The 111570-nt window shown below is 69.8% G+C and carries 104 protein-coding genes and 3 pseudogenes; 69 read left to right on the top strand and 38 right to left on the bottom strand.

The features are described 5' to 3' along the window. The first annotated feature begins 1221 nt into the window (after window positions 1–1221). The 14 genes from SSPN_RS0140360 to SSPN_RS0140295 all read left to right on the top strand — a co-directional run bounded on the left by SSPN_RS0140360 (window position 1222) and on the right by SSPN_RS0140295 (window position 11795). Complete coding sequence (locus SSPN_RS0140360) at window positions 1222–3051, top strand: type VII secretion-associated protein (protein WP_029536225.1); 1830 nt, start codon at window positions 1222–1224, stop codon at window positions 3049–3051. A 244-nt stretch (window positions 3052–3295) separates the two neighbouring features. Next, a complete protein-coding gene (locus SSPN_RS57400; RefSeq protein ID WP_158309723.1) occupies window positions 3296–3469 on the top strand; it encodes a hypothetical protein in 174 nt (57 codons plus the stop codon). 138 nt (window positions 3470–3607) lie between these two features. Next, a complete protein-coding gene (locus SSPN_RS0140350) occupies window positions 3608–3919 on the top strand; it encodes a WXG100 family type VII secretion target (RefSeq protein ID WP_010316194.1) in 312 nt (103 codons plus the stop codon). A gap of 62 nt (window positions 3920–3981) precedes the next feature. After that, window positions 3982–4272: a WXG100 family type VII secretion target gene (locus SSPN_RS0140345; RefSeq protein ID WP_010316192.1), complete on the top strand. Its 291-nt coding sequence runs from the start codon at window positions 3982–3984 to the stop codon at window positions 4270–4272. A 377-nt stretch (window positions 4273–4649) separates the two neighbouring features. Continuing rightward, window positions 4650–5096: a 50S ribosomal protein L13 gene (gene rplM, locus SSPN_RS0140340; RefSeq protein WP_010316190.1), complete on the top strand. Its 447-nt coding sequence runs from the start codon at window positions 4650–4652 to the stop codon at window positions 5094–5096. Window positions 5097–5123: 27 nt separating this feature from the next. Continuing rightward, entirely contained in the window at window positions 5124–5597 is a 474-nt protein-coding gene (rpsI, locus tag SSPN_RS0140335) for a 30S ribosomal protein S9 (protein ID WP_010316187.1), read from the top strand. A gap of 250 nt (window positions 5598–5847) precedes the next feature. Further along, entirely contained in the window at window positions 5848–7182 is a 1335-nt protein-coding gene (glmM, locus tag SSPN_RS0140330; RefSeq protein ID WP_010316185.1) for a phosphoglucosamine mutase, read from the top strand. Window positions 7183–7233: 51 nt separating this feature from the next. Beyond that, on the top strand, window positions 7234–7392 hold the full coding sequence (locus SSPN_RS58110) for a hypothetical protein (RefSeq protein ID WP_010316183.1): 159 nt from the start codon (window positions 7234–7236) through the stop codon (window positions 7390–7392). A gap of 9 nt (window positions 7393–7401) precedes the next feature. Next, the gene (locus SSPN_RS57395; RefSeq protein WP_010316182.1) at window positions 7402–7545 is read left to right on the top strand and encodes a hypothetical protein; all 144 of its coding nucleotides are present in this window, start codon (window positions 7402–7404) and stop codon (window positions 7543–7545) included. Between the two features lie 213 nt (window positions 7546–7758). Beyond that, the gene (locus SSPN_RS48240; protein WP_143539423.1) at window positions 7759–7971 is read left to right on the top strand and encodes a hypothetical protein; all 213 of its coding nucleotides are present in this window, start codon (window positions 7759–7761) and stop codon (window positions 7969–7971) included. 50 nt (window positions 7972–8021) lie between these two features. Continuing rightward, window positions 8022–8222, top strand: coding sequence for a hypothetical protein (locus tag SSPN_RS48235; RefSeq protein ID WP_237710980.1), 201 nt, complete (start codon window positions 8022–8024; stop codon window positions 8220–8222). A gap of 143 nt (window positions 8223–8365) precedes the next feature. Continuing rightward, window positions 8366–8671 carry a type VII secretion target gene (locus tag SSPN_RS0140305; protein ID WP_010316177.1) on the top strand — a complete coding sequence of 102 codons (306 nt, stop codon included), beginning with the start codon at window positions 8366–8368 and terminating at the stop codon, window positions 8669–8671. Further along, entirely contained in the window at window positions 8671–11376 is a 2706-nt protein-coding gene (locus SSPN_RS56105; protein WP_049887748.1) for a WXG100 family type VII secretion target, read from the top strand. Before SSPN_RS0140305 ends, SSPN_RS56105 begins: the two co-directional genes overlap by 1 nt. Further along, entirely contained in the window at window positions 11373–11795 is a 423-nt protein-coding gene (locus tag SSPN_RS0140295) for a hypothetical protein (RefSeq protein WP_010316173.1), read from the top strand. Before SSPN_RS56105 ends, SSPN_RS0140295 begins: the two co-directional genes overlap by 4 nt. Window positions 11796–12158: 363 nt before the next feature. Here SSPN_RS0140295 and SSPN_RS0140285 read toward each other — a convergent pair whose 3' ends face one another. Beyond that, window positions 12159–12995, bottom strand: a complete 837-nt coding sequence (locus SSPN_RS0140285; protein WP_029536222.1) for a dienelactone hydrolase family protein — start codon at window positions 12993–12995, stop codon at window positions 12159–12161. A 116-nt stretch (window positions 12996–13111) separates the two neighbouring features. On the opposite strand from SSPN_RS0140285, the gene glmS reads away from it, so the two are divergent. The 6 genes from glmS (at window position 13112) to SSPN_RS0140255 (ending at window position 20380) form a co-directional block, all read left to right on the top strand. Then, the gene (glmS, locus tag SSPN_RS0140280; protein WP_010316166.1) at window positions 13112–14974 is read left to right on the top strand and encodes a glutamine--fructose-6-phosphate transaminase (isomerizing); all 1863 of its coding nucleotides are present in this window, start codon (window positions 13112–13114) and stop codon (window positions 14972–14974) included. A 197-nt stretch (window positions 14975–15171) separates the two neighbouring features. Next, window positions 15172–16689 (top strand): NAD(P)H-hydrate dehydratase, encoded by a 1518-nt coding sequence (locus tag SSPN_RS0140275; RefSeq protein WP_010316164.1) that lies wholly within the window; start codon window positions 15172–15174, stop codon window positions 16687–16689. Between the two features lie 275 nt (window positions 16690–16964). Continuing rightward, window positions 16965–18110, top strand: a complete 1146-nt coding sequence (alr, locus tag SSPN_RS0140270; protein ID WP_029536221.1) for an alanine racemase — start codon at window positions 16965–16967, stop codon at window positions 18108–18110. Window positions 18111–18216: 106 nt separating this feature from the next. Beyond that, a complete protein-coding gene (locus tag SSPN_RS0140265; protein WP_010316160.1) occupies window positions 18217–19305 on the top strand; it encodes an alpha/beta fold hydrolase in 1089 nt (362 codons plus the stop codon). Further along, window positions 19302–19781: a tRNA (adenosine(37)-N6)-threonylcarbamoyltransferase complex ATPase subunit type 1 TsaE gene (gene tsaE, locus SSPN_RS0140260; RefSeq protein WP_010316158.1), complete on the top strand. Its 480-nt coding sequence runs from the start codon at window positions 19302–19304 to the stop codon at window positions 19779–19781. Before SSPN_RS0140265 ends, tsaE begins: the two co-directional genes overlap by 4 nt. Next, a complete protein-coding gene (locus SSPN_RS0140255) occupies window positions 19778–20380 on the top strand; it encodes a DedA family protein (RefSeq protein WP_010316157.1) in 603 nt (200 codons plus the stop codon). Before tsaE ends, SSPN_RS0140255 begins: the two co-directional genes overlap by 4 nt. A gap of 175 nt (window positions 20381–20555) precedes the next feature. Here SSPN_RS0140255 and SSPN_RS0140250 read toward each other — a convergent pair whose 3' ends face one another. Further along, a complete protein-coding gene (locus tag SSPN_RS0140250; RefSeq protein WP_029536219.1) occupies window positions 20556–21335 on the bottom strand; it encodes an IclR family transcriptional regulator in 780 nt (259 codons plus the stop codon). 241 nt (window positions 21336–21576) lie between these two features. Here SSPN_RS0140250 and aceB point away from each other — a divergent pair, with 241 nt between their 5' ends. The 3 genes from aceB (at window position 21577) to SSPN_RS0140235 (ending at window position 25202) form a co-directional block, all read left to right on the top strand. Then, window positions 21577–23169, top strand: a complete 1593-nt coding sequence (gene aceB, locus SSPN_RS0140245) for a malate synthase A (protein ID WP_010316153.1) — start codon at window positions 21577–21579, stop codon at window positions 23167–23169. Window positions 23170–23336: 167 nt separating this feature from the next. After that, window positions 23337–24590 (top strand): DUF6986 family protein, encoded by a 1254-nt coding sequence (locus SSPN_RS0140240; protein ID WP_029536218.1) that lies wholly within the window; start codon window positions 23337–23339, stop codon window positions 24588–24590. A 279-nt stretch (window positions 24591–24869) separates the two neighbouring features. After that, entirely contained in the window at window positions 24870–25202 is a 333-nt protein-coding gene (locus SSPN_RS0140235) for a hypothetical protein (RefSeq protein WP_010316149.1), read from the top strand. A gap of 254 nt (window positions 25203–25456) precedes the next feature. Here the strand turns inward: SSPN_RS0140235 and SSPN_RS0140230 are convergent, their stop codons facing one another. From SSPN_RS0140230 to SSPN_RS0140200, 7 genes and pseudogenes are all read right to left on the bottom strand, one after another. After that, window positions 25457–26368 carry a serine/threonine-protein kinase gene (locus tag SSPN_RS0140230; RefSeq protein ID WP_029536217.1) on the bottom strand — a complete coding sequence of 304 codons (912 nt, stop codon included), beginning with the start codon at window positions 26366–26368 and terminating at the stop codon, window positions 25457–25459. Between the two features lie 438 nt (window positions 26369–26806). Next, entirely contained in the window at window positions 26807–27175 is a 369-nt protein-coding gene (locus SSPN_RS0140225; protein ID WP_010316146.1) for a peptidase S8, read from the bottom strand. 221 nt (window positions 27176–27396) lie between these two features. After that, window positions 27397–28289: pseudogene (gene pucL / locus SSPN_RS48225) on the bottom strand (factor-independent urate hydroxylase). Window positions 28290–28296: 7 nt separating this feature from the next. Further along, complete coding sequence (uraH, locus tag SSPN_RS0140215) at window positions 28297–28632, bottom strand: hydroxyisourate hydrolase (RefSeq protein WP_010316144.1); 336 nt, start codon at window positions 28630–28632, stop codon at window positions 28297–28299. Beyond that, a complete protein-coding gene (gene uraD, locus SSPN_RS0140210) occupies window positions 28629–29138 on the bottom strand; it encodes a 2-oxo-4-hydroxy-4-carboxy-5-ureidoimidazoline decarboxylase (RefSeq protein WP_010316142.1) in 510 nt (169 codons plus the stop codon). Before uraD ends, uraH begins: the two co-directional genes overlap by 4 nt. 433 nt (window positions 29139–29571) lie before the next feature. Then, window positions 29572–29970 (bottom strand): helix-turn-helix domain-containing protein, encoded by a 399-nt coding sequence (locus SSPN_RS0140205; RefSeq protein ID WP_237710970.1) that lies wholly within the window; start codon window positions 29968–29970, stop codon window positions 29572–29574. Next, complete coding sequence (locus SSPN_RS0140200; RefSeq protein ID WP_010316138.1) at window positions 29948–30205, bottom strand: thiamine-binding protein; 258 nt, start codon at window positions 30203–30205, stop codon at window positions 29948–29950. Before SSPN_RS0140200 ends, SSPN_RS0140205 begins: the two co-directional genes overlap by 23 nt. Before the next feature lie 210 nt (window positions 30206–30415). Between SSPN_RS0140200 and SSPN_RS0140195 the strand changes: the two genes are divergently transcribed. From SSPN_RS0140195 to tsaD, 9 genes are all read left to right on the top strand, one after another. Beyond that, window positions 30416–31216, top strand: coding sequence for a hydroxypyruvate isomerase family protein (locus SSPN_RS0140195; protein WP_029536216.1), 801 nt, complete (start codon window positions 30416–30418; stop codon window positions 31214–31216). Between the two features lie 80 nt (window positions 31217–31296). Continuing rightward, window positions 31297–32223, top strand: coding sequence for a 2-hydroxy-3-oxopropionate reductase (locus SSPN_RS0140190; RefSeq protein WP_083822370.1), 927 nt, complete (start codon window positions 31297–31299; stop codon window positions 32221–32223). Window positions 32224–32447: 224 nt separating this feature from the next. Further along, window positions 32448–34151 carry a glyoxylate carboligase gene (gene gcl / locus SSPN_RS0140185; protein ID WP_010316131.1) on the top strand — a complete coding sequence of 568 codons (1704 nt, stop codon included), beginning with the start codon at window positions 32448–32450 and terminating at the stop codon, window positions 34149–34151. A 250-nt stretch (window positions 34152–34401) separates the two neighbouring features. Next, a complete protein-coding gene (locus SSPN_RS0140180; protein WP_202799014.1) occupies window positions 34402–35550 on the top strand; it encodes a glycerate kinase in 1149 nt (382 codons plus the stop codon). A gap of 808 nt (window positions 35551–36358) precedes the next feature. Then, a complete protein-coding gene (gene allB / locus SSPN_RS0140175) occupies window positions 36359–37726 on the top strand; it encodes an allantoinase AllB (protein ID WP_010316127.1) in 1368 nt (455 codons plus the stop codon). A gap of 272 nt (window positions 37727–37998) precedes the next feature. Next, window positions 37999–38271 carry a hypothetical protein gene (locus SSPN_RS56100; protein WP_143539422.1) on the top strand — a complete coding sequence of 91 codons (273 nt, stop codon included), beginning with the start codon at window positions 37999–38001 and terminating at the stop codon, window positions 38269–38271. 74 nt (window positions 38272–38345) lie between these two features. After that, window positions 38346–39002: a tRNA (adenosine(37)-N6)-threonylcarbamoyltransferase complex dimerization subunit type 1 TsaB gene (tsaB, locus tag SSPN_RS0140170; RefSeq protein WP_010316126.1), complete on the top strand. Its 657-nt coding sequence runs from the start codon at window positions 38346–38348 to the stop codon at window positions 39000–39002. Window positions 39003–39022: 20 nt separating this feature from the next. Beyond that, window positions 39023–39514, top strand: coding sequence for a ribosomal protein S18-alanine N-acetyltransferase (gene rimI, locus SSPN_RS0140165; protein ID WP_029536214.1), 492 nt, complete (start codon window positions 39023–39025; stop codon window positions 39512–39514). Continuing rightward, entirely contained in the window at window positions 39511–40566 is a 1056-nt protein-coding gene (tsaD, locus tag SSPN_RS0140160) for a tRNA (adenosine(37)-N6)-threonylcarbamoyltransferase complex transferase subunit TsaD (RefSeq protein WP_010316122.1), read from the top strand. The genes rimI and tsaD overlap by 4 nt, the downstream gene beginning before the upstream one ends. Window positions 40567–40631: 65 nt before the next feature. Here tsaD and SSPN_RS0140155 read toward each other — a convergent pair whose 3' ends face one another. The 3 genes from SSPN_RS0140155 to SSPN_RS0140145 all read right to left on the bottom strand — a co-directional run bounded on the left by SSPN_RS0140155 (window position 40632) and on the right by SSPN_RS0140145 (window position 45055). Beyond that, window positions 40632–43457 (bottom strand): PQQ-dependent sugar dehydrogenase, encoded by a 2826-nt coding sequence (locus SSPN_RS0140155; RefSeq protein ID WP_010316120.1) that lies wholly within the window; start codon window positions 43455–43457, stop codon window positions 40632–40634. A 172-nt stretch (window positions 43458–43629) separates the two neighbouring features. Continuing rightward, on the bottom strand, window positions 43630–44166 hold the full coding sequence (locus SSPN_RS0140150) for a SanA/YdcF family protein (RefSeq protein WP_237710969.1): 537 nt from the start codon (window positions 44164–44166) through the stop codon (window positions 43630–43632). 382 nt (window positions 44167–44548) lie between these two features. Continuing rightward, complete coding sequence (locus tag SSPN_RS0140145; protein WP_044577212.1) at window positions 44549–45055, bottom strand: MarR family winged helix-turn-helix transcriptional regulator; 507 nt, start codon at window positions 45053–45055, stop codon at window positions 44549–44551. A gap of 59 nt (window positions 45056–45114) precedes the next feature. Here SSPN_RS0140145 and SSPN_RS0140140 point away from each other — a divergent pair, with 59 nt between their 5' ends. The 4 genes from SSPN_RS0140140 (at window position 45115) to groL (ending at window position 48361) form a co-directional block, all read left to right on the top strand. After that, window positions 45115–45519, top strand: a complete 405-nt coding sequence (locus tag SSPN_RS0140140) for a DUF5313 family protein (RefSeq protein ID WP_029536211.1) — start codon at window positions 45115–45117, stop codon at window positions 45517–45519. 467 nt (window positions 45520–45986) lie between these two features. Continuing rightward, the gene (locus SSPN_RS62010) at window positions 45987–46121 is read left to right on the top strand and encodes a hypothetical protein (protein WP_272941804.1); all 135 of its coding nucleotides are present in this window, start codon (window positions 45987–45989) and stop codon (window positions 46119–46121) included. Window positions 46122–46309: 188 nt separating this feature from the next. Continuing rightward, window positions 46310–46600, top strand: coding sequence for a co-chaperone GroES (gene groES, locus SSPN_RS0140130; protein WP_010316109.1), 291 nt, complete (start codon window positions 46310–46312; stop codon window positions 46598–46600). A gap of 144 nt (window positions 46601–46744) precedes the next feature. Continuing rightward, entirely contained in the window at window positions 46745–48361 is a 1617-nt protein-coding gene (groL, locus tag SSPN_RS0140125; protein WP_010316107.1) for a chaperonin GroEL, read from the top strand. 177 nt (window positions 48362–48538) lie between these two features. Here the strand turns inward: groL and SSPN_RS0140120 are convergent, their stop codons facing one another. Beyond that, a complete protein-coding gene (locus SSPN_RS0140120; RefSeq protein ID WP_029536210.1) occupies window positions 48539–48844 on the bottom strand; it encodes a WhiB family transcriptional regulator in 306 nt (101 codons plus the stop codon). 193 nt (window positions 48845–49037) lie between these two features. Between SSPN_RS0140120 and SSPN_RS48220 the strand changes: the two genes are divergently transcribed. From SSPN_RS48220 to SSPN_RS48215, 4 genes are all read left to right on the top strand, one after another. Then, window positions 49038–50021, top strand: coding sequence for a MerR family transcriptional regulator (locus tag SSPN_RS48220; protein ID WP_010316103.1), 984 nt, complete (start codon window positions 49038–49040; stop codon window positions 50019–50021). Between the two features lie 429 nt (window positions 50022–50450). Next, window positions 50451–51047 (top strand): response regulator transcription factor, encoded by a 597-nt coding sequence (locus tag SSPN_RS0140110; protein WP_029536209.1) that lies wholly within the window; start codon window positions 50451–50453, stop codon window positions 51045–51047. A gap of 526 nt (window positions 51048–51573) precedes the next feature. After that, window positions 51574–52146 carry a sigma-70 family RNA polymerase sigma factor gene (locus SSPN_RS0140105; protein ID WP_010316099.1) on the top strand — a complete coding sequence of 191 codons (573 nt, stop codon included), beginning with the start codon at window positions 51574–51576 and terminating at the stop codon, window positions 52144–52146. Next, window positions 52147–53241, top strand: coding sequence for an anti-sigma-D factor RsdA (locus tag SSPN_RS48215; RefSeq protein WP_010316097.1), 1095 nt, complete (start codon window positions 52147–52149; stop codon window positions 53239–53241). Between the two features lie 84 nt (window positions 53242–53325). On the opposite strand, the gene SSPN_RS0140095 is transcribed toward SSPN_RS48215, so the two are convergent. Then, entirely contained in the window at window positions 53326–53697 is a 372-nt protein-coding gene (locus SSPN_RS0140095) for a DUF5319 domain-containing protein (RefSeq protein WP_010316096.1), read from the bottom strand. A 250-nt stretch (window positions 53698–53947) separates the two neighbouring features. Here SSPN_RS0140095 and guaB point away from each other — a divergent pair, with 250 nt between their 5' ends. The 4 genes from guaB to SSPN_RS48210 all read left to right on the top strand — a co-directional run bounded on the left by guaB (window position 53948) and on the right by SSPN_RS48210 (window position 59947). Continuing rightward, the gene (gene guaB / locus SSPN_RS0140090; protein WP_010316094.1) at window positions 53948–55459 is read left to right on the top strand and encodes an IMP dehydrogenase; all 1512 of its coding nucleotides are present in this window, start codon (window positions 53948–53950) and stop codon (window positions 55457–55459) included. Between the two features lie 223 nt (window positions 55460–55682). Then, window positions 55683–56813 (top strand): GuaB3 family IMP dehydrogenase-related protein, encoded by a 1131-nt coding sequence (locus SSPN_RS0140085; RefSeq protein WP_010316092.1) that lies wholly within the window; start codon window positions 55683–55685, stop codon window positions 56811–56813. A 415-nt stretch (window positions 56814–57228) separates the two neighbouring features. Further along, a complete protein-coding gene (gene guaA, locus SSPN_RS0140080) occupies window positions 57229–58830 on the top strand; it encodes a glutamine-hydrolyzing GMP synthase (RefSeq protein ID WP_029536207.1) in 1602 nt (533 codons plus the stop codon). Between the two features lie 286 nt (window positions 58831–59116). Next, window positions 59117–59947 carry a carbon-nitrogen family hydrolase gene (locus SSPN_RS48210; protein WP_044577346.1) on the top strand — a complete coding sequence of 277 codons (831 nt, stop codon included), beginning with the start codon at window positions 59117–59119 and terminating at the stop codon, window positions 59945–59947. A gap of 64 nt (window positions 59948–60011) precedes the next feature. Here the strand turns inward: SSPN_RS48210 and SSPN_RS0140070 are convergent, their stop codons facing one another. Continuing rightward, window positions 60012–60902: a glycoside hydrolase family 16 protein gene (locus SSPN_RS0140070; RefSeq protein WP_029536206.1), complete on the bottom strand. Its 891-nt coding sequence runs from the start codon at window positions 60900–60902 to the stop codon at window positions 60012–60014. A gap of 297 nt (window positions 60903–61199) precedes the next feature. On the opposite strand from SSPN_RS0140070, the gene SSPN_RS0140065 reads away from it, so the two are divergent. Next, window positions 61200–61979 carry an E3 ubiquitin ligase family protein gene (locus SSPN_RS0140065; protein ID WP_010316084.1) on the top strand — a complete coding sequence of 260 codons (780 nt, stop codon included), beginning with the start codon at window positions 61200–61202 and terminating at the stop codon, window positions 61977–61979. 177 nt (window positions 61980–62156) lie between these two features. Beyond that, window positions 62157–63463: pseudogene (locus SSPN_RS48205) on the top strand (ISL3 family transposase). A 51-nt stretch (window positions 63464–63514) separates the two neighbouring features. On the opposite strand, the gene SSPN_RS0140055 reads toward SSPN_RS48205, so the two are convergent. Further along, window positions 63515–63718 (bottom strand): hypothetical protein, encoded by a 204-nt coding sequence (locus SSPN_RS0140055; RefSeq protein WP_010316081.1) that lies wholly within the window; start codon window positions 63716–63718, stop codon window positions 63515–63517. Next, a complete protein-coding gene (locus tag SSPN_RS0140050) occupies window positions 63711–64958 on the bottom strand; it encodes a PspC domain-containing protein (RefSeq protein WP_010316080.1) in 1248 nt (415 codons plus the stop codon). Before SSPN_RS0140050 ends, SSPN_RS0140055 begins: the two co-directional genes overlap by 8 nt. Window positions 64959–65077: 119 nt before the next feature. Here SSPN_RS0140050 and SSPN_RS0140045 point away from each other — a divergent pair, with 119 nt between their 5' ends. From SSPN_RS0140045 to SSPN_RS57390, 3 genes are read left to right on the top strand one after another with little or no spacing between them, the layout of a single operon-like run. Continuing rightward, window positions 65078–66400 (top strand): ATP-binding protein, encoded by a 1323-nt coding sequence (locus tag SSPN_RS0140045; RefSeq protein ID WP_010316078.1) that lies wholly within the window; start codon window positions 65078–65080, stop codon window positions 66398–66400. 37 nt (window positions 66401–66437) lie between these two features. Continuing rightward, entirely contained in the window at window positions 66438–67133 is a 696-nt protein-coding gene (locus tag SSPN_RS0140040; RefSeq protein WP_010316076.1) for a response regulator, read from the top strand. A 58-nt stretch (window positions 67134–67191) separates the two neighbouring features. Then, window positions 67192–67368, top strand: a complete 177-nt coding sequence (locus SSPN_RS57390; protein WP_010316073.1) for a hypothetical protein — start codon at window positions 67192–67194, stop codon at window positions 67366–67368. A gap of 22 nt (window positions 67369–67390) precedes the next feature. Here the strand turns inward: SSPN_RS57390 and SSPN_RS48200 are convergent, their stop codons facing one another. After that, complete coding sequence (locus SSPN_RS48200) at window positions 67391–68473, bottom strand: DMT family transporter (RefSeq protein WP_010316071.1); 1083 nt, start codon at window positions 68471–68473, stop codon at window positions 67391–67393. Between the two features lie 173 nt (window positions 68474–68646). On the opposite strand from SSPN_RS48200, the gene SSPN_RS0140025 reads away from it, so the two are divergent. Further along, the gene (locus SSPN_RS0140025) at window positions 68647–69543 is read left to right on the top strand and encodes a LysR family transcriptional regulator (RefSeq protein WP_029536203.1); all 897 of its coding nucleotides are present in this window, start codon (window positions 68647–68649) and stop codon (window positions 69541–69543) included. A gap of 80 nt (window positions 69544–69623) precedes the next feature. On the opposite strand, the gene SSPN_RS0140020 is transcribed toward SSPN_RS0140025, so the two are convergent. The 6 genes from SSPN_RS0140020 to SSPN_RS0139995 form a co-directional block, all read right to left on the bottom strand. After that, window positions 69624–71159 (bottom strand): serine/threonine-protein kinase, encoded by a 1536-nt coding sequence (locus tag SSPN_RS0140020; RefSeq protein ID WP_010316067.1) that lies wholly within the window; start codon window positions 71157–71159, stop codon window positions 69624–69626. A 201-nt stretch (window positions 71160–71360) separates the two neighbouring features. Then, window positions 71361–72776, bottom strand: a complete 1416-nt coding sequence (locus tag SSPN_RS0140015) for a serine/threonine-protein kinase (protein ID WP_010316065.1) — start codon at window positions 72774–72776, stop codon at window positions 71361–71363. A gap of 468 nt (window positions 72777–73244) precedes the next feature. Further along, a complete protein-coding gene (locus tag SSPN_RS0140010) occupies window positions 73245–74003 on the bottom strand; it encodes a hypothetical protein (protein ID WP_010316063.1) in 759 nt (252 codons plus the stop codon). A gap of 136 nt (window positions 74004–74139) precedes the next feature. After that, window positions 74140–75078, bottom strand: coding sequence for a hypothetical protein (locus SSPN_RS0140005; RefSeq protein WP_029536202.1), 939 nt, complete (start codon window positions 75076–75078; stop codon window positions 74140–74142). Window positions 75079–75112: 34 nt separating this feature from the next. After that, a complete protein-coding gene (locus tag SSPN_RS0140000) occupies window positions 75113–75841 on the bottom strand; it encodes a PIG-L deacetylase family protein (RefSeq protein WP_029536201.1) in 729 nt (242 codons plus the stop codon). Between the two features lie 191 nt (window positions 75842–76032). Further along, window positions 76033–76332, bottom strand: coding sequence for a hypothetical protein (locus SSPN_RS0139995; RefSeq protein ID WP_337466402.1), 300 nt, complete (start codon window positions 76330–76332; stop codon window positions 76033–76035). 245 nt (window positions 76333–76577) lie between these two features. On the opposite strand from SSPN_RS0139995, the gene SSPN_RS0139990 reads away from it, so the two are divergent. Then, window positions 76578–77372 (top strand): 3-hydroxybutyrate dehydrogenase, encoded by a 795-nt coding sequence (locus tag SSPN_RS0139990; RefSeq protein ID WP_029536200.1) that lies wholly within the window; start codon window positions 76578–76580, stop codon window positions 77370–77372. Between the two features lie 119 nt (window positions 77373–77491). Here SSPN_RS0139990 and SSPN_RS0139985 read toward each other — a convergent pair whose 3' ends face one another. Together SSPN_RS0139985 and SSPN_RS0139980 are read right to left on the bottom strand one after the other, a co-directional pair. After that, window positions 77492–77797, bottom strand: a complete 306-nt coding sequence (locus SSPN_RS0139985) for a chorismate mutase (RefSeq protein ID WP_010316053.1) — start codon at window positions 77795–77797, stop codon at window positions 77492–77494. Window positions 77798–78099: 302 nt separating this feature from the next. Further along, complete coding sequence (locus SSPN_RS0139980) at window positions 78100–78801, bottom strand: DedA family protein (RefSeq protein WP_010316052.1); 702 nt, start codon at window positions 78799–78801, stop codon at window positions 78100–78102. A 380-nt stretch (window positions 78802–79181) separates the two neighbouring features. On the opposite strand from SSPN_RS0139980, the gene SSPN_RS0139975 reads away from it, so the two are divergent. Next, window positions 79182–81665, top strand: coding sequence for a UvrD-helicase domain-containing protein (locus SSPN_RS0139975; RefSeq protein WP_010316050.1), 2484 nt, complete (start codon window positions 79182–79184; stop codon window positions 81663–81665). 16 nt (window positions 81666–81681) lie between these two features. Here the strand turns inward: SSPN_RS0139975 and SSPN_RS62005 are convergent, their stop codons facing one another. Both SSPN_RS62005 and SSPN_RS0139965 read right to left on the bottom strand, forming a co-directional pair. Continuing rightward, window positions 81682–82014 (bottom strand): NUDIX domain-containing protein, encoded by a 333-nt coding sequence (locus tag SSPN_RS62005; RefSeq protein WP_272941803.1) that lies wholly within the window; start codon window positions 82012–82014, stop codon window positions 81682–81684. Between the two features lie 130 nt (window positions 82015–82144). After that, window positions 82145–83062 carry a LysR family transcriptional regulator gene (locus SSPN_RS0139965; protein ID WP_010316043.1) on the bottom strand — a complete coding sequence of 306 codons (918 nt, stop codon included), beginning with the start codon at window positions 83060–83062 and terminating at the stop codon, window positions 82145–82147. A 176-nt stretch (window positions 83063–83238) separates the two neighbouring features. Here SSPN_RS0139965 and SSPN_RS0139960 point away from each other — a divergent pair, with 176 nt between their 5' ends. Next, on the top strand, window positions 83239–84261 hold the full coding sequence (locus SSPN_RS0139960) for a beta-propeller fold lactonase family protein (RefSeq protein ID WP_010316041.1): 1023 nt from the start codon (window positions 83239–83241) through the stop codon (window positions 84259–84261). On the opposite strand, the gene SSPN_RS0139955 is transcribed toward SSPN_RS0139960, so the two are convergent. The 3 genes from SSPN_RS0139955 to SSPN_RS61230 all read right to left on the bottom strand — a co-directional run bounded on the left by SSPN_RS0139955 (window position 84225) and on the right by SSPN_RS61230 (window position 86912). Next, the gene (locus tag SSPN_RS0139955) at window positions 84225–84575 is read right to left on the bottom strand and encodes a VOC family protein (RefSeq protein ID WP_029536199.1); all 351 of its coding nucleotides are present in this window, start codon (window positions 84573–84575) and stop codon (window positions 84225–84227) included. The genes SSPN_RS0139960 and SSPN_RS0139955 overlap by 37 nt on opposite strands. A gap of 342 nt (window positions 84576–84917) precedes the next feature. After that, window positions 84918–85127: a hypothetical protein gene (locus tag SSPN_RS0139945; RefSeq protein WP_010316037.1), complete on the bottom strand. Its 210-nt coding sequence runs from the start codon at window positions 85125–85127 to the stop codon at window positions 84918–84920. A gap of 144 nt (window positions 85128–85271) precedes the next feature. Continuing rightward, on the bottom strand, window positions 85272–86912 hold the full coding sequence (locus SSPN_RS61230) for a class I SAM-dependent methyltransferase (protein ID WP_010316035.1): 1641 nt from the start codon (window positions 86910–86912) through the stop codon (window positions 85272–85274). A 91-nt stretch (window positions 86913–87003) separates the two neighbouring features. On the opposite strand from SSPN_RS61230, the gene SSPN_RS0139930 reads away from it, so the two are divergent. Then, window positions 87004–87471: a GbsR/MarR family transcriptional regulator gene (locus tag SSPN_RS0139930; RefSeq protein ID WP_029536198.1), complete on the top strand. Its 468-nt coding sequence runs from the start codon at window positions 87004–87006 to the stop codon at window positions 87469–87471. Between the two features lie 226 nt (window positions 87472–87697). Here SSPN_RS0139930 and SSPN_RS0139925 read toward each other — a convergent pair whose 3' ends face one another. Beyond that, window positions 87698–88519: a M23 family metallopeptidase gene (locus tag SSPN_RS0139925; RefSeq protein ID WP_237710966.1), complete on the bottom strand. Its 822-nt coding sequence runs from the start codon at window positions 88517–88519 to the stop codon at window positions 87698–87700. 478 nt (window positions 88520–88997) lie between these two features. Between SSPN_RS0139925 and SSPN_RS54100 the strand changes: the two genes are divergently transcribed. The 7 genes from SSPN_RS54100 (at window position 88998) to purH (ending at window position 98480) form a co-directional block, all read left to right on the top strand. Beyond that, window positions 88998–90719 carry a hypothetical protein gene (locus SSPN_RS54100; protein ID WP_148272124.1) on the top strand — a complete coding sequence of 574 codons (1722 nt, stop codon included), beginning with the start codon at window positions 88998–89000 and terminating at the stop codon, window positions 90717–90719. A gap of 376 nt (window positions 90720–91095) precedes the next feature. Beyond that, window positions 91096–92262: an ADP-forming succinate--CoA ligase subunit beta gene (gene sucC / locus SSPN_RS0139915; RefSeq protein WP_010316027.1), complete on the top strand. Its 1167-nt coding sequence runs from the start codon at window positions 91096–91098 to the stop codon at window positions 92260–92262. Between the two features lie 3 nt (window positions 92263–92265). Further along, a complete protein-coding gene (gene sucD, locus SSPN_RS0139910; RefSeq protein WP_010316025.1) occupies window positions 92266–93150 on the top strand; it encodes a succinate--CoA ligase subunit alpha in 885 nt (294 codons plus the stop codon). Window positions 93151–93419: 269 nt separating this feature from the next. Then, entirely contained in the window at window positions 93420–94406 is a 987-nt protein-coding gene (locus SSPN_RS54095) for a DUF5336 domain-containing protein (RefSeq protein ID WP_010316024.1), read from the top strand. Window positions 94407–94691: 285 nt separating this feature from the next. Next, window positions 94692–96146, top strand: a complete 1455-nt coding sequence (locus tag SSPN_RS0139900; RefSeq protein ID WP_148272123.1) for a cell division protein PerM — start codon at window positions 94692–94694, stop codon at window positions 96144–96146. A 184-nt stretch (window positions 96147–96330) separates the two neighbouring features. Then, on the top strand, window positions 96331–96918 hold the full coding sequence (purN, locus tag SSPN_RS0139895; protein WP_010316018.1) for a phosphoribosylglycinamide formyltransferase: 588 nt from the start codon (window positions 96331–96333) through the stop codon (window positions 96916–96918). Further along, complete coding sequence (gene purH, locus SSPN_RS0139890; protein ID WP_010316016.1) at window positions 96915–98480, top strand: bifunctional phosphoribosylaminoimidazolecarboxamide formyltransferase/IMP cyclohydrolase; 1566 nt, start codon at window positions 96915–96917, stop codon at window positions 98478–98480. Before purN ends, purH begins: the two co-directional genes overlap by 4 nt. A 229-nt stretch (window positions 98481–98709) precedes the next feature. Here purH and SSPN_RS0139885 read toward each other — a convergent pair whose 3' ends face one another. Beyond that, entirely contained in the window at window positions 98710–98970 is a 261-nt protein-coding gene (locus SSPN_RS0139885) for a type II toxin-antitoxin system RelE family toxin (protein ID WP_010316014.1), read from the bottom strand. Continuing rightward, entirely contained in the window at window positions 98967–99233 is a 267-nt protein-coding gene (locus tag SSPN_RS0139880) for a type II toxin-antitoxin system Phd/YefM family antitoxin (RefSeq protein ID WP_029536196.1), read from the bottom strand. Before SSPN_RS0139880 ends, SSPN_RS0139885 begins: the two co-directional genes overlap by 4 nt. 288 nt (window positions 99234–99521) lie before the next feature. Between SSPN_RS0139880 and SSPN_RS0139870 the strand changes: the two genes are divergently transcribed. From SSPN_RS0139870 to SSPN_RS0139860, 3 genes are all read left to right on the top strand, one after another. After that, a complete protein-coding gene (locus tag SSPN_RS0139870) occupies window positions 99522–100235 on the top strand; it encodes a hypothetical protein (protein WP_010316009.1) in 714 nt (237 codons plus the stop codon). A gap of 2 nt (window positions 100236–100237) precedes the next feature. Next, entirely contained in the window at window positions 100238–101908 is a 1671-nt protein-coding gene (locus SSPN_RS0139865) for a DNA polymerase Y family protein (protein ID WP_029536195.1), read from the top strand. Between the two features lie 74 nt (window positions 101909–101982). Continuing rightward, window positions 101983–105267, top strand: coding sequence for an error-prone DNA polymerase (locus SSPN_RS0139860; protein WP_010316005.1), 3285 nt, complete (start codon window positions 101983–101985; stop codon window positions 105265–105267). A gap of 410 nt (window positions 105268–105677) precedes the next feature. On the opposite strand, the gene SSPN_RS61225 is transcribed toward SSPN_RS0139860, so the two are convergent. Both SSPN_RS61225 and SSPN_RS61220 read right to left on the bottom strand, forming a co-directional pair. Beyond that, the gene (locus SSPN_RS61225; RefSeq protein ID WP_237710978.1) at window positions 105678–106076 is read right to left on the bottom strand and encodes a M20/M25/M40 family metallo-hydrolase; all 399 of its coding nucleotides are present in this window, start codon (window positions 106074–106076) and stop codon (window positions 105678–105680) included. Continuing rightward, a pseudogene (locus SSPN_RS61220) lies at window positions 106066–106653 on the bottom strand (M20/M25/M40 family metallo-hydrolase); the annotation flags it as partial. The gene SSPN_RS61225 and the pseudogene SSPN_RS61220, both read right to left, overlap by 11 nt. Before the next feature lie 152 nt (window positions 106654–106805). Here SSPN_RS61220 and SSPN_RS0139850 point away from each other — a divergent pair. Next, the gene (locus tag SSPN_RS0139850) at window positions 106806–107474 is read left to right on the top strand and encodes a universal stress protein (RefSeq protein WP_237710965.1); all 669 of its coding nucleotides are present in this window, start codon (window positions 106806–106808) and stop codon (window positions 107472–107474) included. 264 nt (window positions 107475–107738) lie between these two features. Here the strand turns inward: SSPN_RS0139850 and SSPN_RS58100 are convergent, their stop codons facing one another. Next, complete coding sequence (locus SSPN_RS58100) at window positions 107739–108131, bottom strand: SAM-dependent methyltransferase (RefSeq protein ID WP_010316003.1); 393 nt, start codon at window positions 108129–108131, stop codon at window positions 107739–107741. A 189-nt stretch (window positions 108132–108320) separates the two neighbouring features. Here SSPN_RS58100 and SSPN_RS58945 point away from each other — a divergent pair, with 189 nt between their 5' ends. From SSPN_RS58945 to SSPN_RS0139825, 4 genes are all read left to right on the top strand, one after another. Beyond that, complete coding sequence (locus tag SSPN_RS58945; RefSeq protein WP_202799013.1) at window positions 108321–108728, top strand: GrpB family protein; 408 nt, start codon at window positions 108321–108323, stop codon at window positions 108726–108728. 196 nt (window positions 108729–108924) lie between these two features. Further along, complete coding sequence (locus SSPN_RS0139835; RefSeq protein WP_010315998.1) at window positions 108925–109521, top strand: pentapeptide repeat-containing protein; 597 nt, start codon at window positions 108925–108927, stop codon at window positions 109519–109521. A 341-nt stretch (window positions 109522–109862) separates the two neighbouring features. Continuing rightward, the gene (locus SSPN_RS0139830; protein ID WP_029536193.1) at window positions 109863–110723 is read left to right on the top strand and encodes a helix-turn-helix domain-containing protein; all 861 of its coding nucleotides are present in this window, start codon (window positions 109863–109865) and stop codon (window positions 110721–110723) included. Between the two features lie 24 nt (window positions 110724–110747). After that, a complete protein-coding gene (locus tag SSPN_RS0139825; protein ID WP_029536192.1) occupies window positions 110748–110948 on the top strand; it encodes a DUF397 domain-containing protein in 201 nt (66 codons plus the stop codon). Between the two features lie 70 nt (window positions 110949–111018). Here the strand turns inward: SSPN_RS0139825 and SSPN_RS0139820 are convergent. Next, a partial coding sequence (locus SSPN_RS0139820; RefSeq protein ID WP_148272125.1) for a TNT domain-containing protein occupies window positions 111019–111570 on the bottom strand: 552 nt, incomplete at its 5' end.

Raw genomic sequence — 111570 nt, 5'->3', positions numbered from 1 at the left:
CGCGCCAACGGTGGCCCTCGGCCTCAACGTATCGGCGATCTACGGCAGGAGCGGGCCTGGGCTCCTCGGCGCTCGGCGCTCGGCGCTCGGCGCTCGGCGTTCGGCGTTCGGCGCTCGGCGCAACGGTGCTGGCGACGGCAGGAGGAACCTGGCTAGCGCCATGTCGTAGGCGTCCAGCGGGCAGGTCTTCGGGTTGCAGTCCTTGCTGGCGGGGGCTGGACCGACGGATTCGGCGCGCGGGGCCGACGCGAAAAGCCTCCCGGCGGCGGCGCGCTGGTGTTCGTCTTGCTCAACTGGGCTGTGCTGACCCTGCCGATGACGTTGCTGACCGGAATCGACGCGGGTGGGTTCGGCGGAATGCCGCTGGTGCCGCAACGGCACCGCCTGTGTTCGGGCTGGCGCAAGACGCGCCAACGGTGGCCCTCGGCCTCAACGCGAACCAGCAATCCCGGCGACCCCATGACCGACCTGGGTCGGGTGATTTTTCGAGGTGAGGGGCACCCTTGAGCGGCCTAGTCGCCTAAGGGTGCCCCTCACCTCTCACCTGGTGGTGTGGTTTGGGTGGGCGCGGCGAGCTGAGTCGAGAACATTGCTGGTGGTTCCTTTGGTTGGGTGGCGCGGGAGGATTTCGCGCGAGATCGCCACCGCCTCTGGAGCTGGTCTCACCTCTCACCTGGTGGTGTGGTTTGGGTGGGCGCGGCGAGCTGATTCGAGAACATTGCTGGTGGTTCCTTTGGTTGGGTGGCGCGGGAGGATTTCGCGCGACATCGTGCTTTCGGTGGGGAGCCGTTCGCCGATTTCGCGCGAGGTTGCCACCGCCTCTGGTGGGGGTCGGTGGGTGGCGGGAATGCGTCGGCGGCGCGTGTGGGAGCCTCGCCGAGTTGGTCCACTTCGGACGGTTGGGGCGGCACTGCTGGGGCCGGTCGGTGGCCGGCGGGGATGGCCGATGAGCTCGCCGAGCGCGACTTCACCGTTGGGGCGCGTCGCGGGGGGGGGTACCCGCGCCCCTGGTCAATTGGGGGCGGGTGCCCCTCACCCCGTTCGGATGGCAACAATCCGTGACAGGTGGTCGCGTTGATCACCCGGTCAGGGGCAGACTGTTGGTGCGCTCGCACCCTTAACCTCTAGGGTGCTCGGGGGGAGTCGGCACGCCGAGAAATCGGCGGCCGGACGACAGACGTCGCCGGAAAAGGCGCTTCGGCGACGGTGAAGGAGTTCTGGGTGTCCCTGCACGTCTCGATCGACTTCGGCACGTCGAGCACATGCACGGTGGTGTCGGTTGGCGGTGCCGAACCGCAGGTGGTGGTGATAGACGGGCAGCCGCTGGTCCCGTCCGCGGTCTTCGCGGCGGCGGACGGCACGCTGTTCGTCGGGCACGAGGCCGAACGCCAGGCCGCAGTCGACCCCGCTCGTTTCGAGCCGCACCCGAAGCGCCGCATCGACGAAGGCGAACTGCTGCTCGGCGGCAGCGTGCTGAAGGTCGTCGACGTGATCCGCGCCGTGCTGCAGCGTGCGGTCGGCGAGGCCCGCCGCTTCGCCGGCGGCGCGGCCGTGGATCTGCTGGTCCTGACCCACCCCGCGGACTGGGGCGCGATGCGCACCGCCGAGCTGCGAAGGGCCGCCACCGGGCTGGGCAAGGAACTGGTCATGGTGCCGGAACCCGTTGCGGCGGCGGTGTTCCACTCCGCCGGTCACGGCCTCCCCGACGGCGGCGCGCTGGCGGTGCTCGACCTCGGCGGCGGCACGGTGGACGCCAGCGTGGTGTGCAAGCAGGGCTCGTCGTTCCAGGTGCTGGCCACCCGCGGCGAACCGAATTTCGGCGGCGCGGACATCGACCAGGCGCTGCTGGACCACATCGGCCGGCTCGTCTCCGCCACCGATCCCGAGGCGTGGCGCAGGCTCGTCGAGGGCCGCGATATGGCCGATCGCCGACGCCGCCGGGTGCTGCGGCAGGACGTCCGTGGTGCCAAGGAAACCCTGTCCCGGCACACCTACACCGACGTCCCGTTGCCGCCGCCGTTCTCGGACGCGCACGTCACCCGCGTCGACCTGGAGGCGCTGATCGCCAGGCCGCTGGGCAAGGCCGCCGACCTGGTGTTGGCCACCCTGCGTGAGGGCAAGGTGCAGCGGCAGCAGCTGGCCGGGGTGTTCCTGGTCGGCGGATCGAGCCGGATCCCGTTGGTGGCGCGGCTGATCCACGAGCGCACCGGCGTGGTGCCGACCACTTTGGACCAGCCCGAAACCGTGGTGGCGCGAGGCGCGCTCCGCGCGGTGCGGCTGGATCCGGACCGCAGCGGCGGGCTGGCGCCCGCTGGTGCCTGGGCGGGCGCATCGACGGTGCGCGCCTACCCGGTGCCCGGCCCGCCCCCGGTCGGCTCCGCGAGCGTTTCCCCGATCGGCCCCGGGGTGACCGCGGGCGACTCGCTCAGCGGTGCCCGGACCGTCGTCATCGGCGGCAGCGACCAGACGATGCCGGTCACGCACCGGCCCAGCCGGAAGAAGCGCAAGCTGCCGTGGCTGATCGGTGCCGGCGCGGCCGTCGTGGTGGCCGTCGGCGTGGTCCTGACCCTGGTCATCACCAGCAGCGGCCAGCCGCAGGCCGAACCCGGCGGCCCGACCCGACGGGCCGCGCAGTACGACTACGAGTTCTCCTACCCCGGCGACTGGAAGCAGATCGGCGGCGACCCGAAGAACTGGCAGACGCTGATCGCCCCGGAGGACGACGCGCAGGACTCGGTGATCGCGGTCAACGAGGGGAAGCTCGACTTCGACACCGACACCGACCGGAACCGGGCGGTTCAGCAACTGCTCAGCGACTACCAGCAAAAGGCCGCGGCCGGCGAACCGTTCTCGTTGTTCAACCCTTCCACCAGTTTCGCCGGTCGGGACGTGGTGTACTACCGGCAACAAATGCCGGACGCGACGGTCGAGTGGTACGTGCTGCACCGAGGACAATTCCGGGTTCTCGTCGGCTGCAAGTACGGCTCGGTCGGCAAGGACGACGTGGTCCGCGCTTGCGAACAGGTCGTCGGTTCCATCAAGGTCCGTTGAACCGGCGGTGAATTCGCCGCGGCGGAATGGATTTCGCGCGGCCGTCGGGCAGGGAGACACTAACATGGCAGATCCAGCGGATTCCGTCCGCAGATTCCGCACCGAACTCGCCGATGCAGTGGGTCGCAGTCGGCGGGCCCGCGGTGAAGCGCACCACCGCGCCGAGGATTTCCAAAGACACACAAGGGAACTCGCGAAGCACGCGGTGACGGGCAGCAGCGCTGCGGAATCAGAGCAGCGGGCGGTGGCGATCGACTACCGCACCCGGGTGGGCCTGGAAGTTCCCGAGCACTCGGCAATCGAGTCGAATGTGCGCCCAGACACCGCCGCGAACGAGTCGACGGCCGGGAAATCGCAAGAGCAAACGCCTTCAGACGGCAGCGATCTCGACTTTTCGCAAGCGCGAATCATGCGATGACCTGCGGGTTCCGCGCTTGGCGTTTACATCAGCAACGGGTTGCGCAGAAATCTAGGACAACGTGGAACCGAACATGGCAATGTCTGCGTCGCAGGTTCATCCGAACTTGATGACGAGTTTGAAGGGGGTCATCCAGAGATGGCTGGAATTGGTGCAGACGTCGACGCGATCGAGAAGGCGTCGCAGGACATTGACGAGGCTCGCAACGCCGTCGAGCAGGCGCTCCATCAGCTGAGCAGCCAGCTGGAGGGGCCGGTCGCGAACTGGAAGGGCGCGGCCGCGGACGTGTTCCGCAAGCTGATGGCCTCCTACGAGGACAGCGGCAAGAAGATCCTGCAGAAGCTCGACGAGCTGGGCCAGAACGTGCAGAGCTCCGGTGCGGACTACGCCCAGGTCCAGGAGGAGCAGGCCCAGGAGATCTCGAAGATCACGGCGATGCTCGACGGCTGAGCCGCACTTCGAACAGTCGTACGTTCAGAATTCTTGACCATAGGTATTTGAGGGGATAAGCAATGAGCGAGATTGCAGTCAACTTCGCCGAGCTGCAGCAGGCCTCGGACGACCTGCAGGCTGCGGCCCAGAAGATCCAGGGTGAGCTGGACGACCTGGAGGGCAAGATCCAGAAGCTCGTCGCCACCTGGGAGGGCGAGGCCGTGGGCGCGTACCAGGAAGCCCAGAAGACCTGGGACGAGGAAGCGGCTCGCATGCAGGAGACCGCCGCGAAGATGGGCATGGCCGTTGGTGCCGCCAACGAGTCCTTCCAGGCCGGTGAGAAGAAGAACGCCGGTCGCTTCGGTGGCTGATCCCACCCGCTGAAGAGCGAGGAGAGCGATCTGCGGCCCCGGCGAGCGCCGGGGCCGCAACGCTGTCCGGGGGCGCGCGAGTACCGCCCCCGGCATTCGCTATCCTTGTTCCGGCGATCTGCCAGGTCAGAAACCTCCAAGCAAGTACTGAGGACCCGTTTTGACCGGGCCGGAAGCCACCAAGTACCCTCATTCTTTGTTGTGCGGTGCGCGGCTGCAGTTCGCGCCAGTGGATCGGATCTCTCGCGGATCGCGGTCTCGGCGGCGGTACTGGCGGACGTGCCGGTTCCCGGGAGAATTCCTGCGGGAACCGACCGGCGTGATCGAGACGGGCTCCGCACTGACGATTCCGACGCGAACGACGACGAGGTAGATCCGTGCGCACGTACAGCCCGAAGCCCGGCGAGGTGACCCGCGCCTGGCATGTGATCGACGCCGAGGATGTGGTGCTCGGCCGGTTGGCAACTCAGGCCGCGACGCTGCTGCGCGGCAAGCACAAGCCGACCTACGCGCCGCACATGGACACCGGCGACTTCGTCGTCGTCGTCAATGCCGAGAAGGTGGCCCTCACCGGTAACAAGCGCACCCAGGCGTTCCAGTACCGGCACAGCGGTTACCCCGGTGGTCTGCGCAAGCAGTCCTTCGGGGAGGTGCTCGAGAAGCACCCCGAGCGGCTGCTCGAAAAGGCGATCAAGGGCATGCTGCCGAAGAACAAGCTTGGCCGCGCTATGGGCAAGAAGCTCAAGGTCTACGCCGGCCCGGAGCACCCGCACCAGGCCCAGAACCCGCAGCCGTTCGAGATCAACGCGAAGGTCGAGAAGTGACTGACGAACTTCAGCAGGAAGAGAACGGTGACCCCGGAGGAGACCGCCGAGGTTGAGGTCGAGGTCGAGGAGACCGCTGAGGCGGTCGCCCCGGCGCCGATCCCGGTGCCGACCGGCCGTCCGGTGCAGACCGTGGGTCGCCGCAAGGAAGCCGTCGTCCGGGTTCGGCTGGTGCCGGGCAACGGTGGCTTCAAGCTCAACGGCAAGAGCCTCGAGCAGTACTTCCCGAACAAGGTGCACCAGCAGCTGATCAAGGAGCCGCTGGTCACCGTCGAGCGCGTGGAGAGCTTCGACGTGCTGGCCACCCTGCGCGGTGGCGGCCCGTCCGGCCAGGCCGGTGCGCTGCGCATGGCGATTGCCCGTGCGCTGGTGGCCTACGAGGCCGAAGACCGCCCGGCGCTGAAGAAGGCCGGCATGCTCACCCGTGACGCGCGGGAGAAGGAGCGCAAGAAGTACGGTCTCAAGAAGGCCCGCAAGGCGCCGCAGTACAGCAAGCGCTGACGCCAACTTCATCCGATCTGCGGGAGCAGTCATCAGTCCACTGCGGACGAGACTGCTCCCGCAGTCGTATGCGCCGGAGGCCTGCTACCGATCGCTCCGCGTTGGTGTCAAAATCACCACGCCCGTGGGCGGTCGCCACGCCCGCGTGGGATAAACGGCTTCGCCGCCGCAAAGACAAGAACCCGACGTGGCGCGTCCGGTCTCGCGCCCCGCGGAGTTTTCCGCGTCACAGGAAGAGGACGTGCTGCTGATGGCTCGGTTGTTCGGCACCGACGGGGTGCGCGGGTTGGCCAACGCGGATCTGACCCCGGAGCTGGCGATGTCGGTGGCCGCGGCGGCCGCGCGGGTGCTCTACGACCGGGACGATTCGCAGCGCCGGGTGGCGTTGGTCGGCCGCGATCCACGGGCCAGCGGCGAGATGCTGGAGGCCGCGGTCACGGCGGGCCTGACCTCGGCCGGTGCCGACGTGCTGCGGGTCGGCGTGCTGCCCACCCCGGCGGTGGCGCACCTGGTTGCGGAGCTGGGCGCGGACCTCGGCGTGATGATCTCTGCCTCGCACAACCCGATGCCGGACAACGGGGTCAAGCTCTTCGCGGCCGGCGGGCACAAGCTCCCGGACGCGGTCGAGGACGAGATCGAGTCTCGCCTGACCGAGCAGGTCGACCGGCCCACCGGGGCCCATGTCGGCCGCGTCCGCGACGTCCCCGACGCGGTGCGGCGTTACGTCGATCACTTGTTGGCCGCGGCTCCGCTGTCGCTCGACGGGCTGAAGGTCGTCGTGGACTGCGCCAACGGCGCGGCCTCGGTCGCCGCCCCGGAGGCTTACCGCCGGGCGGGCGCCGAGGTGATCGCGATCAACGCGGAGCCGGACGGCATCAACATCAATGACGGCGTCGGTTCGACTCACCTCGACGTGCTGCAGGCAGCGGTGCTCGAAAACGGCGCGGACCTGGGCATCGCGCACGACGGCGACGCCGACCGCTGCCTCGCGGTGGACGCCAGCGGGGCCGCGGTGGACGGCGACCAGATTTTGGCGATCCTCGCGGTGGCCATGCACGAGTCCGGCGAGCTCACGGAGAACACGCTGGTCGCGACCGTGATGAGCAACCTCGGCCTGCACCTGGCGATGCGCGAGCAGGGCGTTGAGCTGCGCACCACCGCCGTCGGCGACCGGTACGTGCTGGAGGAGCTGCGGGCTGGCGGTTTCGCGCTCGGAGGCGAGCAGTCCGGCCACGTCGTGCTGCCCGCCCACGCGACCACCGGCGACGGCCTGCTCACCGCGCTGCGGCTGATGGGCCGGATGTCGGCCACCGGCACCCCGCTGGCGTCGTTGGCCAAGGTCATGCGGCGGTTGCCGCAGGTGCTGATCAACGTGCGCGTGGCGGACAAGGCCGCAGTGGTCGCGGCGGCCGAGGTGGCGTCCGCGGTGGCGGCGGCCGAGGTGGAACTCGGTGACACCGGTCGGATATTGCTGCGCCCGTCCGGCACCGAGCAGCTGGTGCGCGTGATGGTCGAGGCGCCGAGCGAGGAGACTGCACAGGCCGTGGCGGAGCGTTTGGCGGAAATCGTTGCCGCAATCCGGTGATCTTGTGATTTTGATCTCTCATCGCGGCGCGATCTGTGAGACCCTGCTCACATGGGTGCCATCGTTGTCGCCGTGGTCGTGGGTCTCGCCGCTGTCGGGCTCGTCGTCGCTATCGTGATCTTCTCCGCGCTCGCGTTGGGCGGCATGAAAGCCGTCAACGCCGCGCACGAGAGCAGATCGTGGTTCGTCAACCGTCGACGTCGAAGCTGAGCGTGCGCCATGCGCGGACGAGTGTTCGGTGACCTGCTGATCGTCCTCGTGGTGCCACTGGTGCTCATGATCTTTGGCGCGTTCGTGCTCGCCGTGGTGCTGGCGCAGGGCTGGGGCCTGCACCTGATCTTCGAGGGCGGCGGCCCGTATTGATCATCGGCTGAGCCCGCGATCCGGCATCATGCGATGCCCTGATCTCCATATCTGAGGTTTGTGGTTCTGCTGCTGGGCGTCGCGGCGGCCAGCAGCCTCGTGGTGCTCGTGCTGATGCTGATCCGGCGGCGTTGAACGATTCTGGTCGTCCGCTGCCTCGGACGCGGTGCCCTCCGATAAGTTCGGTTCCTGGTCGAACGATTGGAGGTTCCGGTGATCTTCCAGATCCTGATCGTGATCGTCGTGAGCGCACTCGCCGGTGCCGGTGGTGGTGCGCTCGTCGCGGTGATCGCGAAGAACAAGCCTTCGGCGCAGCCGCCGATGCAGCAGTTCCTGCCGTCGCAGCAGGGCTTCTCGCCGCCGCAGCCGGGTTTTCCGCCGCAGCAGGGTTTCGGGCCGCCGCCGCAGGGTCCCTACCAGCAGTGACGATCACGAACAGATCCGTTCAGGACTAGCAGGGGGAAACGTTGTACCTGGTGATCACGCTGGCGCTCAGCCTGCTCTTCGGCGGCGGGGCCGGTGCGTTGACCGCGCTTCTGATCGTCAAGAACAGCGACAACGCCCAGCGGCCCGCGCAGTTCCCGCAGCAGGGCTTCGCCCCGCAGCCGCCCCAGCAGCAGTACCCGCCCCAGCAGGGCTACGGCCAGCCGCCGCAGGGTCCGCGGACGCCCCAGTGATCGACTTCTCTCTTCGCGGATGCAAGCACCTAGGCGGTTCGGCCGTTTAGCCTCGGGGAACCTGCCAAGATTAGGAACCAGCGAATCATCCGCGCCGTCACACCCGCTGAGACGTGCGCGACAGGTCGGGTGAAGGGGGCGCGATGAGCGGGGCGCAGACTTCGGGAAGTGATGTCGGGAAGGCGGCCAATGCGTTCTCCGACGGTGCTGGGGCGATCAAGGAGCAGGCCAAGGCGGCCACCGAGACGAAATTGACCGCGGAGAAGTTCGGGAAGAAGTTCCACGAGGCGGGCAAGGCCTACAAGGACGTGCTGGACAAGCTGGGGAAGAACATCGAGTCGTTCGCCGAGCACGGATCGAAGCTCTCCGAGAGTTTCTCCGAATCCGCGAAGGAATACCAGGCCCGCGACGAATCCGGTGCCCAAGAGGTCGGGAAGGTTCAGGCCTGATGGCGGACGAGAAGAAGCAGGAAGAGGAAAGCAGCTTCGGCGAGGACGTCGGTTCGGTCGTCGGCGGGATTCAGGGCGGGGTCACCGGTCTGGTGCTCGGGCCGGCTGGTGCCGCGGCGGGCGCGAAGATCGGCTCCGAAGTCGGTGGCGCGATCGGCGGAGCTGCGCAGGATGTCGGCGAGTGGCTCGGCGAGACGGCCTCCGACGCGGGCAGCTGGTTGGTCGACAACGCGGGCAGCATCGCGGACACCGCGATGTCCGTCGTCAACCCGATCGGCGGCAAGCTCTTCGAGTCCATCACCGACGGCGGTTTCTCGGCGCTGCAGGAGAAGGCCAAGGCCGCCGAGGAGCGCAAGGGCAAGTTCGAGGACGCCAAGGGAAAGTTGGCGGGCGGCGGCGCCGTCAACACTTCCGACGAACTCCTCGACGACGGCAAGATGGGACTGGACTTCTTCGAGAAGTTCCTGCCGCTGTACCAGGATTGGGCAGGCAAGGGGCCGGACTTCAAGAGCGAGGTCGTCCAGGAGTACGACCAGCTCCGTGAGATCGACTTCGGCGCGTTCCGGGCCGACGCCGAGCGGTTGGGCGGCGTGCAGAAGGCACTGCTGGACCAGAACGACTCGATGGGTCAGGCGTTCCGGGGCGCCAAGCAGACCTGGAAGGGTTCGGCAGCGGACGCCGCCGAATCCAAGGTCGGCAGCTACAGCATGGCGGGCACGACGGTCACCAACGAGACCGAGAACATGGCCGGCGCCATCACCCCGGCCGCCGACGGCATCCAGCAGACCGTGCGGGAATACGCCAAGTTCGTGCTGGAGCTCGGCAAGGAGATCAAGTGCGCCGGCAAGGATCCGGACGACACCAAGGACGAGATCCGCAAGGCGCGCGGCGACATCAACCTCGAAGACCTCAAGGACATCGGGATCGATGACATCTTCTCGGGTGCCTGGTCGATCATCAAGGACCAGGCGATCGGCCTGATCCTGGGCGGCCCCATCGGCGGGCTGATCGGCCAGTTCTTCGGGGCCAAGGACGCCTGTGACCAGATCCGCCAGGGCCTGATCGACGACGCCAAGAAGTGGCTCGACGAGTCGTTCAAGCCCGAGATGGAGCAGAAATACCAGAGCTTCAAGGACCAGAGCAAGGCCACCCAGGACGCCGTCCAGGCCGCATACGACCAGATGCTGCAGGCCGCCAAGGTCAGCGATGACCCGTTCAAGGGCCTCGGAGACGGCAAGGGCGGCGGCGGTGACGATCAGGGCGGCGGCAACAACACCGGCGGCGGTGGTTCCGGCACCGGTGGAGGTGGTTCCGGCACCGGAGGCGGTGGCGCGGGCTCCGGAGGAGGCGGCGCTGGTGGTGGCGGCGCTCCGGAGATGCCGAAGACGCCCGAGATGCCGGAGATGCCGGAAGCCCCCGGAGCGGGTGGCGGCCTCGGTGAGCAGGGCGAACAGGAGAAGGTGACCCTCGGCGAGGGCGACGACGCGGTTACCGTCCAGAAGCCCGGCCCGGATGGCAAGACGCAGGTCGAGCTGATCGGCCCGGACGGCAAGCCGAAGACCTACGAGGTCGACTTTGGCCCGGCGGGTGGCGCGGGTGCGCCCGGGGCCGAGGGCATCCAGACGATGCCCGCGCCGGGGCAGGCGCCCGGTGGCGTCGGCGGGCCGCCCGGTGGCCAAGGTCCGATCCCGGTGCAGGCGGGCGAGGACGGCAAGGCCGTGATCCGCGAGGGCGACCGCACCATCACGCTGGAGCGCACGCCGGACGGCCAGGTCAAGGTCAACGTGGACAACGGTGGCGGGCAGCCGCCGCTGAACCAGACCATCGACTTCGGCAGCGACCAGGCGAAACCGATCGACGGGGCGGACCGCATCACGACCATGCCCGCCGAAGCTCAGCCCGGCGAGGTGCCCCGACCGCCGGACGCCACCACGATGCCCGCACCCGCCCCCGGATTCGCCGTGCCCGACGTGGGCACCATGCCCGCGCCGGATCCCGTGGCGCCGATGCCGGCCCCGGACCCCGGATTCGCCGTGCCCGACGTGAGCACCATGCCCGCGCCGGACCCCGGCTTCGCTGCGCCGGACTACGGCAGCGGGGTGGGCACGATGCCCGCGGCGGACCCCGGATTCGGTTCGCCCGCCTACGGCGTGGGCTCGACCATGCCTGCCTACGACACCAGCGGCGCAGTTCCTGCGGGCACCGAGCCGACGGCGGCGGGCATGCCTGCCTCCACCGCTCCGCAGTCCGCGGGCATGAGCGCCTTCAGCAGCATGAGCGACGGGGTGCAGAACTCGTTCGGCAGCGCCTCCGGCCAGCTGTTCGGCGGCCCGGACCAGCCGGGCGTGCCCGGCGGTCCCGACCAGCACGGATCGACCGGCCTGGCCTCCCTTGGCGACACCGCGGGCGGCAGTTCGCAGGGCGCCACCGGCCTGTCGTCGCTGGGCGGCGACCAGAGCGGTGGTTCGGCACAGGGCGCTCAGGGAGCTCAAGCCGGCCAGTCCGCCAACCAGAGCTCCGCCACGGGCGGCGCGATGATGGGCGGCATGGGCGCGATGGGCGGCGGCCACGGCGGTCAGCAGGGTGGCGAGCAGGAGCGCAGCAACAGCAGTCCGTGGCGAACCCAGGGCCAGCTCTTCGATGATGGCGTCGATGCGTCGAACGTGCGGTTCCGGTCGGTGCTGGGCGAGGACCGGGAGAGGTGAGCACGGTGGTTCTGATCAACCGGAAGGTCGCGGACGAGATCGCGACCTTGGTCGCGCGGCACCGCTACGGCGTCGAGGACAGCATGGACGCGGTCCGCGCCGCGGAGGCCGCGTCGGCGAAGAAGAACGAGGAGATCAAGGCGGCAGCGGACGAGCGGAAGCAGGAGCTCGTCGAGAAGGCCGCCAACGCCCAGCCTCCGGAGGACAAGCCCCGCAACGACTGGGCCGGCAAGCGGAACGAGGACAGCAACGAGATCAGCCTCGGAGCCGACGACTACGAGGAAGAACGACCGCAGCAGGCAGCCCAGCCCACACCGCCGCCACCGCTGCCGCCACCGGCAGCCCCCAAGCCGGCACCGCGCCGGCAGGTGGCGTTCGACGATGACGACGACTACGAGAACCAGAGCTGGCTGAGGTGACATCCACGGCGGGGCGCGGAAATTTCCGCGCCCCGCTTGGTTTTCCGCCCGTGGTTGCGAAAAGTCTTGCCAGGACGCCGATTCCGGAGAACGCGCCGCAACTCCCGTGATCGAAGTCCACAGTGGTCAATTCAAAAATTCGCCGCAGGGCAGGGGAATCGGTCTCAGGTTTCCCGCTCGCACGATCGTGGCCGGGGGTCGCTCATCCGCTGCGGGTGCATCCGCAACAACCCGGCCCGCCGGGGCAGACATTCTTCCGCAAGGGAACCAAGGTCCACGGCATCGAAGACGGCCCGATGCCGATCGACGAAGCCGAGCAGAGTGTCAAGGCAGTGGCCCGGGAGATCGCTCCGAAGCTGTGAGTCACGCCGCGGTGAGGGCGCCGCGGCTGTGCTTGTGGTCGATGTGACTGCCGCCGATATCGGCGCTCAGCAGCGCTTCACCGCGCCGATCGCCGACGAGCGTGCGGAGGAAGAACGCGGTGATCAGGGCCTTGGTGACGCGCTGCGTCGCGTACTCGGGCTTGCCGTGCAGCACCAGCTGCGTCCAGTGCCGGCCCTCGGTGAAGCCGAGGTGGCTGGCCTTCTTCACCGTCCTTAGCTGTACCGGGCCGCCCCAGGCGCGGGCGATCGGCTCGGCGTTGGCCACCGGAGGGGTCAGCAGGTCGCGGCCCGCGGCGATGTGCAAGCCCGGCACCTCGACGCGGCTCGCCGTCTCGAACGCCGACGGCATGGTCTCGGCGGCGGCCAGCGTCGCGACCGAGCGGATCCGCTTGTCCTCGGACGCCGCGAGCACCGCGCAGCCGCCGCCCATAGCGTGCCCGGCCACCCCGAGGCGCTTCGCGTCGACGCTGATCTCGCCCTCGCCGAGCCGGACGCCGACACAGACGTCCAGCGCGGTCCGCAGGTCGGCGGCGTACAGCCGGTGCGACGCGAACACGCCGCGCTGGGTGCCGGGCGCGGCGACCACGATGCCCCAGGAGGCGAGGTGCCGGAGCAGGCCGAGGTAGCGGCGGGGCGGCTGCAGCCAGCCGTGCCCGAACGCGACCGCCGGCAGCCCGAGGCCACTGCGCGGGGTGCAGACGAGGCCGGGCAGCCCGATGAGGGCTAGATCACCGTGCAGCACGTCGTGCGGTCCGCGGCGGGACAGCTCTTCGAACGCGTTCTTCGCGGAAGGGGCCTTCTTGGCAGTGCGCGCCATGGTCAGCAACGGTAGCGGACCTGCTCGTGTACGTGCGGTAGCCGCCACGGGAGGGGGTTCCCGAACCGGCTGACTCGAACAGGTTCAGACCATGTGGAGTAGCTACGCTGGGCCGAGTGTGCGGCATCGTTGGTTACGTAGGACATCGTCAGGCGCTCGAAGTCGTCCTCGGCGGACTCCGGCGACTGGAGTACCGGGGTTACGACTCGGCGGGAGTCGCCCTGCTCGACGGTGAGGGCGGCCTCGCGGTGGAGCGCGCCGCTGGCGCGCTGTCGAACCTGGAGAAGCGCCTCGCCGAGGTCGATGGCGGCAAATTCGCAGGTCGCAGCGGCATGGGACACACCAGGTGGGCGACCCACGGGGCGCCGACCGACCGCAACGCCCATCCGCACCGCGACACCAGCGGGCAGGTCGCGGTGGTGCACAACGGCATCATCGAGAACTTCGCCGTGCTGCGTGCCGAGCTGGAAGCCGCTGGCATCGAGATGGCCAGCGACACCGACACCGAGACGACGGCGCACCTGGTCGCCGCCGCCTACGCCGACGGGCCGACCGCCGGCGACCTGACCGCCAGCGTGTGCGCGGTCGCCCGCCGCCTGGAAGGCGCCTTCACGCTGGTCGTCACGCACGCCGCCGAGCCCGGCAAGATCGTGGCCGCTCGCCGGTCGTCGCCGCTGGTCGTCGGGGTCGGAGAGGGCGAGCACTTCCTGGCCTCGGACGTCGCCGCGTTCATCGAGCACACCCGTGACGCGGTGGAGCTCGGCCAGGACCAGGTGGTGACCATCACCCGCGACGCCTACCGGGTGACCGATTTCTTCGCCCAGGACGTCGAGGCCAAGCCGTTCAGCGTCGACTGGGACCTGTCGGCCGCCGAGAAGGGCGGCCACGACTACTTCATGCTCAAGGAGATCGAGGAGCAGCCCGAGGCGCTGGAGAACACGCTGCGCGGCCACTTCGCCAGCGGCGGCATCGTCCTCGACGAGCTGCGGCTCACCGAGCAGGACCTGCGCGACATCGACAAGGTCTTCGTGGTCGCCTGCGGCACCGCCTACCACTCCGGGCTGCTCGCCAAGTACGCCATCGAGCACTGGTGTCGGGTGCCCGTCGAGGTCGAGCTGGCCAGCGAGTTCCGCTACCGCGATCCGGTGCTCGGTCGGGACACGCTGGTGGTGGCGATCTCCCAGTCCGGTGAGACCGCCGACACCCTGGAGGCGGTGCGGCACGCGCGCGTCCAGCGGGCGCGGGTGCTGGCGATCTGCAACACCAACGGCGCGCAGATCCCGCGCGAGTCGGACGCGGTGCTCTACACCCACGCCGGTCCGGAGATCGGGGTCGCGGCGACGAAGACGTTCCTGGCCCAGGTCGCGGCGAACTACCTGGTCGGGCTGGCCCTGGCGCAGGCGCGCGGCACGAAGTACTCCGACGAGGTGGCGCGGGAGTTCGCGGAGCTGTCGGCGATGCCCGAAGCGGTGCGCCGCACGTTGTCCACAGTGGACCAGGTGCGGCAGCTGGGCCGGGAGCTTGCCGACGCCAAGGCGGTGCTGTTCCTGGGGCGGCACGTCGGGTACCCGGTGGCGCTGGAGGGCGCGCTCAAGCTCAAGGAGCTCGCCTACATGCACGCCGAGGGCTTCGCCGCGGGTGAGCTCAAGCACGGGCCGATCGCGCTGATCGAGGAAGGGCTGCCGGTCGTCGTGGTCATGCCCTCCCCGAAGGGGCGGGCGCTGCTGCACTCCAAGTTGGTGTCCAACATCCGCGAGATTCAGGCGCGCGGCGCCCGGACCATCGTGATCGCGGAGGAGGGCGACGACGAGGTCCGTCCGTTCGCCGACGAGCTGATCACGATCCCGGCGGTGCCGACCCTGCTGCAGCCGCTGGTGTCGACGGTGCCGTTGCAGGTGCTGGCGGCGGAGATCGCCCGGGCCCGCGGCTACGACGTCGACAAGCCCCGGAACCTCGCGAAGTCCGTCACCGTCGAGTGATCTTTTCGGAGTGAGGGGCACCCTTGAGTGGTTTAGCCGCGCAAGGGTGCCCCTCACGCTTGCCTGAAAGTGTGGTTGCAGGGTCGTGAGCGCTCGTGGGACCTGGTTGGCGAAATGCCCTGATGGGATGGCGTGGATCGCCGCGGCGAGGGGGCAGACTGTTGCGGCATCGTCGATCGGTGACGAGGGAGGACGCGATGCACGGAGTGTGGACCCCAGACCAGATCCGCGCCGCTGAGCAGCGGCTCTTCGCCCGGACACCGGAACCTGCGGTGATGCGCCGCGCCGCGTACGCCGTCTCCGCCCACACAACGCGGGTCCTCGCCGAATTCACCGGTGGCGTCGCCGGTCGCCACGTCACCCTGCTCGTCGGCGCCGGGAACAACGGCGGCGACGCGCTGTGGGCCGGGGCGTTCCTCCGGCGCCGCGGGGTCGGCGTCACGGCCGTGCTGCTTGCCCCGGAGAAGGCGCACGCCGCGGGTCTCGCCGCGCTGCGCCGCGCTGGCGGCGCGGCGGTGCCCGCCGAGGGGCCGAGCCCGGACACCGCGGGGATCGGGGCCGAGGCCGCGGACGCGGTCGAGCGCGCCGACGTGGTGATCGACGGGATCGTCGGCCTGTCCGCGCGGGGGTCGCTGCGGCCGACGGCGGCGGAGCTGGTGCGTCGGGTGGACGTGCCGATCGTCGCGGTCGACCTGCCCAGCGGCGTCGATCCGGTCACCGGCGCGGTAGACGGCCCGGCGGTGCTGGCGGACGTCACGGTGACCTTCGGCGGGCGCAAGCCCTGCCATGTGCTGGGGCCCGGTGCGGCGCACTCCGGCGACGTCGAGGTGATCGACATCGGGGTGGCCGACGAGCTGCCCGAGCCCGAGCTCTACCTGCTGGAAGCCGCGGAGATCGGCGCCGGCTGGCCGGTTCCGGGGCCGGCCGACGACAAGTACAGCCAGGGCGTGGTCGGCGTCGCCGCCGGGTCGGCGACCTATCCGGGTGCTGCGGTGCTGGCCAGTGGCGCAGCGGTGCAGGCGACCGCGGGCATGGTGCGCTACGCGGGGCCCGCCGCGGACGTGGTGCGGATGCGCTGGCCGGAGGTCGTGGCGACCGGTTCGGTCACCGACGCCGGGCAGGTGCAGGCATGGGCCGTGGGACCGGGGATCGGCACCGGGGCCAGCGGCCGCGATGTGTTGCTGCACGTGCTGGAATCCGGACTCCCGGTGTGCGCGGACGCCGACTCGATCACGCTGTTCGCCGAGGATGACACGTTGTGGGACGCGCGCGACCCCGATGCGCCGCTGGTGCTGACGCCGCATGCGGGCGAGTTCGCGCGGCTATCCGGTGCGGAACTGGGCGAGGACCGGGTCTCCGCGGCGCGGGAGGTCGCCGCGCGCTTCGACGCGGTGGTGCTGCTCAAGGGCAACACCACCATCGTCGCCGCGCCGGACGGCAAGGTGCTCGTCAACGACTCGCGGCACGCCTGGCCCGCCACTGCGGGGTCCGGCGACGTGCTCACCGGCCTGATCGGCGCGCTCCTCGCCAGCGGCGTGGAACCGTGGCTGGCCTGTGGATACGCCGCGAACGTCCACGCCCGTGCGGCCGACCTCGCCGCCCACGGCGCACCCACCCGGACCCCGGCCGAGGTCGGCGCTCCGATCGGAGCCTCCGCGCTGCTCGCGGCCGTCCCGACGGCGATCCGGGCGGTCCGCGAAGCGGCGCTGCCGTGAGGCTCTGAGCTGTATCTTCGCAGCTCAACGCACTCGCGAGCCGTTAGCTGCGGACACCTCGTGCTGCTGCGAGGTTCGCAGCCTGGATCGCGCACCCGGCATGGCCAGCCGTGGTGGCGCGGCGTGGGGGAGATTCCGCCTGAAGTTCACGTTCAGCGGGTGGTGGGCCGCTTCCCGCGACGGTGCGCCCTGGCCGGTCAGGGACGGGGCGTCGAGTTCGGGCGGTCCGATACCTAGGAAGGACTGGTGGGGTGGTGTGCGACCATGTGCCTGCCATGAGTGACCAGCCCGCGTACCGCGCCGACCTGCGCATCGACGTCGGCGCGATCCGCCACAACGTGAAGGTGCTCTCGGCGCACGCCCGCAATTCGGGCGCCCGCACGATGGCCATCGTGAAGTCCGACGGCTACGGTCACGGCGCGGTGACGGTCGCCGCCGCCGCGCTCGAATCGGGCGCGGACCGGATCGGCGTCGCATCGATCGGCGAGGCCCTGCAGTTGCGCGCGGCCGGCATCACCGCCCCGGTGCTGTGCTGGCTCTACGTCGAGGACGACGACTTCGCCCCGGCGGTCGCCGCGGACATCGAGCTCTCCGCCTCCTCGCAGACCAGCCTGGGCCGGATCGCCGCCGCAGCCGAGCAGCAGGGCCGGGTCGCGCGCGTGCACCTCAAGATCGACACCGGGCTGTGCCGCAACGGCTGTCCGACCGGGCTTTGGCCCGCGCTGGTGGAAGCCGCGGCGAAGGCCGAGGCCGACGGGAACGTCGAGGTCGTGGCGGTGTGGTCGCACCTGGCGTGCGCCGACGAGCTCGGCCACCCCTCCATCGACCGGCAGGCCGAACGCTTCCAGCGGGCCTACGAGCAGGCGCGGGAGGCCGGGCTCAACCCGATCCGGCACCTGGCGAACTCGGCGGCCGTGCTGACCCGCCCCGACCTGCACTTCGAGCTGGTCCGGCCGGGCATCGCCGTCTACGGCCTGGATCCCGTTCCGCAGCACGGCGATCACGACCTGCGCCCGGCCATGACGTTCCGGTCGTCGGTGGCGCTGACCAAGCGCATCGCGGCGGGCGAAGCCGTCTCCTACGGGCAGAGCTGGACGGCCGAGCGGCCGACGAACCTCGCGTTGGTGCCGGTCGGTTACGCCGACGGCGTGCCGCGCACCCTGTCGGGCCGGATGTCCGTGTGGCTGGCCGGGAAGCGGCGTCCGGTGGTCGGCCGGGTGTGCATGGACCAGCTGGTCGTGGACTGCGGTGACGACGAGGTCCGGGAAGGCGACGAGGTGCTGCTATTCGGGCCGGGTGACCGGGGCGAGCCGACGGCTGCGGAGTGGGCTGACGAGATCGGCACGATCCACTACGAGATCGTCACCGGCATGTACCGGCCGCGGGTCACGCGCACCGTCGTCGACGCGGAGGCGACATGAGCGACGTCCGCTGCTCGCGCAAGCCGACCGCGAAGCGCCGAAAAGCCGTGAGCGGCATGCCTATGCTGGAAAGCGGAGCAGGGCGCCCGGCGATAGTGGAGTCGCTGTGAAGCCGGTGTGGCAGGCGTTGGCCTGGACGAGCGGGGTGCTTGGTGCCGCGATCACCGGTGCCGCTGTCGGCGCTGCCGCGCACAGCTCGCGGGTCGCCGCGCAGCGCAAGGTCGAGGATCCCTACGCCGACGAGCCGCTCGGCAGACTCCGCCCGGACCGGCAGTCCACTGTGGCCGCTGATGACGGGGTTCCGCTGTCGGTGCAGGAGATCGAGCCCGCCGATGGCGGCGAAGCGGAGCTGACCGTGGCGCTCGTGCACGGCTTCGCGCTCGACTCCCGCTGCTGGCACTTCCAGCGCCGGGACCTGCCGGAGCTCACCGGGCCGCGGGTTCGGCTGGTGCTCTTCGACCAGCGCAGCCACGGCCAATCCGGCCACTCCGGCAAGAAGAACAGCACCATCGACCAACTCGGCAGGGACCTCGACGCGGTGCTGCGCTCTGCGGCGCGCCGGGGCCCGATCGTGCTCGTGGGGCATTCGATGGGCGGGATGTCGATCATGGCGCTGGCCGAGCAGCGCCCCGAGCTGTTCCGCGACCGGGTCCGCGCGGTTGCGCTGATCGGCACCGCCGCCGGCGGGGTCGGCGCGTCCGGGCTCGCCCGGCCGTGGCTGCACCACGCCAACCCGGTACCGCGCGGGCTCGCGCTGCTCGCGGACTTCCAGCCGGGCCTGGTGGAACGCACCCGCCGGCTCGGCGACAAGCTGGCCTGGAGCCTGGTGCGCAACCTGTCGTTCGGGGATCGCGATGTCTCGGCGAAGATCGTGGACCTGATGGCCGAGATGATCGGCGCCACCACCGTCGAGGTGGTCACCGACTTCCTGGAAACGATCAGCCTGCACGACCGCAGGACGGCGCTGGCCGCGCTGCGGACCTGCGAGGTGCTGGTGCTCAGCGGCGATGCCGACCGGGTCACCCCGTTCTCGCCGCACGCCGAGGTGCTCGCCGCAGAACTCCCGGACGCGAAGCTGGTGCGAGTCGAGGGCGCCGGGCACCCGGTGATGCTGGAGCGTCCGGAGCTGGTGACCGAGGAGTTGATCGAGCTGATCCGCCGGGCCGCGGGGGATGGGGAGGGGACCGGAAGTTGAGCCCTGCACTGCAGATCGTGGAGTTGCCGGAGGAGTCCGACACGCTGGAGTTCGGCCGGCGGCTGGGGGCCGCGCTGCGCGCGGGCGATCTGGTACTGCTCGACGGGCCGCTCGGTGCCGGCAAAACCGTGCTCGCGCGGGGGATCGCCGCGGGCATGGGGGTCACCGGCGCGGTGACCTCGCCGACGTTCGTGATCGCGAGGGTGCACCGGCCGGAATCGGGTGACGGCCCGGCGCTGGTGCACGTCGACGCCTACCGGCTGGCCGGGTTGGACGAGATCGACGACCTGGACCTGGACACGGACCTGACGGATGCCGCGGTGGTCGTCGAGTGGGGCGAGGGCCTCGCCGAGCGGCTCGCGGATTCCTACCTGCTGCTGCGGATCCGCCGCCGGGACGACGACGTCCGCGAGATCAGCCTGGAGCCGCACGGCGAGACCTGGTCTCCGCGTCTCGCCGAACACCTTGCCCGGTGACGGACTTATTGGCCGGGATACCCGGCCCGCTCGCGCTCGCCGTGGCCGTGGCGCTGCTGTTCGCCGAATCCGGCCTGCTGATCGGGGTTTTCCTACCGGGCTCGGCCACCGTGCTGGCGCTGGGGTGGTTGGCCGGGCACGGTGTCGTGGAGGTGTGGGTGGCCGCGATCAGCGCATTCGGCGCGACGGCTTCCGGTTGCCAGCACGGCTACTTCCGCGGTCGCCGGGACGGTTTGCTGCGGCGGCAGCTGGTCAAGCGGTTCGGCGAGCAGCGGTTCGCGCGGGCGGAGTCCGCGTTGGACGGACGCGTGAAATCGACGGTGGCGGCGTCGCAGTGCTTCGCCGTGGTGCGGACGCTGGTGCCTCGGCTCGCGGGCCGAACCAGCATGACCCACCTGCGGTTCACGGTCTGCAATGTGCCGGTCGCAGCAGCGTGGGCGACCACGTTGGTGCTGCTCGGTGTCTGGTCGGGTGCGGCGTACGAGAAGGTGGAAGCGGCAGCGGGATTGCTGGGGCTGCCGCTGCTCGGCATCGCGGCGCTGATCGTCCTGGCGGTGTGGTGGCTCCGCCGCCGCAAGCAGCTCCACCAAGCCCGGTGAGTACTTTTCGCCGCTGTAGAGGTGGTTTTCGCTAGCTGGTTCGGGGCGAACGGCCTGTTCGCGTCAATAGGTGAAGTGAACGGTCCGTTCGCTCCATCCGGGCGCGCGGGCTTGCGCTGCTGGCTGGGCGAACGGACCGTTCGCGCCGGTGTGGGTCGGGTGGTGGCGTCGGGGGTCAGGCCGTGTTGCTGACGCTGAGTTCGGCCGACAGGTCGTTGGCCAGGCGCTTCATCAGGGGGATGACCTCGTCGGTCGAGATTCGGGTCATCCGGCCCTCCGGCCCGCTGATGGAGATGGCCGCGCCTGCCGGCGCGCCCGGCACGGCGACCGCATAGCAGCGCACGCCGACCTCCTGCTCGCCGTCGTCCAGCGCGTAGCCCTGCTGGCGGATGCGGCCGAGCTCCTCCTGCATCGCCTCGACCGTCGTGATGGTGCGCTCGGTCTGCGGCTGCATCGTCGTGCGGGAGAGCAGCTGCGTCACCGTCTCCGGCGGCATGGTGGCCATGACGGCCTTGCCGACGGCCGTGGCGTGCGCGTCGACTCGGCGGCCGACCTCGGTGAACATCCGCATGGAGTGCTGCGAGGGGACCTGCGCGACGTAGACGACCTGCTCGCCGTCGAGCACCGCCATGTTGGAGGTCTCGCCGGTGGCCTCGGTGAGCTCGGCCAGGTAAGGGCGGGCCCAGGAGCCGAGCGCGCGGCTGGCGGTCTCGCCGAGCCGGATCAGCCGGGGTCCGAGCGCGTAACGGCGGGAGGGCTGCTGCCGGGCGTAGCCGTTGCTCACCAGGGTGCGGATGATGCGGTGGATCGTCGGTAGCGGCAAGCCTGACTTCTCGGCGAGCTCGGACAGGGCGACTTCGCCGCCGGCGTCAGCCATCAGTTCCAGGAGTTCGAAGGTGCGTTCGACCGACTGCACCCCTCCGCCCTGAGTTGCCCGCTGCGGGCCAGTGGTCATCGCAGAACTCCCTTTCCACTGTGGCTGGCTGGGCAGCAGTCTAGTCGGTGGTGGGTGCGCCAGCTCATGTTGCTTCGAACGCTATATGGAAACTAACATCCACGATGCAGAAAACATAACGGGCGTACCGCTAGCGGAACGGCCGCCGCGCACCCGTCGGGTGCGCGACAGTCCGTCACGCGGCAAGGTGAGCCATCAAGCCACCGTCTGGAACCCGGCAGCAGAAAGAGGTGGACTTCTCATGTCCGAAACGCCAGCAGGAGTGCAGGTGCTCGGCGGTGCCGTCGAGCGCGGGGACGAGATCCTCACCGCGGAAGCGCTCGCGTTCGTCGCCGGCCTGCAGCGCGCCTTCGGCGCCCGCCGCGACGAGTTGCTCGCCCGCCGCAAGGAGCGCCGCGCCGAGGCCAGTGCGAAGGGGCGGCTCGACTTTCTGGAAGAGACCCGGCACATCCGCGAAGGCGACTGGCAGGTGGCCGCGCCGCCCGCCGACATCGCCGACCGACGCGTCGAGATCACCGGTCCGACCGACCGCAAGATGGCGATCAACGCGCTGAACTCCGGCGCCCGCATCTGGCTCGCCGACCTCGAAGACGCCAACACCCCGCACTGGCGCAACGTCGTCTCCGGCCAGGTCAACCTCTACGACCTGGTGCGCAAGCAGATCGAGCTGACCACGCCCGAGGGCAAGCACTACAAGCTGCGCGACGACGTCAAGCACGCTGTGCCGCTGGTGCGCCCCCGCGGCTGGCACTTCGACGAAAAGCACGTCCTGGTCGACGGCAAGCCCGTGGTCGCCGCATTCGTCGACTTCGGCCTGCATTTCTTCCACAACGCCAAGGAACTGATCAGCCGCGACAGCGGGCCGTACTTCTACCTGCCCAAGATGGAGAGCCACCTCGAGGCGCGGCTGTGGAACGACGTGTTCACCCACGCCCAGCAGGAGCTCGGCATCCCGCACGGCACGGTGCGCGCCACGGTGCTGATCGAGACCTACCCGGCCGCGTTCGAAATGGAGGAGATCCTCTACGAGCTGCGCGACCACTCCGCCGGCCTCAACGCCGGGCGCTGGGACTACCTGTTCAGCGTGATCAAGACCTTCCGCGACTCCGACAAGTACGTCCTGCCGGAGCGCAACTCGGTCACCATGACCGCGCCGTTCATGCGCGCCTACACCGAGCTGCTGGTGCGCACCTGCCACAAGCGCGGTGCGTTCGCGATCGGCGGCATGGCCGCGTTCATCCCGACCAAGGACCCGGCCACCAACGAGGCCGCGATGGCCAAGGTGCACGACGACAAGAAGCGTGAGGCCGGCGACGGCTTCGACGGCTCCTGGGTCGCCCACCCCGGCCTGGTGCCGATCTGCTTCGAGGAGTTCAACGCGGTGCTGGGCGACAAGCCCAACCAGATCGACCGCACCCGCGACGAGGTCTCGGTGACAGCCGACCAGCTGCTGTCGGTGGCCGACACCCCCGGTGAGAAGACCATCGAGGGCCTGCGCGCCGCGGTCGACGTCGGCGTCCGCTACATCGTGTCGTGGCTGGGCGGCAACGGCGCGGCGGCGATCCACAACCTCATGGAGGACGCCGCGACCGCCGAGATCTCGCGTTCGCAGATCTGGCAGTGGCTGCACAACAGCGTGGTGCTGGCCGGTGGCGAGCCGGTCACCGCGGACCTGGTCCGCGAGGTCCTGGCCGAGACCGAGAAGCAGCTGCGGGCCGAAGACGGCTTCCCGGTCGACGACCTCGGCCGGGCGATCGAGCTGTTCGAGCAGGTGGCGGTGGCCGACGAGTTCGTCGACTTCCTGACGCTGCCCGCCTACGAGCAGATCGACTGAGTGATGAGGCTGCGGTGAGCCCGGGGCCGTGCGTCCTCCGCGATTTCAATGGAAATCAGACCCGCAATTTCCACTGAAATCGCACCGCCGTGGACGTGCGGCCCATCGCCGGAGCCGAGCTGGGCAGCTGGGGACGCCTCCCGGCTGTCGGACCGAAGGGAGCGCAAGTGGCCAGAACCTCGCTGGAATCCGCGGAGATCGCGAAGCGGCTCGCCCGGCTGTCCGCCGTGGACGAGCACATCGCCCGCACCTACCCGGGGGCGAGCGCGGCCCGGCAGCCGGTGCACACCTGCTACGTGCCGGCGAACAAGGTCGACGCCGAGACGGTACGGCAGTGGGGCCGCGAGGCGCTGGCCGCGTTCGACCGGGACGCGCCCCGTTTCGAGGACTTCGTCGAGATCCTCGGCCTGGACGACCAGATCGCCCGGGCCGTGCATCCGCGGGTGCGGGCGAAGCTGCAGAACTCCCCGGTGGAAGACCTGCGCATCGACTTCGAGGACGGCTACGGGCGGCCCGGCGACGACGTCGAGGACGCCGACGCCGAGCGCACCGCCGGGGTGGTCGCCGCGTGGCTGCGAGACGGCATCGAGCCGGCGAACTTCGGTCTGCGGGTGAAGTCCTTCGACACGCCCGAGCTGCGCGCCCGCTCGGTGCGCACGTTGGACGTCTTCCTCACCGCGCTGCTGCAGCAGTGGGGCAGCCTGCCGGCCGGGTTCGTGCTCACCTTTCCGAAAGTCGTCGACGCCGCGCAGGTGGAGGTGTTCGTCGAGCTGCTGGAGCTCTTCGAGCAGCAGCTGGGCATGCCGGAGAAGTCGCTGCGCTTCGAAATCCAGGTGGAGACCACCCAGTCCATCGTGGACTCCCACGGTCGCTTGGCGCTGCCGCTGTTCCTGCGCGCGGGCGGCGGCCGGGTCACCGGGCTGCACTTCGGCACCTACGACTACACCGCGAGCTGCGGGCTGACTGCCGCGCACCAGCATCTCGCGCACCGCGCCTGCGACTTCGCGCGGCACGCGATGCAGGTGTCGGCGGCAGGCACCGGGGTGTTCCTGTCCGACGGCTCGACCAACGTGCTGCCGGTCGGCGACCAGGTGCACCACGGCTGGCACACCCACTACGGGCTCACCCGCCGGTCGCTGGAGCACGGCTTCTACCAGGGCTGGGACCTGCACCCGGCACAGTTGGTGACCCGCTACGCGGCGGTTTTCGCGGCTTTCCGAGACTCGGCTCCCGCCGAGGCGGCGCGCCTGTCGGCGTACGTGTCGGCCAGCGGCAGCGCAGTGCTGGACGAGCCGGCGACGGCGCGAGCGCTGGCGGCGTCCTTCGTGCGGGCGCTGGACAACGGCGCCACCGACGCGGACGAGGTCAAGGAGATGACGGGCCTGGCGGAACCGGAGATCCGCAAGCTCGGGCGCCTCTGATCCCGATCAGGTGCTGGGTGGAGGACGCCGTTCGCCGGTCACCTCCTCTCCGTAGTTTCAATTGAAACTGCGGTCCTCACGGCTGGTGATGAAGATCAGGGGTGCGGTGCTGCCGCTTGCACTGGTGAGCGAAACGCGCACGATCGTCGGCTCGCTCCTGGGTTCCGGCCTGCCCTCGCGGGACAAGGCCGCGCCATGCGCCAGGTCATCCGCTTCTGATCCGTCCGCTTGCCCACGCGTAGCGTCGGGTCAGTACCACGGCATCGTGAGGAGAAGATCATGGAAGAGCAGGCCGCCCGAGGCGAAATCCTGGAAACGCTGGCCGAGCGGCTGGGCAAGCGCCAGGTATTCGGGGAACCCGTGCAGCAGGGCGACACCACTTTACTGCCGGTGGCCAGGGTTCGATCCGGCGGCGGGCGCCATCGGCACCGCGACGACGGCGGCTTCGGCATCGGCATGGAAGCGAGCCCGGTCGGCGCGTTTTCGATCTCCGCCGGCGGTAAGGTCGCCTGGCACCCGGCCGTCAACGTGAACAAGATCGTTTGGGGTGGCCAGCTGGCGCTCGCCACCGCCCTGGTCGCCATCGCGATCGCCTTCCGCCGCAAGCGCTGATCCCGCCGAGGTCTGTCCTGCGGGACTCCTGCGAAGCCGGTCCTAGCTGCTCGAAAGCTCCGTTCGATCGACCTCATGCGGTCCGCGTCGTCACCTCGAAGCCACTGCCGGGACGCGGTGTAGAGGGTCATCGAAGCGCGCACAGCGCTCAGCCGACCGTGCTGGCGGACGGCGGACGTCTCGCGCTCCTCCTCGCGGCGGCGGGGATGGTGCCGGGGCCGATTTCGCCTTGCCGCGCAAGGAGATCCGCTAGGTCAGGCGTCGATGGTCTCCGGGTTCATGCCGGACCAGGCGATCAGCTGGTCCGCGACCTCGGCGACCGTCGGGCGGGACTTCGGGTCCGCGATGAGGCACGCGTCGACCGTTCGGGACAGCGCAGCGGGCAGGCGGCGGTGGGTGCGCAGCGGCGCGGCGGTGGTGTCCCGCTGCGGGTAGTAGCGGGTGCCGTTGCTGCTGCGCTGCCGGTGCGACACCTCCGCCCACGGCGTGGTGCCGGAAAGGGCCTCGTAAAGCGTGGTGCCCAAGCCCCAGGTGTCGGCCGCCGGGGTCATCTCGCCGCCACCGGCCTGTTCCGGGGAGAGGTAGTCGAACGTCCCGGCCGAGCTGCGCTCGCCGATCCGGCAGGCCAGGCTCAGGTCGAGCAGCACCGCCCGCCCGCCGACCTCGACCACATTGGACGGTTTCACGTCGAGGTGCACCCAGCCGCGGCGGTGCAGGTAACCGAGCACCGAGCACAGCTGGATGCCCAGCACCGCAGTGTCGATCGGCCGCAGCCGACCGAATTCCTCGATCAGGAAACCCAGCGTGTGGCCGGGGAGCGTCTCGGTGATCACCACCGGGCGCAGCGGCCGCTCCGCTTGCACGATCTCGTAGCCGCGAACCAGGTGCGGATGCGCGAACTGGGTCAGCAGCACGCCTTCGTTGCGCAACCAACCCACGGCGCACTCGTCGGCGGCGCGCTCCGGCCGGACGGTCTTGGCGATGCAGCGGCAGGAACGCTCCTCGCTCCAAACGTCGTAGACGTCGAGCCGGCTGCCGCGGCGCAAGTGGCCCACGACCCGGTAACCGGGCGCGAGTGCTTCGCCCGGCGCGAGCGGCGCTTCCGACGGTCCCCAGCCCTGGTCCGGTTCGCCGTAGTAGTAGGAGCTCAACGAATCGATCAGCACCGAAGGAAGCCGATTGTGCGGCGTCAGCTGTGGCTGCGACGGCGGTAGTGGCCGTGGCTGCTGCTGCGCGAGCGGTGCCGGCGGTGGCCGTGCCCGCTGCTGCTGTCGTTGCGACGGAAGGCCGATGGCGGTGCCCACCGCTGCTGGAGTGCCCGTGCGAATGGTGCTTCGCAGGGGACACCATCTTGAAAAGCTTCGAAAGGTCCATCGGCCCGAACTCCCGGATCGGTCGGTGCCCGCGCGGCGGCGCGTGCATTGATCATTGTTCCTGGATTCGGGCGCGCGGTCGAGGAATTTTGCGCCATTCGCGAATTCGGTCCAGCAGCGGAGCGTCAGCGGTAGTGGTCGTTGGTCCGACCACTACCGCTGACGGACTGGCTGCACAGCGGTTGCTGGACGGCTGCTGCGGAGCCGACGATCCCGAAGCCGCAGACCGGGTTAAAAACCCGCGCACCCCACCAGCGGCGTGCGCGCAGTGCGCATCAGCGCCATCTCGATGCCGTCGGCGTCGCGGCCCTGCACGCCGAGCAACGCCCCCTGCGACCTGCGGGGCGGCCATCGAAGTTCCGGCGAAGGCGTCGTAGTCAACCTGCTGCCGACACGGCCTTGGTGTTCAGCTTCAGGGCGAGGTTGGAGTACGTGGAGTGGGAGCTCGTCGCCGTCCGTCGCGGCGACGCACAACGCACCCGACTCCCAGGCCGGAGTGGCGCACAGCGGCGCGGTTTCGTTGCCCACCGAGGCGACCACGACCGTAACCTGCTCGCGGGCGTAGACGGCCGTCGCGATTCCGGTTGTGCGGTAGCGCATTTCGTCACGTCACTGGGAAAGGAAGAAGCGGCGATCGCGCGATCTCGCCGCCGATTCCGACCGGAGGTCTTCGCCGACCTGCAATCCAAGTCGAGATGGACCGGGCCAGGGCATCACCGGCGTCGACCACCTCCGGACCCGGCGCGCGACCACGATGACGAGGTCGAGGTGTTCTCGACACGGTGCGGGGAGGTCCGGCGGTGGGAAACTGCTGTGAAAGATCAGAACTGCGGCAGGCTGTACCAGGCCTGCGGTGCTTCCTCGACGTCGTCGCGGGTGACGACGCCCTCGATCAGGCCGTACGGCCGGTCTGCGGCGAAGAACACCTCGTTGTCGTTCTCCAGCCCGCAGTACTCGAGGTCGACCAGGAAGTGGTGCTTGTTCGGCAGCGACAGCCGCACTTCGCCCACCTCGGGGTGCTTCTCCAGCACGGACTTGCCCATCTCGTACAGGCTTTGCTGCAGCGCCAGGCTGTGCGTGGTGGCGAAGGCCTCCAGCATCGTCGAGCGGATCGACTCGAAGCTCTTGCCCCAGTCCACGTCGGTGTGCAGGTAGCGCCAGCGGGCGGTGACCGCGGTGGCCAGGATCCGGTCGTTGGTCTCGGCGCCAGCGTCGTGTACTTGTCCTTGGGGTAGCCCCAGAACTCCGAACCGGTGGACTTCAGCACTACCAGGTCCTTCAGCCCGGACACGATGTGCGCCCGGCCGCCGTCGATGGTGACCGCGGTGGTGCGCTTTTCGTCGCCTGCGCGGGCGAAGGAGTGGTCGTGGCTGGCGCCGCCGACCAGGATCCGCTCCCAGCTGTACTCGTCGATGAGGATGCGCGCGCCGGTGATGCCGTCCGCGGTGCCGACGAAGTGCCGGCCCAGCCGCAGCGCGAAGTCCTCGATCTCGCCGATCGGCGCTTCCTTGGCGAAGGCGTAGACCGTGTTCTTCTGCGTGTCGGTCGGCAGCACGTTGCCGTTGTCGCCGGTGAGGTGGGCGGCATCGAGGTCGCCGCGCAGCGAGGAGCTGACGTTGAGGTCCTTGATGGTGTGGCGTGCGTTGTCCCGGTTCACCGAAACGATGCGGACCTCGGCCTTGCCGTACTGGTTGGGGCCAATGACGATGCCCATGCGGTGATCAGCTCCCTCGGTAAGTGGAAAAGGCGAACGGGCTCAGCAGCAGCGGAACGTGGTAGTGCTGAGCGGGGTCGGCGATCCGGAAGGTGATCTGCACTTGCGGGTAGAAGGTCGCGACGCCTTGGCGCTCGAAGTACTCGCCGGTGTCGAAGGTGAGCCGGTAGTCCCCGGCGGCCAGCCGGTCCGGGCCCAGGTCCTTGATCCGGCCGTCGTCGTCGGTGCGGCCTTCTGCCAGCGCGCTCCAATCGGAGCCCTTGGCGGCCTCCAGCCGGATCGCGACGCCAGTGGCGGGGACGCCCCGCACGGCGTCCAGCAAGTGGGTGGTGACGGCACTCATCCTTCGATCACCTTCGCCAATCTCAGACGTGCGATCTTGCGGAGTTCGTCGGCGACGATCCGCAGCTCTGCTTCCGGCTCGTTGTCCAGTCGGGAGTGCAGGATCTCCACCAGCTCCGCACCGCTTCGGCCGCTGGCGCAGACCAGGTACACGTGCCCGAACCGCTGTTCGTAGGCCTCGTTGCCCTCGTGCAGCGCGCAGGCCAGCTCGGCGTCGCCGCCGTCGACTCTGGACTGCTCGTTGCGCGAGAACTTGGCCGAGGTGTCCTCACCGGTGGCGCGCTCGCCGATTCGGGGGTGTGCCGCGAGCGCGCTGTTGATCTCCTCGGGGGTCAGCTTCGGTGCGGCGGCGTCGGCGGCCTGGTAGACGGCGGTGACGTCGGCGAACGGGCGCCGGTCGGCGATGTCGGCGGCCCAGCGGGGGATGTTCAGGCAGGCGAGCAGCTGCTGGACGAGTTCCGCTCGGGGGAGGCCGTTAAGGCGGTCCGTTTCGGTGGTTGTTGACATCGCAAACTCTCACAGGATGTTGCGTCCCGAAGAGGCTTTCGGGATTGGCGGAGGCGGCGGACGAGAGTCCGAGCATGCCTGGGCTGTGCTGCGGTTGCCGGTCACGAGCTCCAATGCGGCAAAAGCTACGACCGCACTCCGCCACGTGTCAACATTTTGTTGAAAAATCCTGGTGAAGCCGTGTGCGGTTGGCGCAACTCCGGCAGCTCGCCGGGTGGCGGCCCGCCGCGTGCCGGGTGCTGGACGCACTCGCCGCTGGGTTGGTCCGGCCCGAATTCGATCGCTGGCGTTGTCCTGTTCGTCCGGTCAGTTTCCGGCGAAACCGGCGGCAAGGCCAGGGCTGCGGATGCCGGTTCCCGGCGAGGCCGACCGCCCGGCCCGGCGAGGCCGACCGCCGGGCCGGGCCGGGCGGGGTCGAACCCGCCCGCCGGGGTCAGCTCCGGTCGGCCTGCTCGCGGTTGAGGTAGTTGTAGACCGTGAAGCGGCTGACACCGAGCGCCTTGGCCACCGTCTCGACGGACTTGCGCATGGAGAACGCGCCGCGTTCTTCGAGTAGCCGGACGGCGCGCTGCTTCTCCGCGCGCGGCAGGTCCGGCAGGCGTCCGCCGAGTTCGCCCTCAACGGCCCGGATGATCCGGTCGAGGGCACTGGTCAGCTCTTCGCCGGGCAGTCGGACGGCCACCGCCGGGGCGCCTTCCCAGTACAGGACGATGTCGCCGGGCTCGCGCTCGTCGGCAGGCACGGCGGTACCGCCGACGTGCTCCAGCAGCGGGGCGATCGCGTTGGCGAGCGGATGCACGTTGACCAGCCTAAACCTGGTCTTCGTCGGCATCGCCGACGGTAACCTGCAGAGTGATCCGGTTCGCTCCGGTGTCCAGCACGGTCTCCAGCACGGCGGCCAGTGCGGGGAGCAGCGCCTCGCGCTCGCCGCTGATCGAGGTGCCCAGCGGGCCGAATTCGGGCTCCAGTCCGGCGGCGCGGAGGCAGTCGCGGGCGGCCACGGCGTGCGCTGGCGGCTCGCCTTCTCCCTCGAAGGGCTCGGTGGTGAACTCAGCTCGCAAGATCATTGGCGTGACCTCCCGATTGAACCGTATCGGCCGAGGTGGGCTCGCCGCCGGGGATCGGGCGCGAGGGTGCTTCTGTGCTGGTCGGGCCCGCCACCGTTGACCGGTGGGTAACCGGGGGTGGGGCGTTGACCGGCGGCTGCCTTGTCGCTAATCTATCGTTGTACGAAATAAGATTTCCGCATAACGAAATTTATCCCGAGGGGGGTGCCGATGAATCCGAACCGCTACGACGTCAACCTCTCGATCCTGTTCACCGAACTGGACGTGCTGGACCGTCCCGGCGCGGCGAAGGCCGCCGGATTCGACAAGGTGGAGTTCTGGTGGCCGTTCGCGGTCGCGGTGCCCGCCGACCGCGAGGTGGACCGGTTCGTGCAGGCGATCTCCGACGCCGGGGTGTCGCTGGTGGGCCTGAACTTCTTCGCCGGTGACATGCCCGCGGGGGAGCGCGGCGTGCTGTCGAACCCGCACCGGGCCGGCGAGTTCGCCGACAACGTCGACGTCGCCGTGGGCATCGGCGAGCGGCTGGGCTGCCGTGCGTTCAACGCGCTGTACGGCAACCGGATCGACGGTGTCGACGCGCAGGCGCAGGACGACGTGGCCGCCGAGAGCCTGGTCCGCGCCGCGAAGGGCACTGCCCGGATCGGCGGCACGGTGCTCATCGAGCCGGTCAGCGGTACGCCCGCATACCCGCTGAAGACCGCCGCCGACGCGCTCGCGGTAATCGACCGCGGGCACAACGAGGGCGGCGTGGACAACCTGCGGTTGCTGTTCGACCTGTACCACCTGAAGGTCAACGGCGACGACCCGGACGCGGTGATCGACCAGCACGCCCGGACCATCGGGCACGTGCAGATCGCCGACGCGCCGGGCCGCAACGAGCCGGGCACCGGCGAGATCGACTTCGAGCACTACTTCGAAAAGCTCGATGCGGCGGGCTACACCGGCCACATCGGACTGGAGTACAAGCCGAGCGGGGCGAGCGCCGACAGCTTCGGCTGGATCAAGCGCTGACCACCCGTGAGTGACTTTTCCGGTTCTCACCCATCAAAACTGCGGCGCGCAGCGCCTCCTTGGGGGGCGGCGGTCGGGTGATGGGAGGGGCACTCACGAACGGCTCCAACCACGGAGGTACCACAACCATGAGCAAGGTCGGATTCATCGGGCTGGGCATCATGGGCGGCCCGATGGCGGCCAACCTGGTCAAGGCCGGCCACGACGTCACCGGCTACAACCGCAGCCAGGCCAAGGTCGACCAGCTGGTCGCCGACGGCGGCAAGGCGGCGGGCAGCGTGGCCGAGGCCGTCCGCGACGCCGAGATCATCTTCACCATGCTGCCGGACTCGCCGGACGTCGAGAACGTCGTGCTGGGCGACGACGGGGTGCTGGCCAACGCCAAGCAGGGCGCGCTGCTCATCGACTGCAGCACGATCCGCCCCGACGTCTCGCGCCGCGTTGCCGAGGCTGCCGCTGAGAAGGGCGTGCGGGCGATCGACGCGCCGGTCAGCGGCGGTGAGCCGAAGGCGATCGACGGCACGCTGTCGATCATGGTCGGTGGCGAGGCCGGCGCCTTCGCGGCAGCCGAAGCGGTGCTGGGCACCGTTGGCACCACGATCGTCCATGTTGGACCCGCTGGGGCCGGGCAGACCGTCAAGGCGGCCAACCAGCTGATCGTCGCGGGCAACATCGGGCTGGTAGCCGAGGCCCTGGTGTTTCTGGAGGCGCATGGCGTCGACACCGAGGCGGGCCTGAAGGTGCTTGGCGGCGGACTCGCCGGCAGCACCGTGCTCGACGCCAAGGGCGCGAAGATGCGCAACCGCGAGTTCGCGCCGGGTTTCCGGCTCGAACTGCACCACAAGGACATGGGCATCGTGCAGGCCGCTGCGCGCGACGCGGGCTTGTCGATTCCGCTCGGTTCGCTGGTCAGCCAGCTCGTCGCCGCCGCGGTCGCGCAGGGCGACGGGAAGCTCGACCACTCCGGGCTGCTCAAGCAGATCACGCAGCTCAACGGTCGCGACTGAGACTGCGGTGTCGCGCGGGGAGTTCCTCGTCTCCTGCGGCCGACCTCTGATTTCCATTGAAATTGCGGAAGATCGCGCCAAGGCACTCGCCCGACCGGGCGATCTCGAAGCAGCACGACGGTCACGGGTCAGCGGTCCAGCGCCGCCAAGCAACCAGAACCGCCGACCCGTTCCCAACTAGGTGCACGCCCGAAGGCGCCGCACCCGAGAGGAAGTCTTACACCATGCCCAAAGTTCCTGTCATGCAGGCCGTCGTCGACGTGCTCAAGTCCGAGGGCGTCGACATCACCTTCGGTTGCCCCGGTGCGGCCATCCTCCCGCTGTACGCGGCGATGGAGGACAGCGGCATCAAGCACCTGATCGTGCGCCACGAAGAGGGCGCGACCCACATGGCCGACGGTTGGGCCCGCACCAACGGCAACGTCGGAGTGGCCATCGGCACCTCGGGTCCGGCGGGCACGAACATGATCACCGGCCTCTACACCGCGCAGGCCGACTCCATCCCGATCCTGTGCATCACCGGCCAAGCGGTGTCCACCAAGCTGCACCAGGAGGCGTTCCAGGCGGTCGACATCGTCGACATCGCTAAGCCGGTCACGAAGTGGGCGGTGCAGGTCAAGGAGGCCGCGCAGGCACCGTGGATCTTCCGCGAGGCGTTCCGCATCGCGCGTTCCGGCCGCCCCGGCCCCGTGCTGATCGACCTGCCGCTGGACGTGCAGAAGCAGGAGATCGAGTGGGATCCCGAGCTGGACGCCCCGCTGCCGATCCCGCGCGTCGAGCCGCACCAGCCGCGGGTGGAGCGCGCGCTGGACATGCTGCTGGAGGCTGATCGGCCGCTGATCCTGGCCGGTGGCGGCGTGATCCTCGGCGAGGCATACGAGCAGGTGCGGGAGCTGGCGGAACTGCTGGGCATCCCGGTGCAGATCACGTTGATGGGCAAGGGTTCCTTCCCCGAGGACCACGAGCTGTTCGCCGGCATGACCGGCATCCAGACCAGCCAGCGCTACGGCAACCAGTCGTTCCTGGAGTCCGACCTGGTGCTGGCGCTCGGCGCCCGCTTCGGCGACCGGCACACCGGCGCGCTGGACGTCTACCGCGGTGAGCGCAAGTTCATCCACGTCGACATCGAGCCGACCCAGATCGGCAAGGTCTTCGGCCCCGACCTGGGCATCGTCTCCGACACCCGGCTGTTCCTGGACGCCCTGCTGGAAGCCGCCCGCAAGCGCGGGGCGACCAAGGACTACTCGGCGTGGGTCGAGCGCGTCGGCGTGCTCAAGCAGACGCTGACCAGGCCCGACGACTACGACGCCGTGCCGATCAAGGCGCCGCGGGTGTACCGGGAGATCAACGAGATCTTCCCGCCGGAGGCGTACTTCGTCACCGCGATCGGGCTCTACCAGATCTGGGGCGGGCAGTTCCAGACCGCGCACCGCCCGCGGCACTACCAGGTGTGCGGCCAGGCCGGCCCGCTCGGCTGGGAGATCCCGGCCGCGATCGGCGTGAAGTCGGCCGAGCCGGACGCGGAGGTCGTCGCGGTCGTCGGCGACTACTCCTTCCAGTTCCTGGTCGAGGAGCTGGCGGTGGCCGCCCAGTACGACCTGCCGTTCGTGATCATCATGCTGAACAACGAGTACCTGGGCCTGATCCGCCAGGCCGAGGGCGACGCGTTCGGGATGAAGACCGAGGTGGACATCCACTACGACGAGTACGGCACGGACAACGTCAAGATTATGGAGGCCTACGGCTGCTCGGGCCGCCGGGTGTTCGAGCCCGGGGACCTCGCCGAAACCATCGAGTGGGCCCGCAAGGAGGCTGTCGCCACCAGCCGCCCGGTCCTGGTCGAGGTGATGATCGAGCGGGAGGCCAACACGGCCCGCGGCATCCGCATCGACGCCATGATCGAACCCGAACCCGTTCCCAACGGGTAACCGGTTCTTGGGGTGCGGAGGCTGACCGACGCGTACGGGAACCGCGTCGGTCGGTCTGTCAAACACTCACTCCCGCACCCCTGGGCGGGGCTTCAGGGCGGCCCTGCGCGAGGTGCGCTCGCCGTGAACGCGCGGTGGCGTGGACGGCGAGCGCGCCCCGCATTTCCCAAGGACGGGGTCCTTCGGGTGGAATATCCGAACGACCCCTTGGTGTCCTCCGCCGAGCACGTGCCGGGCGTCTCGGCGGAGGATGCCGCCCTATCGATCGGAGTTGGTTGTGCCTGGTCCCGTCCTCATCGCGCCGGACAAGTTCAAGGGCTCGCTGACCGCGCCGGAAGTGGCCGAGGCGGTGGCCGCCGGTCTGCGCAGGGTCCGCCCCGACGTGCAGGTGCGGTTGGCACCGGTGGCCGACGGCGGGGATGGCACCGTGCAAGCGGCGCTGGCCAGCGGCTACGTGCCGGTGCCGGTGCGGGTCGCGGGCCCGGTCGGCGAGCCGGTGGACACCGAGATCGCGATCGATGGCGAAACCGCCGTGGTGGAGCTGGCTTCGGCCTCCGGGCTGGCGCTGCTCGACCCGGACGAGCTCGCCCCGCTGGCGGCCTCCAGCGAGGGAACGGGCGAGGCCATCCTGGCGGCGCTCGACGCGGGCGCGCGGAACGTGGTGCTGGGCGTCGGTGGCAGTGCGTGCACCGACGGCGGCGCCGGAATGCTCACCGTCCTGGGGGCGCGGGTTTTGGACGCTGCGGATAACCCGTTGCCCCCAGGCGGTGGACCACTTTCCCGAGTGGCCGCGGTGGACCTGTCCGGCCTGGATCCCCGGCTGGCCGAAACGAACTTCGTCCTCGCGTCCGATGTGGACAATCCGCTGCTCGGCGAGCGTGGCGCGGCGCACGTGTACGGGCCGCAGAAGGGTGCGGACCCGGAGCAGGTCCGCTTCCTGGACGAGGCGCTGGGGCGCTGGGCGAGCGCGGTGCTGGCCGCCGGCGGTCGTGATGTCGCCGAGCAGCCGGGCGCCGGGGCTGCCGGTGGCGTCGGCTACGGGGCGCTCGCGGTGCTGGGCGCGCGGATGCGGCCCGGCGTCGACGTGATCCTGGAGCTGATCGACTTCGACCGCTGGCTGGACGGAGCCGGCCTGGTGATCATCGGCGAGGGCGCCATCGACGAGCAGACCCTGCACGGCAAGGGCCCGGCCGGAGTCGCCGCCCGCGCCGTCGAAGCGGGAGTCCCCGTGGTCGCCATCGCGGGCCGCTGCCAGCTCACCTCGGAACGCCTGCGCGAAGCGGGCATCGAAGCGGTTTACGCCCTCACCGACATCGAATCCGACCCGCAGCGCTGCATCCGCGAAGCGGCCACCCTCCTGGCCGACCTCGGCGAACGACTCGCCCAAGACCGCCTGTAGGTGCTGTTTCCAGACTGGTCCTGCTTTGCGGTGCGGAACTTCGGATGCCGCCTGGACTGCGGGATCCCCGATTTGCGCATGTCCGGCTTCGGGTCTGTCCTCGCGAGACGACGTCTGAGAACCCGCGGCGGTGCGAGTTGCGGGGACAGGCCAAGCGGCTGCGCCGCTTCAAAGACACACTTCGGACGAGCACTTCCAAGAAAGCCTCTGCCGCGCTCGTGTGGAGCGAACGGACTGTTCGCCTCGATAGGCGGGCCGAATGGGCCGTTCGCTCCAGCTGTTCGCCGCGCGTCCAGCGCGGGAATCCCAGCTGTCGCCGAAGAGGAGGCGGAGGGTCGCGTCGCGGTTGTGGCGGACGCTCGGCGGCCAGCTTGCGCTCGACGGTAGTGGGGATCTCGTAGTGCTCGAAGAGCTTCGGCATCCGGGGCGCGCCGACCTCGTCGGCGAACACCGGGGACGGAGGAGCCGGGTGATTTGGGATGCGGCATACAAACAGGCTGCCCGTGTCGATACCTGGGTAAATGCGAATTCATGACCAGCGTGAAGAATGGGTTTTGGGCTACCCATGCGGCGCTGCGCTGAATCGATGCCCCGCCGTTGCCCCCTTGACGGGCGCGCGTCTCTCCAGGAAACTTCCAATTAACGATAAGTATACTTCACGATACGAAACTTTCGGGTGCCGTAGCCCCGGAAGCGCGCACGGGTCACCGGCTCGGTCCGGGAGCAGAAGTCGAGAGCACTGGTCCTTGACCTGGGCGACACCTAGGTTCAACACTTTGTTGAATGCCGTGATTAGGAGGTAACCGCGTTGCCCGAACCAACCACCGGGGCGTTCGACGTCGTGTTCCGCGCGCGACGGCTCATCGGCCCGAACGGGGAGACGTCCGGCAGCGTCGGCGTGCACGACGGCCGCATTGCCGCCGTCGAGCCGCTGGACGCCGAGCTCGATGCCGCCCACACCATCGAGCTCGCCGAGGACGAGGTCCTGCTGCCGGGGTTGGTCGACAGCCACGTGCACGTCAACGACCCGGGCCGCACGGAGTGGGAGGGCTTCGACACCGCCACCCGCGCCGCGGCGGCCGGCGGCGTCACGACCATCCTCGACATGCCGCTGAACAGCCTGCCGCCGACGATCGACACCGGCGCGCTGGAGGTCAAGCGCAAGACGGCGCGCGAGAAGGCGCACGTCGACGTCGGTTTCTGGGGCGGGGCGGTGCATGGCAACCTCGCCGAGCTGCGCGGGCTGCACGAGGCCGGCGTGTTCGGCTTCAAGTGCTTCCTGCTGCACTCCGGGGTTGATGAGTTCCCGCCGCTGAACCCGACCGAGCTGGACGAGGCGCTGCGCGAACTAGCCCGCTACGACGCGCTGATGATCGTGCACGCCGAGGACTCCGACGCCATCGAGCACGCCCCGACGGCACACGGCGAGACCTACGGCGACTTCCTGAACTCCCGGCCGCGCGGCGCCGAGAACGTGGCGATCGCGCAGGTCATCGAGCTGGCTCGGCGCATCGGGGCGCGGGTGCACATCCTGCACCTGTCGTCGTCGGACGCGCTGCCGATGATCGCCTCCGCGCGCGCCGACGGCGTCCGGGTCACCGTCGAGACCTGCCCGCACTACCTGAGCTTCAGCGCCGAGGAGGTCCCCGACGGCGCCACCCAGTTCAAGTGCTGCCCGCCGATCCGCGAAGCCCGCAACCGCGAACTGCTGTGGCAGGGCCTGGCCGACGGAATCATCGACTGCGTGGTCAGCGACCACTCGCCGTGCACCCCAGAGCTCAAGCGCTTCGACATCGGTGACTTCGGCGTGGCTTGGGGCGGGGTTTCCAGTCTCCAGCTGGGCCTTTCGGCGGTGTGGACGCAGGCGCGGGTGCGCGGCCACGGCCTCGCGGACGTCGTGCAGTGGATGTCCCGCAAGCCCGCCGACCTCGCCGGGCTGCAGCGCAAGGGCTCCATCGCGGTCGGCAACGACGCGGACTTCTGCGTGTTCGCGCCGGACGACGCGTTCGTCGTCGACGTCAACAAGCTGCACCACCGCAACCCGGTCTCGCCGTACCACGGGCGTCCGCTGGCCGGCGTGGTGCGCGAAACCTGGCTGCGCGGCAAGCAGATCGTCGGCCCGGGGGTGGAAACGACCGCACCGCAAGGGAATTTGCTCACCCGTCAGGGTGGCTAGCAGGTCCACAATGGTGTCATGCGCCCATTGGTTCGCTGTAGAAGCTGTTTGGGAAGTGGTCGTTCGGGGTGTGGTAGGCCGGGCTTTCGTCTTTGAAGCGGTGCCAGCCGCTCAGCCCACCTACGCAGCTAGCCGATCTCGGTGCTCTTGCGACGGCGCTCCGCGACGTCGAGCCGGGCGTGAGCTCGTCGAGCCGTTGACGGAGTTCGAGCGTCCGATGCGGACGGTGCTGGCCCTTCGCGCTCGGCACCCGAGACGCGGCGGACCGCGCCGTGGTGGACGCGTTGATCACCCTGGCCAGCAGGGAACAACGCGGCGCACATGCGGTGGTGGTGCGCGACGAGGTGGTGCTGGGGCGGGTGGTGCAGGCGGTGCGGGTAGCGGATCCTCGGACGTCGTCTGGACTGCGGGATCCCCGACTCATGGATGCCACACCATGCCGGGGCTGTCCTCGCCAGACGACGTCTCCATCTCGACGCGAAACGCTCACTGCCCCGGACCTGCGGAAACGCGGCACCGCGGTCCGGGACCGGCCGCTGTCCTGACCGGGGCACGCGAGAGGGGGCGTGGTGGTCCCCACGTAACCCCGGTGACCAGGGCTGACGTACGCTGAGTAACCGTGCTCGTCATTGCGCTGGACACCTCGACCCCCGCGGTCACGGCCGGGCTGGTCGCCCTGGACGACGGTTCGCCGCGCGTCCTCGCCGAGCGCGTCACGGTCAACCCGCGTGCGCACGGCGAACTGCTCATGCCGCAGCTGGTGGACGTCATGACCGAGGCTGGGCGCGAACTCGCCGATGCCGATGCGATCGTCGTCGGCTCCGGCCCCGGCCCGTTCACCGGCCTCCGCGTCGGGATGGCCACCGCAGCGGCGCTTGGCCAGGCCTGCGGCCACCCCGTGCACCCCGTGTGCAGCCTCGATGCGATCGCCGCGCAGGCCGCCGCCGAAGGCCCCTTGCTGGTCGCCACCGATGCGCGCCGCAAGGAGGTCTACTGGGCAGCCTACGACGCCGCGCGGACCCGGATCGACGGGCCGCACGTGCAGCGCCCGGCAGAGGTCCCGACCGGCGATTTCGGCGTGGCCGCAGGGGAAATGGCCGAGGCGCTGGGCATCGAGGTCGTCGGGCCGCGCTACCCCACTCCGGTGGGGCTGGTCGCGGCGGCGCGCGCGGTGCTGCAATCCGAACCTGCCCCGCTGGTGCCGCTCTACCTGCGGCGGCCGGATGCCGAAGCGCCGGGCAAGCGGAAATCCGTGCTGACCAGGGGTGGGAAGTGACCGACCGCGCGACGACCGCGCTGCGGGTGCTGAAGCTGCGCCGCAGCGACCTGAAGCGCTGCGCGGAGCTGGAGCAGGTGCTCTTCCCCGGTGACGACCCGTGGTCGTGGGCCGCGTTCGCCGCGGAGCTCGACGAGGGCCACTTCTACGTCGGCGCATACATCGACGAGCACCTGATCGGGTACGCCGGGCTCGCCGTCGTCGGCCGCGCGCCGCACGCCGAAGCCGAGGTGCACACCATCGGCGTCGCCCCGGCGCACCAGGGCAGCGGCGTGGGCAAGGCGCTACTGCGCGTGCTGCTGGTTAGAGCCGACGAGCAGCGGGCGACGACGTTCCTGGAAGTGCGCACCGACAACGAAGCCGCGATCGGGATGTACCGGAAGCACGGCTTCGAGATCGTCGGGCTGCGCAAGCGCTACTACCAGCCGTCCGGGGCGGATGCGCACACCATGCGGCGCCCCGCATCCCCGGCGGAAACTGCGGAGACGTTCACTGCGGAGGACGCGTCATGACTGCGGACCGAGTGGTGCTCGGCATCGAGAGCTCCTGCGACGAGACCGGCGTTGGCCTGGTACGACTGGCCGCCGACGGCACGGTCGAGCTGCTGGCCGACGCGGTGGCGTCCAGCGTCGACGAGCATGCCCGCTTCGGCGGCGTCGTGCCGGAGATCGCCAGCCGCGCGCACCTGGCGGCGATGGCCCCGACGATGCGCCGCGCGCTGGACGAATCCGGCCTCGGACTGTCCGATGTGGACGCAATCGCGGTCACCGCGGGGCCGGGCCTGGCCGGGGCGCTGATGGTCGGCGTCGCGGCAGCCAAGGCCTACTCGGCCGCGCTGGGCGTGCCGCTGTTCGGCGTCAACCACCTCGGCGGGCACGTCGCGGTCGACACCCTCGAACACGGGCCGCTGCCGGAGCGCTGCCTGGCGCTGCTCGTCTCCGGCGGGCACACGCAGCTGCTGCTGGTGGAGGGCATCGGGGAGCAGATCACCGAGATCGGCTCCACGATCGACGACGCCGCCGGCGAGGCCTACGACAAGGTGGCCCGCATCCTCGACCTGCCGTACCCGGGCGGCCCGCCCATCGACAAGCAGGCGAAGCTGGGCAACCCGAAGGCCATCGCGTTCCCGCGCGGGCTCACCGGGCCCCGCGACTCCGCGTACGACTTCTCCTTCTCCGGGCTGAAGACGGCGGTCGCGCGCTGGGTCGAGACCGAGCAGCGCGCGGGTCGGGAGATCCCGGTGGCGGACGTGTGCGCGTCGTTCCAGGAGGCCGTGGCCGACGTGCTGACGGCGAAGGCGGTGCGCGCGGCGCGGGATCTGGACGTGGACACGCTGGTGATCTCCGGCGGTGTCGCGGCGAACTCCCGCCTGTCGGAGCTGGCGGCCCAGCGCTGCGCGGAAGCGGGCATCACGCTCCGCGTGCCGCGCCCCCGCCTGTGCACCGACAACGGCGCGATGATCGCGGCGCTCGGCGCCCACGTCCTCGCCGCGGGCGCCAAGCCGTCGCCTCTGGACATGCCCGCCAACCCGGGCCTCCCGGTCGGCACCATCGTCGTCCAGTGATCACAGTTTCAATTGAAACTATGATCCCCTGAAACTGCGCACCACCGTCCGGTCTGGCCGGTGGTTCAGTACCTCCGGTCCGTCGTCGTGTCGTTCGCGGCGTACCACTGGACGTAGCCGTGCTGGAAGTCGTTGCGGCGACCGCCCGAGACGGCGAACTCGCCGGTCTTCGGGTAGCCCAGGTACGAACGTTCCCAGCCGAGCGCGGACCATCGTTCGCGGATCCGCCCGTGAACTTCGTGCGCGCCGGTGCCAGGCGTCCAGTAGATCGACGCCGCCTTAGAGAAGTGGTTGTACCGCCCCACCCCGTCCGGCGTGGTGAGCTCGTCGGTCGTCGGATAGCCGAGCGGCCCGAGCTCCCAGCCCAGCTGCGACCAGGTCACCCGGATCGCGCCCCAGATCGCATGGGCCCCGGAGCCAGGCGACCAGTAGACCGAACCCGCCTTCGAGAAGTGGTTGTACCGCCCGACTCCATCTGGCGTGGTGACCTCGTCGGTCGTCGGGTACCCGAGCGGGCCCCGCTCCCAGCCGTTCGCCGCCCAGTTCTGCCGGATCGCGCCCCACACCGCGTGCGATCCGGTGTCCGGGCTCCAGTAGATCGACGCCGGGAAGCCAGCGGTCACCCCGGTGAAGTGGTTGTACCGGCCGACACCGTCCGGTGTGGACAGTTCGTCCGTGGTCGGCGGCCCGAATTTGCCGTGTCCGCCGAGTTGCAGGTACTTCGCGAGGTTTCCACCGTAGACGTAGTGCACGCCGGTCTGCGCGGTCCAGTACAGCCGCCCGCGTTCGTAGCTGCGATAGCGGATGCCGGCCTCGGCGATCTCCGGTCCCGTGGGCTGCCCGAGCAGGTTCCGCAGCTCCGGTTCGGCCTCGTAGCGCCGGTCGATGGGCGTGGCGTACCGAGCCGTGAGCGTCAGGTCGCCGACGCCCATGATCAGCTCGCGAGACCGGTCGGCGACGCCATCGGCCCAGCCGGCGAAGGTCGCCACGCCGTCGGTCGCCGTCGCCGCCGCGATCACGTCGAAGGTGGCGCCCTCGGTGATCATCGACGAGCTTCGCCCGCGCTCAGCAGGGATTTGCAGCACGGCGGGCACGTTGCTGGTCAACGTGAGCAGGTGTTCGCGTGGCATGGCCGCATAGGTCTGGCTGCTGTGCACCCCGGCGCTGTCGGTCGTGGTCGCGGTGATCTCCATCCGCGAGTCCGGATGATCGGTGAACGCGACCTCGAAGGTTTCGCCGGTGCCGCCGACTCCCGGATGCCGGTGGCAGGTCGCCTCCTCCGGGCAGTGCACCTCGGCGCTGGTCCAGGTGATCGGCGTCGTGCCGTCCTCGACATCGGTGGCCTGCGCGGCGAGCGACACCGTCTCGCCGACGGCGAAGGTGCGCGTGCCAGGCGTCGTCAGAGCCAGGCGCGGCGAGTTGTTGGCCGGTGCGACCAGCAGGTCGACGCTGCCGGACGCGTTTAGCGGGTCGGTTACGGTCAGCCGCGCGGTGAACCGGTCGCCGTCCGGGTAGGTGTGGCTGGTATGCACGCCGGCGCCGGTCGTGCCGTCGCCGAAGTCCCAGCGGTAGGTCAGCTGATCGCCGTCGAAGTCCTGCGATCTCGATCCGTCGAAGGTGACCGTGCGGGTGGCCGGATCGGTACTGATCTCGGCTGCGGCCACCGGCGCGGAGTTGCCTTGCGGATAGCTGAGCCGGCGCAGCGTGCCGGAGTAGATGTCGGCGAGGACGATGTCGCCGTTGGGCGCGGCCGCGAACTTCACCGGACCGCCGATGCCGCTGCCAAACGGCGGGCTTTCCGGTGCCCGCACCAGCTTTCCCTGCGCGTCGAAGCGCAGCGACCAGATCTTCTTCGTGGTGTAGTCGCCGAAGAAGTACGCGCCCCGGTACGCCTCCGGGTAGCTCTCGCCCTGGTAGATGATGCCGCCGGTGACGCTGTTGCCCTGGTCGACGCCGCCGCCGTGGCCGTACTCCCACAGCGGCGGGGTGTTCGCCGACGACGCGCACTCGGGCAGGTCCGCGTAGCCCAGCGTCCGGTGGTTCCCTTCCCAGCAGGGCCACTTGTAGTTCTGACCGGGCCGGACGAGGTCGATTTCCTCCCAGTCGTTGTAGCCGACGTCGCCGACGATCGGCGTGCCGGTGGCGGGGTCCAGCGAAAGCCGGAACGGGCTGCGGAATCCGCTGGCGTAGACCCGGCTGCGCCACGACGAAGGGTCCGACACCTGGTAGTAGGGGTTGCTCGCCACGCCCTGGCCGGTGGCGGTGACGTGCAGGACCTTGCCGTTGGGTGCGTCGAGGTTCATGGTTTGCAGCGCGTTGCGGTCGGTGCGGGCGAAGTCGGAGAGGTCGCCGATGGACACCCACAGCGTGCCGTCGTTGGCCGCCACGATCCCGGTCATCCCGTGCACCGCGTTGGCGCTGCGGAATTCGAAGAGGACCTGTTCGTCAGCGAGGCCGGTAGGTTCCGGGGCGCCGGTGACCGTCCAGCGCGCGAGCCGTAGCAGGTAGCCGCCGGTGCCGCCGGGAACGGAGCGGGCCAGGTAGATGTGCCGCGAGGTCTCGTAGTCGGGGGCCACCGCGATGCCGGTCAGGCCCAGGTCTTGGGTCGGTTCGACGGGGAGGGTGGCGATGGTCCGGGTGCGGTCGTCGGCGGCCACCCACGCCACGGTGCCCTGCTTCCCGGTGGTCAGGATGCTGCCGTCCGGCAGGTACGCGAAGTCGGTCAGGTCGAAGGCGGCTTGCCCGCTGGGTTGGCTGCGGAGGACGAAACCGGACGGCACGGCGGCTTCCGCGCGGCGCGCAGGCAACGCCGCTAGCAGCCCGATTGATAACAGCGCGACGCAGCACGCGCTCAACCAGCCGCGGACTCTTCGAGCGATCAAGATGATCACATCCCTGTTCGGCGAGGACGTGCTGATATCGCCGGAACTTCCGCCCAGGTTGCCTCCGCCCGGAAGCCTCGCTGTGCGTCACGCCGGATCACCAATCGTGATCGGGTCGCCTGCAGATATGTGCGCGCCTCCGGCTTGGCGGGAGGTCCCTACGCCCTTCGCCCAGAGATGATCAACGGCGCCACCAGAAGGCCTTGGTGGTGGCGAGGAACTCGCGCCGGGCGCCGCGGGCGGAGACCCGGCGCAGGCCGTCGGCGGCCGCGTCGTGGCCGACGCCGTGGGCGTCGATGCCTGCGCGCCGGCAAAGCGCCACCGCGCGGCGGAGGTGGAACCGCGTGGTCACGACGGTGATCTCGCGCAGCTCGAAGTCCTCGGAGGCACGCCGGCAGGAGGACCAAGTGTCCACGCCGGACTCGTCCAGCACCACAGAGGACACGGGAATCCCTTGGGACACCAAGTAATGCCGCATCACGGCGGGCTCGCTGTGCCCGCGGGATTCCGGGCTGCCGCTGACGATGATCCGCCGGACCTTGCCCGCCTCGAACAACGCGCGCGCCACGTCCAGCCGGCCCTGCAGGATCCGGCTCGGCAGGCCGTCCCAGCGCACTCCCGCGCCGAGCACGAGCGCGAACTCCGTTGCGCGCACGTCGCGAACCGCCTTGATGCGTCCGACGCTGCGCACCAATGCCCAACCGGATGGCAGCCCCACGACCGCTCCGAGCCCGACCAGCCCCACCCACAGTCCGCGCACCGGCCAAGTGTGCCATCCCCGGTGACCGGCTTCGGCCGGATCTCGCACCCCGACCGGCTGACAGGGACACCCTGTTCCGAGGAACCGGGCGCCCCCGCACCGGAGAGCGGTGCTGCGGCGGAATACGCGGCGCGGCAACGACGTCCGGTCGGCGGCGCCTCAGGCCGGGTTGAGCACCGGGTTGCCGTCTTCGACGACGAACAGACTTCGCCGTCTCCGCCGGAGCGTCCTTCTTGGACGGGTACGCCAGGCGGCCGAAGCACGCGCGGCGTCCCTTCGGCGGATGCGGTTGCGGGCCGATCAGCCGAGCCTCCGGCGCGGTTCGCCCACTGGTGGCGTGCTATTCGGCGTCGAGGACGCGGCGGGTCGCGATGATCACCTTGGTCAGCGTCTCGTTCAACTGCTCCAGTTCGGAGACCTGCATGTCGAGGAGTTCGACGACGCGGTACGGGATCTTCTCGGCCTCGACGCGCAGCTCCCGGCCCTTGTCCGTCAGCCCGACGGCAAGCAGTCGCTCGTCCTCGGTGCTGCGGCGCCGTTCGAGGTAGCCGATCGATTCGAGGCGCTTGAGCAGCGGCGACAAAGTGGCCGGATCGGCCTGGAGGGCGCCGCAGAGGTCCTTCGCCGATCGCGGTGACCGCTCCCAGAGCGCGAGCATCACGAGGTACTGCGGGTGCGTCAGGTTGAGCGGCGCCAGCAGTGGCCGGTAAACGGAGATGACGTTCCGCGAGGCGACGGAGAGCGCGAAGCACACCTGGCGATCGAGGGCGAGCGGGTCCTCGCCGAGGTCGATCTGGTTCACCGTGGGAGTTCCTTCCGGCCGGGTGCCGACGGTCACGCTAATCATTAGCGTACTAATGATTAGTATATCGGTGTTCTCGGACGCCTTCGGCGAAGGGAGGGGACGTGGCCGCTGACCGACGAATCCGGCCCAACCCGTTGCAGTGGATCTGGTACGCCTTCGGCGGGCGGTTGCCGGAGCGCTGCCGCGAGTGGGTGCTGCACGACATCACCTGCCGCGCCTGGGTGCTGCGGCACCTCGCGCGCAGCCTGGTCCAGATCTCCCCGGGGCTGCTCTTCCTGCTGCTGCCGGGGCCGTTCTGGATCCGGGCGATGTCCGTGCTGGGCGGCGTGATCCTGGCGGTCTGGTACTCGATGTCGTACCTGGAGCACACCAGCGAGTACCGGCTCGTCAAGCACGGCTACCCGTTGGGCACGGGCAAGGAGGTGCGCGAGCAGGCGAGGGCCGCCGTCCGCGCCCAGCGGGCGCAGCGGTACGCCGAGCTCTACCGCCACCAGCCGGAGCGGTGAGCTCGGGGCGGCCCGGAGCAGTGAGCTCGGGGCGGCGCTACTTCGGGCGCCAACCGGCTCGGGTCGGCGGGCCGGGCGGGCCGGGTGGGCGCGCGGGTCGGGGGCGGCGCTCCCAGGGGCGGTTTGCGGGCTTCGAGAGGGCGGGCATGCCAGGCAACCTAGGGCACCGAACGGGGCGGATGTGAGCCGCCTCGTGGCATTGGTGACATTTCCCGCATGCCGATCTACCAGCGAAGATCACGCACAGCAGATCATCCGTGACAACTTCCCAGGTGGCGGCGCCCACAAGCCGTTCCGCTACGATCTGTAATCGCCGCAATCGGTGTAGTGAGGAGTCGTAATGACTGCCGTACCGAACCCGTCGCATTCGGGGTCGTCGCTGCAGAGACCGCTGGCGGTCCGGGGAATACGCCGAACTTGGCGAAGACGATCGCCACCGCTACGAACTCCAAGAGGGAAGCCTGGTCGTGTCGCTGAGCCCCGCGCCCGATCACATGATCGCGACCTCGAACCTGATCTTGCAGCTCGCCGGGCAGGTTCCGGCCGGGTTCAAGGCCATCCCGGACGTGGACGTAGACCTGGAGCTCGAGCTGGTGGAATGAGCGCAGGCATGCGCTCGCCGGTGCTCCGACATCCCGTGGTGTGGGTAGTTGTTGAGCGTTGGCACTCTCATCGGTAGAGTGCTAGCAGAACGGCACCGCAGCGCCCCGGCACCCGCGACGACGGGGAGCCACGGAGCCGTCTTAACCCAGACAACGCTTCGAAGGCCCCAGAAGGTGGAGGTCACACCGTGGCGAGCATTAAGCCGCTTGAGGACAAGATCGTGGTCCAGGCGAGCGAGGCCGAGACGACGACTGCGTCCGGCATCGTGATCCCGGACACCGCCAAGGAAAAGCCCCAGGAGGGCAAGGTTCTGGCTGTCGGCCCGGGTCGCGTCGACGACAAGGGCAACCGCATCCCGGTGGATGTCAAGGAAGGCGACGTCGTCATCTACTCGAAGTACGGCGGCACCGAGGTCAAGTACAACGGCGAGGAGTACCTGATCCTCTCCGCCCGCGACGTGCTGGCTGTCGTCAACTGACGCAGCCGCACCAAGCGAGCAATGCCGCCCCGGCGGTCCCGACCGCGGGACCCCGGGGCGGTCGCACGTCCGGGGCAGCGGGACTTGTCGATGGAACAGGTACGGCCTCAATAGATCAGGTACCGATGAAGGGCTGTTGGAATCATGGCTAAGCAGATCACCTTCGACGAGCAGGCGCGCCGCGCGCTGGAGCGCGGTGTCAACCAGCTCGCGGACGCGGTGAAGGTCACCCTCGGGCCGCGCGGTCGGCACGTCGTGCTGGACAAGCAGTTCGGCGGGCCGCAGATCACCAACGACGGCGTGACCATCGCCCGCGAGATCGAGCTGAGCGACCCGTTCGAGAACCTGGGCGCCCAGCTCGCCAAGAACGTCGCGACGAAGACCAACGACGTCGCCGGCGACGGCACCACCACCGCCACCGTGCTCGCCCAGGCGCTGGTCCGCGAGGGCCTGCGCAACCTGGCCGCGGGCGCCAACCCGGCGGCGCTGAACAAGGGCGTCCAGGCGGCCACCGACGCCGTCGTCGAGGCGCTCAAGGCCAAGGCCACCCCGGTCAAGGGCCGCGACAACATCGCCCAGATCGCCACCGTCTCCTCCCGCGACGAGACCATCGGTGCGCTGATCGGCGAGGCGATGGAGAAGGTCGGCGAGGACGGCGTGATCAGCATCGAGGAGTCCTCGACGCTGGCCACCGAGCTGGAGATCACCGAGGGCGTCCAGTTCGACAAGGGCTTCATCTCCCCGCACTTCGTCACCGACGCGGAGCGGCAGGAGGCGGTGCTGGAGGACGCGCAGATCCTGCTGCACCGGGAGAAGATCTCCAACCTGCAGGACCTGCTGCCGTTGCTGGAGAAGATCGCGCAGGGCGGCAAGCCGCTGCTGATCATCGCCGAGGACGTCGAGGGCGAGGCGCTGTCCACCCTGGCCGTCAACGCGCTTCGCAAGACGCTGAAGGTCGTCGCGGTGAAGGCCCCCTTCTTCGGCGACCGCCGCAAGGCGTTCCTGGACGACCTCGCGGTCGCCACCGGCGCCCAGGTCATCGCGCCGGAGGTCGGGCTCAAGCTGTCCGAGGCCGGCCCCGAGGTCCTCGGTTCGGCCCGCCGGGTCACCGTGACCAAGGACACCACCACCATTGTGGACGGCCGCGGCAAGGCCGAGGACGTCAAGGACCGGGCCGACCAGATCCGCAAGGAGATCGAGGCCACCGACTCCGACTGGGACCGCGAGAAGCTGCAGGAGCGGCTGGCCAAGCTGGCCGGTGGCGTCGCGGTGATCAAGGTCGGTGCGGCCACCGAGACGGAGCTCAAGGAGCGCAAGTCGCGCATCGAGGACGCCGTCGCCGCCGCCAAGGCAGCTGCGGAGGAGGGCAGCGTCCCCGGCGGTGGGTCCAGCCTGATCCACGCCGCCAAGGTGCTGGCCGACGACCTCGGGCTCACCGGTGACGAGGCCACCGGCGTGCAGCTGGTGCGCCGCGCGCTGGACGCCCCGCTGTTCTGGATCGCCAACAACGCGGGCCAGGAAGGCGCCGTCGTGGTCTCCAAGGTCCGCGACCTCGACTGGAACGCCGGCTACAACGCGGCGACCGGCGAGTACGGCGACCTGGTCCAGTCCGGCATCGTCGACCCGCTGAAGGTGACCCGATCCGCGGTCGCCAACGCGGCCTCCATCGCCCGCATGGTGATCACCACCGAGAGCGCGGTCGTGGAGAAGCCGGAGGAGAAGCCGGAAGCTGCCGGGCACGGCCACGGCCACGGGCACTGAGCCGGGCTCGTGACCGCGTAGCCAGACCGGCACGCGCGAAAGATCGGGGCGGCACCCACATCCTGGGTGCCGCCCCGATCTCTCTTTCGCCCTGCCCGGAGTCGAATGACGCCCCTCGTGGTCATTCGACTCTGGTGGCCGTTCGCGGTCCTTGCCGCGGCGGCCGACGCAAGCGCATCAGCTGGCCGCGACCGCCAGCTGCTGACGCTTGCGCGCCTTGATGATCACTTCTCGCTCCGATTCCGACAGTCCGCCCCAGATGCCGTACGGCTCCTGCACGGCAAGTGCATGGGTCCGGCACTGCGCGATCACCGGGCAGTGTTGACACACCTCTTTCGCCTTCGCCTCGCGCCGGGCTCGCGCCGGGCCGCGCTCGCCGTCCGGATGAAAGAAGTACGCGCTGTCCATGCCTCGACAGGAGCCCCGTATCTGCCAATCCCAGATATCGGCGTTCGGTCCTGGAAGACGTCGAGTGTCTGCCATTGCGCAAACCACCTCCTAGCGGTGGGTCCCCTCCCCGCTGCGGCGGCGCCGCAGCCTCGCATGATCCGACCGTAGAACCGCGCCAAAACTTGTTCAACCCTTATTGCGCCAAAAGCTGTTCATCATTGGAGTGATCTTTGGGTGACGAAGATCGACGCCTAATGGCTTGCCCTCCACGAGCCGGAACCGGAACATGTCCCGCGTGACGACGCGGCCGGAACCTGTGCAGGGGCAGGACACCTCCAATCCGAGCGACGATCCGGGGCCAGCCGAAGGCCCCGACGGCGCTGCGTCGGACGGCCAGCCGCGTCTCAGCGTCGCTGCGGTGGCCCGCCGGCTCGGTGTGGCTCCCGCCACGCTGCGCACCTGGGATCGCCGGTACGGGCTCGGCCCCAGCGATCACACCAGTGGTCGGCACCGTCGGTACGGCCCGGACGACATCGCGCGCCTGGAGCAGATGCAACGTGCTCTGCTGCGAGGCGCCTCGCCTATGGAGGCGGCCCGCTACGCGCGCGCCGTCGCCGCACCGCTGCCGCAGCGATACCCCGATGCGGCCAAGCAGCAAACGCAGCCCGAGGAATCCGGCGACGGACCGATGATGTTGTCCGGTGTGCTCGACGGCGCGGGTGACATCAAGTTGGTCGGCGGCTCCAACACCGGCGGACGCGGGCTGAAGCTCACCGGAGCCGGGCCCCGCGCCCGCGGCCTGGGGCGTGCGGCGCTCGCGCTGGACTCCTGGTCCGTGCACCGGCTGCTGATCGAGTCGATGGACAGCGAAGGGGTCGTGGAGACCTGGCAGGGCATGCTGCAGCCGGTGCTGCGCGCGGTCAGCGAACGTCGGCAGCGGTCCGGCTCCGGCATCGAGGTCCTGCAGCTGCTGGTCGACTGCGCGTCAACCGCGCTGCGGTCGGTGATCGCGAACGCGTCGGCGCCGATCAACCCGCGCCCGGTGGTGCTCGCGCCGGTGCCCGGCGAAGCGCAGGAACTCGAGCTCGTGGCGCTCGCCGCGGCGCTCGCGGCCAACCGCGTCGGCCACCGGCTGTTCGGTGCCGCGCTGCCGAGGGAAGGGCTGGCAGCGGCGGTGCGCCGCTCCGCGCCGGCTGCCGTGGTGCTCTGGGCGGACCAGTCGTACTACGCCTCGCCGCGCGTCTTGGATGACATCCCGATCACCCGGTAACGCGTCCGCGCCTTCGTGGCTGGCGGCGGCTGGGCGCAGCAGACGCTGCCCGCGCACGTGGAGCTCCTCGATTCGCTCGATGCCGCTGTGGCGCGTGTTTCGGAGACCGTTCTGGGTTGAATCGAGCACGATTGTGTTACAAATCACATTGCGCTGTACGGGTGGGGTGACAATCTTCGTGCGGACGGGCGAAACGGCGGTCACGACTGTGTGCAATCGGGTGAATACTGCAGGTACGGGGCGTGGCCGACGGCCTCTCGGGCGGTGAACCACCCGGTTTTGGCGGCTTGCTCCGTTCCGGTGAAACCTCCTCCGACGTGGGGGGCGCAAAATTTCTTGACGGATTAAGCACCGGATCGTGTCAAGGTTTTGGCCCCTGCGTCCGATAGGGGAGGTGGAACGTCACTCGCCTGCAGGAAAGGAGTTCCCGTGACGACGGTCCTGATCTGCGATGACCGACGTAGCGTCCGGGAAGGGCTCACTCGTGTGATGTCTGCTGTCCCCGGAGTGAGTCGAATCGATTGCGTTGCGCATGGTGACGAGCTGTTGGCCCGCTTCTCGCGGCAGGCCGTCGACGTCGTGCTGGTGGGCACCCAGCGTGCGGTGCCCAACGGCGTCGAGGCCACCCGTCGGCTCGTCTCTGCGCATCCGCAAGCGAACGTGATCGTGTTCGGTGCGCCGGACGACGCGGCGAGCATCGCCGCCGCGATCGCCGGTGGAGCCCGTGGCTACCTCCGCTGGGATGCTTCCCGGCCGGAGTTGGTCGCGGCGCTGGCGCACACGTTGGCGAGCACTTCGGTGCCCGCACCCCGGCAGCCGTCCGACCCCGGCGTGCAGCTGACGGAGCGCGAGCTCCAAGTGCTGCGGGGCATGAGCCAGGGAAAGAGCAACGGCCAGATCGGCCGGGAGCTCTACCTCTCGGAGGACACGGTCAAGACCCACGCGCGCCGGCTGTTCCGGAAGCTCGGCGTGCGAGACCGCGCGCAAGCGGTGGCGCACGGTTTCCGCCGCGGCCTCGTCGCGTGATCGCCGCGCGCGGTGATCACCGCGCGGCTGCCGATCGGAGCGCACCGGCAGGACGATCCCGGGCTGCCGGTGCCCGGCGAGGGCGTTGGCTTGAAGCGAGCTGACGTTACGAGCGCGGCGGTGGTCCGCGCCACTTCGGCGCGGCCCGGATTCCCGGGCCGCGGCCGCGAGCGTGGCGCGAACCACGGTCCGCCCAGTCGGACACGGCGGGCCGAAACCGGCGTTCGCGGCAAACCGTCGCAGACACCCCGAAACGTCGTGATCGTCCTGCCCTACTGCCCTTGTGAAGATCGTCTCGGATCTTCGCTCGTGGTCCCACCTCCATTCCGGTGGCCTGGTCAAACGCCGCCGGGCACGGCGTCTGGTATCTCTGAATGTGTGACGATGACGGCCCCCTCCCCCCACTCGCTGTTCAACGATCTTCCCTTGCCCGGTACGGTGAGCTCGGCGTGGCGTGCGAGGCACGCGATTTCCGCCGGACAAATCCGAATCGCTTGAACGCGTAACACCAGGGCTGCTGTCTGCGATGACCAACGTGGGGGACGGGCTGGACGCTCTAGTAGGCGCCGCCGTCGACGGCGATCGTCAGTCGATCGAGCGCTTGCTGGCCGAAATCCGTCCTTTGGTGGTGCGGTACTGCCGCGCCAGAGTCGGACGAAACGAGAGGTCGTTCGCTTCGGCGGACGACGTGGCCCAAGAAGTGTGCCTTGCGGTGCTGACCGCGCTGCCCACCTACCGGGATCAGGGTCGTCCATTCCTGGCGTTCGTGTACGGCATCGCCGCACACAAGGTGGCTGATGCGCATCGTGCGTTGGCACGCAACCGCTCCGAACCGGTCGCAGACGTTCCGGACACCCCGGAATCCGAGGCTGGGCCAGAGCAACGGGCCATGCAGGGTGAGCTCTCGGGCAGGATGGCGCAACTGCTTCGCGTCCTCCCGGCCAAGCAGCGGGAGATTCTGCTGCTCCGGGTGGTCGTCGGGTTGTCGGCGGAGGAAACCGCCGAAGCGGTCGGTTCTACGCCGGGCGCGGTGCGCGTGGCTCAACACCGCGCGTTGGCCCGGCTGCGAAAGACGCTGTCCGCGGAGGAGGTGGTCTGAATGGCTGAGCGGAAGGGGCCCGAGGGGGAGCCGACGGGACGCGACCCTGTCGAGTCCGGTCGGCACGAGGACCGTTCGCGCGGTGCAGACGAGCGGGATCTGACGCCCGCTGAGGGGTCCGCAGACGAGGGAACGGAACTGATCGACAACCATCGGGATTCCGACTCGGCCGAGTCCGAAACCACCGAATCCGACACCGCGTCCGTCGAGACGGGTGGTGCTGACGTGCTCGATTTCCGGCCGCGCCCGGCCGACGGGAGCGACGAGCTGGTCGACTTCGACGACTTCGGCGAAGAGCTGATCGACCTGAGTGCGCTGCAGGCCGACGACGCGTTGCTGGACGTGCTGGGCGGGACCAACCCCGATGTGGCCGCGCAGGCCGACGAGCGCCCCAGTCTGGAGGCGCTGCTGGTCGCGTGGCGCCAGGACATCGACGCCGCGCCGATCGGCGATCTCGTCGACGTGGAGACCGCAGCCTCGGCGATCGAGGCGGGCAATCGCCCGCGCCGCAGGCTAAAGCGCCGGCACCTGGTGCCGGTCGCCACCGCCGCCGCGGTCCTGATGATCACGTTCACCGGCGTTGGCGTGGCCGCTCGCGACGCGCAGCCCGGCGACATGCTGTGGGGCGTCGCCCAGGTCCTCTACACCGACCACACCCGCGCGGTCGTGGCCGCGAGCTCGGCTCGCGACGAGCTGAACACCGCGGAGGGTGCGATCGAGCAGGGCAACCGCACCGTTGCCGAGGCCGCGCTGCGCTCCGCGCAGGAGCAGATGCGGGGCGTCGACGACGAGCACGGCCTGTCCGACCTGCGCGCCGCACACGCCTCGTTGACCGCGCGGATGGACCACGAGCACGAGCAGCCCTCGCAGCAGCCGACTTCCGAGACGCCGCCGACGCCGAGCACTTCGCCGTCGCCGTCGCAGCCGCTGCCCCCGCCGCCGGTGCAGCCGACGGACAGCTCGTCGCAGCCACCGTCGTCGTCCACGCCGCCGCTGTCGAGCACATCGCCGAGCGAGACCAGCGGCAGCTCGGAACATCCGTCCAGCGGCTCGGGCTCGGATGTACTCCCCGAGAAGAGCACCAGCAATCCGTGACGGAATGACTGCCCAGTACTCCTGAAGCAGCAGAGGGGCTCCCGGTGGGAAGCCCCTCTTTTCGTTCGTGCGCGGTGGAAAACGTCAGCGGGTGGTTTCGCTTTCCGTCACGCCGTCCGCGTAGCCGCGGCAGTACTCCCAGGTGACGTAGTCGCTCGGGTTCGGGTCGAACGCCGGCTCGTGCGGGCGCATCTGGCCGTCGCGCAGCAACTGCTCCAGGCTGGCACGCAGCAACTCCCAGTCGTGGTAATGGCATTCGCCGCAGTCCGCGCAGTCCACCACGATGCCGCGGAGCCCGCGGGGCTCCAGCAGTGCCTGGTAGACGGCGAGATCGGTCAGGTCGGCGAGCAATTCGGCCCGCTCCTCGTCGCCGAGCGGCGGGCCGTCGTCGGCGTCGTGATCGCCGAGTGCCATGCTCGGATCTTCCGGGTCACCCGCGAACGGGTCTGGTGGCATCGGATCGTGCGGCACGGCCCGCACGGTACCGGCTGCGTCGACCGCGTGGGGTTGTCGGGGCGGGTTTTGGTGCCTGCCGTGGCGTGGCACACGCCTCCGCAGACGGGGCAAACGGGCCCTGACCTGTGGTCTCTATCATTGAGGGAATCCCCGCCGCCGATGCCACGTTGCACGACGTAATCGCCGAGGACATCCAAGCCGCATCCGCAGGTTTGTGGACCACAGCGTGAAGGAAGGCACATCCCTCGCCATGACCAGCGAACTCTCCGCACCCGGCCTCCCCTCGAAGTTCGCAACACTGGGTCTGACCTTCGATGACGTCCTGCTGCTGCCCGACGAATCCGACGTGATCCCCAGCGGCGTCGACACGTCCACCCAGCTGTCCCGCAACATCCGGCTGCGGGTGCCGCTGTTGTCGGCCGCGATGGACACGGTCACCGAGGCCCGGATGGCGATCGCTATGGCCCGGCAGGGCGGCGTCGGCATCCTGCAGCGCAACCTGTCGGTCGAGGAGCAAGCCGCCCAGGTCGAGGTGGTCAAGCGCTCCGAGGCCGGCATGGTCACAGACCCCGTCACGTGCTCGCCGGACGACACCCTCGCCGAGGTGGATGCGCTGTGCGCCCGCTTCCGCATCTCCGGTGTCCCGGTGACCGACCCGGACGGCACTCTCGTCGGCATCATCACCAACCGCGATATGCGGTTCGAGGTGGACTACACCCGCCGGGTGCGCGAGGTGATGACCGCCACGCCGCTGATCACCGCGCAGGTCGGCGTCACCGCGGAGGCCGCGCTCGGGCTGCTGCGGCGGAACAAGATCGAGAAGCTGCCGATCGTCGACAACGCCGGCAAGCTGCGCGGGCTGATCACCGTCAAGGACTTCGTCAAGACCGAGCAGTACCCCAGCGCCACCAAGGACCCGGACGGCCGGCTGCTGTGCGGCGCCGCGGTCGGCGTCGGCGCGGACTCGCACGAGCGCGCGATGGCGCTGGTGGACGCGGGTGTTGACGTGTTGATCGTGGACACCGCGCACGGGCACTCGCGCGCGGTGCTGGACACCGTCGCGACGCTGAAGAAGGAACTCGGCAACTCCGTCGACGTCATCGGCGGCAACGTGGCGACCCGGGCCGGCGCGCAGGCGCTGGTCGACGCCGGTGCGGACGCGGTGAAGGTCGGCGTCGGGCCGGGCTCGATTTGCACCACTCGCGTCGTCGCCGGGGTCGGCGTGCCGCAGATCAGCGCCATCTACGAGGCGAGCATGGCGTGCCGCCCGGCGGGCGTGCCGCTGATCGGCGACGGCGGCATCCAGTACTCCGGCGACATCCCGAAGGCCATCGCGGCCGGTGCGAGCAGCGTCATGCTGGGCAGCCTGCTGGCCGGTACCGCCGAGTCGCCGGGCCAGCTGGTGCTGGTCAACGGCAAGCAGTTCAAGGTGTACCGGGGCATGGGTTCGCTGGGCGCCATGCAGTCGCGGGGCCAGGCGAAGTCGTACTCCAAGGACCGGTACTTCCAGGACGACGTGCTGTCCGAGGACAAGCTGGTGCCGGAGGGCATCGAGGGACGGGTGCCGTTCCGCGGGCCGCTGGCGCAGGTCGTGGACCAGCTGATCGGCGGTCTGCGCTCGGGCATGGGCTACACGGGCTCCAACACCATCCCGGAGCTGCAGGACGCGAAGCTGGTGCGGATCACGGCGGCCGGGCTCAAGGAGAGCCACCCGCACGACATCACGATGACCGTCGAGGCACCGAACTACACCACCCGCTGAGCACCACCGACCCGGCCGCCGTCTCCCCGCGAGGCGGCGGCCGGGTCGTCTTCGGCGCGGGATGGTGGGGTGAACGGACCGCTCGTCTCGCTAGCGCAGGCGAACGGGCCGTTCGCTCCACCTCACCGGCGGCAGCGCGAGCTTAGGTGCCCCAGTTGTACGTCGCCCGGATGCCGCAGCGAGAATGTTCCGTCGGACAGCGGTGCTGCGAGGAGGGACTGACGTGCGGGATCAGGTTGAGATCGGCATGGGCCGGACGGCCATGCGCGGCTACGACTTGGACGACGTGGAGATCGTGCCGTCCCGGCGGACCCGGTCGTCGAAGGACGTTTCGTTGTCCTGGCAGATCGACGCCTACCGCTTCGACATCCCGCTGGTCACGCACCCGACGGATGCGATCGTCTCGCCGGCCACCGCGGTGCGCATCGGCGAGCTCGGCGGTCTAGGCGTGCTGAACGCCGAGGGGCTGTGGGCGCGGCACGAGAACGTCGAGGAGAAGCTGTTCGAGGTGGTCCGCGCCGCCGAGGAGAACAGCGACCCGGAGGCCGCGATCCGGCTGCTGCAGCAGCTGCACGCCGCGCCGATCCGGGCGGACCTGCTGGCCACCGCGCTGAAGCAGATCAAGGACTCCGGTGTCACCGTGGCGGCGCGGGTCAGTCCGCAGCACGCCGAGGAGCTGACCCCGGACCTGCTCGCGGCCGGCGTCGAGCTGCTGGTCGTGCAGGGCACCATCATCTCCGCCGAGCACGTGGCCCGGGACGGCGAGCCGCTGAACCTCAAGCGGTTCATCGCCGAGCTCGACGTGCCGGTGATCGCCGGTGGGGTCGGCGACTACCGCACCGCGATGCACCTGATGCGCACCGGCGCGGCCGGGGTGATCGTCGGCTTCGGGCAGTCCCGCGCAGCCACCACCACGCAGGTGCTGGGCATCGGGGTGCCGATGGCGACCGCGATTGCCGATGCCGCCGCGGCCCGCCGCGACTACCTGGACGAGACCGGCGGGCGCTACGTGCACGTGATCGCCGACGGTGCCCTGTCGTACTCGGGGGACATCGCGAAGGCGATCGCCTGCGGTGCCGACGCCGTGATGCTCGGCGAGGCGTTGACCGAGTCGGCCGAGACGCCGGCGCAGGGCTACTACTGGACGTCCGCCGCCGCGCACCCGAGCCTGCCGCGCAGCGAGATCGTCGGCTTCGCCAGTTCCGGAGCGGACCTGGAGCAGCTGCTGTTCGGCCCGAGCAGCGACCCGTACGGCACGCTGAACCTCTTCGGCGGCCTACGCCGCGCGATGGCCAAGACGGGTTACCGGGACCTCAAGGAGTTCCAGAAGGTCGGCCTGATGCTCCGAGGTTGATCGCGGCTGACGGCGTTCAGCACGCCCACCTGCGTCCCCCAGGTCCAGCCCGGTGTCGCGGGGGTCAGCGATCGAACCGCGCTGCGCGTCGCCGCCGTGGTGTACGGCGTCGTGGTGCTCAGCATGCTGGCCAGCAGCCTCTTCATGGGCACGGCTGCGTTCCTGCCCCCTGACACCGAGGCGCTGGCCAACGCCGAGCGGGCGACCCAGGCGCTTCTCGGCGGCTGGGGCGATGTCATCGGTGAACACGTCGCCGGGCTCTTGCTGCTGGCAGCGCGAACTCAGCTGACCCGCGCACCGTTGCGGTGGCGACCCCGGGGCGCGCGGCCTTGCGGGAGGCCCGGGGCGGTGCCGTTGTGGCCTCGGTTACCTGGGACAATGGGCGCCACCGCTCTCGCCAGGAGGTTTCGACGACGTGTCCGGTACCGCAAGCAGCAACGGCCCCGATCGCCAGGGGCAGGGGCCTGTTCTCGTTGTCGATTATGGCGCCCAATATGCGCAGCTGATCGCGCGACGGGTGCGGGAGGCGCAGGTCTACTCCGAGGTCGTGCCGCACGACATCCCGGTCGAGGACATCGCGCGCCGCGACCCGGCGGCCATCGTGCTTTCCGGCGGCCCGGCCAGCGTCTACGCCGACGGCGCGCCGCAGATCGACCCGGAGCTGTTCAACGCGGGCATCCCGGTGTTCGGCATCTGCTACGGCTTCCAGGCGATGACCTCCGCGCTCGGCGGCACGGTCGAGCACACCGGCACCCGCGAGTACGGCCGCACCGAGCTGGACGTCAGCGGCGACGGCGGCACGCTGCACGCGGAGCTGCCCGGGCACCACCCGGTGTGGATGAGTCACGGCGACTCGGTGAGCAAGGCCCCGGAGGGCTTCGCCGTCACCGCCGCCACCAAGGACACCCCGGTGGCCGCCTTCGAGAACGTCGAGCGCCAGCTGGCCGGCGTGCAGTACCACCCCGAGGTGATGCATTCGCCGCACGGTCAGGAGGTGCTGCGCCGGTTCCTGCACGAGATCGCCGGGATCCGCCCGCAGTGGACCACCGCGTCCATCGTGGACGAGACGGTGGCGGCGATCCGCGAGCAGATCGGCGACCGGCGGGCGATCTGCGCGCTGTCCGGTGGCGTCGACTCCGCGGTGGCCGCCGCGCTGGTGCACCGCGCCATCGGCGACCAGCTGACCTGCGTGTTCGTCGACCACGGACTGCTGCGTTCCGGCGAGCGCGCCCAGGTGGAGCGCGACTTCGTCGCCGCCACCGGTGTCCGGCTGGTGACCATCGACGCGGTGGACCGGTTCCTCGGCGCACTGGCCGGCGTCACCGATCCCGAGGAGAAGCGCAAGATCATCGGCCGCGAGTTCATCCGCGTCTTCGAGCAGGCCGCCCGCGATCTGCAGGCCGAGGCGGGTGCGGCCGGCGAGCAGATCGACTTCCTGGTCCAGGGCACGCTGTACCCGGACGTGGTGGAGTCCGGCGGCGGCACCGGCGCGGCGAACATCAAGAGCCACCACAACGTCGGCGGCCTGCCCGACGACCTGCAGTTCGAGCTCGTCGAGCCGCTGCGCGCGCTGTTCAAGGACGAGGTGCGCCGGGTCGGGCTGGAGCTGGGCCTGCCGGAGACGATCGTGCACCGGCAGCCGTTCCCCGGGCCTGGCCTGGGCATCCGGATCATCGGCGAGGTGACCGCGGCGCGGCTCGCGACGCTGCGCGCGGCGGACTCGATCGCCCGCGAGGAGCTGACCGCGGCGGGCCTGGACCGCGACATCTGGCAGTGCCCGGTGGTGCTGCTGGCCGACGTCCGGTCGGTGGGCGTCCAGGGCGACGGCCGCACCTACGGGCATCCGGTGGTGCTGCGCCCGGTGTCCAGCGAGGACGCGATGACCGCCGACTGGACCCGGCTGCCCTACGACGTGCTGGAGCGGATCTCCACCCGGATCACCAACGAGGTCGCCGACGTCAACCGGGTAACCCTGGACGTCACCTCCAAGCCCCCGGGCACCATCGAGTGGGAGTGACCCCCGAGGTCTGTTGAGCGAAGGGCACCTTCGACCGGGATGGTCAACCGGCATGTCGGTCGAAGGTGCCCTTCGCGCATCACCGGAGTGGGTCGAAGCGCCGTTGCGGAGTCGGCCGTTGCGGAGTCGGCCGGTGCCGGAGCGTCCGGGGCCGCCAGCATGTTTCGCCGCCTGAGCTGCTGCACATCCGATGGGGCACCGGTCCGCGGAGTGCGGTTCGGCCGGCGGGGCGAGAATGGCATCGCTCCCGCCGTTCGCCTGGACGCTCGTGGAAGGGGGCCCGGAAATGCGCGTCTCCCTGGTTCAGCTCTCGGTCTCGGACACCGAATCCGTCGACGAACGCCGAGCGCGGGTCGCCGGGCTGGTCCGGCGCCGGGTGGGCGATGACGTCGTCGTGCTGCCGGAACTCTGGACGACCGGCGCCTGGGCCTACGTCGATTGGCAGGCTGGCGCCGAACCGGTGGACGGTCCGACGGTGCAAGTCATGGCGGCGGCGGCCAGATCTGCGGCCGTGTGGTTGCACGCAGGGACCTTGGTGGAGCGAGACGGCAACGGTGCGCTCTACAACACAGCGTTGGTCTTCGACCGGACGGGGGCGCTGCGCGCCACGTACCGCAAGATCCACCGCTACGGCTTCGACACCGGTGAGGCCGTGCTGATGGCCGCCGGGCGAGATGTCGTGACGATCCCTACCGAGTTCGGCGACCTCGGCCTCGCCACCTGCTATGACCTGCGCTTCCCCGAGTTGTTCCGCGCGTTGGTCGATGCCGGGACGGAGATCCTGGTCGTGCCCGCCGCGTGGCCGGCCCGGCGACGCGAGCAGTGGCGGATCCTGGTGCGCGCCCGCGCGGTCGAGGAGCAGGCCGTCGTCCTGGCGTGCTGCGCCGCGGGCTCGCACAGCGGCGTCGACCAGGCTGGCGGAAGCCTGGTCGTCGACCCGTGGGGCACCGTGCTCGCCGAGGCGGGTGCGGACGAGGAAGTCCTGACCGCCGACGTCGACGTGGGTTCGGTTGCGGCGATCCGGGCCGAGCTGCCGGTCCTCCGGGACCGCGTCCTCGCCGTCCCGGCTCCGCCTGCCGGGCACGGGGGAGAACCGCGGGGCTCCGGTCGGCTCTGACGACGCCCTACCAGAGATTTCCAGGTAGGGCGCAAGAGCTCATCGCTTTCGTGGAATCGCGCGGTCACTGCTCGACGCGGACCCAGTCGACGAGGTAGCGGACGTCGCCCGCGGCGACCTTGTCCACCGTGGACTGCGGTAGGCCAAAGTACGGTTCCGTCACGCCGTTGACGCCGTTCGGGTATCCGCCGCCGAGCGCGAAGTTCAGGATCAGGAACTGCGGGTCGTCGTACGCCCACGTCCAGCCTTTGGACTGGATTTCCTGCTTGGTGACCCGGTACGTCTCGGTGTCGTCCACGAAGAAGGTCAACCCGTCCTGCGTCCAGTCCACTTCGTACACGTGCCAGTCCGCCGGGTCCGTGCTCTCGAAGTTCTGGCGCTTGGTGAACGGGGTGTCGCCGTGGTACTCCGGGCCGTGCAGCGCCGAGCTCGTCCACGGCTCGCCGACGTGCTCCATCCCGTCGATCTCGCCGCACTCCGGCCACGGCTTGCCCGCGTCGATGTTCGCGCCCAGTGACCACCACGCGGGCCACAGCCCGGATGCGGTGGCGTTCTCGGGGAGCTTGAGCCGCGCCAAATACCTGCCATAGGTGAACTCGGCCTTGTCCTGGGTCTTGATCCGGCCGGAGATGAAGTCGTAGGTCTGGCCGTCCGGCGCCTGGTGACCGGGCTCGAACCGGGGGTGCAGCGCCAGCGCACCGTTGTTCGCCCCGGTCGACGGGTCCTGGTCGAGGTAGATGGTCTCGGGCGAATCGACGTATGCCTGCTGTTCCTGGTTGACGGTGCCGAAGTTCTCGCCGGTGACCTCGACCGTCCACTTGGAACGGTCGAGCTCCGACCCGGAGAAGTCGTCGAAGAACACCTCGGCGCGGGGCGTCGCATCGGCTTCGAACAGCGGCGCGGAGGCGACCAGGGCGAGCGCGGCACCGGCCACGAGCCGTCGTCTCGGGGCCATGTCGGCTCCTTCCAAGTAGCTGGGAGCGCCCCACTCCCGCGCACCCAGCGGTCCGAGTGGATCGATCGAGTATGCCCACCGGTTCCGCATCAGGTCCCGCGCGTGGCGTGTTTTGGAAACGCGTTCAGATCCCGCGCAGCGGTCGGGAAGGGCTGCGGCGATCTCTCGCGAAATCGCGGTAGCCCGCGGATCGCGGTCCCGGGCGGAGTTGTGGCGAGCGTTGCTGTTCTGCCGAAATCGATGCCCGAGCCGGGCGTGCGGAACTAGGGTCGGGCGGGACTGATCTGGGGAGGGGCGATGGCCGTGATCATCATCGGGGTCGTGCTGCTGGTCGCGGCCGCCGTCGGGTTCTACTTCATGCGTCGTGCCCGCGACGAGCTGCACGCGATGATCGGCGCGGAAACCCTGCCGGTCAACCAGTTGGAGCTGCTGCGCAAGGCTTCCGACGACGTCGGCGCGCGGGGCGGATTCCGCAAGGAGTGCGAGGTCGTCGGCGCGGCCCACCCGCGCCCGGAAGGCGTGCTCATCTCCGAGCTCAGCAAGACCGTATGTGTTTGGTTCCGCTACGTCGTCAAGCGGCGCTACGAGCGGGTGCGCTACCGGGACGGTCGTCGGCACGTCGACCGGGGCAGCGAAACCGTCGCCGAGCACACGTCGTGGGAGGGCTACGCGTTGCGCGATGACCACAGCGTGCTGATCGGCGTCGATCCCAACGGCACCAAACCGGATCGGCCGGAGCAGGTCGTCGACCGGTTCGAGCCGCACAACCCGCAGGGGCCGACCGTGTTCGGTTTCCAGCTGCCGAACATCCTCGACAACAGCGGCACGGTCGGCTACGAGTACAAGGAGTGGGTGATCCGGCCCGGTCGGCGGCTGTACATCCTCGGCGAGGTGCACGACAAGATCGGTCCGCTGGTGATCGGCAAGCCCGAGCAGAAGGGCTTCTTCATCATCTCCACCCGCAGCGAGCAGGAGGTTCGCGACAGCCTCCGGACCCAACACCGGTTGCTGGCATTCGGGATTCCGGCGGCCGCGCTGGCCGCGATCGTCTGCATCGTCCTCGGCATCGTGCTCTGACGGGTCGTGCCCAGCCCCACCCCGAGGTGCGGCTCCGCAATTTCAACGGAAATCGGGCTCTTGTGATCGATTAGTGGGCGTGTGGCCTGGGGTTGGGTCCGGAAGATGAAGGCACGCCGTCGCTTTGGGCTAGGTTGTTGGTTGCGAGATCAACAAGCTGATCAGGGAGCGAACGACGTGCCGGATGTCAGTGTATGGCGCGCGATGGCGGGTCTGGACGACAGGACCGTGATCGAGCGTGTGGCTCTGAGCGGGTAGTGCTGCATGTGCGGCCCAGCCGCCGTAAGGGCGAGCATGACCGGTGCGGCCGGTGCGGTCGGAGAAGCCCTGGATACGACGGCGGGAGGCGCCGTGAGTGGCGGAGTGTGGATTGCGGGCTGACGCAGATGTGGCTGGCAGCCGACGCGCCCAGGGTGCGCTGTGCCGAGCACGGGGTGACTGTGGCTCGGGTGCCCTGGGCTCGGCATGGTGCCGGGCACACGCTTGTCTTTGACGCCCAGGTGGCGTGGCTGGCGGTGCGAACCTCGAAGTCAACCGTGCGGGAGTTGCTGCGAATCGCATGGAAAACGGTCGGGTCGGTCATCGACCGGGTCTGGGCCGACATCTCCGCTGAGATCGACCTGCTCGACGGGGTCCGCAAGATCGGGATCGACGAGGTTTCCTATAAGAAGAACCATCGCTATCTGACGATCGTGGTCGACCACGACACCGGTCGGGTCATCTGGGCCGCGCCGGGCCTGGGCGCCGCCACGTTGAGCACGTTCTTCGACGAACTCGGACCCGAACGCACCGCGGCCTTGACCCACGTCAGCGCTGACGCGGCGCACTGGATCGCCTCGACGGTCACACAACGCGCCCCGCAAGCGATCTTGTGCGCCGACCCGTTTCACATCGTGGCCTGGGCCACCGACGCCATCGATACCGTCCGCCGCCAGGAATGGCGTGCCCTCAAAGCACTCGCCGACACCGAACGCGCAGAACAGGACCGTCGTGTCGGCCGCCCCACTGCCGATGATCCGAAGCCGGAAACCCCACGGCAGGACCTGGCCAGGGAGTTCAAAAACGCCCGCTACTCCCTGCTGAAAAATCCCGACAACCTCACCCAGGACCAAAGCCTCACCCTGAAGTGGATCACGGCTTCCAGCCCCCGCCTCCACGAGGCCTACGCGTTCAAAGAGAAACTCCGCATCGTCTTCCAAGCCAGGGGTAAGCAGGGCAAACGCATCCTCGACGCCTGGATCAAAGAGGCCGGGCGCAGCACCCTGGAACCCATCCAGAAGCTCTGCAAGTCCGTGGTCCGCATCCGCGCGTCCATCGAGGCCAGCCTGGAGCACGGGCTGTCTCAGGGCCTGATCGAGTCCACTAACACCAAGATCAGACTCTTCACCCGCATGGCCTTCGGGTTCCACACGCCCCAGGCCCTGATCGCCCTCGTCATGCTCAACCTCGGCGGCCCGACACTCACCCTCCCCGGGCGCACTTAACCCACACATACGTCAGGAGAGCCGGAAATCGCGGGCCTTCGATTTCCGACCTCAGGTGTCGCGGCGGGTGCGGAACGAGGCGATCAGCATGACGACGCCGATCACGACGGCGGCGACCGCCAGCAGCCATTGGATGTGACCGCCGAAGCCGAACAGCAGGCCGCCCGCGACAGCGACCGAGAGCAGGCCGGCGACCAGCGTCATCACGTCCGGACCGTCCCGGTCGGGACGAGGGTTGATCTCGTTGTCAGCCACGGGTGACCTCCACGCTTCCAGTGCCCACCACGAGGTCGAGCACGATGTGCCCACCGCCGGGGCCGTCTTCGCCCTGGTCGGTGACCGAGATGTCCGCCCCCCGGCCGTCCGCCGTGTCGTTGAAGCACCGCACGTCGCCCAGCTGCGACGCGCACCGCGCCGTCACGTCCACGTTCGGCGGCAGCTGGACGGTGACGTCGCCCAACCCGACGTTGGCTCCGGTGCGCAGCTCCTGACCGTCGGTGATCTGCAGGTTCCGCAGGTCGAACAGGACGGAACCGGCCGACCGCTGGTAGTGCGGGAGCACGTTCTCGATCGAGGTGGGCCGGACCTCGTCGCTGCCCATGTTCCCGGTGAAGTCGCCCATCGGCAGCACCGCCGTCGCCACGGCCAACGCGCCGACCGGGATCGCCGCCCCGATCAGCCCGCGACCGCCCCGCAGGAACGCGCCGCCGATCATGCCGAGTCCTAGCACGGCGAGTGCGATCGCCAGCGCCGACTCCGGCCGCGCGCCGATCGCCGCGGCCAGTACCGATGCGAATGCCGCCAGCGCCAGGGTCGCGATGGTGATCCAGCGCCGTTTGGGCCGCTGCGGTTGGGGTTCCTCGGGTTCGCTCGGTTCGGGTAGATCCCAGGCGAACGGTGCGGCCCCCAGGGGATCCCAGGCCGGCGGCTGCTGCGGCGGCTGTTCGCCCTGCGCTGCGTTCGTCGTGGTCGATGCGACGCCGGGGTAGACCCAGGTGTTCTCGGCCACCGGAACCGCCGGCTGCGGACCGGCGACGGGAGCCGCTGCGGCCGGTGCTGTCGCCGTCGGCGTGACGCCGCGGTCGCCGTAGTTGCGGTGCAGGAGGTAGAGCGCGCCGAGACCGAGGGCCACGCCGATGATCGACGGCGAACTCGTCAGCCAGAACACGCCAGGGATCAGCAGCAGCACGAGGACCACGGCCAACCCGGTTGACGTCGGCTCCCGGGTCGGCTCGGTCGAACCCGGCAGCAGATCGCCTTCCTTCGGGAACACCAACCAGCCCAGCAGATAGAGCACCACCCCGGCGCCGCCGTAGATCGTGGCCAGCACGAAGGCGACGCGAACAAGGATCGGATCGATGCCGTACCGCGTGCCGATCGCGGCGGACACACCACCAAGCTTGCCGCCCCTGCGAGGCCGCACCGGGCGGGTAGCCCAGAAGCTCCGCAAGGTGTCCTCGAAACCGGCGGCGCCGGATAACTTCGTGCTGCTCATAGCTGCCACTATCCGAGAGCGATGTCCACGGACGCATCAGGGACGCCCCTGAGACTGCCCGGAAAGTCAGGGGCCGTCCCCGATGCCCGCGCGCATGCGGGCGTGTGACGATCGTTGTCGTGACGGCCCGGTTTAAGCGGAAACGGACTCATCAGGCGGAAGCGGCCGATGCGACGCCGCTGGCGGAGCGGCCGACAGTGCCGCTGGCGACGCAGTCCACGTCGTCCGGGCAGTTGCGACGCCGACGCACCGGACGGCTGGTGGCAGGGGTCGCCGGCGGTGTCGCAGAGCACCTGAACCTCCCGGTTCTGTGGGTGCGCGGCGCCTTCGCAGCGCTAGCCGTGTGCGGCGGGGCGGGAATCCTCGCGTACGCGCTGCTCTGGGTGTTCGTGCCGCAGAGCAGCGGCGCGGAACAGCCCATCTCCGGCAAGGAGCGCCAGCAGGGCGTCGGGATGATCCTGCTCTGCATCGGGGCGATGGTGGCGGCCGGGTCGTTCATAGCGGCGCCGACGTGGGTCGTCGCCCCGCTGGTGGTGGTGCTGGTCGGGGCCGCCGTGGTCTGGCGGGAAGCCGACGAGTCGCAGCGCCGCCGGTGGCGGCAGGGCGCCCGGTCCGGGGTGGCGGGCGCGCTACTCGGCGGCGGCGGGCGGGCGGCGCTGGTGCGCATCTCGGCCGGGGCGGCGCTGGTGGTCCTGGGCCTCGTGATCTTCCTGGTCGGCACCTCCTCCATCGACGACGTCCGCTTCGGATTGCTTTCGGTGCTCGCCACGCTGATCGGCGTCGCGGTGCTGACCGTGCCGTGGTGGGTGCGGCTGGTGCGCGATCTCAACGTCGAGCGGGCCAGCCGCATCCGCTCCCAGGAGCGCGCCGAGATCGCCGCGCACCTGCACGACTCCGTGCTGCAGACCCTCGCGCTGATCCAGAAGCAGGCCGACTCCGATCGCGAAGTGCGCCGCCTGGCGCGGGGCCAGGAACGCGAGCTGCGGAACTGGCTGTACGGCCCCGACGGCTACGGTTCCGAGCGGGAGGCGGCGATCGACGACGCGCCTGCCGCCCGGTTCGCGGCCGAGCTGGGCCGGGTCTGCGGCGAGGTCGAGGACGTCTTCGCGATCAAGGTCCAGCAGGTCGTCGTCGGAGACTGCGACCTCGACGAGCGGCTGACCGCGCAGCTCGCCGCGGCCCGAGAAGCGGTCGTCAATGCCGCCAAGCACGCGGGGGTCGCGGAGGTCAGCGTCTACGCGGAGGTGGAGTCCGAGCAGGTCTCGGTGTACGTGCGGGACCGCGGCACGGGGTTCGACCCGGACCGCGTGCCCGACGACCGGCACGGCCTCGCCGACTCGATCCACGGCCGCATGCAGCGGCACGGCGGCCGGGTCAAGGTGCGCACCTCGCCCGGCTCGGGCACCGAGGTGCAGATGGAAATGCCCAGGGCGGCGGCGTGAACTCGCGTACCCTGCGGGACGAACCCAGCGATGGAGGATGTTGATCGTGACCGGTGAAGCGACACCCGAGGTCAGCGAAGCCCGGCCGGTCCGGGTGTTCCTGGTCGACGACCACGCGTTGTTCCGCGCCGGGGTGCGCGCCGAGCTCGGCGCGTCCGCCGACCGGGTCGAGGTGGTCGGCGAGGCGGGATCGGTGGCCGAGGCAGTCACCGGGATCGACCACTACCGCCCCGAGGTTGTGCTGCTCGACGTGCACATGCCCGACGGCGGCGGAGCCGAGGTGCTCCGGCAGGTGCGCAGCAAGAACACCGAAGTGGTGTTCCTGGCGCTGTCGGTGTCGGACGCGGCGGAGGACGTCATCGCGGTGATCCGCAGCGGGGCGCGCGGTTACGTCACCAAGACGATCTCCGGGCGGGAGCTCGCGGACGCGGTCGAGCGGGTGCGGGCGGGCGACGCGGTGTTCTCGCCGCGGCTGGCGGGCTTCGTGCTGGACGCCTTCTCGGAGGGCCCGAACTCGGCCCCGGTCGGCGACCCGGAGCTCGACCTGCTGACCCCGCGGGAGCGCGAGGTGCTGCGGCTGCTGGCGCGCGGCTACGCGTACAAGGAGATCGCGTCCGAGCTGTTCATCTCGGTGAAGACGGTAGAGACGCACGTGTCCAGCGTGCTCCGCAAGACCCAGCTGTCGAACCGCTACGAGCTGTCCCGCTGGGCCTCAGACCGCCGCCTGGTGTGACTCGGGTCTCCATCGGCGAACGCCTCGACCACGCCTCGACCGCAAGTGGACGATCGTCGTGTTCCTGCGCTGCGGCATCGGCTGCGCCGCCCGGCTGGGTACCGTGAGCGACAACGTGATGATCTTCTGGTTCACCGTTGCGCTGTCGTTCTCCATGAACGGCGTCGCCGGGTCGCTGTACGCCTACACGTCCGAGATTTACCCACCGCGGCCTCCGGGAAGTTGCCGCTTCTAGACCAGGAACTCCCCGGACCAGGTCATTTCAGCGGGTGGTTGGTGGCCAGGTCGGCGTAGAGCTGGGAGCCGCGCATCAGCGCGAGGCGGAACCTCGTCCAGGCGCCGGGCGGCTCGATCGGCGGGAGTTCGTCGGTGCGGGCGGTGCGGGCGGTGCGGGTGGTGCGGGCGGCCTCGGTGCGGAGCTGGTTCGACATCTCGTCCTCCTCCGGAGCGGGTGAGGCAACGTACTTCGTGGTGGCGGAGCGGCGGGTCAGGGCTACCCCCAGCAGCACGATCGCCATGCCCAGCAGGACCCGCAGGCCCAGTTCTTCGCCGAGCAGCAACCAACCGAGCAGCACCGACACGATCGGCATCAGATAGGCCACCGTGGACGCCGTCGTCGCGCCTTCGTCGCCGATGATCCGGTAGTTGATCGCGAACGCGAGTCCGGTGCCGAAGATGCCCAGGACCGCGACCGCGAGCAGCGCGAGGGGCTCCCAGCGCACCGGCTGCAGGCCGTCGAGCGGGAGCGCCAGCAGCGCATATCCGGTGGCGGCCACCATCTGCATGGCGGCCAGCGCCAGCGGTGGCAGGCCGTGGTTCCCGGTGAGGTTCCGACCGATGTAGACGTAGCCGACCCCGTAGCTGACAGCCGCGCCCAGGCAGGCGAGCACGCCCCAGCCGAGCAGGCTGCCGCCCTGCCACGGGGCGAAGATCAGCAGCACCCCGAGGAACCCCAGCAGCAGCCCGCCGAGCCGGGTCGGCGGCATCGCCTCACGACCCGCGAACAGCCCGAACAGCACCGTCCACAGCGGCGTCGTCGCGTTCAGCACGCCGGTCAGGCCGGAGTCGACGGTTTGCTCGCCGAGACCGAACAGCACCCACGGCAGCGCGCTGCCGAACAGCGCGGCGACGGCGACGTGCCGCCACAGCTTGCGGTCGCGGCTCGGTCGCATGCCGCGCAGCGCGCACAGCGCGAGGAGGACCGCGGCGCCGAGCACGATGCGGGTCAGCGCGATCTGGGTCGGGGAGAGCGCCCCCAGCGCGAGCTTGATCAGCAGGAAGCTGGAGCCCCACAGCAGCGCCAGCACGCCCAGTCGGACGTAGTTGGTCGGGTTGTTCATGTCCTCTCCGGTCTCGCGGGGAATCGCGTGGTCGAGGTGTCGCCGTGAAGGTAGGTCGTCGATGTTTCGGCGCCCGCCGAACCGATTTCCGCCTACCACGTTGCGCCAATCAAGACATAAGAACAAGTGAAATAAAATCAACCGATGCTTTAGGATTGCTGTATCGTGGAGTCGTGTTGGACGTACGCCGGATGCATGTGCTGCGCGCCGTGGTCACCAGCGGCTCGGTCAGCGCGGCCGCGACGAACCTCGGGTACACCCCGTCCGCGATCAGCCAGCAGCTGTCCACGCTGGAGAAGGAGGCGGGCACACCGCTGCTGGAGAAGGTCGGGCGCGGGCTCCGGCCGACCCCGGCGGGCACCCTGCTGGCCGAGCGCGCCGGGCGGATCGCCGAGCTGCTCAGCAGCACCGAAGCGGAGCTGGCCGACATCCGCGCCGGGCGCACCGGCCTGCTGCGGGTGCGGTTCTTCCACACCGCCAGCGTCGGGCTGATCCCGCCCGCGGTCGCCAAGTTCCGGGCCGAGCATCCCGAAGTCCAGCTCGACCTGCGGACGCAGGAGGTCGGGCCGCTCGACGAGGTGGCCCGCGGCGAGGCCGACCTGGCGATCATCGTGATGGGGCGAGCGGTGCCCGAACGACGCGGGGTGCGGATCGTGCACCTCGGCGACGACCCGTACCGGCTGGTGCTGCCGAAATCGCACCCGATGGCCGCCCAGGACTGCGTGGACCTGGTCCAGCTGGCCCGCGAATCCTGGATCAACAGCGCCGTGACCAGCGATGACGTCTGCTCGATGCTGCTCAGGGACGCCTACGCCAGCGCCGGGTTCACGCCCAAGGTGGTGCTGGAGACCGACGGCAGCTACTCAGCGCAGGGCTTCGTGGCCGCGGGACTGGGCGTCGCGCTGGTCCCGCGCCTGGGACTTGACGTCGTGCACCCCGGAGTGGTGGTGAGGCCGGTGCGCAATCCGGAGCCGGCCCGCCGCCTGTACGTCGCGGTGCGGGAAACGGTGGCCGACCGCCCGGCCACCCAGTCCATGCTCAACACCCTCCTGGAGATCGCCCAAGCCTGAAAACCTGTTCCGGGCTCGCTCTCGTGGCGCACCCGCACCGCTGCGCAGAACGAGTTTGGAAACAGTCTCTGGCGGGGCGGTCAGTTGCGGCGGTCGGTGTTGATCAGCGGCTTCCCGTCGGGCGTGGTGACCATGCCGAGCACGTGCGACTCGGTGATCTTGCTGTGGCCCTTGGTGAACTGCAGCGTCACGAACACGTTGGCCCCGGACTGCACCGGCTCGCCGATGATCTTCACGTTCTCGATCGTCTTCCAGAACCCCTCGTAGCGGTCCTTGCCCTGCGACTGCAGGTTCGGCCCCAGCAGATTCCAGGCCTGGTCCAGCTTGCCCGGCACCAGCGAGTAGTACTTGCGCACCACGTCCACGATCTCGTCCGCGGACGGCTGCCGCATCACGCTGGTCGACGGCGGGGAGCTGCTGGTGGTCGCGGCCTCGGAAGTCGTCGTCGCCGTGGTCGTGGTCGCCGTGGTCGACGAGGCGCTGGTCCCCGGGGGCGTCTGCGGCGGGGCGGACGGATCGGGCTGCCCCTGCGGTGTTCCGTCGCCGAAGGCGTTCGCGGCGAGTACCCCGACCAGCACCGCGACCACGATCGCCACCCCGACCCCCACCAGCCACAACGCGATCTGGCGGTAGTTGCGCCGCGGTGCCACCTGCTGCGCGGGCACCGCGCCACCGATCATGGTGGGCGGATTGGCCGCCGGGGGCGGACCCATCCGGTTGCCCGCAGGTGGCGTGCGCGGCGGTGCGGCCTGCGGCCGCTGCCAGCCGCCGTTGGGCGAAGTGTTCGGGATCGGCCGCCCGTCGAGCACGGCCTGCAGCAGCTCGCGGGCCTGCGCCATAGTCGGCCGGTCGACCGGGTCCGGGCGCAGCAGCTGCATCAGCGCCGGGGTCATCGGCCCGGCCTGCTGCGGCGGCTCGATCTGCCCGCGCGCCACCCGGTGCAGCAGGCTGATCGCGTTCTCGTCCACCCCGAACGGCGGCCCGCCCTCGATCGCCGCGTACAGCGTCGAGCCCAGCGAGAAAACGTCGGAGGCAGGCGCCGGATCCCGTCCCAGCGCCACCTCCGGCGCCAGGTAGGCCGGGGTGCCGGCGAGGATGCCGCTCTTGGTGACCGCGACATCGCCGATGGCCCGGGAGATGCCGAAGTCGGTGATCTTGGCGATGTCGTTGTCGCCCAGCAAGATGTTGCCGGGCTTGAGGTCGCGGTGCACGATGCCGGCCATGTGCGCCGCGGCCAGCGCCCCGGACACCTGCACGCCGATCCGCGCCACCTGCAACGGCGGCAGCACGCCTTGCTCCTCGATGACCGACGAGAGGCTTTGCGACGGCAGGTATTCCATGACCAGGACCGGCTGGCCCTCGTCCTCCGCGACGTCGAACACGACGATCGCGTTCTGGTGCTGCAATCGGGCGGCGATGCGACCTTCGCGCATCGCCCGCTGACGGGCTTCTTCGGTTTCTTCGGGGGTGTAACCGGGCTGCAGCAGCAGCTGCTTGACTGCGACCGTGCGGTGCAGGCGCTCGTCAACGGCCTGCCACACCACGCCCATGGCGCCACTGCCGATCTGCTGCTGCAAGCGGTACCGGCCCGCGATCAAACGACCTTCGGCGCTCACCGGTGTCTCCTGGTACTGGCTGTGCCTACTTGGACAGTACTGACCGGACCCCCGTGGCCAGCTTTCACCCGACGGTGTGCAACGTTACTGGGCGTCTCGCACCCGATCGCACACCGGGGCCACCCGTGCCCGAACACACTCGTGGCCGGGGAGCTCACCGCGTGGTGAACGCCCCGGCCAGCCCGTGTCCGCGAGCGGATCCTACTCCCCGGACCCGGTGCTGTTCGGCTCGCTCGTAGGCGTGTCGTCGGGTTCCGTGGTGGGCGTCGTCTTCGACGTGGACGGCGGCGTCTTCGTAGTCGACGGCGGCGTCGTCTGCGGTGTCGTCGACGGTGCCAAGGTGGGTGTGTTGGTCTTCGTGCTCGGGGCGTTGGTCTTCGTCGCGGTCGGTTCTTCCTCGCTGGTGGTCTCCGGCGGCGGCGGCGGAGGCATCGGGTTCACCTGCGAGGTCGTCGTGTTCCCGGCGTTCTCCGGCGGCTTCTGGCTGTTCATCAGCGCAGAGGTCACCAGCACCGCGATCACCGCGACGGCCACCAGCGCGATGCCCGAGATCACCACGGGCCGCTTGCTCTTGCGCGGCTTCTCGTAGATCGCCGCGTCGCCACGGTTATCGGAACCCATGTACGAGGTGGCGTCCTCGTAGGCCTGCTCGGAGTAGGGCTCGTCCTCGTAGTAGGACGCGACGGTGGTGCCGTTCGAGCCGACGACGCTGGTCGCGGCCAGATTGGGCTGGCTGGACTCCGGGGTCAGCGCAGGCGGGATCGGCGCCGCCATAGTCGGGACCGAGGTCACCGAACCGCCGTCGGCCACCGCCTGCAGCATGTCCCGGACCTGGGCCATGTCCGGTCGGTCCTCGACGCGGGCAGCCATCATCGCCATCAGCGGCGGCACCATCGGGCCGGCCTGCTGCGGCGGCTCGATCTTCCCGGCGGCCACCGCGTGCAGCAGCGCGAGGGTGTTCTCGTTCAGCCCGAACGGCGGGCGGCCCTCGATGGCCGCGTACAGCGTCGCGCCGAGCGAGAACACGTCGGAGGCGGGAGTCGGCTCCTGGCCCATCGCCACGTCGGGGGACAGGTAGGCGGGCGTGCCCGCGAGCATCCCGGTCTTGGTGACCTGGACGTCGCCCTGCGCCCGCGAGATCCCGAAGTCGGTGATCTTCACCTGGCCGTTTTCGCCGAGCAGGATGTTGCCGGGCTTGATGTCGCGGTGCACGACACCGGCGGCGTGCGCCGCACCCAGTGCCGAGGCGACCTGCGCACCGATCCGCGCCACCTCGCGCGGCGGCAGCGGCCCGTGATCGGACATCATCCCGGCGAGGCTGGTGGACGGCAGGTACTCCATGACCAGGACCGGCTGACCCTCGTCCTCGGCCACGTCGTACACCGAGATGGCGTTTGGGTGCTGGAGGCGGGCCGCGATGCGGCCTTCCCGCATTGCCCGCTGCCGCGCTTCCTCGGCCTCACCCGGATCCAATCCGGGCTGCAGCAACAACTGCTTGACCGCGATTGTGCGGTGCAGGCGTTCGTCGACACACTCCCACACCACGCCCATCGCGCCACTGCCGATGCGTCGCTGCACTCGGTAGCGTCCGGCGACCAGGCGACCTTCGTCGCTCACCGACGTCTCCCCGTACTGCTATCGATGCTCAACGGGCACCGCATGAACCCGGGAGGATCGTCCCGGGCACGGCCCCACCAAACATCGGCGGATTAGGCGGGCCGGCTCCGGCCCCCCGATATGTACACGTTCTCGACGCGGTCCGGTTGGCCGAATGGCTCGAATCGAACCGCGATACGGGAGCCTAGCCCACGCCGTGTTGGCGTAGGCCCGAAGTCGAAAAGATCGGTGCAACCCAATCCGACGTTACGCTGCCGACCTCGTGCGGTCGGCCGAACCGGATCCGTCTCACAGCCTTTCCGCTGGTGATGTTGGGCCTATCGGGTCCGCCGAGGCGTTCGCGCGGGGACGTGTGCCAGTTGCACGGAGCAACGATATCGCTGCTGTCCGATTCATCCCGGTACAGCGGCGGGCGTTTCCGCGGGCTCGGTCGTTGTCGCATTGTTGTGCGGAACCGTTCCCGCGCCGCTACCAGGGAGAGACGTGCCGGGCGCCGAGCAGTTCGGCCTCGACGATCTTCGGGTGGGCACCCGATTCGACGGTGAGCAGCTGGCGGAGCACCACCCGGTGCCCGTCTGGATAGCGGGCCTCGACCTCGGCCAGCACCACGCCGACCGACCTCGTCCGCGCCCGCAGCTGCAGCGATTCGACGGCTTCCCACCCCCGGACCAGCTCCGCCCGCTGCCCGGCGAGCAGCCCCGGGGCCACCAGCCGCGCGGCCGAGCTCGGGTCGTGCTGCAAGCGGCGGTAGAACTCGTTGACCAGGCTGAGCGCCGATCCCTGGCTGCCCGCCGCGGGGTTGGCGGTGGTCTGCTCCCCAGGTTCCGGCGCGTCGGTGGTACCACCCGAACCGGCCGCTGCGGCGAAGCCGCCGTTGTCGGTGAACGGCCAGCCGGCGTTGCGCACCAGGTCCGGTCGAAGCGCCGACGCGCCGTCAATCGGGGCGGCGGAGGAAGCGGGGTGCGGCTCGGCGGCAGGTTCCACGATGATCTTCGCGCCTACCGAAGCGGCCCCGAGGAGCAGCAGAGCACCCAGCGAGCCGAGGACGATCCGGCTGCGCAACGGCAGCGCGGCATCCGCCGGATCAGGCGTCTTGAGGAGTTGGTCGGCGAGGCGCTCGTGTTCCGGGGACAGCGGGATCCGCTTCATCAACTCGGCCACGGTGATCGCGCCCGCACCCGAGTCGGCGTGGTCGTTGCGTCTGCCGGTCGAAGGGTGATGCTGCACTTGCTGGCCCGTCCTCGTGAGTTGGCTCCGCCGAACTCGTACCGCGCCGATGCCCTGATCGAGAAGCCTTGCCGTCAAGTTCACCGGAAGGGAACGTTGCGAAGTCTCGAACGGGGCAGTGGATCAGGATCCGTGATCAGGAGGTTCGTTTGTCGGAGGTGATCAGCGGTTCGTCCTCCAGTGTGTACCGCAGTTCCCGGCGCTGGGTCCGCACGGTGCCGTCCGTCATGGTCACCCGGAGGGTGTGCACCGTGCTGTCCGGTGTCGCGTAGCCGTCTACGATCTCGACCGACTCGGTACCCGAGTACCGGGCGGCGAACGCCTCGTAGCCCTCGGCCCGCAACGATCCGGTGGTCATCGAGTAGGCGTCCCGCAGGTCGCTGCGGCTGATCGCGGCGTAGTACTCCCGGCTGCGCTGCTTGATCGCCTCGGTGTCGCCGAGCAGCAGCTGCGGGACCGCGAGCGCCCGCGTCCCGCTGGTCGAGGTCGGCGCGGCGCTGGAGGTCGACCAGCCGGGCATGCCTGGAGCCGGAACCGTGCCGCTGGCGGAGCTCGACGGGCTCGGGGCGCCTTCGGACATGGCCATCGGCGGCAGCGCCTGCACCGAGCCCGTCGTCCGCACGGCCTCCGGCCGGGTCGGATTGCCGGTCAGGTAGTACGGGTCCGAAGGCGGCAGCGGCGGGTAGTCGCCGCCGCGCGGCATGCTCGGCAGCTCCAGGCCCTCGATCGTCGTCGTTCTGTCGGCCAGCAAGGTCGTGACGAACATCAGCCCACCCAGCGCGGCGGCCGACGAGGCGATCGCGAACCAGGCCGCCTGCCGCCAAGTCCGCGGCGGGGTGACCGAGGCCGGGACCATGCCCAGGTCGAACTTGTGCAACCCGCCCACCGGCACGGTGTCGACCAGCGGGTCGGTCACCAGTCCCGCGGCGAGCGCGTGCGACGCCTGGCGCTGGCGGGGCACCGGTGTCCACGAGACCGCTGCTCCGGTCTTGCGGTGCCGGCCGTGCGCGGGCGGTTCCGGCGTCGGCGGCCGGTCGAGCTGGTCGTTCCAGCCGAAGGTTCTGCCGCTGTGCATCGGAGGTCTCGACTTTCTGCGACTCGCGGGGAGTTCACGACGTGTCGACTACGTGGAATGCCTCGGCTAGTCGACCGGCCATGCCGTGCCGCTCGGCCGTCCGTGCGAGGTGCCGCCGGATCATGCCCTGGAGGTCGTCGAGATGCTCGGTTTGTGACCGGTGTGCGGACAGCGCCGCGAGCTTCGCGTCGAAGAAATCGGTGATGTCGACCGCATGGTTGATCCGTTCTTCGGGTGATTCCGACATCCACAGCTCGCTCACCGTCCACGGCTGCAGCCCTTCTTGCAGCAACTCGGGGTGGGCGAAGCCGTTGCGCGCGTCCGGGTAGATCGCGGCGAGGGTGGCCTCGCCGACCGCGCGGTGGTCCGGGTGCGAGGTCGGGAGGTGGGCCCAGTTGATCTCCGGGGAGTGGCTGATGACCCGGTGCGGGCGGACCTGGCGGATCACCCTGGTGATGTCCCGCCGCAGCTGCAGGTTCGCGGTGACCCGCCCGTCCTCGTAGCCGAGGAACTGCACGTCGGTGACGCCTACGGCGGCCGCGGCGGAACGCTGCTCGTCCTGCCGGATGCGCGGCATGTCCGCCCGCGGCGTGTCGTCGAAGCCCCCGGCATCGCCCGCGGTGCACACGCAGTAGGTGACCTGCACGCCGTCGGCGACCCAGGAGGCGATGGTGCCCGCGGACCCGAAGTCGACGTCGTCGGGGTGCGCGGTGACCACCAAAGCGCGCCGAGCTGCTGTGGACGCTTCCGGCGAAGTGGTCATGGTCACAGCCTAGGGGGACAGGCGCCACGACTCCGGTGCGGGGTCGAACAACTACTCATTGTGACCAAAAGGCATTTCGGTGCGCTGCGGTGCGGGTGAAAGGCCCACTGTTGCTCGCGCGGATAGGCGCGCGGCGTGCTTCATCACGCCCGGCGCCAGCCGTCACCGCGCGACGCGACCCCGAGCGTCGATCAGAACTGCCCCTTGCGGAACTTGCCCTGCGTGGACTGCAGCGCCTTCAGCGAGGCGACGCCGCCGCCCCCGCCGAGCAGGATCGCGACGATGTCCGCGCTGGGCGAGTCGCCGATGCTGATCAGCAGTGCCAGCAGGGTCACGCCCAGGCCGACCCCGGCGATCGGGAACCGCTTCCGGGCGAAGTCGACGGCGGGCTGGCCGCCTGCGCGCTTCTTCGCAGCCGAAGTCAGCATGGCGAGGTAGCCCGCGTGTCCGGCGGCTACGAGCACGCCGGCCAGTGTCACGAGAAAGGCCACTAGACCGAGAACCATGACCACAGTCTGCCTTGTTTCCCCCGTGCCCGGTATGGGTGATATCCCGGATATACCTCGCAGGCTGCTGCAGGTAGCCGAACGCCGGGGGTTCCGGGGTGGCGTCGGAAGTTCCGCCGAACGCACTACTGCGGAAAACGCCCGGTCAGCAGCATCGCCGCGGTGGCAGGCGGAAAAGGTTGTGGTTTGGCCTGGATTGAGACTGGACTCACGCCCTAGGTTCTCAGGCTATGAGCGATCGGTTGGCCGGGTCGGTTGGTGCGAGCTCTGCGCGATCCAGCGGCCTGGACCTGGGGGACAAACGAGCAGTGGTCACGGGCGCGGCGAGCGGGATCGGCGCGGCGGTCGCCCGCCGATTGGCCGACGCCGGGGCCGAGGTGGTCGCGGTGGACCGGGCGGAAGGGGTCGAGGCGGTCGCGGCCGAGATCGGCGCCGAGGCCAGAGTCGTCGACCTCGTCGACCTCGACGCCGCCGCGGAGTTGGGCGCCCAGGCGGACATCGTGGTCAACAACGCGGGCTTCCAGCACGTCGCGCCGATCCACCGGTTCCCGGCGGACACCTTCAGCACGATGCTGCGGGTGATGGTGGAGGCGCCGTTCCGGATCGTGCGTGCCGCGCTGCCGGGAATGTACGACCGGGGCTGGGGGCGGATCATCAACATCTCATCCGTGCACGGTCTGCGCGCCTCGCCGTTCAAGAGTGCCTACGTGACCGCGAAGCACGCGATCGAAGGGCTGTCCAAGACGACCGCGCTGGAGGGTGCGCCCCACGGCGTGACATCCAACTGCGTCTGCCCGGGTTTCGCGCGGACCCCGTTGGTGGAGCGCCAAGTCGCGGAGCAGGCGGAGCTGCTCCGGGTGCCGGAGGACCAGGTCGTCGAGGACGTGCTGCTGGCCCGCACGCCGATCAAACGCCTGGTGGAACCGGTCGAGGTCGCCGAGCTCGCGGTGTGGTTGTGCGGACCGGGCACGACGTCGATCACCGGCGCCTCGTTCCCGATCGACGGCGGCTGGACCGCGCACTGAGCTCCCCGCTGCGGCACCGGTGGGATCCGCCGGTGCCGCTTTGGGCAGGTGGGTCTCGTCCGGTCGTGGACGCGTTGGGGGTGCGCACGACCGACGACTGCGCCTGCGTCGTGGGTTCGTCAGTGGCCGAGACGGCCGCGGCCCAGGCGCAGCAGGATCATCGCGAGTTCGCGGCCTTCCGGCCCGAGCTCCCGGTAGCGCGCGAGCACGTCCATCTCGCGGTTGTAGACGATGCGGGGTCCACCAGCCGCCATCCGGGCCTGGCCGACCTGTCGGGAAACCTCGGCGCGGCGCTTGACCAGGCGCAGGATCTCGGCGTCCAGGTGATCGATCTCCTCGCGGAAGTTGCTGATGGCCTCCGCGGCGGCCTGCTTGGCCGAGGCGGACTCGGACTGCTGCTGGTCACCGTCCACAGTGGCGTTCATCGGGCGTTGTCCTCCGGCTTCGGCCCCTGCCCCAGCCCCGGAACGCGCGAACGCCCCGAGTCCGAGGACCCCGGGGCGTCGTAGTGGGATTTTGAGCTCACGCAGCTACGGGCACCGGACTCCCGGTCCCGTAGAAAAACTCGTAAGTCTGCGTTTGCACGCGCTCAGTCTGCCATAGCTGGCATCCCGTTTGCTGTGACGTGGGCCACTCATTCCAACGAGTGGACTCCAATCAATTCGATCACCAGTTCGAGTTATTCCCCTGGATTGCGGCGGGGCCGGCGTGGATCTTGGAGCCATGACTACCGAACCTCGTGCCCACCGGCACCCCGAACGGCACCCCGACCGGGCTCGACGTCGACCAGCTCGGCAGCTCGTCGAGCGGACTGCCGACGCGTGCTGCGGATCACGACGACGCCCGCCGCCACGCCGCCCGCACAAGTCAACGCCAGCACCGTCCAGCCGTAGCCGACCGCCCGGGCGGCCTCGCCGAGCGCCACCGCGACGGCGGTCTGCGCCCCCGCCCACAACACGGCGCCGAACGCCGAGAGCCCCAGGAAGCGGCGGAACGGCAACCGCAAGGTGCCCACCACGGCCGGGACCACGGCGTGCACCACGGCGACGAAGCGCGTCGTGATCATCGCGCGCCCGCCGGTGTCCTGCACGACCGCCTCGGCGGCCTGCCAGCGGTGTGCGCCGATCTTGCGCCCGGCCCACGTGTTGCGGAGCCCGGGGCCGATCAGGCGGCCCAGCCAGCAGCCCCCGCTCTGCCCGATGACGTTGCCCACCACCGCCGCGGCGAACAGTGCCGGTGCCCACCTGACGCCCAAGACGGCGACGGTGAGCAGCAGCGTTGCTTCGCCCGGGACCAACAAGCCGATGAAAATGGAGGTTTCCAATGAGAGCAGGACCAGGGCCAGCAGCACGCACAGCCACGGGTTCAGCGTCGCGGCCCACGCGATGACGTCCCGGATCGCGGCATCGATCTGGTTGACCCACTCCATGTGCGGCTCATTCCGTTTTGTGGCGGGTACGGCGGTCGGAATTCACCGTCCAGGCCTGCTGCGCGGGGCGGATCCGGGTATCCCCTGGCTGCCCCCTGAACCTTTCGGGGTCCAAGGGGCGGTCCGGGCAGGTCGGCGGGGCCTACCAGTGGGGCCGATGCGGGGACTGCGGGGACTGCGTTGGGCACGGCGGAGCTGCTTTCCCTTCGTCACAAGGGCAACAGCCGCCGCTGCCATGCTCGACGCATCATCCGCCCAGGCAGCTGCAGCCGGTGCAGCGGCTTGGAGCCGCGCGGACCGGCTCGTGCGGCGGTGCGATCTGTAGCCCCGGGCACCGGGATTCGGGTTTTGTCTGGGCTCGCCGGTAACGTGGAGCAACGATGAGCACCCCACTCGACCTCCAGTGGCAGAGCGATCTACCGCCGCACGGATCGCTGCAATCGGACGAATCCGGGCGCGCCTCGCGGTCCGGTCCGGATCCGGACACCCTGCTCGCTGGTCTGAACCCGCAGCAGCGCGACGCCGTGGTGCACACCGGCTCGCCGCTGCTGGTGGTGGCGGGTGCCGGGTCGGGCAAGACGCGGGTCCTGACTAATCGGATCGCGTACCTGCTGGCGGGGGGCGCGCACCCGGGCCAGATCATGGCGATCACCTTCACCAACAAGGCCGCGGCCGAGATGAAGGAACGTGTCGTCGAGTTGGTGGGTCGGCGGGCCAACGTGATGTGGGTGTCGACGTTCCACTCGATGTGCGTCCGGGTGTTGCGCCGCGAGGCCAAGGCGCTGGGCCTGTCGTCCAACTTCTCGATCTACGACTCGGACGACTCCCGGCGGCTGATCACCATGATCGCGCGAGAGCAGGACCTGGACTCCAAGCGCTACCCGGCGCGCACGCTCGCGGTGCACATCTCGAACCTGAAGAACGAACTGCTGTCCCCGGAGACCGCCGCCGAGCAGGTGGGCAACGACATGGAGCGCAAGGTCGCCCAGGTCTACGCCGCCTACCAGCGCCGGCTCGTCGACTCCAACGCGATGGACTTCGACGATCTGATCATGCGCACGGTCGAACTGCTGCAGGAACACCCCGCGGTCGCGGAGTACTACCGGCGGCGCTTCCGGCACGTGCTCGTCGACGAGTACCAGGACACCAACCACGCGCAGTACGTGCTGGTGCGTGAGCTGGTCGGCACCGAGGCGACCGACAGCGGCATCGAGCCCGCCGAGCTCTGCGTGGTCGGTGACGCGGACCAGTCGATCTACGCCTTCCGGGGCGCGACGATCCGCAACATCGAGGAGTTCGAGCGCGACTACCCGCAGACCAGGACGATCCTGCTGGAGCAGAACTACCGCTCCACGCAGACGATCCTGTCCGCGGCGAACGCGGTGATCCGGCGCAACCCGAACCGGCGCGACAAGCGGTTGTGGAGCGACGCCGGGGACGGCGAGCAGATCGTCGGCTACGTCTCGGACAACGAGCACGACGAGGCGGCGTTCGTGGCCGGCGAGATCGACCGGCTGGTGGACGAGGGCGACGCGACGTTCAACGACATCGCGGTGTTCTACCGAACGAACAACCAGTCCCGGGTGTTCGAGGAGGTGTTCATCCGGCTGGGCCTGCCGTACCGGGTCGTCGGCGGGGTGCGCTTCTACGAGCGTCGCGAGGTGCGGGACGCGCTGGCCTACCTGCGGGTGCTGGACAACCCGGACGACACGGTGAGCTTGCGCCGCATCCTCAACGTGCCGAGGCGCGGCATCGGGGACCGGGCGGAGGCCGTGGTCGCCGTGCACGCCGAGCAGGAGCGGATCTCGTTCGCCGCTGCGCTGCGGAAGGCGGCGGCTGGGCAGGTCCCGCTGCTCAACACCCGGGCGCGCAACGCCATCTCGGGTTTCGTGGCGCTGCTGGACGAGCTCCAGGCGGTCGCGGCGGAGTCCGATGTCGCCGAGATCCTGGAGCAGGTGCTGGAGCGCTCCGGCTACCGCGCCGAGCTGGAGGCCAGTGACGACCCGCAGGACGCCACGCGGGTGGAGAACCTGACCGAGCTCGTGACGGTCGCGCGGGAGTTCACCGAGATCCAAGCGGGCGCTCCGGTCGGCGAGCCCGCGGCCGAGGTCGACCCGTCGGCCGAGGCCGTGGTCGCGGCTGCGGTGCCAGCGGCGGAGGACGCGGAGGAGGCGGCGCTGGGGCTGCCCGCCGACGACTCGCTGTCGGCGTTCCTGGAGCGTGTCTCGCTGGTGGCGGACGCGGACTCGCTGCCCGAATCCGGCGACGGGGTCGTCACCCTGATGACCCTGCACACCGCGAAGGGCCTGGAGTTCCCGGTGGTGTTCTGCACCGGCTGGGAGGACGGGGTGTTCCCGCACTCGCGGGCGCTCGGCGACCCGGCCGAGCTGGCCGAGGAGCGGCGGCTGGCGTACGTGGGCATCACCCGCGCCAGGCAGCGGCTGTACCTGTCGCGGGCGCTCATGCGTTCCGCGTGGGGGCAGCCGATGACCAACCCGGCTTCCCGGTTCCTCACCGAGATCCCGGACGAGCTGATGCACTGGCGCCGGATCGAACCGGAGCGCGCCGCACCGCAGGTGCGCAGCACCTGGGGCAGCCGTGGCGGTTTCGACCGCGCCGGCTCGGATTCGGCCCAAGCCGGGCTGGCGGCGCGCGGGATGCGCAGCACCGGCATGAAGGGCTGGAAGGACACCGTCGCCATCAAGCTGGCCGCCGGTGACCGGGTCACCCACGACAAGTACGGGCTGGGCACGGTGCTGTCCACCGACGGTGAGGGACCACGGGCCACCGCGACGATCGACTTCGGCAGCTCCGGCACGGTCCGCTTGATGCTGATCGGCAGCGTGCCGATCAGCAAGCTCTGATCCGATGACGGGCAGTTCATAGTCCTAAGTGGACGATATTCGGGTTCGCGCTCCGGCCCGCCACCTTCCCCGGTTCGAGGACCGATGGCTCGCCGGTGGGGTCCACGAGGTGGTGCAGCGGGACGAAGTGCAGCCCCTCGGCGGCGAAGACGTCGCTGGTCCAACCGATCGGCGTGCCGGCGTTGGCGACCAGGCCCGTTTCCTCCGCCAACTCGCGTGCGGCGGCGCTCTCCGGTGACTCCCCGCTCCCCGGGGTCGTCCTTGCCGCCGGGGACCGATCATTCCCCGGCGTCGTGCGCCCCCAACCGCCGTCCCAACAGCACCAGGCCGTCGCGAACCACGACCGCACTGGTCCCGACGAATGGCCCCGGCAAAGGCTGATCAGCACCGGATTCCACGGACGCGATCCTCGCGGACCCACCGCATGCGAGGCGAACTAACTCGCGGTGCCCGGAGGGGAGGTGCCTGGAGAGGATTGGTCAGGAAGCCGCAGCACCGGTGGAAGCGGAGTCGCCGAGGCTGGCGATGGCATCCCGGATCCGAGCCCGCAGCCACTGGTGGGCCGCGTCCGCGTCGTTGCGGGGGTGCCAAGCCATGCCCACCTCCGGCGCCGGGAGGTCCAACGGTACTTCGAAGGTGTGCATGCCGAGACGTCGCGCCGCGGATTCCGTTGTGAGGCAGACGAGATCGGTCTCCCGGGCAAGCAGCAGTGCGGCGGTGTGGCTGGGCAGCACGACCGAGACCCGCCGCTGGATTCCCAACGCGGCCAATCGCTCGTCCATCGGCCCTCGCGCCTGACCGCGCCGCGAAACGCTGATGTGCTCGGCCGCGCCGAATCGCTGCGGAGTGACCGGACCGCGAGCCAGCGGATGTTCGCAGCGCACCGCGCCGACCAGGCGCAGCGAGATCAACGGTTCCGTGCGGGTTTCGGGATCGAGGTGCTTGAGCACCCCGAGTTCGACGTCGATCAGTCCGTCGCGCAGGGCGGAAGTGCCCTCCGAGGCTTCGGAAGCGAACCGCATAGTCACTCCCGGCGCGTCGCGGCCGGTCGCCGCGAGCAGCCTGGGAGTCAGTGCGTCGACCAGGAGATCGCTGGCCTGCAAGGTGAAGGAGCGGGACAGCGAAGCGGGGTCGAACGGGGCGTCGCGAGTGAGCAGTGCGCGCGTTTTCTCGATAACTGCATGCACGTCGTCTCGCATCGCTGCGGCGCGTGGCGTCATCACCATGCCTTGACCGGCGCGCACCAGGATCGGGTCGTGCAGCACGCGGCGGATCCGGGCGAGCGTTCGGCTCACGGCCGCGGGCGAGGTCTGCAGCTGTTCTGCGGCACGCGTCACGCTTTGCTCGCGCAGCAGCGCATCCAGCGCGACCAGCAGGTTCAAGTCCAGCGTGGACATTCAAACTCCACTATGACGTCGCTCACAGTTGTCGCGAAGGTTGTTCGCCACCAGCAGTATTGCGCGTCGAGCAAGGGTTGCGTGCCGACTTTGCTATCGCGGCAACGATTTTCCCGGCCCAAGGTGGAGATGATCCCGCACCAGCGGGCGCCTCTCGACCTGAGGAGAACCGACCGATGCGCAACGGCGACGTGCTGGTAGTGGTCAGCCAGAGCGGCCCCACCGCGAGCTTCTTCGACGCGATCACCTACCAGCCGCTCGGCATCCTCGAACTGCCCTCGGAACCGCACGAGCTCTGCTTCGATCCCGAGCACCGGGTGCTGTACTGCACGATCACCTACCGCTCGGGTTACTACGACGAGAACAGCGGCCGAGCCCACGAGATAGTGGTCATCGACGCCGATGCGCGCGAGGTCGTCGATGTCGTCGACCTCGCGCCGGAGCACGGCCCGCACGGCCTGGCGCTGGACGCCGAGAACCGGCGGCTGTACGTCAGCGTCGAGGCCGGGCCCGCGGGACCGGGCGGCGTGCTCGTGCTCGACACGAAGACCCGCAAGCAGGTCGGACGCATCGACACCGGAGCGCCGGGCCCGCACTGGTTCGTGATCACACCGGATGGGCGTCGCGGTTACGCCAGCAACAAGGAAGCCCCGTTCGTCTCGGTGGTCGACCTGGAGACCGACCGGCTGGTGCACCAGGTGCCGGTACCGGGCAGCGAAGGCATCGCCGCCACCCCGGACGGCAAGCACATCTGCGTGGCCACGCCGAAGGCCGGGCTCGACGCGCCGACCAGCATCGAGGTGATCGACACCGAGACCAACGCCGTCGTCCGGACGATCCCCACCGAGGGGCTGGTGCTCCCGGTCCACATCACCAGTGCCGGGGTCCTGCTCATCGGCGAGTCCCGGTTCGCCGGCGGCTCGCCGTTCGGCCGGCAGGAACCCGGGCGGCTGCTGGGCTACGCGCCGGGCACCTACGAACCGCTCGGTAGCGTCGAGGTGGGCACCTTCCCGCTCACCATCGCGTCCTCGCCCGACGGCACGCGCGCCTACGTTTCCGCCGTCGCGTCCTCAACGGTCTCCGTCATCGACCTCGAAACCCATCGGACGGTGGCTACGTTGCCGATCGATCGGCGCGGCGAGGCCGGCGCGCACGGTCTCGCTTACATCCCGGCAGGTCGGGGGTGCTTGGGCTCGTAGAGCCCGATCTCGGCACCGCTGGGCAGGCGGAGGGCGGTGAGCAGTCCCCAGCCCTCGTTGCTGACCGGTCGGGTGATCTCGACGCCGCTCTCCTGCAGTTCACCGATGGTGACCGCGATGTCGTCGCACATCAGGTAGAGCTGGCAGGTGGGCTCCTCGTGGGTGGGGTGGGTGGCGAGTTCGGCGGGCGGCAGCCCGAAGATCAGCCACCCGCCCCCGGCGTCGACGGACTCGAACCCGAGCACGTCGCGGAGGAACGCCCGATCCCGCTCGGCGTCCCGGCTGAACAACAACAAGTGCGCCCCGTTGATCATCGCCACCACCTCCTTACGAAACCGTGCCACGCCGAGGGGCAGGGCGCCGTTCCACGCGCTGCGAGCGCATCGAGCGGGCATCTTCAGAGGCGTGCGGGCAGCGCGCTTCACAACGCGATCAGCGCCTCGGTGCGCTCGGACCGCGCCGGGTCATCGTCGCAGGCCAGGGCCACGCGGTGGATCTGCGCATCCATTCCTGGCACGAGCAGCTCGCGGTCAACTCGTGGTCCGGCCCGCCGATGGGGCGCCGGCGGAGTTGGTTCGCTATCTCCGGGGTCAGCGAGTCGAACAACCGTCGGAGCCGCCCGACCCCTCGGCGGTCCGCGGAGTGTGCTCGAAAAGTTACGGTGTGCAGGCCGGAGTGCCTGGCGCGGACATCCAGCACGCGACCACCAGCACGCCGACCACCAGCACGCGCACCACCTCGCTCCACCGCGGAGGCGGGTCTGACATTTCGCGCAACAACCCGGCCAGATCGTCTTCGAGCTGCTGGAGGTGCTGCTCGCTGAGCGACTGCAGGATGGCGCGTTTGTTCGGTACGTACTGGTCCACCGAGGCGGTGGAGACCCCGGCCCGTTCGGCGATGCGACCCGTCGTCGCGCTGAGCCGTTCGCGCTGAAAACCCGGCCGTCGGGCACTTCCCGATCGAGTCGCCCGGCGTGCACCGGCACTTGGACTTGGCGCCGTCCTGCTGAGTCAGAAGCGGTAGCGGAGCATCCGGCCCAGGCGGCGGATGGCGGTGATGCGTCCGGACGCGCGGAAGGCGGCCCGAACGGGCTGCGGGTAGCGGTCCAGCTCGGGCGCATCGGTGAACGACCACTCCGTGACCAGCCGCAGCCCGGGCACGCTGGATTCCAGCGACTGCGGGTCGTCGATGCCCCAGTGCAGGTGCGCCCCGGCGTGCACCACCGCCGGGTTGAGCCGGTTGGACACCCGGACCCCCAGGCTGCTGAAGGCGTCGAAGAGCAGCTCCCCGCGGGGGAAGTGCTCGGTGATGCGGCGCAGCAGCGCGAGACCGTCCACTTCGGGCAGATACATCGTGAGTCCTTCGGCGACCACCAGCACCGGCCGGTCGCCGGGGATGTCGTCGAGCAGGTCGGGCGCGGTCACCGACGAGCCGATGGTGTGGTGGTGCGGGCGTTCCGGGAAGAGACGCCGGCGCAGCTCGATGACGTCGGGCTGGTCGATGTCGTACCACTCGACCCCCTCCGGCGGGTCTATCCGCTCGAACCTGCTGTCCAGCCCGCAACCCAGGTGCAGGACGGTCATGCCGGGCCGCAGCGCCTCCTTGACCCAGCGGTCCAGCGCATTGGCGCGGATCACCACCGAACCCGCGTTGCGGGCACCCATCTTGAACTTGCCGAAGTCGAAGTCGATGCGCTGCACGGCCTCGTCGGCGTACCGGTCGCCGAGCATTGGCTCGGCCGATCGGTTGTCCAGCGCGCGCAGGTAGAGCGTCGCGAGCATGGTCGCCTGCGCCCCGGTCAGCTCGACCTTCTCCTGCTGCTTGTACTCGAAGCTGTAGCGCAGCAGCCGCATGGCCTTGCGCAGCGGCGGAAAGGCGTTCATGAACTTCGCGATCGCCAGGTCGGTCGCGTCCATCTTCGCCAGGCCCGGCAGATCCATCATCGGCAGTTCCTGCCGCAGCCGGAGACCGGGGACGCGCAGTTCGAGGGCGTGCGGATCGCCGATCCCCCAGTGGAACTCGGCACCGGTCCGTTGCAGGAACCAGGAGTAGCGGGCGGCCCGGACGGTCCACGGCAGCACCGCGTCGAACATCATCTCGCCGACCTCGAAGCGCTCGACCAATCGCCGCAGCAGGTCCACGCCGTCCGCTTCGGTCAGGTACATCGTCAGTCCCTCGGCGATGACCAGCGTGGGCCGCCCTGTCGGGATCTCGTCGAGCCAGTCCCGATCGGTCACCGACGCCGCGATCGTGTGGTAGTTCGCCCGGGCCTGCGGGTAGAGCCGGTTCCGCAGTTCGATCACGTCGGGCTGGTCGATGTCGTACCAGTGCGCGCCAGCGGGGATGGCGAGCCGGAACGCCCGGCTGTCCAGGCCGCACGCCAGGTGCAGCACCACCGCGTCGGGGTGTTGCGCGAGGTAGTGCGCCGCCCAGTCGTCGAGCTGCTTGGCCCGCAGGACCACCGCCATCCGGTCCCCGGAGCCGAGGTGCAGGCCGCGGAAGTCGAAGTCGATGCGGTCGAGCAGTCGATCCGCGGTCTCGTCGCCGAGCACCGGGTCGGGCCTGCGGTTGTCCAGGGCCCGGGCGTGGAGGGGGCCGAGGAGCGTCTGCTGCGCGCCGGTCAACCGGATCTGTTCGGTTCGTTCGGTCACGCTGTCAAGCTACAGTGATTTCACAAATTCGTGAAATAAGGAAAACGTTAAAATCTTTCAGGTGATCGATGCGGCTGGTGAGGATCGGAACATGACGGAAGGCTCCGGCGACGAGTTGCCGCGGTTCGTCGAACGGTTCGCCCTAGACCTGACCGGCGTCGGCTTCCCGCGCATGGCGGCGCGCGTGCTCGCGAGCCTGCTGGTCGCCGACGAGGGGCGGCGGACGGCGAGCGAGCTGGCCGAGGTCCTGGACGTGAGCCCGGCCGCGGTGTCCGGAGCGGTCCGCTACCTGGTCCAGGTCAAGCTGGTGGTGCGGGAGCGCGACCCCGGCGAGCGGCGCGACCATTACCGGGTGCTGGACGACGTCTGGTACGCCAGCATCATGCAGCGCGATGCGGAACTGATCGGCTGGGAACGCACCCTCGCCGAAGGCGTGGCCGCAGTGGGCGCGAGCACGCGGGCCGGGCTGCGCCTCGACGAGACGCGGCAGTTCTTCGAGTTCCTCCGCGCCGAGATCCCGGAGCTCATGCAGAAGTGGCGCCGGCAGCGACGGCCGTAGCCGCGCCAGCCGCGCCATTCCGCGAGGTCCGGGATCTCAGGTTTGGTCTGTTTTCAAGCGGCACCAGCCGCCTAGCCCACCTAGCGCACCGCCGCGGATTCCCAGAGGTCGTCTGGAGAGGACAGCCCCGACGTGGCGCATTGGTCCATGAGTCGGCCCGGAATCCAGACGGCGGCTGAGAACCCGCTACCGGCATCGCTGCGCAAACTGAGCTGGGGTGCAAGGTTTACGCGGGCGAGATCCCTCGGGCCTGCATCCAGGGCAGCGGGTTGATCTTCTTGCCGCTGGTGTTCCACACCTCGAAGTGCAGGTGCGGGCCGGTGGAGAAGCCGCGGTTGCCCATCGTGGCGATCTGGTCGCCGGCCTTGACCTTGGTGCCCTGCTTGGCCGTGATGGTGTTGACGTGCCCGTAGACGGTGATCGTGCCGTCCTCGTGCTGAACCCGCACCCACAGGCCGAAACCGCTGGCCGGGCCCGCTTCGATCACGACGCCGTCGGCGACGGAATAGATCGCGGTGCCCTTGGCGTTGGCGATGTCGATGCCGTAGTGCGTGGTGCCCCAGCGGCCACCGAAACCGGAGGTGAATGTGCCGGCGGCGGGGATGACGTATTTGGGTGCCCGCGCCGCTTCCTCGGCGGCGATGCGGGCCGCGTCGCGCTCCTGGGCGATCCGCTCGCTTTTCTCGAGCTTCTCCATCTCGGAGCTGACGTCGGTGGCCTTCGCCACCGGGAGCATCGCCGGGGCCGGGGCGCTGCCGCCGACTCCGGTGTAGGTCTGCTCGGCCATCGCGGTGTTGAACGAGGCCGAAGCGTCAGAGGGGTTGAAGTCGTCGTGGTCCGGGGCGGCGTGCCCTTCACCTGCGGCCATCGATTGCCCGGCGGCTGCGAAGGCGCCAGCGGCGACGGCAGCGACGACCACGCGGCCGCGCCACACCGATGCGGGTGAGGAGCCCCGGGTCTTCGCCGGGTTACTGGAGGGGTCGTCGGGGGACGCCTCCGCGTAGCCCGGGGAGTGTTCTTCGCCGCCGGGGGAGCGGTGTCGAGCCAATGCCTGCCCTTCCGTCTCGGGGAGCCGGATCACGTTCCGGGGCGGGGATCCCGGGGGCCGGTCGGGGAACCGGCCGAAGGTTGTCCTTCGTGATCAGACCGTGACAACGGACCGGGGGACAGTAACCAAGCTGATCCCCTAGGGGCAAATCCCCGTCCGTGGTGTCTTGGACACGGAGTGTGTTCGGAAGATGGTCCGCGGGCCTCATTGTCAGGCGTGCGCGGATACTGGGCGTGGTCGTCGCACAGCGAAGCTGCCTGCGGCTTCGTGATCGACGCGGGGCGGTTCGATCGGGCCTTGGCGGGCTCCGGGCTGCCTCGATCCAGGCAGCTCGCGGTAGTGAGACGTGATGCGAGTCACACTCGAAGAGCCGCTTGATGGGCAACCGCAAGTGCTCCGTTCGGTGGGCCCTAGGGGACGTCCCGGAGGGTGTGACCGGCGGGTGGCATTCGCGCCCGGGGTTGCTAGCGTCTGCGCGGTGACTGCGCGGCCCGACCTCCCGTCCGGCGGTTCCTCGGCTCCCGCCACGAATCCGCAGCCCGACCCCGATCCCGATCCCCCGATGTGGCTGAGAGCGGCGATCGTCGTCGCCGCCGGCAGCTCCGTGCTCGTCGGCCTGGGGCCGCTGCTCGGGCTCGTCGTTCCCAGCGCTCCCGCCGCATTCCTGGCATGGCCGCTCCTGCTGGTGCTCACACTGCTCGCCCCCGCGATGGCGTTCGTCTTCGCCCGGCGCGGGCGGCTCGGGGCGGCGGCAGCCGTGCTCGTCGGCCCAGCGGCGCTCGCTCCCGGCCGATTGGTGCTGGACCTGCAGTTCGTCGTCGACGCGGGGCTGGCCACCCGACCCGAACTGCTCCGGGTGGAAAGCCTCGACTCCTTCGCCCCGTCGACCGGGGTCTGGCTGCTGATCGCCGGGCACGTCGCGGCGATCATCGCCGGTTTTCTAGCGGTCCGGGGTGTCGAGCACGGCGACGAGGGCACCGGTTCCCACCGGCAGGGCCTGCTCACGCTCGTGCTGTGCGCCGGCGTGATCGCTGCCGTCGGCGTCCTGATGGCACCGTTCGTCTCCGACGATCCATATCTACTGCCGAACCCGGCCCTCGACGGACCTGTAACGGTGCTGATCGGCAGCTTCCTGCTCGCCGTCGCAGTGCCGAGCGCCACAGGATTCCTGGCGGGCTCCACCGACCCGGAGTTCGCCCGCGGCGGGCTGCTCGGCGTGGCCGCCGCGGTGGCGTGCGTGGTCGTACCGCCACTGGTCGCGGCGGCGGTGCTCGACGACATCCGGTTCGCCTGGGGGCCCGTGTTCGGCCTGGTCGCGGCGATCGCGTTGGTGGTCCTGGCAGTGCCAGCGGGACGAGCCGGATCCGCCGAGCCGGTCGACGACCTGCGCCTGCCCGCGCTGACCCGGTTGATCACCGTCTCGGCCGCGCTCGCGCTGGCGGCCGGCGCGTTGGCGCTGCTGGCGGCGGCGGTGCCGCAGGTGGAGATGCCCTACGGGCTGCGCGACCCGTCGCCGTACCCGGCGCGGATGTTGTGGCCGGCCGGGTTCCTGCTGGTGGTGCTGGGGGGCGGGCTGCTGCTGCCGCGCGCCTCCAGGTGGCTTCGCCCGATGCTGCCGGTGGTCTGGGTGGTGATCCCGTTCGCGGCGGCCGGGGTGCTCGACGCGGTGTTCACCGCGGTGCAGGCCGCGGACGCGCAGGCCGGAATCGGTGCCTGGGCGGCCGGGATCGCGGTGCTGTTCGCCGCGCTCGCGGCGGTCGTCGCCGGCATCGCCGGTGCGGTGGAGCGCGACGAGGTGGATCTCACAGAGATCGCGATGCACCGGTTGGTGCTGTTCCCGTCGCTCGTCGCGCTGCTACTCGCGGCCGGTGCGTTCAGCTTCCCGGTGGTCACGGCCCCGGACTACGCGGCGCCGGGGGTGTTCACCGACTTCGGGACGACATCCTGGGGCCTGGTGGTCGCGCTGGCCGCGGTGGTCGGTGCTGCGGTGTTGGCCCCGATGTGCCGGCCCGCCCGTGCTGCGGCGCTGCTCATCGGAGCTGCGCTCGTCGTGGCGGTCCGGGTGCTGGAGTTCCCGCTGACCGCCGAGCGGTTCCCGGGCGCGGCGCCGGGCCTGGGGCTGTGGTTCGGCGCGGCCTGCGCGGCCGTGTTGCTCGTCACCGCCCTCGCCGCGGCCCGCGTGTCGCAGGACCGGCACTGACGAGGAGCTTGCCTGCTCAGGGCCCGCGAGTGCTTTTCGGCGCGGTCGCACCCCAACGCGCTCACAGGCCACGACCTGCGGAAACGTCCATCCGGTCCACGAGCGTGAGGCTGCGCCGAATTCCCCGATTTGCCGTCTTGCTGACGCCGTAAGAGCGGTCGAGAATGCGTGGCACACCGTCACGGCGCGCTGTTCCGTTCGTCACCACGGACGTCGACATAGAAGCCTGCGGAGCAGGCGAATCCCCGTGTAGGACGGTCCGACCAGGCCTAATGCCCCAACCTCAGGTGAGGCAGTTCACCAGGTGCGCCGCCCCATGCGTCGTCGCAGGTCGATATCGTCACCGAGTCTGACACCGACGTCGCAGGAGAGTCGAGTGGACCTGTACGAGTACCAGGCGAAGGAGCTCTTCGCCTCCCACGGTGTGCCGACGCTGCCCGGCGCCGTGGTAACCGAGCCGCAAGGGGCCAAGGCAGCCGCCGCAGAACTGGGCGGGCCCGTTGTGATCAAGGCCCAGGTGAAGACCGGGGGCCGCGGTAAGGCCGGCGGCGTGAAGCTGGCCGAGAACCCGGATGAGGCCGAGACCAAGGCCGAGGCGATCCTCGGTCTGGACATCAAGGGCCACATCACCCGCAAGGTGCTGGTCACCACCGCCTCCGACATCGCCGACGAGTACTACTTCTCGTTCCTCCTCGACCGTGCCAACCGCAACTTCCTCGCGATGGCCTCCGTCGAAGGCGGCATGGAGATCGAAGAGGTCGCGGCGACCAAGCCCGAGGCGCTGGCCAAGATCGCGATCGACCCGATCGAGGGTGTCGACCAGGACAAGGCGCGAGAGATCGTCACCGCCGCCAAGTTCCCGGCCGACGTCGCCGACCAGGTCGCCGACGTGATCGTCCAGCTGTGGGAGACGTTCGTCGCCGAGGACGCCACGCTGGTCGAGGTCAACCCGTTGGTCAAGGACCCGCAGGGCAAGATCATCGCGCTGGACGGCAAGGTCACCCTCGACGAGAACGCCGCGTTCCGCCAGGCCAAGCAGGCCGAGCTGGTGGACAAGGAAGCGGAGAACCCGCTCGAGGCCAAGGCCAAGGAGAAGGGCCTCAACTACGTCAAGCTGGACGGCGAGGTCGGCATCATCGGCAACGGTGCCGGGCTGGTCATGTCCACCCTCGACGTGGTCGCCTACGCCGGCGAGAAGCACAACGGTGTGAAGCCGGCGAACTTCCTGGACATCGGCGGTGGCGCCTCTGCCGAGGTCATGGCCGCGGGCCTGGACGTCATCCTCGGCGACCCGGCCGTGAAGTCGGTGTTCGTCAACGTCTTCGGCGGCATCACCGCCTGCGACGCGGTTGCCAACGGCATCGTGCAGGCGCTGAAGATCCTGGGCGACGAGGCCACCAAGCCGCTGGTCGTCCGCCTCGACGGCAACAACGTCGAAGAGGGTCGCCGCATCCTGGCTGAGGCCAACCACCCGGTCGTGACGATGGTGGACACCATGGACGGTGCGGCCGACAAGGCCGCCGAGCTGGCTGCGGGGGCATGAGGCGTGGCTATCTTCCTCAACGAGAACAGCAAGGTCATCGTTCAGGGCATCACCGGCTCTGAAGGCACCAAGCACACCGCTCGGATGCTGGGCTCCGGCACCAACATCGTCGGCGGCGTGAACGCCCGCAAGGCCGGGCAGACCGTCGAGATCGAGGGCAAGCAGCTCACGGTCTTCGGCACCGTCAATGAGGCCATGAAGGAGACCGGCGCCGACGTGTCGGTCGTCTTCGTGCCGCCGAAGTTCGCCAAGGACGCCGTGATCGAGGCCATCGACGCCGAGATCGGCCTGGTCGTGGTCATCACCGAAGGCATCCCGGTGCACGACTCCGCCTACTTCTGGGCGCACGCCAACGCCACCGGCAACAAGACCCGGATCATCGGGCCGAACTGCCCGGGCATCATCTCGCCCGGCAAGTCCAACGCCGGCATCATCCCGGCCAACATCACCGGCCCGGGCAAGATCGGCCTGGTGTCCAAGTCGGGCACGCTGACCTACCAGATGATGTACGAGCTGCGGGACATCGGCTTCTCCAGCGCCGTCGGAATCGGTGGCGACCCGATCATCGGCACCACCCACATCGACGCGCTGCAGGCCTTCGAGGACGACCCGGAGACCGAGGCCATCGTCATGATCGGCGAGATCGGTGGGGACGCCGAGGAGCGGGCGGCCGACTACATCAAGGCCAACATCACCAAGCCGGTGGTGGGCTACGTGGCCGGTTTCACCGCGCCGGAGGGCAAGACTATGGGCCACGCGGGCGCCATCGTCTCCGGTTCGTCCGGCACCGCCGCGGCGAAGAAGGAGGCCCTGGAGGCCGCCGGGGTCAAGGTCGGCAAGACGCCGAGCGAGACCGCCAAGCTGATGCGCGAGATCGTCAAGGGCTGAGCGCCCGATCTCGGCACATCGTTTTCGGGGCCGGACGCCTTCGGGAGTCCGGCCCCGGTGGCTTTCTGAAAACTTTTGGGCGAAGCGGCCGGCGGAACTTCGAGTGCCGCCCCGACGTCCGAGATCTTGCGGCGGTGCCGGGGCGCGTGCCCGGCCGATACCGTTGACAAGTACCGGTTTTGCGGTCTTCCGGCACACCAAGTCCGGTTGATTCAATACCGTCAGCAAAGCTCCGCCCCCGAGTGTTCAAGCGAGGAGTCCGTCCAGCCATGTCCGCGCCCTTCCCCCGACAGTCGCCGCCGGGAGCCCAGGGAAGCTCCGGCGTTTCGCTCGGTCTCAACGAGATCCTGGTCCTGGTGGCGGCAGGCGCCGGTCTGATCGGCTACCTGATCGGCTTCTTCGACGGGGTCGCCGGGGTGGCGATCGGCAGCCTCGTCGGTTTTTCCCTGATCGTCTCCGCGTCGCTGGCGGGCCTGCGGTTCCTCCCGAAGACGCCGGACGCGCTGTTCGCCGCCGCGCCGCTGTCCGCCTACGCGACGCTCGCGCTGCTGCAGGACCTGGTCGGTGGTGCCTCGGGCGGGATCGTCGTGGTGCTCCTGCTGCTGTCGATCGCGCAGTTGGGTGCTGTGGTCGGCATCCTGCTCATCGAGGCTGGCATCGTCAACGCGCCGTCGAAGCCCGCGCAGCCCTCGAAGCCGCCGTTCGGGCGGTCCGGCCCGTTCCAGCCGGGCAAGCGCGGTGGCCCGTCCGGCCCCGGTGGGCCCGGTGGACCGAGCGGTCCGGGCGGACCCGGTGGTCCGGGCGGACCCGGTGCGCCTGCTTGGAACCAGCCCGGTCAGTTCGGTCAGCCGGGTGGCGGTTGGAGCCCGGCGTCCGGTTCCCAGCCCCAGCAGCCCGGTGGTTGGGAGCCCGCCTCCGGTGGTTTCCAGACCCCTAACCAGCCGGGGCAGCCCGGCCCGTCGGGCCAGTCCGGTCAGCCGAGCTCGTCCGGTCAGCCAAGCCAGTCCGGTCAGCCAGGAGCGTCCGGTCAGTCCGGTCAGTCTGGACCGTCCGGTCAGTCCGGTCAGAGTGGACCCTCCGGTCAGTCCGGTCATAGTGGACCCTCCGGTCAATCCGGTCAGCCAGGAGTGTCCGGTCAGTCCGGTCAGCCGACCCAGCCCGGTAAATCGGGTCAATCGGGTCAATCCAGCCAGGGCGCGGGCCCACAGGGCACCCAGCAGATGCCGCACCCGGGCGCCAACCCACCCAGCTTCTGATCGGTTCGACCTGGACGAGCGCGGGCGGCACTGCCGCCCGCGCTCGTTCTTTACCGGCTCGCGGTTCGCGATCGAGCTAAGCGGCCTCGTTGCGGGATCCGTTCGGAGGAGGTCGGACGACTAGGACGTGATCCGCCCGGCATGCCCCAAGCGTCGGTCTCGTTCGGGGCAGACGGCTCGGCACGGATGTCCAATGTGGACCAAGGGTGTCGCTCGATGGGCGGAGATTGCGGCGTGTTGTGACCCGTTCGGCGGAATGCCAGTGCGACATTCAGCTGCGTGTCCGTGCTCGACTCGATCCCCCACGCCATCGCCGACGGCCCCCGCGAACGCCGGCTCGGAATCCGCTGGTGGTTGCTCGCGGTGGCCGTCGTCGTGGTCCTGCTCGCCGGCTATCTGATCGCCGCGGGGCTGATCGCGCTGGTGATGGCGACCGCCGACGGCGCGCAGTTCAACCCGGTCGTGGTGCTGTTGGGAGCCCTGCCAGGGTGGCTCGCGCTGCACCAGACGGCGCTGAAGATCACGGGCGCCCCGCTGAGCGTCCTGCCGCTGCTGCCGACCGCGCTGGTGATGCTGCTGATCGCCATCGCATCGGCCTGGGTCGCGCGGCGCTCCCGCCTGCGACGCCCGGACCAGGCATGGCCGTTGATCACGGCGATGGGTCTGGTGCACGCCTTCGTAGGTGCCGGCATCGGAGTGGTGCTGGGCGGGCCAGTGCACGCGATCCCGGTGGATGCGTTCGTGAGCTGCGGGTTGACCGCCACGACCGCCTCGGCGGCCGGTGTGGCGAACCGGTGCGGGCTGATCTACCTGGTCTGGGAGCGGGTCGAAGCCGAGGTCTGGTCGGGCATGCGCCTCGGCCTGCTGGCGCTGGCGGCGCTCGTCGGGGCCGGTGGCGTGGTGCTGCTGGCCGGGATCTGCCTGTCGGGCTCGGCGATGGTCGCCGCGATGGCGAGCCTCGGGAATACCGCAGGTGACGCGGTCGGCACTACGCTGGCGTCGATCCTGTACCTCCCGAACGCGGTGCTGGCGGGCTGGTCCTTCGCCGCCGGGACGGGCTTGTCGATCGGTCGGCTCGATGTCCAGCCGCTGCACGTCGTGCCCGGCCCGGTGCCGGACCTGCCGCTGCTCGCAGTCCTGCCGACGCACGATTCGGCGGCCTGGTGGGCGATCGTGCTGGCGCTGCCGCTCGTCGTCGGGCTCCTCGTCGGAGCCGCCTGCCGCCGGGTGCCCGGCAGCCTGGCGCGCAGGCTGCTCGCGGTCGGTGTGGCCGCCGTGGTCGCGGCGCTCGGGACGTTGCTGCTCGCGTACGTCGCGGGAGGCGATCTGGGCAATGGTCCGTTCGGGCAGGTGACGCTGCGGCCCGTCGCACTGGCCACCGCGACGCTGTGCTGGGTCGCGATTCCGGCCGCCGCCGTCACCTGGCTCGCCGGGCCGGACATCGACGTGCCCGCCACCGAGGAAACCGCTGGTCCGGAGGCCGACGGCGAGGCGCCCGAAGGCGCGAACGCAGATGCAGCCGACACCGCCGACGACGCCGCGGACAGCACCGCCGATGCCGACGGCGATCACGCCGACCCGAGGCCCGACGCCGCATTCGCGGAGAAGGAACCGGACGACTCGGAACCGGCGATTCCGCAAGCCCGCATGGCCGCGGATGCGGAGCCGCCCGTGCGTAAGGTCAGCGAGATCGACCCCACCGAGTTCGACGGCGACCTCTCCGGGGACGACCGGAGGTGAGGGCTGCGCCACTCGCCAGGGCCCTGGCGGCGTCGGCACCGCAATCAGCGCTTACGCTGCTGCGAGAGATCGTGCCGAGGCATGTCAGGAGCGAACGCTGAACCCGAGTACGCCCGACCAGCCGAGCGCCGCCGCGCACTCGCAACACACCCGGTTCGCCACCGCTGGCCCAGCGCGGGTCGTCGTGCTGGTATCCGGCTCCGGCACCCTGCTGCAGGCCCTGCTCGATGCGACGAGCTCACCCGACTTCCCGGTGCAGGTGGTCGCGGTGGGCGCCGATCGCGACGGCATCGAGGGGCTGGCCCGCGCCAAGCGCGCCGGGGTGCCGACCTTCGTACGCCGGATCAAGGACCACGCCAGTCGTGCGGACTGGGACCGGGCGCTGACCGAGGCATGTGCCGAGCACGAGCCGGACCTGGTGGTCTCCGCCGGGTTCATGAAGCTCGTCGGCGACGACTTCTTGGCCCGCTTCGCCGGCCGGTACCTCAACAGCCACCCGGCGCTACTGCCGTCGTTCCCCGGCATGCACGGGGTGCGGGATGCGCTGGAGTATGGGGTTCGGGTCACCGGCTGCACGTTGTTCGTGGTGGACGCCGGCGTGGACACCGGGCCAATCCTGGCGCAGGAAACCGTCGAGGTGCGGTCCGGCGACGACGAGGCGAGCCTCCACGAGCGGATCAAAGCCGTCGAACGGCGGCTGCTGGTCGAGACCCTGGAAGAGCTGGCGTTGCACGGTTGGACCGTGCAGGGACGGAAGGTGAGTATCCCGTGACCGCGAACTCGCAGGAGCGGCGAGCCGTTCGCCGCGCGCTGATCGGCGTGTCGGACAAGTCGGGCCTGCTGGAGCTGGCAACCGGACTGCACGCCGCAGGCGTGGAGATCGTGTCCACCGGCGGCACGGCCCGCACGATCGCAGCTGCGGGCGTGCCGGTCACCCCGGTCGAGGAGCTCACCGGGTTCCCGGAGGCGCTCGACGGCCGGGTCAAGACCCTGCACCCGCGGGTGCATGCCGGGCTGCTCGCCGACCTGCGCCGCCCGGAGCACGCCGGCCAGTTGCGCGACCTGGACATCGCGCCGTTCGAGCTGCTGATCGTGAACCTGTACCCGTTCGTGCAGACGGTGGCCTCGGGTGCCGCGCCGGATGAGGTGATCGAGCAGATCGACATCGGCGGGCCGGCGATGGTCCGGGCCTCCGCCAAGAACCACGCGAACGTCGCCGTCGTGGTCGACCCGAGCCGCTACGAGTGGGTGCTGGAGCAGGTCCGCGATGGCGGCTTCACGCTGGCCGACCGGGTCGAGCTGGCCGCGGCCGCGTTCCGGCACACCGCGTCCTACGACGTCGCGGTCGCGTCCTGGATGAGCAAGGTGCCGACCGGGGACGCCTCGGTGTTTCCCGGCTGGATCGGGGAGACCTGGGAGCGCCGCTCCGCGCTGCGCTACGGCGAGAACCCGCACCAGCCCGCCGCGCTGTACGTCTCCGGCGGTGAAGCGACCGGGCTGGCGGCCGCAGCGCAGCTGCACGGCAAGGAGATGTCGTACAACAACTACGTCGACGCCGACGCCGCGTGGCGCGCTGCGCACGACCACAGCGAGCCGTGTGTGGCGATCATCAAGCACGCCAACCCGTGCGGGATCGCGGTGGCCGACGATATCGCCGCAGCGCACCGCAAGGCGCACGAGTGCGACTCGGTGAGCGCGTACGGCGGCGTGATCGCGACGAACCGCGAGGTGTCGCTGGAGATGGCCCAGCAGGTCGCCGAGATCTTCACCGAGGTGATCGTGGCGCCGGGCTACGCCGACGGCGCGGTGGACGTGCTGAGCAAGAAGAAGAACATCCGGATCCTGACCGCGCAGCCGCCCAAGAGCGGCCGGATCGAGATGCGGGCGATCTCCGGCGGCATGCTGGTGCAGGGCTCCGACGCCATCGACGCCGAGGGCGACGACCCCGCGAACTGGACGCTGGCGACCGGCTCGCCGGTGGACGAGGCCACGCTGGCGGACCTGAAGTTCGCCTGGCGCGCCTGCCGCGCGGTGAAGTCCAACGCGATCCTGCTGGCCAATGATGGGGCGACCGTCGGCGTGGGCATGGGTCAGGTGAACCGGGTCGACTCGGCGCGCCTCGCGGTGTCGCGGGCGGGCGACCGGGCGAAGGGCTCGGTGGCCGCGTCCGACGCGTTCTTCCCGTTCGCGGACGGCCCGCAGGTGCTGCTGGACGCCGGGGTTCGTGCGATCGTGCAGCCCGGCGGTTCGGTCCGTGACGACGAAACCATCGCGGTGGCGGAGGCGGTGGGAGTGCCCCTCTACTTCACGGGGACGCGCCACTTCGCGCACTGATCATCGCGAGTGGGGTGCCGGGCCGTTGCTACTGGTCCGGCGCCCCATTTTTTGGTATCCGGGTACTCGGCGAACGCACTTTCCACCCCGCCGCCGCGGCCGTGGTCCGTCTGTCGAAGCTCGTCGAGGTATGCCACCCATTCCGCGGTTCCGCCGCAGCTGGGCGTAGGCGTGCAGGACGGCCGCCTCTTCGACAGGGCGGCTGTGTGCGGTTCCTGGCGTTTGCTTCCTATCGGTAGACGTCGGCTCGATGGGCGATCCGGACAACTTCGACCACCACGGTGTCATCTTGAATCGCGTACACCACGCGGTATGCGCTCCGGCGGGCCGAGTGCAGGCCCTTGAACTCTCCGAACAATGGTTTGCCGAGCCGGTGCGGGCTTTCGGCCAGCGGCCCGAAGATGAACTCGGCGCAAGCCGCCGCGACCTTCTCCGGGAGTAGCGCGAGATCACGCCCTGCACGTGCGGTGATCTTGATGGTGTAGGTCACTGCAGGTAGTGCCTCTTGATCTCTTCGGTGTCAACGAAGCGCCCCGCTGCGGCGTCCGCCACGCCCTCCCGGATGGCCTCCGCCTCGCCGGGAGTGGTCAGTAGGTCCAGGGTCTCTTCGAGGGACGAAAGGTCGTCGGGGGAGATGAGGACCGCGGCGGGCCGACCATGCCGGGTGATGGCAACTCGATCATGGGTGCTCTCGACCTGCGCGACTACCTCTGACAACCGGTCGCGGGCTTCTCCTAATGGGATCGTCGTCATAAGCCGAGTGTAGCCAGAAGTTTGGCGAAAATCTTTCTCGAACAGATGTTCACTCAATCTGGCGATTGGTCTTGACGCGGGCCGCTGCGCAGGGTTTACTTAACCTTGTTCGAACTGAGGTTCGAGATAACGGAAGTGGCCGGTGTCGGGGTCGGCTACTCCGATGGAGTCGGCGCTGTGTTCCAGGTGCAGGCGCAGCGCAGACTCCACCGCTGTCTTCCCCACAGCGGCTGATGGGTGCCCGCGCCGGGGTCGGGCACCCATGCGGTCACATGTGGGGAGGCAGCGATGTCCGCGATGGCGTCCTTGGCGGCGCTGGGCACGTCCACGGCTGACGGGGTGTCCGTGGGTGTGCCGGCCGTCGAGGCGGGTGGTGTCCCGGGAGCGGGCCGGGTGCTGCCCACGCGGACGGAGCTCGCCGCCGTGCTGCCGTGGCCAGGTTTGCGCCGTGGCAGCACGGTGGCGGTGCACGGATCGGTTTCGCTGCTGTTCGCGCTGCTGTCGAAGGCGACGGCGAACGGGTCGTGGGCAGCGGTGGTGGGGTTGTCCGGCATCAGTCTGGTCGCGGCGGCCGAGGCCGGGGTGGAGCTCGCCAGACTCGCGGTGGTGCCGCGGCCGGGCGGCGATCCGGTGGGTGTGATCGCCGCGCTGCTCGACGGGGTCGACCTGGTGGCGGTGGGCGGCACCAGGCAGGTGGCCGATTCGGATGCCCGCCGGTTGTCGGCGCGGGCGCGCAATCGAGGTTCGGTGCTGCTGCCGTTCGGTCCGTGGTCTGGGGCCGAGGTGCAGCTGCGGTGCGCCGATGCCAGTTGGCAAGGACTTGGGCAGGGTCATGGCTACCTGCGGGAACGTGCCGTCACGGTACGCGCGGGTGGGCGCGGTGCGGCGTCCCGGCCGCGTTCGTGCCGATTGCTGCTCCCGGCGCGGGACGGGACGATCGGGGTGCCCGCGGACGAACCGGACGAGGTCGTCCGGCCGCAACTGAGGCCGGTGGCGGGGTGAAGATGATGCCGCCTCGTCGCCTCGTCATCTGGTGTCCGGACTGGCCGGTGGTTGCCGCCGCTCGCGCCGCCGAGCTCGGACCGCTGGTGCCTGCTGCGGTGTTCGCGGCCAACCGGGTGGTGGCCTGCTCGGAAACGGCTCGCGGCAGCGGGGTGCGTCGCGGGATGCGCCGCCGCGAAGCGCAGGGCCGGTGTCCGGAACTGGTGGTGTGTGAACACGACCCGGCCCGGGATGTGCGGTTGTTCGAGCCGGTCGTGGCGGCGGTTGAAGAGCTGATGCCGGGCGTGGAGGTCGTGCGGCCGGGACTGGTGGCGGTCCCGGCGCGGGGGCCTGCCCGCTACTTCGGATCCGAGGAGGCCGTCGCCGAGCGAGTGGTGGACCAGTTGGACGCGCAGGTCGGTGTCGAGTGCCGGATCGGCGTTGCGGACGGGCTGTTCGCGGCCGTTCTGGCGGCTCGGCGCAGCGAGCACGTGGCGCCCGGGCGCAGCCGGGAATTCCTCGCCCCGCTGCCGATCGAGGAGATCGACCAGCTGACCGATCAGCTCAACGGACAGCGTGCCGCCGATCAGGCGGAACTGGTGGATCTGTTGCGGCGGTTGGGGATTCGCGCGTTGGGCGAGTTCGCGGCGCTGTCTTCGTCGGACGTGTCCACCCGGTTCGGGCGGGCCGCGCTGCTGGTGCACCGCGTGGCCGGCGGAGGGGAAGAGCGGCCGGTCGAGCGGCGCCGTCCGCCGTCGGACCTGGTGGTGGAAGAGGAACTCGATCCGCCGCTGGACCGGGTGGACCAGGCCGCGTTCGTGGCGAAGATCCTGGCGGACCAGCTGCACGCCAGGCTGGGCGAACTCGGGCTGGCCTGCACCAGGCTGGGGATTTCGGCCCGCACCGAGCACGGCGAGGAACTACACCGGGCGTGGCGGTGCGCGGAGCCGTTGACGCCGGCGGCCACCGCGGACCGGGTGCGCTGGCAGCTCGACGGTTGGTTGAACGGCCGCAGCGGTCGGCAGCGCCCGACGGCCGGGGTGAGCGTGCTGAGCCTGCGGCCGGAAGAGGTCGTCGGGGCAGGTGGGCTGCAGCTCGACCTGCTCAACGCCGCGACCGGGGAAGCGGACGCCCGCGCCGGACGTGCGTTCGCGCGGGTGCAGGGCATGCTCGGGCCGGAGGCGGTCCTGACCGGGGTGCTCGGCGGCGGCCGGGACCTGCGCGACCAGGTTCGGTTCGTGCCGTGGGGCGATGAACGCCGCCCCGCGCTGCCTGCCGACCGGCCGTGGCCGGGGCGCATTCCGTCGCCGTCGCCATCGGTGGTGCCGGATTCGCCTTGGCCTGCGGAGGTTTTCGACGGCGACGGCTGCCCGGTGGGCGTCACCGGCCGGCATCGGCTCACCGCCGAGCCGTGTCGCGTGGGGGTGTCGGGCGGGCGGTCGCGAGTGGTGTCCAGCTGGGCCGGGCCGTGGCCGGTGGCGGAGCGCTGGTGGGCGGAGCTGCTGGCGGACGGAGCGGGCCAGACGGCGCCGACGGTGCAGGTGCCGCCGCGGTCGTCGGTGCGGGTCCAGGTCGTGCTCGAGCCGGAGGCGGACCCGGCTGCGGCCGCCGGTGCCGACGATGCGGCGGGCGAGGTGGCGCTGCTGCTGGTGCACGAAGGGGGCCGGTGGTGGGTGCAGGGCGCCTATCGATAGTGGCGAACACTCGTTCGAGTGGAGTGTGGCTTATTTGGTAGCGTCGGTGATTCGAACAGGAGTTCACTAGCTTCATGAGTTGGTTCAACCCGCCCCAGACGTGGTCTGACCTGGAGAAGGCGCTCTCCGGGCGACCGCCTTTACCCGCCGGGCGCCGGCTGCGCGACGAGAGGCGGCCCGGCGGCGAGAACGACGGTCCAGCGTGGACTCCGCAGCGCGTGGACGCCGCACCAGTGGTGCCCTATGCGGAACTGCACGCGCACTCCAACTTCAGCTTCCTCGACGGCGCGAGCCACCCCGAGGAACTGGCGGCGGAGGCGGCGCGGCTCGGGCTGGAGGCGATCGCACTGACCGACCACGACGGGCTGTACGGGGTGGTGCGTTTCGCCGAGTCCGCGGCAGAGCACGGGGTGCGCACCGTGTTCGGGGCGGAGCTGAGCCTGGGGCTTCCGGCGCCGCAGAACGGGGTCGCCGATCCGGAAGGCCGGCACCTGCTGGTGCTGGCCCGCGATCCGGCCGGTTACGCGAGCCTGTGCCGGGCGATCAGCGAAGCCCAGTTGGCAGGCGGGGTGAAGGGACGCCCGGTGTACGAGCTGGAGCGGCTCCCGGGTGCGGCAGCGGGGCACTGGCAGGTGCTCACCGGGTGCCGAAAGGGCGCCATCCCGGCGGCGCTCGTCGAAAGCGGCCCGGCGGCGGCCACCGCGGAGTTGGAGCGGCTGATCGAGCTGTTCGGCCGGGACCGCGTCACGGTAGAGCTGACCGACCACGGGCTGCCCGCCGATTCGGAGCGCAACGACGCCCTGGTCGAGCTCGCCGACCGCGCGGGGGTGTCCACAGTGGCCACCACCGGTGCGCACCTCGCCCGGCCGGAACGCGCTCGGCTGGCCGCCGCGGTGGCGGCGATCCGGGCCCGCCGCAGCCTGGACGACATGGACGGCTGGCTGCCCGCCTGGGCGGGCAATTACCTGCGTTCCGGCGCGGAGCTGGCCGGGATGTTCGCCCGCTACCCGGGGGCCGTGCAGCGGGCTGCCGAACTCGGCCGGGAGTTCGCCTTCGACCTGAAGCTGGTCGCCCCGAAACTGCCCCCGTTCGACGTGCCGACGGGCCGCACCGAGGCGAGCTGGCTGCGCGAACTGACCTACCAGGGCGCGCTCGACCGGTACGGCCTGCCGCAGGACAACCCTGCGGCCTACCGGCAGATCGAGCACGAGCTGGCGATGATCGAGCAGCTGGAGTTCCCCGGCTACTTCCTGGTGGTGTCTGACATCGTGGAGTTCTGCCGGAACCAGCGGATTCTGTGCCAGGGGCGGGGTTCGGCGGCGAACTCGGCGGTGTGCTTCGCGCTGCGGATCACCAACGCCGACCCGGTCCGCTACCGGCTGCTCTTCGAGCGATTCCTCGCCCCGGCGCGGGACGGGCCGCCCGACATCGACCTGGACATCGAGTCGGACCGCCGCGAGGAGGTGATCCAGTACGTCTACCGCAAGTACGGCCGGATGCACGCCGCGCAGGTCGCGAACGTGATCAGCTACCGGCCGCGGTCGGCGGTGCGGGACGTCGCGCGGGCCCTCGGCTATTCGCCCGGTCAGCAGGACGCCTGGAGCAAGGAGATCGAGCACTGGGGGCCGCTGCCCGAGGACTCCGAGATCCCCGATCCGGTGCGCGGGCTGGCCGACGAGTTGATGGGCTTCCCCCGGCACCTGGGCATCCACTCCGGCGGGATGGTGATCTGCCACCAGCCGGTCAGCGAGGTCTGCCCGGTGGAGTGGGCGCGGATGCCCGGCCGCACCGTCCTGCAGTGGGACAAGGACGACTGCGCGGAGGTCGGCCTGGTCAAGTTCGACCTGCTGGGCCTGGGCATGCTCTCGGCGCTGCACTACGCGATCGACATGGCCCTCGAGCACCACGGGATCGAGGTCGACCTCGGCGAGTTGGACCTGAACGACGACGCGGTGTACGAGATGCTGCGGCGGGCCGATGCGGTCGGAGTGTTCCAGGTGGAAAGCCGCGCGCAGCTGGCCACGCTGCCGAGGTTGAAGCCGCGGGAGTTCTACGACCTCGTGGTGGAGGTGGCGCTGATCCGGCCGGGCCCGATCCAGGGCGGTTCGGTGCACCCGTACATCCGGCGCCGCAACGGGCTGGAGGAGTGGGACTTCGAGCATCCGTCGATGGCCGGTGCGCTGCAGAAGACCCTTGGCGTTCCGCTGTTCCAGGAGCAGCTGATGCAGCTCGCGGTCGACGTCGCGGGCTTCTCCCCGGCCGAGGCGGACCAGCTGCGGCGGGCGATGGGGGCCAAGCGTTCCGCGGAGCGGATGGAGCGACTCCGGGGGCGGCTGTTCGAGGGGATGGCGGCCAAGGACATTTCAGGGGAGCTGGCGGAGCGGATCTACCAGCGGATGCTGGCCTTCGCGAACTACGGCTTCCCGGAGAGCCATGCCCTGAGCTTCGCGCTGCTGGTCTTCGCCAGCGCGTGGTTCAAGCACTACTACCCGGCGGTGTTCTGCGCGGCGCTGCTCAAGGCCCAGCCGATGGGTTTCTACTCGCCGCAGTCGTTGGTCGCGGACGCCCGTCGGCACGGGGTGCGGGTGCGCGGACCGGACGTCAACGCGAGTCGTGCCCAGGCCGACCTGGAGCTGGACGAGGCCAGCGAAGGCGAGCGGGCGGTGCGCCTGGGGCTGGCTTCCGTGCGCAAGCTCGGGGAAGGCGCCGCCGAGCGGTTGGTCACCGAACGTGCGGAGAACGGCCCGTACGTCGACATGGCCGATGTGGCGCGCCGAACGCATCTGACTGCCGCGCAGATGGAGGCGTTGGCGACCGCCGGCGCATTCGACTGCTTCGGCCTGTCCCGGCGGGAGGCGCTGTGGAACGCCGCCGCCGCTGCCGGCGACCGGCCGGATCGGTTGCCGGGCACCACCGCGTCGGCCGCCGCCCCTGCGTTGCCGGGGATGGACGGCGTGGAGATGGCTGCCGCGGATGTGTGGGCCACCGGGGTGTCGCCGGACAGCTTCCCTTTGCAGTTCGTCCGCTCCAGGTTGGACGAGCTGGGGGCGCTCTCGGCATCACAACTGTCCGAAGTGGAGCACGGAACCCGGGTGCTGGTGGGCGGTGCGGTGACCCACCGGCAGCGACCGGCCACGGCGGGCGGCATCACGTTCCTGAACCTGGAGGACGAGACCGGAATGGTCAACGTCATGTGCTCGCAGGGTTTGTGGGCGCGCTACCGAAAGGTCGGGCGCACCAGTGCGGCGTTGCTGGTGCGCGGAATCGTCGAACGAGCGGAAGGAGTGATCAATCTGAGAGCTGACCGGCTGCAGAAACTGGAAGTGCGCATCCCCTCGACCTCGCGCGACTTCCACTAGCCACGGCGAGCCTCGCATCTCGCCGGCCACTGTGGCCACCGAACCCGGCGTCGACCATGCCCGACCGGCAGCGGAAGAACACTTCTCCCTCCCAGAGTGTGGTTCCGAAACCTGACCGGAGGCACCGGAAACGCCAGAGCCCGGGCACGACGTGCGTGCCGGCACGCGTGCCCGGGCCATTCGAAATCCCCGTCCACCCCTTGCCCAGCCGGATGCGCAGGAGGCGCCCTTGGCAGCTCAACATGCCGGTGCAGCACGTCGTTCGCCTTGGCTGCCCGTCTTTCGTGGCCCGCGTTCGATGCTGCGGTGTCTCCGACATGGCGCTGCCGGGCGATGTTGCTCGTGACCGCTGACGTCGCGGGAAGTTCGGTGAGTCCGCCCGAGCAGAGGACTCGGGGCATCGCGGGCCGTCAGGCGATGCCGCAGCGGCGGATGGCCAGCAGGGCGTAGGCACGCGCGGCCTGCTCCAGCTCCTTGATCGCGACGTGTTCATCGTGCGCGTGCGCGTAGCGGATGTCGCCGGGCCCGTACTGGAGCGTCGGGATTCCGGCGGCTGCGTAGAGCCGCAGGTCCGTGCCGTACGGGGCGCCCAACGCCGACGGGCGGGGAGCCCCGGCCGCGGCGACGGCGTCCTGGGTTTCGGCGAGCAGCTGATGTCCTTCGGGCAGCCGTCCGCTGGCGAAGATTCCGCCCGGCCCAGGAGACCCGGACGGGGTGCTCCGCCAACCACGGGTCCGTGGCGCACGCCTGCGCGATGGTCTCGGCGAAGTCGGCCTTTGCGGCGTCGGGCGACTCGTCGATGCGGACACCGTAGCGGCCTTCGACGATCGCGAGGTCCGGCACCGTGCTGGCCCAGTCGCCGACTCGCGCCATGCCGATGGACAGCGGATACGGCACCTCGAGGTGCGCGACCAGCGGGTCGGGGTCGGTGTTGCGGCGGGCCTCCAGTTCGCGCAGCACCGGCAGCAGTCCAGCGAGCTTGTCCAACGCGTTCACGCCGCGGTAGCGGGTGGACCCGTGCGTGCTCTGACCGGTGATTTCGAGCCGGAACGTGAGTGCCCCGGCGTTCGCGGCCACGATCGTGCCCGAGCTCGGCTCGGCCAGGACGCAAGCGGCACCGCGATGTCCGCGCTGGAGCGTCGCGAAGGTGCCCAGCCCGCCGTCATCCTCGCCGACGACGGTGTGCACGGCTACCGGCCGGGCGAGCCCGATCCCGGCTGCGCGCAGGGCCTGCAGCGCGCCGAAGATCGCGGCCAGCCCGCCCTTCATGTCGCAGGTGCCTCGACCAGCCGCGATACCGTTCTCGACCCGCAACGCGTACGGGTCGCGATTCGGCCACCGGTCGAGGTCAGCGGCCGGGACGACGTCGGTGTGCCCGCAGAACACCAGCGCGGGCTCCGAGCCGTCGCCGTGCACGCCGACGCAACCGTAGGCGACGTCGCGGTCGGCTTCCTGCCCTGGGAAGTCGGGCTGCTCGGCGAGCGCCCGGACGTCGATGCGCCAGTGGTCCACCCGGTGTCCCAGCGCGCCGAGCTTGTTTGCGCACACTGCTGGGCGTCGTGCTCGCCGCTGGTGCCGCCGACGCTGGGGATCGCGACGAGTTCTCGCAGGTCGTTCAGAATCCCGTTCGCGTCCACCGCGTCCAGTGCGCGACGTTCCAGGTCGGAGGGGGTTTGTGCGCCGTTCACGTTTCGAGTGTGTCGCATGCGTCCAACTGCTCGGCGCGCGCCCACTACCATCTCCGCGTGGCCGAAGGCGACAAAACCGAGCGTGAATTCGAGATCGGCAAGGACGGACTGGGCGGCATCGTCGTGGGCATGGACGGCTCCCCGGCGAGCTTCCACGCCGCGGCGTGGGCAGCCGGCCTTGCCAGGCGGGAGCGCGCCCGCCTGGTGCTGGTCTACGTCGAGGCGGTGGGCGGCGTGGCCTATTGGTCGCCGATGGGTGTCGCGGTGGCCAGCGAGGCCGCCGAGAGCCTGGTCGAGGAGCTGAAGAAGGAGGTCGTGTCGCACCTGAAGTGGGTGGACATCGACTGGGACTTCGTGCACCACCGCGGCGACCCGGCGGTCGGCCTGGAGCAGGTCGCGGAGCAGTACCGGGCGGATCTGATCGTCGTCGGCAGGTCCCGCCGCCGCGGCGGCCTGCTCGGCACCGTGCCGGCGACCCTGGTGGTGGAGGCGGTCCGCCCGGTGGTCGTCGTGCCGTGAGCGGTCTCGAGTCCGGGGTCAGCACGAGGTAGGCGAAGCCGAGGGCGCCGCGGTATCCGCGCGGCCACGTGGCGCGATGTTCCTCGGCGAGGGCGCGGACTTCGTCGTGTCCGGCTGCGCCGGGTTCGTCCAACAGCCACGTCTCCAGGGCGCCGCACCAGCGGGATTCGAAGCTGTCCCACTCGTCGGTGCTGGCAGTCGCGAGCCGCAGCATGCGGAATCCGCATTTCTTAGTGAGCTCGACCAGATTGGCCAGCGACACGTCTACGCCGAAGTCGTTCCGCATCGGCGTCTCGTCCCGGAAGGCCCCGCCGGAGTGCAGCCGACCACCGCCTCGCAGCCGGGGCCGGATCGCTTCGAGCGCCTGCTGGATACCGCCCACGCATGGCTGCTGCTGACCGAGATGGCGATGTCCGTGGTTCCGGCCCAGCGTGCGGCATCGCTTTGGACGAAGCGCACCCGCTCGGCGACACCACGAACCTCGGCGTTGCGGCCCCTGGCCAGTTCCTCGTCGGTGATGTCGATGCCGGTGCCGTCCGCGCTCGGCTCCGCTTCGAGCAGCCGCAGCTCTCCCCACCAGCAGCCGAGATCGACGACCTCGGCGGCGTCGCGCGGCGCCGGCGCAGTACTGAGATCTTCGGCGCGGCCGTCCGGCATTGGCGCGTTGAAGTCGAGGTCTGCGTTGTGCGAGCAAGACCGGATTCACCCGGCGCAGACTGGCGGAGCCGCCTGCTGCGTGGGATGAATTATTCCGCTCGCGAGGGTTCGCTATTAATACTCATCGACGGGCGGGGCGCCTGGGTCGAATCAGTGGCTATTAGCAGTGCTGGGGTAACGTGTCGCGACGTGCCGTTTCCTGACGAGGTCCGTCCCGTTGCAGCGGTGGACTACCGGCCGGAGTGGCCTGGGGAGTTCGAGCGGTTGTCCGAGCAGTTGCGCGGGGCGCTGGGCGACCTGCCGGTCGCCATCGACCACGTAGGTTCGACCTCGGTGCCAGGCCTGCCGGCCAAGGACTGCATCGACGTGCAGGTCCGGGTGCGTTCCATCGACGAGACCCGGGATGGTGCGCTGTTCGCCGCGATCGGCTTCCGGTGTCGACCCGAACCGTGGAACCACGTCGAGGTCCCGGGTGGGATCCGCTGCCGCAAGCTCGTCTTCGCGCCACCGATCGGTGCCCGTCCCTGCAACGTCCACCTCCGGGTGGGCGCCGGCCCCAACGCCCGCTACGCGTTGTTGTTCAGGGACTACCTGTGAGCCGACGAACCTGCTCGTCGAGCGTGGGGAGCGTTCAAGCAGCGGCTGGCGGTGAGCGCGTCGGACCTGTCGGACTATGGGCAGATCAAGGCTCCCGCGACCGACGTCCTGATGGCTGGGCCGCCGCCACCGGCTGGACCGTCTCGTGACCCCACGAGACGGTGCCTCCGGGGACGTCGGTGCCGCATGCCACCCTATGGGCATGACGAGCGCGGTCGGCGAGGACTTCCAGGACGCGGTGCTGACGGACGAGCAGTGGGACGGGCGGACGTTCGAGCGCTGCGACTTCACCGATGCCGACCTGTCCGGGCTGAGCACCCGCAATTGCGTGTTCACCGATTGCGTGTTTACTGGCACCGATCTCAACGGTTCGAAGCACGTCGCCACGGCGTTCCGGTCCTGCAAGTTCGAACGCACGGTGCTCGGGAAGTCCACTTTGGATGGATGCAGCCTGCTTGGGTCGAGCTTCGCGGACTGCCGCCTGCGTGCGTGGACGCTGCGCGAGACGGATCTGACGCTGGTGGGCATGGGGAAGGCGGATCTGCGCGGTCTGGACCTGCGCGGAATCCGCTTCCGCGAAGCCAATCTCACCGAATGCGACCTCCGCCGCTGCGACCTGCGCGAAGCGGACTTCACGGGTGCTCGCCTGCTCGGTGCCCGCCTGGAAGAGGCGGACCTGAGGGAATCCCGGATCGACGCCGATGCCTTCGTGCAGGCGAACCTCAGGGGAGCCCGCATCGACACGATGACGGCCCTCGCCTTCGCCGCCGCCCACGGTCTCCGGGTCGACTGACCACCCTTCCCCGCGATTTCAATGAGCGTTTTCCAACCTCTTCTTGCGTTGCGGTGCGGGTAGCGGAACCTTAGCGGTCTTCTCGGCTGTGGGATCCCGGACTTGTGTATGAGGCCAGTACACGGCGTCCGGGCTGTCCTCGCGAGAAGACCGCGAAACTTGTTGGAGCGAACGGAACTTTCGTCTCGTTCTTCGGCGCGAAAGTTCCGTTCGCTCCAACCTACCGATGCGAGGCGCTGTGCGACTCTTGTGATTACCTGGATTGATCGCTCAATCGTGGGACTTCCTTGTGTGATGACATGAAATAGCCTGCGAAAGCCCCGAACTTTGGGAGATCAGCGATGAGCGAAGAAGGTCCAGGTCCGAACGTGCGGCGCCGTCAGCTAGGCCGAGAACTGCGGAAATTGCGGGAGAAGGCTGATATGACCCTCAAGGACGCGGCGAAGTTCGCCGGTCTGACGAGCACCACGATCAGCCGGATCGAAGGCGGCAAGCAGACGATCCTGACGCGGAACGTGCGGCTGCTGTGCCAGTGCTACGACATCGGTGAGCCGATGCTCGACACGCTGATCCGTTTGGCGGAGCAATCCAATGAACGGGGCTGGTGGACGGGCTTCAGCGTCAGCCTCCCGGACTGGTTCGAATCCTTCGTTGGCCTCGAATCCGACGCCGCCGAGGTCTGGCGGTACTCGCCGAACTTCATCGACGGCCTGCTGCAAACCCCGGAGTACGCCGCCGCCTTCTTGGAACTGGGCGAGAAGGTGACGGAGCAGAGCGTCAAGCAGCAAGCCGAGTTCCGCCGCGCACGCCAGGACCGGGTCAATCGGGAAGACGACCCGGCCAAACTCCGCGTGGTGCTCGATGAAGCGGCGCTGCGCCGGAAGGTCGGCGGCACTGATGTCCTGCGCGACCAGATCCGCCATCTCGTGGAACTCGCCGAGCGACCCAACATCACGATCCAGGTCGTTCCGTTTGACGCGGGCGCGTACGTCGGCATGCAGAGCCCGTTCCACCTGCTGCGGTTCGCCGGGGGATTCGATGACCTGGACGCCGTCTACCTGGAGAACCAGCGCGGCGCGGTCTGGATGGAGCGTCCCACGGACATTACGTACTACATCCGGCTCTTCGAGCGGATGACCGACATCGCGCTTGCAGCGGATGAAACCGCAGATTTCATGGATCACCTGGCTTCGTCCCTGTGAACACGCCTGAGGGAGAAGCGCGAGGTGACGGATCTTTCCATTGCCTTATGCCGGAAGAGCACGCACAGCAGGGAGAAGGGCACTTGCTTGGAGTTGGCGTTGAACGTGCCGGGGGTTGGCGCGGTGCGGGATTCGAAGGCTCCGGAGCAGGGTGCTTTGGTGTTCAGCCCGACCCAGCTGCGGGGTTTCCTCGTCGCGGTGAAGTCGGGCCGCTTCGACCGCTGATGAATGAGTGAAGGGCATCTCTTGCCAACTCGCTTGGCAAGAGATGCCCTTCACTCGTAATGAGATCGGGTTACTCGATGGGTGGGCGGTCGTTGGCCGGCATTTCGGCCAGCGTGCCGTCCGCGAGGAGTTCGCTGATCGTCGCGGGGAGCACGAACGCCGTGCCGCCACCGGGCTGTTCGAACCACGGCACTGCGGTGCCGCGCAGCGCCTGGAGCGGCCGCTGCACCCGGTACGCGAAGTACGAGCGGTTCGACCACTGCGGCGGCAGCGAGCGATGCGTGTACGGCGTGCGGATCGTGTACGTGACGTTGCCGTTCGGCTCGCCGAACCGGTCCAGTTCGGTGCCCGGCTGCAACATCACGATCCGCCGGTCCCGGTACAGCGTCAGCGGCGGCTCACCGCTGAGCGGCTGGATCTGCTGTCCGCCCTGCGGCTGTCCCGTATGCGGTTGACCTTGCTGTCCGCCCTGCGGCGGACGCGGTGGCCCTGGCGGCGGTCCCTGCCGGTGCGGGCCGGCCATGCCGGGTCCGCCCGGGCCCGGGCGCCGCTCCGCGCCGCCGACCGGGCCCTGTGCAGGACCTGGCGGCACGGGAGCGCCGCTTTCCCGGCGCGGCTGGGG

The sequence above is a fragment of the Saccharopolyspora spinosa NRRL 18395 genome (assembly GCF_000194155.1).
Classification (GTDB): domain Bacteria; phylum Actinomycetota; class Actinomycetes; order Mycobacteriales; family Pseudonocardiaceae; genus Saccharopolyspora; species Saccharopolyspora spinosa.
The sequence above is the reverse complement of the archived record's forward strand: the minus strand, read 5'-3'. Positions and strand labels throughout refer to the sequence as shown.

Bases quoted from the DNA above. Each gene is read 5' to 3' on its own strand.
- SSPN_RS0140345 (WP_010316192.1), top strand. From the start codon at position 3,982: ATGAGCGAGATTGCAGTCAACTTCGCCGAGCTGCAGCAGGCCTCGGAC.
- SSPN_RS0139880 (WP_029536196.1), bottom strand. From the start codon at position 99,233: ATGACGACGATCCCATTAGGAGAAGCCCGCGACCGGTTGTCAGAGGTA.
- SSPN_RS0140305 (WP_010316177.1), top strand. From the start codon at position 8,366: ATGAGCGGGGCGCAGACTTCGGGAAGTGATGTCGGGAAGGCGGCCAAT.
- uraH (WP_010316144.1), bottom strand. From the start codon at position 28,632: ATGAGTGCCGTCACCACCCACTTGCTGGACGCCGTGCGGGGCGTCCCC.
- SSPN_RS0139965 (WP_010316043.1), bottom strand. From the start codon at position 83,062: ATGTCCACGCTGGACTTGAACCTGCTGGTCGCGCTGGATGCGCTGCTG.
- guaB (WP_010316094.1), top strand. From the start codon at position 53,948: ATGACCAGCGAACTCTCCGCACCCGGCCTCCCCTCGAAGTTCGCAACA.
- SSPN_RS0140205 (WP_237710970.1), bottom strand. From the start codon at position 29,970: ATGCCGACGAAGACCAGGTTTAGGCTGGTCAACGTGCATCCGCTCGCC.
- SSPN_RS0140145 (WP_044577212.1), bottom strand. From the start codon at position 45,055: ATGATTAGCGTGACCGTCGGCACCCGGCCGGAAGGAACTCCCACGGTG.
- SSPN_RS54095 (WP_010316024.1), top strand. From the start codon at position 93,420: ATGTCCGCGCCCTTCCCCCGACAGTCGCCGCCGGGAGCCCAGGGAAGC.
- SSPN_RS0140050 (WP_010316080.1), bottom strand. From the start codon at position 64,958: ATGAGCAGCACGAAGTTATCCGGCGCCGCCGGTTTCGAGGACACCTTG.
- SSPN_RS0139990 (WP_029536200.1), top strand. From the start codon at position 76,578: ATGAGCGATCGGTTGGCCGGGTCGGTTGGTGCGAGCTCTGCGCGATCC.
- SSPN_RS58110 (WP_010316183.1), top strand. From the start codon at position 7,234: ATGGGTGCCATCGTTGTCGCCGTGGTCGTGGGTCTCGCCGCTGTCGGG.
- SSPN_RS0139985 (WP_010316053.1), bottom strand. From the start codon at position 77,797: ATGAACGCCACTGTGGACGGTGACCAGCAGCAGTCCGAGTCCGCCTCG.
- SSPN_RS0140040 (WP_010316076.1), top strand. From the start codon at position 66,438: ATGTTGATCGTGACCGGTGAAGCGACACCCGAGGTCAGCGAAGCCCGG.
- SSPN_RS0140105 (WP_010316099.1), top strand. From the start codon at position 51,574: ATGACCAACGTGGGGGACGGGCTGGACGCTCTAGTAGGCGCCGCCGTC.
- SSPN_RS0139980 (WP_010316052.1), bottom strand. From the start codon at position 78,801: ATGGAGTGGGTCAACCAGATCGATGCCGCGATCCGGGACGTCATCGCG.
- SSPN_RS0139955 (WP_029536199.1), bottom strand. From the start codon at position 84,575: ATGATCAACGGGGCGCACTTGTTGTTGTTCAGCCGGGACGCCGAGCGG.
- SSPN_RS0140065 (WP_010316084.1), top strand. From the start codon at position 61,200: ATGGCCGTGATCATCATCGGGGTCGTGCTGCTGGTCGCGGCCGCCGTC.
- groL (WP_010316107.1), top strand. From the start codon at position 46,745: ATGGCTAAGCAGATCACCTTCGACGAGCAGGCGCGCCGCGCGCTGGAG.
- SSPN_RS0139835 (WP_010315998.1), top strand. From the start codon at position 108,925: ATGGGCATGACGAGCGCGGTCGGCGAGGACTTCCAGGACGCGGTGCTG.
- SSPN_RS48200 (WP_010316071.1), bottom strand. From the start codon at position 68,473: ATGAACAACCCGACCAACTACGTCCGACTGGGCGTGCTGGCGCTGCTG.
- SSPN_RS0139930 (WP_029536198.1), top strand. From the start codon at position 87,004: ATGACGGAAGGCTCCGGCGACGAGTTGCCGCGGTTCGTCGAACGGTTC.
- aceB (WP_010316153.1), top strand. From the start codon at position 21,577: ATGTCCGAAACGCCAGCAGGAGTGCAGGTGCTCGGCGGTGCCGTCGAG.
- SSPN_RS48210 (WP_044577346.1), top strand. From the start codon at position 59,117: ATGCGCGTCTCCCTGGTTCAGCTCTCGGTCTCGGACACCGAATCCGTC.
- tsaD (WP_010316122.1), top strand. From the start codon at position 39,511: ATGACTGCGGACCGAGTGGTGCTCGGCATCGAGAGCTCCTGCGACGAG.
- uraD (WP_010316142.1), bottom strand. From the start codon at position 29,138: ATGTCAACAACCACCGAAACGGACCGCCTTAACGGCCTCCCCCGAGCG.
- SSPN_RS0140000 (WP_029536201.1), bottom strand. From the start codon at position 75,841: ATGACCACTTCGCCGGAAGCGTCCACAGCAGCTCGGCGCGCTTTGGTG.
- SSPN_RS0140250 (WP_029536219.1), bottom strand. From the start codon at position 21,335: ATGACCACTGGCCCGCAGCGGGCAACTCAGGGCGGAGGGGTGCAGTCG.
- SSPN_RS0139975 (WP_010316050.1), top strand. From the start codon at position 79,182: ATGAGCACCCCACTCGACCTCCAGTGGCAGAGCGATCTACCGCCGCAC.
- SSPN_RS0140180 (WP_202799014.1), top strand. From the start codon at position 34,402: ATGCCGCCCTATCGATCGGAGTTGGTTGTGCCTGGTCCCGTCCTCATC.
- SSPN_RS0140120 (WP_029536210.1), bottom strand. From the start codon at position 48,844: ATGGCAGACACTCGACGTCTTCCAGGACCGAACGCCGATATCTGGGAT.
- SSPN_RS0140350 (WP_010316194.1), top strand. From the start codon at position 3,608: ATGGCTGGAATTGGTGCAGACGTCGACGCGATCGAGAAGGCGTCGCAG.
- gcl (WP_010316131.1), top strand. From the start codon at position 32,448: ATGCCCAAAGTTCCTGTCATGCAGGCCGTCGTCGACGTGCTCAAGTCC.
- alr (WP_029536221.1), top strand. From the start codon at position 16,965: ATGAGTGACCAGCCCGCGTACCGCGCCGACCTGCGCATCGACGTCGGC.
- SSPN_RS0140095 (WP_010316096.1), bottom strand. From the start codon at position 53,697: ATGCCACCAGACCCGTTCGCGGGTGACCCGGAAGATCCGAGCATGGCA.
- SSPN_RS57395 (WP_010316182.1), top strand. From the start codon at position 7,402: ATGCGCGGACGAGTGTTCGGTGACCTGCTGATCGTCCTCGTGGTGCCA.
- SSPN_RS0139870 (WP_010316009.1), top strand. From the start codon at position 99,522: ATGTCCGCGATGGCGTCCTTGGCGGCGCTGGGCACGTCCACGGCTGAC.
- SSPN_RS0140235 (WP_010316149.1), top strand. From the start codon at position 24,870: ATGGAAGAGCAGGCCGCCCGAGGCGAAATCCTGGAAACGCTGGCCGAG.
- SSPN_RS56105 (WP_049887748.1), top strand. From the start codon at position 8,671: ATGGCGGACGAGAAGAAGCAGGAAGAGGAAAGCAGCTTCGGCGAGGAC.
- SSPN_RS0140190 (WP_083822370.1), top strand. From the start codon at position 31,297: ATGGGAGGGGCACTCACGAACGGCTCCAACCACGGAGGTACCACAACC.
- SSPN_RS0140285 (WP_029536222.1), bottom strand. From the start codon at position 12,995: ATGGCGCGCACTGCCAAGAAGGCCCCTTCCGCGAAGAACGCGTTCGAA.
- SSPN_RS0140200 (WP_010316138.1), bottom strand. From the start codon at position 30,205: ATGATCTTGCGAGCTGAGTTCACCACCGAGCCCTTCGAGGGAGAAGGC.
- glmM (WP_010316185.1), top strand. From the start codon at position 5,848: ATGGCTCGGTTGTTCGGCACCGACGGGGTGCGCGGGTTGGCCAACGCG.
- SSPN_RS0140275 (WP_010316164.1), top strand. From the start codon at position 15,172: ATGCACGGAGTGTGGACCCCAGACCAGATCCGCGCCGCTGAGCAGCGG.
- SSPN_RS0139865 (WP_029536195.1), top strand. From the start codon at position 100,238: ATGATGCCGCCTCGTCGCCTCGTCATCTGGTGTCCGGACTGGCCGGTG.
- SSPN_RS0140195 (WP_029536216.1), top strand. From the start codon at position 30,416: ATGAATCCGAACCGCTACGACGTCAACCTCTCGATCCTGTTCACCGAA.
- SSPN_RS0139960 (WP_010316041.1), top strand. From the start codon at position 83,239: ATGCGCAACGGCGACGTGCTGGTAGTGGTCAGCCAGAGCGGCCCCACC.
- SSPN_RS48220 (WP_010316103.1), top strand. From the start codon at position 49,038: ATGTCCCGCGTGACGACGCGGCCGGAACCTGTGCAGGGGCAGGACACC.
- SSPN_RS0139830 (WP_029536193.1), top strand. From the start codon at position 109,863: ATGAGCGAAGAAGGTCCAGGTCCGAACGTGCGGCGCCGTCAGCTAGGC.
- SSPN_RS0139860 (WP_010316005.1), top strand. From the start codon at position 101,983: ATGAGTTGGTTCAACCCGCCCCAGACGTGGTCTGACCTGGAGAAGGCG.
- SSPN_RS0140225 (WP_010316146.1), bottom strand. From the start codon at position 27,175: ATGCGCTACCGCACAACCGGAATCGCGACGGCCGTCTACGCCCGCGAG.
- SSPN_RS0140005 (WP_029536202.1), bottom strand. From the start codon at position 75,078: ATGCACAGCGGCAGAACCTTCGGCTGGAACGACCAGCTCGACCGGCCG.
- SSPN_RS58100 (WP_010316003.1), bottom strand. From the start codon at position 108,131: ATGCCGGACGGCCGCGCCGAAGATCTCAGTACTGCGCCGGCGCCGCGC.
- SSPN_RS48215 (WP_010316097.1), top strand. From the start codon at position 52,147: ATGGCTGAGCGGAAGGGGCCCGAGGGGGAGCCGACGGGACGCGACCCT.
- SSPN_RS0140070 (WP_029536206.1), bottom strand. From the start codon at position 60,902: ATGGCCCCGAGACGACGGCTCGTGGCCGGTGCCGCGCTCGCCCTGGTC.